Annotated in this window: 114 protein-coding genes, 1 pseudogene and 1 riboswitch (1 of these 116 running past the window's edge); of the genes and pseudogenes, 66 read left to right on the top strand and 49 right to left on the bottom strand. The window is 68.2% G+C overall.

The genetic code is table 11. The annotated features are described in order from the left end of the window. Window positions 1-215, top strand: partial view of a DUF3152 domain-containing protein gene (locus tag OG474_RS15475; RefSeq protein WP_405062984.1) — the end only. Its footprint begins 625 nt before the window's first position; 215 of the gene's 840 nt are visible here — the last part of the coding sequence; its start codon lies beyond the left edge, outside the window; its stop codon occupies window positions 213-215. Here OG474_RS15475 and OG474_RS15470 read toward each other — a convergent pair. Next, window positions 212-730, bottom strand: coding sequence for a MarR family transcriptional regulator (locus OG474_RS15470; RefSeq protein WP_405062983.1), 519 nt, complete (start codon window positions 728-730; stop codon window positions 212-214). The two genes, OG474_RS15475 and OG474_RS15470, sit on opposite strands and share 4 nt — an antisense overlap. A 206-nt stretch (window positions 731-936) precedes the next feature. Here OG474_RS15470 and OG474_RS15465 point away from each other — a divergent pair, with 206 nt between their 5' ends. The 4 genes from OG474_RS15465 (at window position 937) to OG474_RS15450 (ending at window position 4838) form a co-directional block, all read left to right on the top strand. Continuing rightward, window positions 937-1698: an SDR family NAD(P)-dependent oxidoreductase gene (locus OG474_RS15465; RefSeq protein ID WP_405062982.1), complete on the top strand. Its 762-nt coding sequence runs from the start codon at window positions 937-939 to the stop codon at window positions 1696-1698. A 209-nt stretch (window positions 1699-1907) separates the two neighbouring features. Beyond that, window positions 1908-2138: a hypothetical protein gene (locus OG474_RS15460; RefSeq protein ID WP_132413983.1), complete on the top strand. Its 231-nt coding sequence runs from the start codon at window positions 1908-1910 to the stop codon at window positions 2136-2138. 376 nt (window positions 2139-2514) lie between these two features. Next, a complete protein-coding gene (locus tag OG474_RS15455; protein ID WP_405062981.1) occupies window positions 2515-4269 on the top strand; it encodes a PHP domain-containing protein in 1755 nt (584 codons plus the stop codon). Continuing rightward, entirely contained in the window at window positions 4230-4838 is a 609-nt protein-coding gene (locus OG474_RS15450) for a hypothetical protein (protein ID WP_405062980.1), read from the top strand. The genes OG474_RS15455 and OG474_RS15450 overlap by 40 nt, the downstream gene beginning before the upstream one ends. Here OG474_RS15450 and OG474_RS15445 read toward each other — a convergent pair. Next, window positions 4832-7069 carry a HelD family protein gene (locus OG474_RS15445; protein ID WP_405062979.1) on the bottom strand — a complete coding sequence of 746 codons (2238 nt, stop codon included), beginning with the start codon at window positions 7067-7069 and terminating at the stop codon, window positions 4832-4834. The two genes, OG474_RS15450 and OG474_RS15445, sit on opposite strands and share 7 nt — an antisense overlap. 112 nt (window positions 7070-7181) lie before the next feature. Between OG474_RS15445 and OG474_RS15440 the strand changes: the two genes are divergently transcribed. The 3 genes from OG474_RS15440 (at window position 7182) to OG474_RS15430 (ending at window position 9426) form a co-directional block, all read left to right on the top strand. Next, window positions 7182-7586: a hypothetical protein gene (locus tag OG474_RS15440; protein WP_405062978.1), complete on the top strand. Its 405-nt coding sequence runs from the start codon at window positions 7182-7184 to the stop codon at window positions 7584-7586. 35 nt (window positions 7587-7621) lie between these two features. Next, a complete protein-coding gene (locus tag OG474_RS15435) occupies window positions 7622-8149 on the top strand; it encodes an NADPH-dependent FMN reductase (protein ID WP_405062977.1) in 528 nt (175 codons plus the stop codon). Window positions 8150-8421: 272 nt separating this feature from the next. Then, on the top strand, window positions 8422-9426 hold the full coding sequence (locus tag OG474_RS15430) for an LLM class flavin-dependent oxidoreductase (RefSeq protein WP_405062976.1): 1005 nt from the start codon (window positions 8422-8424) through the stop codon (window positions 9424-9426). Between the two features lie 63 nt (window positions 9427-9489). On the opposite strand, the gene OG474_RS15425 is transcribed toward OG474_RS15430, so the two are convergent. Beyond that, a complete protein-coding gene (locus tag OG474_RS15425; RefSeq protein WP_405062975.1) occupies window positions 9490-9999 on the bottom strand; it encodes an Lrp/AsnC family transcriptional regulator in 510 nt (169 codons plus the stop codon). 144 nt (window positions 10000-10143) lie between these two features. On the opposite strand from OG474_RS15425, the gene OG474_RS15420 reads away from it, so the two are divergent. Beyond that, on the top strand, window positions 10144-11310 hold the full coding sequence (locus OG474_RS15420; RefSeq protein ID WP_405062974.1) for a trans-sulfuration enzyme family protein: 1167 nt from the start codon (window positions 10144-10146) through the stop codon (window positions 11308-11310). Here the strand turns inward: OG474_RS15420 and OG474_RS15415 are convergent. Continuing rightward, window positions 11282-11854: a ClpP family protease gene (locus OG474_RS15415; RefSeq protein ID WP_405062973.1), complete on the bottom strand. Its 573-nt coding sequence runs from the start codon at window positions 11852-11854 to the stop codon at window positions 11282-11284. The two genes, OG474_RS15420 and OG474_RS15415, sit on opposite strands and share 29 nt — an antisense overlap. Before the next feature lie 126 nt (window positions 11855-11980). On the opposite strand from OG474_RS15415, the gene OG474_RS15410 reads away from it, so the two are divergent. Genes OG474_RS15410 through OG474_RS15395 form a run of 4 tightly spaced genes read left to right on the top strand, consistent with a single transcriptional unit; the run spans window position 11981 to window position 14525 of the window. Then, the gene (locus OG474_RS15410) at window positions 11981-12352 is read left to right on the top strand and encodes a helix-turn-helix domain-containing protein (protein WP_405062972.1); all 372 of its coding nucleotides are present in this window, start codon (window positions 11981-11983) and stop codon (window positions 12350-12352) included. Further along, window positions 12353-13339 carry a pyridoxal-phosphate dependent enzyme gene (locus OG474_RS15405; protein WP_405062971.1) on the top strand — a complete coding sequence of 329 codons (987 nt, stop codon included), beginning with the start codon at window positions 12353-12355 and terminating at the stop codon, window positions 13337-13339. Window positions 13340-13380: 41 nt separating this feature from the next. Beyond that, complete coding sequence (locus tag OG474_RS15400; RefSeq protein WP_405062970.1) at window positions 13381-14133, top strand: phosphotransferase family protein; 753 nt, start codon at window positions 13381-13383, stop codon at window positions 14131-14133. Then, the gene (locus OG474_RS15395; protein WP_405062969.1) at window positions 14130-14525 is read left to right on the top strand and encodes a GNAT family N-acetyltransferase; all 396 of its coding nucleotides are present in this window, start codon (window positions 14130-14132) and stop codon (window positions 14523-14525) included. The genes OG474_RS15400 and OG474_RS15395 overlap by 4 nt, the downstream gene beginning before the upstream one ends. Here the strand turns inward: OG474_RS15395 and OG474_RS15390 are convergent. Then, a complete protein-coding gene (locus tag OG474_RS15390) occupies window positions 14494-15288 on the bottom strand; it encodes a hypothetical protein (RefSeq protein WP_405062968.1) in 795 nt (264 codons plus the stop codon). The genes OG474_RS15395 and OG474_RS15390 overlap by 32 nt on opposite strands. A gap of 435 nt (window positions 15289-15723) precedes the next feature. Between OG474_RS15390 and OG474_RS15385 the strand changes: the two are divergent. Further along, window positions 15724-16752 (top strand): annotated as a pseudogene (locus OG474_RS15385) (MFS transporter); the annotation flags it as partial. A 17-nt stretch (window positions 16753-16769) separates the two neighbouring features. On the opposite strand, the gene OG474_RS15380 reads toward OG474_RS15385, so the two are convergent. Beyond that, window positions 16770-17543, bottom strand: a complete 774-nt coding sequence (locus tag OG474_RS15380; RefSeq protein ID WP_405062967.1) for a TetR/AcrR family transcriptional regulator — start codon at window positions 17541-17543, stop codon at window positions 16770-16772. Window positions 17544-17597: 54 nt separating this feature from the next. On the opposite strand from OG474_RS15380, the gene OG474_RS15375 reads away from it, so the two are divergent. Further along, window positions 17598-18518, top strand: coding sequence for an SDR family oxidoreductase (locus OG474_RS15375; RefSeq protein WP_405062966.1), 921 nt, complete (start codon window positions 17598-17600; stop codon window positions 18516-18518). Here OG474_RS15375 and OG474_RS15370 read toward each other — a convergent pair. Continuing rightward, a complete protein-coding gene (locus tag OG474_RS15370) occupies window positions 18509-18952 on the bottom strand; it encodes a MarR family winged helix-turn-helix transcriptional regulator (protein ID WP_405062965.1) in 444 nt (147 codons plus the stop codon). The two genes, OG474_RS15375 and OG474_RS15370, sit on opposite strands and share 10 nt — an antisense overlap. Before the next feature lie 31 nt (window positions 18953-18983). On the opposite strand from OG474_RS15370, the gene OG474_RS15365 reads away from it, so the two are divergent. Beyond that, on the top strand, window positions 18984-19397 hold the full coding sequence (locus OG474_RS15365) for an ester cyclase (RefSeq protein WP_405062964.1): 414 nt from the start codon (window positions 18984-18986) through the stop codon (window positions 19395-19397). A 13-nt stretch (window positions 19398-19410) separates the two neighbouring features. On the opposite strand, the gene OG474_RS15360 is transcribed toward OG474_RS15365, so the two are convergent. Further along, window positions 19411-20007 carry a LysE/ArgO family amino acid transporter gene (locus tag OG474_RS15360; protein WP_405062963.1) on the bottom strand — a complete coding sequence of 199 codons (597 nt, stop codon included), beginning with the start codon at window positions 20005-20007 and terminating at the stop codon, window positions 19411-19413. Window positions 20008-20080: 73 nt separating this feature from the next. Between OG474_RS15360 and OG474_RS15355 the strand changes: the two genes are divergently transcribed. Then, on the top strand, window positions 20081-20968 hold the full coding sequence (locus OG474_RS15355; protein ID WP_405062962.1) for a LysR family transcriptional regulator ArgP: 888 nt from the start codon (window positions 20081-20083) through the stop codon (window positions 20966-20968). Here the strand turns inward: OG474_RS15355 and OG474_RS15350 are convergent. Next, window positions 20919-22118, bottom strand: coding sequence for an FAD-dependent monooxygenase (locus OG474_RS15350; RefSeq protein ID WP_405062961.1), 1200 nt, complete (start codon window positions 22116-22118; stop codon window positions 20919-20921). The two genes, OG474_RS15355 and OG474_RS15350, sit on opposite strands and share 50 nt — an antisense overlap. Before the next feature lie 100 nt (window positions 22119-22218). On the opposite strand from OG474_RS15350, the gene OG474_RS15345 reads away from it, so the two are divergent. Next, complete coding sequence (locus OG474_RS15345; protein ID WP_405062960.1) at window positions 22219-22794, top strand: TetR/AcrR family transcriptional regulator; 576 nt, start codon at window positions 22219-22221, stop codon at window positions 22792-22794. On the opposite strand, the gene OG474_RS15340 is transcribed toward OG474_RS15345, so the two are convergent. Beyond that, complete coding sequence (locus tag OG474_RS15340) at window positions 22791-23639, bottom strand: SCO6745 family protein (RefSeq protein WP_405062959.1); 849 nt, start codon at window positions 23637-23639, stop codon at window positions 22791-22793. The two genes, OG474_RS15345 and OG474_RS15340, sit on opposite strands and share 4 nt — an antisense overlap. Further along, window positions 23636-24136 (bottom strand): GNAT family N-acetyltransferase, encoded by a 501-nt coding sequence (locus OG474_RS15335; protein WP_405062958.1) that lies wholly within the window; start codon window positions 24134-24136, stop codon window positions 23636-23638. The genes OG474_RS15340 and OG474_RS15335 overlap by 4 nt, the downstream gene beginning before the upstream one ends. A 72-nt stretch (window positions 24137-24208) precedes the next feature. On the opposite strand from OG474_RS15335, the gene OG474_RS15330 reads away from it, so the two are divergent. Continuing rightward, window positions 24209-25315 (top strand): calcium:proton antiporter, encoded by a 1107-nt coding sequence (locus tag OG474_RS15330; RefSeq protein ID WP_405062957.1) that lies wholly within the window; start codon window positions 24209-24211, stop codon window positions 25313-25315. Here the strand turns inward: OG474_RS15330 and OG474_RS15325 are convergent. The 3 genes from OG474_RS15325 to OG474_RS15315 all read right to left on the bottom strand — a co-directional run bounded on the left by OG474_RS15325 (window position 25281) and on the right by OG474_RS15315 (window position 28282). Beyond that, a complete protein-coding gene (locus tag OG474_RS15325) occupies window positions 25281-26726 on the bottom strand; it encodes an ankyrin repeat domain-containing protein (RefSeq protein WP_405062956.1) in 1446 nt (481 codons plus the stop codon). The genes OG474_RS15330 and OG474_RS15325 overlap by 35 nt on opposite strands. Window positions 26727-26875: 149 nt before the next feature. After that, window positions 26876-27232 carry a YybH family protein gene (locus tag OG474_RS15320; protein ID WP_405062955.1) on the bottom strand — a complete coding sequence of 119 codons (357 nt, stop codon included), beginning with the start codon at window positions 27230-27232 and terminating at the stop codon, window positions 26876-26878. 12 nt (window positions 27233-27244) lie between these two features. Beyond that, window positions 27245-28282 carry an amidohydrolase family protein gene (locus OG474_RS15315; RefSeq protein WP_405062954.1) on the bottom strand — a complete coding sequence of 346 codons (1038 nt, stop codon included), beginning with the start codon at window positions 28280-28282 and terminating at the stop codon, window positions 27245-27247. Between the two features lie 35 nt (window positions 28283-28317). Here OG474_RS15315 and OG474_RS15310 point away from each other — a divergent pair, with 35 nt between their 5' ends. Both OG474_RS15310 and OG474_RS15305 read left to right on the top strand, forming a co-directional pair. After that, window positions 28318-28455 (top strand): hypothetical protein, encoded by a 138-nt coding sequence (locus OG474_RS15310; protein ID WP_405062953.1) that lies wholly within the window; start codon window positions 28318-28320, stop codon window positions 28453-28455. Beyond that, the gene (locus OG474_RS15305) at window positions 28427-29095 is read left to right on the top strand and encodes a TetR family transcriptional regulator (RefSeq protein ID WP_405062952.1); all 669 of its coding nucleotides are present in this window, start codon (window positions 28427-28429) and stop codon (window positions 29093-29095) included. Before OG474_RS15310 ends, OG474_RS15305 begins: the two co-directional genes overlap by 29 nt. Here the strand turns inward: OG474_RS15305 and OG474_RS15300 are convergent, their stop codons facing one another. After that, complete coding sequence (locus OG474_RS15300) at window positions 29096-29596, bottom strand: DinB family protein (protein ID WP_405062951.1); 501 nt, start codon at window positions 29594-29596, stop codon at window positions 29096-29098. Between the two features lie 178 nt (window positions 29597-29774). On the opposite strand from OG474_RS15300, the gene OG474_RS15295 reads away from it, so the two are divergent. The 4 genes from OG474_RS15295 to OG474_RS15280 all read left to right on the top strand — a co-directional run bounded on the left by OG474_RS15295 (window position 29775) and on the right by OG474_RS15280 (window position 34346). Then, complete coding sequence (locus OG474_RS15295; RefSeq protein ID WP_405062950.1) at window positions 29775-31397, top strand: DEAD/DEAH box helicase; 1623 nt, start codon at window positions 29775-29777, stop codon at window positions 31395-31397. A gap of 242 nt (window positions 31398-31639) precedes the next feature. Then, window positions 31640-32536: a phosphotriesterase gene (locus tag OG474_RS15290; RefSeq protein WP_405064578.1), complete on the top strand. Its 897-nt coding sequence runs from the start codon at window positions 31640-31642 to the stop codon at window positions 32534-32536. 12 nt (window positions 32537-32548) lie between these two features. Beyond that, the gene (locus tag OG474_RS15285; protein WP_405062949.1) at window positions 32549-32917 is read left to right on the top strand and encodes a DUF1304 domain-containing protein; all 369 of its coding nucleotides are present in this window, start codon (window positions 32549-32551) and stop codon (window positions 32915-32917) included. Between the two features lie 58 nt (window positions 32918-32975). Then, window positions 32976-34346 (top strand): MFS transporter, encoded by a 1371-nt coding sequence (locus tag OG474_RS15280; RefSeq protein WP_405062948.1) that lies wholly within the window; start codon window positions 32976-32978, stop codon window positions 34344-34346. On the opposite strand, the gene OG474_RS15275 is transcribed toward OG474_RS15280, so the two are convergent. Further along, window positions 34327-34968, bottom strand: a complete 642-nt coding sequence (locus OG474_RS15275) for a LysE family translocator (RefSeq protein ID WP_405062947.1) — start codon at window positions 34966-34968, stop codon at window positions 34327-34329. The two genes, OG474_RS15280 and OG474_RS15275, sit on opposite strands and share 20 nt — an antisense overlap. 77 nt (window positions 34969-35045) lie before the next feature. After that, window positions 35046-35172: riboswitch (cobalamin riboswitch) on the top strand. 33 nt (window positions 35173-35205) lie between these two features. On the opposite strand from OG474_RS15275, the gene OG474_RS15270 reads away from it, so the two are divergent. Genes OG474_RS15270 through OG474_RS15260 form a run of 3 tightly spaced genes read left to right on the top strand, consistent with a single transcriptional unit; the run spans window position 35206 to window position 36704 of the window. Further along, window positions 35206-35403, top strand: coding sequence for a CbtB domain-containing protein (locus tag OG474_RS15270; protein ID WP_396383188.1), 198 nt, complete (start codon window positions 35206-35208; stop codon window positions 35401-35403). Between the two features lie 3 nt (window positions 35404-35406). Further along, window positions 35407-36162 (top strand): CbtA family protein, encoded by a 756-nt coding sequence (locus tag OG474_RS15265; RefSeq protein ID WP_405062946.1) that lies wholly within the window; start codon window positions 35407-35409, stop codon window positions 36160-36162. After that, window positions 36159-36704, top strand: coding sequence for a histidine phosphatase family protein (locus OG474_RS15260; RefSeq protein ID WP_405062945.1), 546 nt, complete (start codon window positions 36159-36161; stop codon window positions 36702-36704). The genes OG474_RS15265 and OG474_RS15260 overlap by 4 nt, the downstream gene beginning before the upstream one ends. A gap of 375 nt (window positions 36705-37079) precedes the next feature. Here OG474_RS15260 and OG474_RS15255 read toward each other — a convergent pair whose 3' ends face one another. The 5 genes from OG474_RS15255 to OG474_RS15235 are packed head-to-tail and all read right to left on the bottom strand — an operon-like array spanning window position 37080 to window position 40310. Then, window positions 37080-37673: a hypothetical protein gene (locus OG474_RS15255; protein ID WP_405062944.1), complete on the bottom strand. Its 594-nt coding sequence runs from the start codon at window positions 37671-37673 to the stop codon at window positions 37080-37082. A gap of 49 nt (window positions 37674-37722) precedes the next feature. Further along, on the bottom strand, window positions 37723-38100 hold the full coding sequence (locus OG474_RS15250; RefSeq protein ID WP_405062943.1) for a VOC family protein: 378 nt from the start codon (window positions 38098-38100) through the stop codon (window positions 37723-37725). Beyond that, window positions 38097-38690, bottom strand: coding sequence for a class I SAM-dependent methyltransferase (locus OG474_RS15245; protein WP_405062942.1), 594 nt, complete (start codon window positions 38688-38690; stop codon window positions 38097-38099). The genes OG474_RS15250 and OG474_RS15245 overlap by 4 nt, the downstream gene beginning before the upstream one ends. Window positions 38691-38726: 36 nt before the next feature. Then, window positions 38727-39575: a fumarylacetoacetate hydrolase family protein gene (locus OG474_RS15240; protein ID WP_405062941.1), complete on the bottom strand. Its 849-nt coding sequence runs from the start codon at window positions 39573-39575 to the stop codon at window positions 38727-38729. A 39-nt stretch (window positions 39576-39614) separates the two neighbouring features. Then, window positions 39615-40310: a GntR family transcriptional regulator gene (locus tag OG474_RS15235; RefSeq protein ID WP_405062940.1), complete on the bottom strand. Its 696-nt coding sequence runs from the start codon at window positions 40308-40310 to the stop codon at window positions 39615-39617. A gap of 138 nt (window positions 40311-40448) precedes the next feature. Between OG474_RS15235 and OG474_RS15230 the strand changes: the two genes are divergently transcribed. From OG474_RS15230 to OG474_RS15195, 8 genes are read left to right on the top strand one after another with little or no spacing between them, the layout of a single operon-like run. Further along, window positions 40449-41537 carry a sugar ABC transporter substrate-binding protein gene (locus OG474_RS15230; RefSeq protein ID WP_405062939.1) on the top strand — a complete coding sequence of 363 codons (1089 nt, stop codon included), beginning with the start codon at window positions 40449-40451 and terminating at the stop codon, window positions 41535-41537. After that, the gene (locus OG474_RS15225) at window positions 41534-42622 is read left to right on the top strand and encodes a mandelate racemase/muconate lactonizing enzyme family protein (RefSeq protein WP_405062938.1); all 1089 of its coding nucleotides are present in this window, start codon (window positions 41534-41536) and stop codon (window positions 42620-42622) included. The genes OG474_RS15230 and OG474_RS15225 overlap by 4 nt, the downstream gene beginning before the upstream one ends. Beyond that, a complete protein-coding gene (locus OG474_RS15220; protein WP_405062937.1) occupies window positions 42619-43698 on the top strand; it encodes an ABC transporter permease in 1080 nt (359 codons plus the stop codon). Before OG474_RS15225 ends, OG474_RS15220 begins: the two co-directional genes overlap by 4 nt. Next, window positions 43695-44690: an ABC transporter permease gene (locus OG474_RS15215; protein ID WP_405062936.1), complete on the top strand. Its 996-nt coding sequence runs from the start codon at window positions 43695-43697 to the stop codon at window positions 44688-44690. The genes OG474_RS15220 and OG474_RS15215 overlap by 4 nt, the downstream gene beginning before the upstream one ends. Then, window positions 44687-46204 carry a sugar ABC transporter ATP-binding protein gene (locus OG474_RS15210; RefSeq protein WP_405062935.1) on the top strand — a complete coding sequence of 506 codons (1518 nt, stop codon included), beginning with the start codon at window positions 44687-44689 and terminating at the stop codon, window positions 46202-46204. The genes OG474_RS15215 and OG474_RS15210 overlap by 4 nt, the downstream gene beginning before the upstream one ends. A 37-nt stretch (window positions 46205-46241) precedes the next feature. Next, window positions 46242-47087, top strand: a complete 846-nt coding sequence (locus OG474_RS15205) for an amidohydrolase family protein (protein WP_405062934.1) — start codon at window positions 46242-46244, stop codon at window positions 47085-47087. Window positions 47088-47139: 52 nt separating this feature from the next. Further along, the gene (locus OG474_RS15200; RefSeq protein ID WP_405062933.1) at window positions 47140-47748 is read left to right on the top strand and encodes a TetR/AcrR family transcriptional regulator; all 609 of its coding nucleotides are present in this window, start codon (window positions 47140-47142) and stop codon (window positions 47746-47748) included. Beyond that, on the top strand, window positions 47745-48455 hold the full coding sequence (locus tag OG474_RS15195) for a GAP family protein (RefSeq protein WP_405062932.1): 711 nt from the start codon (window positions 47745-47747) through the stop codon (window positions 48453-48455). Before OG474_RS15200 ends, OG474_RS15195 begins: the two co-directional genes overlap by 4 nt. Here the strand turns inward: OG474_RS15195 and OG474_RS15190 are convergent, their stop codons facing one another. From OG474_RS15190 to OG474_RS15155, 8 genes are all read right to left on the bottom strand, one after another. Further along, a complete protein-coding gene (locus tag OG474_RS15190) occupies window positions 48456-49289 on the bottom strand; it encodes an alpha/beta hydrolase family protein (RefSeq protein WP_405062931.1) in 834 nt (277 codons plus the stop codon). It abuts the gene before it with no gap. 19 nt (window positions 49290-49308) lie between these two features. After that, complete coding sequence (locus OG474_RS15185) at window positions 49309-50397, bottom strand: DNA polymerase IV (RefSeq protein WP_405062930.1); 1089 nt, start codon at window positions 50395-50397, stop codon at window positions 49309-49311. A gap of 33 nt (window positions 50398-50430) precedes the next feature. Then, window positions 50431-51216, bottom strand: coding sequence for an ABC transporter permease (locus tag OG474_RS15180; RefSeq protein ID WP_405062929.1), 786 nt, complete (start codon window positions 51214-51216; stop codon window positions 50431-50433). Next, entirely contained in the window at window positions 51213-52025 is an 813-nt protein-coding gene (locus OG474_RS15175) for an ABC transporter permease (RefSeq protein ID WP_405062928.1), read from the bottom strand. The genes OG474_RS15180 and OG474_RS15175 overlap by 4 nt, the downstream gene beginning before the upstream one ends. Next, a complete protein-coding gene (locus OG474_RS15170; RefSeq protein WP_405064577.1) occupies window positions 52022-53011 on the bottom strand; it encodes an ATP-binding cassette domain-containing protein in 990 nt (329 codons plus the stop codon). The genes OG474_RS15175 and OG474_RS15170 overlap by 4 nt, the downstream gene beginning before the upstream one ends. Window positions 53012-53184: 173 nt before the next feature. Continuing rightward, entirely contained in the window at window positions 53185-53535 is a 351-nt protein-coding gene (locus OG474_RS15165; RefSeq protein ID WP_405062927.1) for a hypothetical protein, read from the bottom strand. Window positions 53536-53669: 134 nt separating this feature from the next. Further along, on the bottom strand, window positions 53670-54014 hold the full coding sequence (locus tag OG474_RS15160) for a zf-TFIIB domain-containing protein (RefSeq protein WP_405062926.1): 345 nt from the start codon (window positions 54012-54014) through the stop codon (window positions 53670-53672). Between the two features lie 94 nt (window positions 54015-54108). Next, entirely contained in the window at window positions 54109-56019 is a 1911-nt protein-coding gene (locus OG474_RS15155; protein WP_405062925.1) for a penicillin-binding transpeptidase domain-containing protein, read from the bottom strand. Window positions 56020-56136: 117 nt separating this feature from the next. On the opposite strand from OG474_RS15155, the gene OG474_RS15150 reads away from it, so the two are divergent. After that, window positions 56137-56466, top strand: a complete 330-nt coding sequence (locus OG474_RS15150) for an L-rhamnose mutarotase (protein ID WP_405062924.1) — start codon at window positions 56137-56139, stop codon at window positions 56464-56466. Here the strand turns inward: OG474_RS15150 and OG474_RS15145 are convergent. The 5 genes from OG474_RS15145 to OG474_RS15125 form a co-directional block, all read right to left on the bottom strand. Beyond that, window positions 56463-57161, bottom strand: a complete 699-nt coding sequence (locus tag OG474_RS15145) for a pirin family protein (RefSeq protein WP_405062923.1) — start codon at window positions 57159-57161, stop codon at window positions 56463-56465. The two genes, OG474_RS15150 and OG474_RS15145, sit on opposite strands and share 4 nt — an antisense overlap. A gap of 5 nt (window positions 57162-57166) precedes the next feature. Further along, entirely contained in the window at window positions 57167-57673 is a 507-nt protein-coding gene (locus OG474_RS15140) for a DinB family protein (RefSeq protein WP_405062922.1), read from the bottom strand. A gap of 77 nt (window positions 57674-57750) precedes the next feature. After that, window positions 57751-59145 (bottom strand): S1C family serine protease, encoded by a 1395-nt coding sequence (locus OG474_RS15135; RefSeq protein ID WP_405062921.1) that lies wholly within the window; start codon window positions 59143-59145, stop codon window positions 57751-57753. A 109-nt stretch (window positions 59146-59254) separates the two neighbouring features. Next, window positions 59255-60829 (bottom strand): sensor histidine kinase, encoded by a 1575-nt coding sequence (locus OG474_RS15130; RefSeq protein WP_405062920.1) that lies wholly within the window; start codon window positions 60827-60829, stop codon window positions 59255-59257. After that, complete coding sequence (locus OG474_RS15125) at window positions 60826-61518, bottom strand: response regulator transcription factor (RefSeq protein WP_405062919.1); 693 nt, start codon at window positions 61516-61518, stop codon at window positions 60826-60828. Before OG474_RS15125 ends, OG474_RS15130 begins: the two co-directional genes overlap by 4 nt. A gap of 125 nt (window positions 61519-61643) precedes the next feature. Here OG474_RS15125 and OG474_RS15120 point away from each other — a divergent pair, with 125 nt between their 5' ends. Further along, on the top strand, window positions 61644-62642 hold the full coding sequence (locus tag OG474_RS15120; RefSeq protein ID WP_405062918.1) for an acetamidase/formamidase family protein: 999 nt from the start codon (window positions 61644-61646) through the stop codon (window positions 62640-62642). A 1-nt stretch (window position 62643) separates the two neighbouring features. Here OG474_RS15120 and OG474_RS15115 read toward each other — a convergent pair whose 3' ends face one another. Both OG474_RS15115 and OG474_RS15110 read right to left on the bottom strand, forming a co-directional pair. Further along, on the bottom strand, window positions 62644-63618 hold the full coding sequence (locus OG474_RS15115; protein ID WP_405062917.1) for an LLM class F420-dependent oxidoreductase: 975 nt from the start codon (window positions 63616-63618) through the stop codon (window positions 62644-62646). Beyond that, on the bottom strand, window positions 63615-64535 hold the full coding sequence (locus tag OG474_RS15110; protein WP_405062916.1) for a DMT family transporter: 921 nt from the start codon (window positions 64533-64535) through the stop codon (window positions 63615-63617). Before OG474_RS15110 ends, OG474_RS15115 begins: the two co-directional genes overlap by 4 nt. Here OG474_RS15110 and OG474_RS15105 point away from each other — a divergent pair. From OG474_RS15105 to OG474_RS15095, 3 genes are all read left to right on the top strand, one after another. Next, a complete protein-coding gene (locus OG474_RS15105) occupies window positions 64416-64691 on the top strand; it encodes an Lrp/AsnC ligand binding domain-containing protein (RefSeq protein WP_405062915.1) in 276 nt (91 codons plus the stop codon). The two genes, OG474_RS15110 and OG474_RS15105, sit on opposite strands and share 120 nt — an antisense overlap. Window positions 64692-64758: 67 nt before the next feature. Beyond that, entirely contained in the window at window positions 64759-65829 is a 1071-nt protein-coding gene (locus OG474_RS15100) for a hypothetical protein (RefSeq protein WP_405062914.1), read from the top strand. 59 nt (window positions 65830-65888) lie between these two features. After that, window positions 65889-67100: a pyrophosphate--fructose-6-phosphate 1-phosphotransferase gene (locus OG474_RS15095; protein WP_405062913.1), complete on the top strand. Its 1212-nt coding sequence runs from the start codon at window positions 65889-65891 to the stop codon at window positions 67098-67100. 966 nt (window positions 67101-68066) lie between these two features. On the opposite strand, the gene OG474_RS15090 is transcribed toward OG474_RS15095, so the two are convergent. Both OG474_RS15090 and OG474_RS15085 read right to left on the bottom strand, forming a co-directional pair. Then, window positions 68067-68489, bottom strand: a complete 423-nt coding sequence (locus OG474_RS15090; RefSeq protein WP_405062912.1) for a low molecular weight protein-tyrosine-phosphatase — start codon at window positions 68487-68489, stop codon at window positions 68067-68069. Window positions 68490-68503: 14 nt separating this feature from the next. Next, the gene (locus tag OG474_RS15085; RefSeq protein WP_405062911.1) at window positions 68504-68890 is read right to left on the bottom strand and encodes a phage holin family protein; all 387 of its coding nucleotides are present in this window, start codon (window positions 68888-68890) and stop codon (window positions 68504-68506) included. A 103-nt stretch (window positions 68891-68993) separates the two neighbouring features. Here OG474_RS15085 and OG474_RS15080 point away from each other — a divergent pair, with 103 nt between their 5' ends. Genes OG474_RS15080 through OG474_RS15045 form a run of 8 tightly spaced genes read left to right on the top strand, consistent with a single transcriptional unit; the run spans window position 68994 to window position 77798 of the window. After that, on the top strand, window positions 68994-70100 hold the full coding sequence (locus OG474_RS15080; RefSeq protein ID WP_405062910.1) for a DUF4185 domain-containing protein: 1107 nt from the start codon (window positions 68994-68996) through the stop codon (window positions 70098-70100). After that, window positions 70097-70792, top strand: a complete 696-nt coding sequence (locus tag OG474_RS15075; RefSeq protein ID WP_405062909.1) for a FadR/GntR family transcriptional regulator — start codon at window positions 70097-70099, stop codon at window positions 70790-70792. Before OG474_RS15080 ends, OG474_RS15075 begins: the two co-directional genes overlap by 4 nt. 22 nt (window positions 70793-70814) lie before the next feature. Further along, window positions 70815-72092 carry an ABC transporter substrate-binding protein gene (locus tag OG474_RS15070; protein ID WP_405062908.1) on the top strand — a complete coding sequence of 426 codons (1278 nt, stop codon included), beginning with the start codon at window positions 70815-70817 and terminating at the stop codon, window positions 72090-72092. Window positions 72093-72151: 59 nt separating this feature from the next. Further along, complete coding sequence (locus tag OG474_RS15065) at window positions 72152-73009, top strand: carbohydrate ABC transporter permease (RefSeq protein WP_405062907.1); 858 nt, start codon at window positions 72152-72154, stop codon at window positions 73007-73009. Beyond that, window positions 72996-73805 carry a carbohydrate ABC transporter permease gene (locus OG474_RS15060; RefSeq protein ID WP_405062906.1) on the top strand — a complete coding sequence of 270 codons (810 nt, stop codon included), beginning with the start codon at window positions 72996-72998 and terminating at the stop codon, window positions 73803-73805. Before OG474_RS15065 ends, OG474_RS15060 begins: the two co-directional genes overlap by 14 nt. Before the next feature lie 11 nt (window positions 73806-73816). Then, window positions 73817-74554, top strand: a complete 738-nt coding sequence (locus OG474_RS15055; protein ID WP_405062905.1) for an SDR family NAD(P)-dependent oxidoreductase — start codon at window positions 73817-73819, stop codon at window positions 74552-74554. Then, window positions 74551-75765 carry an enolase C-terminal domain-like protein gene (locus tag OG474_RS15050; protein WP_405062904.1) on the top strand — a complete coding sequence of 405 codons (1215 nt, stop codon included), beginning with the start codon at window positions 74551-74553 and terminating at the stop codon, window positions 75763-75765. The genes OG474_RS15055 and OG474_RS15050 overlap by 4 nt, the downstream gene beginning before the upstream one ends. After that, window positions 75762-77798: a hypothetical protein gene (locus OG474_RS15045; RefSeq protein WP_405062903.1), complete on the top strand. Its 2037-nt coding sequence runs from the start codon at window positions 75762-75764 to the stop codon at window positions 77796-77798. Before OG474_RS15050 ends, OG474_RS15045 begins: the two co-directional genes overlap by 4 nt. Here the strand turns inward: OG474_RS15045 and OG474_RS15040 are convergent. Genes OG474_RS15040 through OG474_RS15030 form a run of 3 tightly spaced genes read right to left on the bottom strand, consistent with a single transcriptional unit; the run spans window position 77751 to window position 79713 of the window. After that, the gene (locus OG474_RS15040; protein ID WP_405062902.1) at window positions 77751-78854 is read right to left on the bottom strand and encodes a YeiH family protein; all 1104 of its coding nucleotides are present in this window, start codon (window positions 78852-78854) and stop codon (window positions 77751-77753) included. The two genes, OG474_RS15045 and OG474_RS15040, sit on opposite strands and share 48 nt — an antisense overlap. A gap of 6 nt (window positions 78855-78860) precedes the next feature. Beyond that, complete coding sequence (locus OG474_RS15035) at window positions 78861-78998, bottom strand: hypothetical protein (protein ID WP_405062901.1); 138 nt, start codon at window positions 78996-78998, stop codon at window positions 78861-78863. Window positions 78999-79020: 22 nt separating this feature from the next. Continuing rightward, window positions 79021-79713: a GntR family transcriptional regulator gene (locus OG474_RS15030; protein ID WP_405062900.1), complete on the bottom strand. Its 693-nt coding sequence runs from the start codon at window positions 79711-79713 to the stop codon at window positions 79021-79023. A gap of 138 nt (window positions 79714-79851) precedes the next feature. Between OG474_RS15030 and OG474_RS15025 the strand changes: the two genes are divergently transcribed. After that, window positions 79852-81000 carry a phage tail tip lysozyme gene (locus OG474_RS15025; RefSeq protein WP_405062899.1) on the top strand — a complete coding sequence of 383 codons (1149 nt, stop codon included), beginning with the start codon at window positions 79852-79854 and terminating at the stop codon, window positions 80998-81000. Continuing rightward, entirely contained in the window at window positions 80997-81380 is a 384-nt protein-coding gene (locus OG474_RS15020) for a hypothetical protein (protein ID WP_405062898.1), read from the top strand. Before OG474_RS15025 ends, OG474_RS15020 begins: the two co-directional genes overlap by 4 nt. Here OG474_RS15020 and OG474_RS15015 read toward each other — a convergent pair whose 3' ends face one another. After that, window positions 81381-82253, bottom strand: coding sequence for a dimethylarginine dimethylaminohydrolase family protein (locus OG474_RS15015; protein WP_405062897.1), 873 nt, complete (start codon window positions 82251-82253; stop codon window positions 81381-81383). A gap of 181 nt (window positions 82254-82434) precedes the next feature. Between OG474_RS15015 and hisC the strand changes: the two genes are divergently transcribed. Further along, a complete protein-coding gene (hisC, locus tag OG474_RS15010; RefSeq protein WP_405062896.1) occupies window positions 82435-83529 on the top strand; it encodes a histidinol-phosphate transaminase in 1095 nt (364 codons plus the stop codon). 164 nt (window positions 83530-83693) lie between these two features. Here hisC and OG474_RS15005 read toward each other — a convergent pair whose 3' ends face one another. Both OG474_RS15005 and OG474_RS15000 read right to left on the bottom strand, forming a co-directional pair. Continuing rightward, the gene (locus OG474_RS15005; protein WP_405062895.1) at window positions 83694-84281 is read right to left on the bottom strand and encodes a hypothetical protein; all 588 of its coding nucleotides are present in this window, start codon (window positions 84279-84281) and stop codon (window positions 83694-83696) included. A 493-nt stretch (window positions 84282-84774) separates the two neighbouring features. Continuing rightward, window positions 84775-85752 (bottom strand): EamA family transporter, encoded by a 978-nt coding sequence (locus tag OG474_RS15000; RefSeq protein ID WP_405062894.1) that lies wholly within the window; start codon window positions 85750-85752, stop codon window positions 84775-84777. Window positions 85753-86142: 390 nt separating this feature from the next. Between OG474_RS15000 and pdhA the strand changes: the two genes are divergently transcribed. The 9 genes from pdhA to OG474_RS14955 all read left to right on the top strand — a co-directional run bounded on the left by pdhA (window position 86143) and on the right by OG474_RS14955 (window position 99312). Next, window positions 86143-87306, top strand: coding sequence for a pyruvate dehydrogenase (acetyl-transferring) E1 component subunit alpha (gene pdhA, locus OG474_RS14995; protein WP_405062893.1), 1164 nt, complete (start codon window positions 86143-86145; stop codon window positions 87304-87306). 3 nt (window positions 87307-87309) lie between these two features. Next, window positions 87310-88287, top strand: coding sequence for an alpha-ketoacid dehydrogenase subunit beta (locus OG474_RS14990; protein WP_405062892.1), 978 nt, complete (start codon window positions 87310-87312; stop codon window positions 88285-88287). After that, window positions 88287-89627, top strand: coding sequence for a dihydrolipoamide acetyltransferase family protein (locus OG474_RS14985; protein ID WP_405062891.1), 1341 nt, complete (start codon window positions 88287-88289; stop codon window positions 89625-89627). Before OG474_RS14990 ends, OG474_RS14985 begins: the two co-directional genes overlap by 1 nt. Window positions 89628-90891: 1264 nt before the next feature. Then, window positions 90892-91455, top strand: a complete 564-nt coding sequence (locus OG474_RS14980; RefSeq protein ID WP_405062890.1) for a hypothetical protein — start codon at window positions 90892-90894, stop codon at window positions 91453-91455. A gap of 280 nt (window positions 91456-91735) precedes the next feature. Continuing rightward, the gene (locus tag OG474_RS14975) at window positions 91736-94039 is read left to right on the top strand and encodes a M4 family metallopeptidase (RefSeq protein ID WP_405062889.1); all 2304 of its coding nucleotides are present in this window, start codon (window positions 91736-91738) and stop codon (window positions 94037-94039) included. Between the two features lie 158 nt (window positions 94040-94197). Further along, window positions 94198-96606 carry an NPCBM/NEW2 domain-containing protein gene (locus tag OG474_RS14970; protein ID WP_405062888.1) on the top strand — a complete coding sequence of 803 codons (2409 nt, stop codon included), beginning with the start codon at window positions 94198-94200 and terminating at the stop codon, window positions 96604-96606. Between the two features lie 91 nt (window positions 96607-96697). Then, the gene (locus OG474_RS14965) at window positions 96698-97576 is read left to right on the top strand and encodes a phosphotransferase enzyme family protein (RefSeq protein ID WP_405062887.1); all 879 of its coding nucleotides are present in this window, start codon (window positions 96698-96700) and stop codon (window positions 97574-97576) included. A gap of 45 nt (window positions 97577-97621) precedes the next feature. After that, window positions 97622-98437, top strand: a complete 816-nt coding sequence (locus tag OG474_RS14960; RefSeq protein ID WP_405062886.1) for a hypothetical protein — start codon at window positions 97622-97624, stop codon at window positions 98435-98437. A gap of 44 nt (window positions 98438-98481) precedes the next feature. Beyond that, on the top strand, window positions 98482-99312 hold the full coding sequence (locus OG474_RS14955; RefSeq protein WP_405062885.1) for an EamA family transporter: 831 nt from the start codon (window positions 98482-98484) through the stop codon (window positions 99310-99312). Window positions 99313-99414: 102 nt separating this feature from the next. Here OG474_RS14955 and OG474_RS14950 read toward each other — a convergent pair whose 3' ends face one another. Beyond that, the gene (locus tag OG474_RS14950) at window positions 99415-100860 is read right to left on the bottom strand and encodes a S8 family peptidase (RefSeq protein ID WP_405062884.1); all 1446 of its coding nucleotides are present in this window, start codon (window positions 100858-100860) and stop codon (window positions 99415-99417) included. A 292-nt stretch (window positions 100861-101152) separates the two neighbouring features. Here OG474_RS14950 and OG474_RS14945 point away from each other — a divergent pair, with 292 nt between their 5' ends. The 4 genes from OG474_RS14945 (at window position 101153) to OG474_RS14930 (ending at window position 105065) form a co-directional block, all read left to right on the top strand. Continuing rightward, window positions 101153-101854, top strand: coding sequence for a GntR family transcriptional regulator (locus tag OG474_RS14945; protein WP_405062883.1), 702 nt, complete (start codon window positions 101153-101155; stop codon window positions 101852-101854). Beyond that, the gene (locus OG474_RS14940; protein WP_405062882.1) at window positions 101851-103167 is read left to right on the top strand and encodes a nitrate/nitrite transporter; all 1317 of its coding nucleotides are present in this window, start codon (window positions 101851-101853) and stop codon (window positions 103165-103167) included. Before OG474_RS14945 ends, OG474_RS14940 begins: the two co-directional genes overlap by 4 nt. Window positions 103168-103266: 99 nt before the next feature. Further along, the gene (locus OG474_RS14935; RefSeq protein ID WP_405062881.1) at window positions 103267-104253 is read left to right on the top strand and encodes an ATP-binding cassette domain-containing protein; all 987 of its coding nucleotides are present in this window, start codon (window positions 103267-103269) and stop codon (window positions 104251-104253) included. Beyond that, window positions 104250-105065 (top strand): ABC transporter permease, encoded by an 816-nt coding sequence (locus tag OG474_RS14930; protein WP_405062880.1) that lies wholly within the window; start codon window positions 104250-104252, stop codon window positions 105063-105065. The genes OG474_RS14935 and OG474_RS14930 overlap by 4 nt, the downstream gene beginning before the upstream one ends. 508 nt (window positions 105066-105573) lie before the next feature. Here OG474_RS14930 and OG474_RS14925 read toward each other — a convergent pair. Continuing rightward, window positions 105574-106923 carry a serine hydrolase domain-containing protein gene (locus OG474_RS14925; RefSeq protein ID WP_405062879.1) on the bottom strand — a complete coding sequence of 450 codons (1350 nt, stop codon included), beginning with the start codon at window positions 106921-106923 and terminating at the stop codon, window positions 105574-105576. A 73-nt stretch (window positions 106924-106996) separates the two neighbouring features. Here OG474_RS14925 and OG474_RS14920 point away from each other — a divergent pair, with 73 nt between their 5' ends. Beyond that, window positions 106997-110242, top strand: coding sequence for an AfsR/SARP family transcriptional regulator (locus OG474_RS14920; protein ID WP_405062878.1), 3246 nt, complete (start codon window positions 106997-106999; stop codon window positions 110240-110242). On the opposite strand, the gene OG474_RS14915 is transcribed toward OG474_RS14920, so the two are convergent. The 3 genes from OG474_RS14915 to OG474_RS14905 form a co-directional block, all read right to left on the bottom strand. Then, window positions 110229-110855 (bottom strand): TetR/AcrR family transcriptional regulator, encoded by a 627-nt coding sequence (locus OG474_RS14915; RefSeq protein WP_405062877.1) that lies wholly within the window; start codon window positions 110853-110855, stop codon window positions 110229-110231. The two genes, OG474_RS14920 and OG474_RS14915, sit on opposite strands and share 14 nt — an antisense overlap. 142 nt (window positions 110856-110997) lie before the next feature. Then, window positions 110998-111510 carry a DinB family protein gene (locus OG474_RS14910; RefSeq protein ID WP_405062876.1) on the bottom strand — a complete coding sequence of 171 codons (513 nt, stop codon included), beginning with the start codon at window positions 111508-111510 and terminating at the stop codon, window positions 110998-111000. Continuing rightward, a complete protein-coding gene (locus tag OG474_RS14905) occupies window positions 111507-112046 on the bottom strand; it encodes a DinB family protein (protein WP_405062875.1) in 540 nt (179 codons plus the stop codon). The genes OG474_RS14910 and OG474_RS14905 overlap by 4 nt, the downstream gene beginning before the upstream one ends. Between the last annotated feature and the right edge of the window lie 199 nt (window positions 112047-112245).

Here is a 112245-nt window from a genome sequence, read left to right as displayed (position 1 = left end):
TGACGGCCTACCGGCAGTACATGGTCAACCACGAGACCGGACACCGCCTCGGCAACGCACACCAGCTCTGCCCCGGCGCCGGACAGCCGGCGCCGGTCATGCAGCAGCAGACCCTCGGACTCCATGGCTGTACGGCGTACGCGTGGCCCTACCGGGATGGATCGCTCTACCGAGGTCAGCTCGGCAAGTACAACGACTCCATCCCCACCTCTTAGTTCTGCAGAAAGACCTGCGGCAACGCTTGGCTCGGGCCCGAGCTGGCTGAGGCTCCCTCGAGACCGTCCGCGACGGTGTGCAGCAGGCGGACCAGGTGTGCAGCGTCGTCCGGGCCGAGGATGCCCGTGACGACATCGAGGACGCGGACGGTCAGGCCGTCCAGCTGGGACAGGCGGGCCTGACCCAGCGCGGTCACCACAACCTGCCGGCCGGTCCGGACCATGCCGAGGGTGGCCAGGTCGGAGATGGCCAGCTCGGCCTCGGCCGTCGTCGTACCGATCTGCTCGGCGACGCCCTCGGCGGTGCTGCGCCCGTTCGCTATCGCGCTCAGCACGAGAGCGGCCGGCATCTTCAGGCCGACCGCGTCCTGCAGGCCGAGGATGAGCGGGTGTGCGTGCCCGCGCACTCGCTCGACGGCGTCGAGCAACCGCAGCGCGTCACCGGCGTTCCCGATCAGGTGCTCGGTCTGCACGGCGGCGAAAGCCGTCGACTGGACCGGCACAGGCGATCCCACGACCCCGTCCGCCGCCGCCTGAACTGAACGGGCTGGCCGCAGCGCTAAGGCCTGGGTTTCCTCGTCTTCGATGGTCACAAGATCCAGCGTACGGAGTCCTTCCGACAGCTCGGCGTGTCGTTCCTGAGGAAACGCTATGAATCGACCGGGGTGGTGGGGCGGGGAAGGAATCAAATACTGCACCCCGGGTGATCTAGCCTCCGGCCATGCAGCTGAGTGGGAAACGAGCACTGGTCATCGGTGGCGGCGGCGCCGGAATCGGGCGCGCGGTCACCAACGCGTTCGGTGCCGAGGGAGCCGCGGTGGTGGTCGCCGATCTCGACCCGGCCCGGGCGGCCGAGGCTGCCGACGAAGTGCGAGCAGCCGGCGGTACGGCGTACCCGCTGAGCGGTGACGTGCGCTCGCTCACCGACGTCGAGGCGATGGTCACCGGCGCGGTCGAGAGCCTCGGCGGACTCGACATCCTGGTCACGGTCGTCGGCGGGCAGGTCGCGTTCGTCCCCGCGGTGAAGCTGCACGAGATGGCCGACGCGGACTGGGACACCATCTACGAGGTCAACCTCCGGTACGTCGCCCGCGCCGTCCGGGCCGCTCTGCGGGTCTTCCTCGACCAGGGCGCGGGTGGCTCGATCGTCAGCGTCGGTTCGGTGACCGGATTCATGGCCGCGCCCGAACAGGCGGCGTACGGCGTGATGAAGGCCGGCATCCTCAGCCTCGCCCGGACTGTTGCCGCCGAATATGCGGGGAATGGCATCCGGATGAATGTCGCCGCGGCGGGCGCGATCGCCACCGCGGTGAACACGGCTCCGACCGGTGAATGGGTCGACGAGATTCCACTCGGTCGCTACGGCCGCTCCGAAGAAGTCGCGGCAGCCGTGGTCCACCTCGCCTCGGATGCTTCGGCGTACACGACCGGGCAGCAGTTGGTTCTGGACGGCGGAGTCTCCGTCCGCGGGCCGTTCGGGTGAAATTCGGAACAGTCGAAAATATGCTCGAACAATGCGAGTCCGGCCGGTCCGAAAAAGTTTGCCCGTAGTCGGAGAAATCGAGATCGGCGCGTGACCTCCGGCTCTGATGCTCCGTTGCATCTGATGTGACGGTGAACACCTACGGCGCATCGTCACCGCGCTCGCCCGCGAATCCAGGCCGTCACCGCGACAATTTGCCAGGAGGACCAGTGACAACCGCCACCGCCACCCAGACCATCGAGCGCCGTCGCGTGCGGGTCTGGTTCGGTGAGCATGTGATCGCCGACTACAACGCCGAGCCGGCGTTGGCCGAGCGGTACGCCCACGCCATGAGCCGCCGCTTCGCCGGACTCCGGGTCACCAACGACCCGATGCCCGCCGTCGACCGGCTCCCCGACCCCCTGCCCGGCGAGCGCATGTGGGACGTAGCACCCCGCTGAACGGTGTCCTACTGAAGAAAAGCATCCGAAGCCTTTTCGTCTCCGTTTCTCACCAGACAACCCACCCGGACGACGGTCGGCCGAGAACCTCACCTCGACCACAAAAGGCATCGGTACGGCGGCAAGTGAGCGTTGGCGTTCTGCTCCTCACTTGCCGCCGCATTTTCTCTCACCAAACAATGCGCCTGACCAACTGAAGACCTTTCACGTCCGCATCGGCCTCCCCAGACCGATGCGGACTTTTGCGTTCAGGCTTGTGGAAATTTCCCGCCGCGACGGGGTCGCAGGTGCGTCGAATGGTTCACCGCAGCAACACCCGCAGGACATCCGGGACGGCGATGATCCGGCGGATTTCCCTTTGTCAGGAGGAAGCACGATGGGGCACTCGCACGGTCACGGTCACGGTCATGGGCACGGACATGGTCACGGGCACGACCACTCGCACGACCACGACCATCACCACCCGAACACCGAACTGGACGCGTCCACGCTGGCCGCGCTCGACGAGTCGGTGCCGGACAGCGACCTGTCCCCGACCGAGGTGACCCGGCGCGGGCTGCTCCGTTCGGCCGGCATCCTCGGCGGTACGGCGGCGCTCGCGGTCACGGGAGCCCAGTTCGCCGCGGCCAGTGCGCCCAAGGACGGCTGGATCTTCAAGCACGGCAACCGCCCGAACGTCTGGCTGGCCGGTGATCACCACATCCACACCCAGTTCAGCTCCGACGGCATGTACCGGGTGATCGACCAGGCCCGGCACGCGGCGGCGTACGGGCTCGACTGGCTCGTCATCACCGACCACGGCGGCGCGACCCACGCCCGGATCGGCGTCGACCTGGTGAACCCGCAGATCAAGGCCGCGCGCTCCGAGCTGCGCGACACCCTGATCTTCCAGGGGCTGGAGTGGAACATCCCGGCGGCCGAGCACGGCACGGTCTTCGTCGCCCCGGGCAGCCGTGAGGTCGAGGTACTCAAGCAGTTCGAGAACGGCTACGACGGCAGCGTCAAGAACGCCGGTGCGAACACCCCGGCCAACGAGGCCCTCGCGGTCTCCGGCATCCAGTGGCTCGGCCAGCAGGTCGACAAGCGCCGGGTCGCGGACGCGCTCTTCCTGGCCAACCACCCGGCCCGCAACGGCATCGACAGCCCGCACGAGATCCGGAACTGGCGGGACGCCGACCCCCGGATCGCGGTCGGCTTCGAGGGCGCACCCGGTCACCAGGCCGGCGGCCTCCCGAAGGGGATCGGCACCGGCGGGGCCCGCGGGATCTACGGCAACTCCCCGAACGCGAACTCGTTCCCGGCCTACCCGGCCGAGAGCTACCGCACCTGGGGTGGTTTCGACTGGATGACCGCGACCGTCGGCGGCCTGTGGGACAGCCTGCTCGCCGAGGGCAAGCCGTGGTGGATCAGCGCGAACTCCGACTCCCACAACAACTGGAACGAGACGGCCCGCCGCCCGGACGGCTCCAGCCAGGAGCAGTTCGACCGCGACGGCCGCTACCTGGACCCGGTCTACGGCAACCAGGTGCTCACCACGAACAGCGACTTCTGGCCTGGCTTCTACAGCCGCACGCACGTCGGCGCCGACCGTCGCGACTACCTGTCGGTGATGGAGGGCCTGCGCAACGGCCGGGTCTGGGTCGACCACGGCATGCTCGTGAAGGGCGTTGAGGTCGAGGTCCGCGAGGTCGGCAAACGGTACGGCGAACCGCTTGGTGGCGCGCTCGTCGTGCGGAAGGGTCGGCCGGTCGAGCTTGTCGTCCGGATCACCACTCAGACGATGCCGAACTGGGCGAACTTCGTTCCCGCCCTCAACCGCGTCGATGTCATCCAGGGCGCGGTGACCGGTCACGTCAGCGACCGCGACACCTTCGCGGCGCCGAAGACCAAGGTCGTCCGGCAGTGGGACACCTCCAGCAAGCGCGGCACCTTCGAGCTGGTGTATCCGCTCGGGCGAGTGGAGGAGGCGACGTACCTGCGCGTCCGGGGCACTGACGGTCACCGCAGCCAGCCTGGGTACCACGGCGCGGCCGTCGACCCGGCCGGACCGGCGCTCGACGTGGTCGGCGACGCGGACCCGTGGGTGGACCTGTGGTTCTACACGAACCCGGTCTGGGTGCTGCCGAAGTGATCGTCGCTGTCGACGTGGACAGCAAGGACACGGCGGCGGCCGACCACTTGCTGTACGAACTGCTCGAGGCTGTGGACCAGCCGGTCGTTGCCTGCACCCACATGGTGTCAGGCGGCGACCGCCCGCATGTGGCGGTGTCGCTGGCAGGTGCCGCCGACCTCGCCGAACCGATCCGCGCAGCAGTCGCGGATCGGGGTGCGGGCCTAGCGATCACCCGGCCCGGTGCTTCCCAGCCGGAGCTCGCCGGACCGAGCCAACTCGTCCGCGGCGCCTATGTGGCCGCGGTCGAGGCAGCCCTCGGTACGGCGGGCCGCGTCGTACGGTGGCCCGGACACGAGCGTGCCCGCGGGGTGCTGCCTGCCGGCGAGCTGCGCAGTCGCTGCGGAATCGACCACCTGGAAGGCATCGGGGGGCTGCCGATCACCGATGACGCGTTGGTCGACACGCTCGACTTCCTCCGGCCGGTACGGCGCGAAGGTCAGCTCGTCCTGCAGTTACAGCCGGCGGCCGGCAACCTGCTGATCCCGTTCGAACTCCAGCACCAGCAGAAGTGTTGCGCCGATCACTGATCCCAGTCGTGGCCGGCGAGCACCTCGGGGAGTTCGCCGATCACGCCGAGCCGTTGGGTGCACCGGGTCAGCGCGACGTACAGATCACGCAGGCCGCGCGGGGACTCGATCACGATGCCGTCCGGGTCGACGACCAGGACGGAGTCGAACTCGAGTCCCTTCGCCTCGCGGGCGGTCAGCACGGTGACACCGCTGAGCCCGTCCACGGCTTCCTGGATCAGCTCGAGCCGACTGCGTGACGTGATCACGCCGACCTCGCCGTACTGGGTCTCCTCGGACGCCAACTTGTAGACGTACAAGGCCTGCTCGGCCGGCGGGATGTCCGCGTGCCACGGCGGGACGCCGGTCTCGCGGACCGAGCGCGGTGGTTTGGCTGTTGGGTCGACCTCGTGCAGTACGGCGTTCGCGAGCTCCATCACCTCGGCCGGGGTGCGGTAGTTCAAGGTGAGCTCAGCCAGCCGCCAGCGGTCGCCGAATGTTTCGCCGAGCGCGGACGACCAGCTCGTGCCGCCGCCGATCGCGCTGGTCTGGGCGACATCGCCGACCACCGTCATCGAGCGCAGCGGACACCGGCGGGCGATCGCTCGCCACGCCATCGGGGTGAGCTCCTGCGCCTCGTCGACGATCACGTGTCCGTAGGTCCAACGCCGGTCGGCGCCGGCCCGCTCGGCCAACGTGCGGTCGTCCTCGGCCTCGTAGCGCTCGGCCAGCATCTGCGCGTCGAGGATGTCCTTCGCGGTCAGCATCTCGGACGCGTCGTCGTCGTCGAAGTCGGTCGACCCCGAACCGGACAGCAGGTCCAAAGCGCCTTGTGCATAAGCGACTGCGCGCGCCCGGGCGGCTCGTTCCCGCGCCGCCTCGGTCCCGTCGTCGCCGAGAAGCTCGGCCGCTTCGTCCAGCAGCGGTACGTCGGACGGGCTCCAGTCGGCGCCGTACCGGAGGAGGTGTTCGCGGTCGAGTTCGCTGAGTTGTGGTGCTGCCTGGGCGAGTCGCTCCTCGTCGCCGTACAGCTCCTCGAGGAGTTGTTGCGGGCTGAGCTGCGGCCACAGCTGGTCGAACAAGGCCTGCATCTTCGGCTCGGCCAGGATCTCGTTGCGCAGCTCGGTGAGGTCGTAGTCGTCGAGCAGATTCTCGCCGTCGAGGGGGTCCGTGCCGATCAGGTCCGAGTACTGCGCGGTCAGGCCGTCGACGAGCTCGTTGAGGAAGAACGGCCGCGCCTGGTTGTGGGTGAGGCTGCGGCGGCGGACGCGGTCGCGCGTCGTCCGGGCGAACTCAGGGTCGAGAGTGAGCGTGGTCCGGTCGACGAGGACCTCGATCGGCGCGTCCGGGATCCACTGGCGGTCGGCGACCGCCTTCTCGATCACCGCGGCCATCACCGTGCGGCCCTTCACCTCGGCGCTCTCCGGCGCTTCGGGGCGGGTCGCGGTCAGGCCCGGGTACAGCTCGGCGATCGTGACGAGCCGGACGCCGTCCTCACCGAGCGAGGGAAGCACCTGGCCGATGAACTTGAGGAATGCCGCATTCGGTCCGACGACCAGAATTCCGCGCTTTTCCAGTTGTTCACGGTGCGTGTACAGAAGATAGGCCGCGCGGTGCAGCGCGATCGCGGTCTTGCCGGTCCCCGGACCGCCTTGGACGACGAGGATTCCGGGCAGCTCGGAGCGGATGATCCGGTCCTGGTCGGCCTGGATCGTCTGCACGATCGACTCCATCCGGCCGGTCCGGCGCGCGTCCAGCGCCTTCAGCAGCACGGCCTCGCCGATCACACCGGTCCCGGGCTTGGACGGATCCGCCGCCTCCCGGTCGAGATCGAGCTGTTCGTCCTGGACGTCGACGACCCGACGCAGCCGCGTCTGGATGTGACGCCGCCGTACGACGCCTTGGTTCGCGACCGCGGTCGCGATGTAGAACGGGCGGGCGGCCGGAGCCCGCCAATCGATCAGCAACGGCTCGTAGTCGGCGTCGTGCAGGCCGAGCCGGCCGATGTGCAGGACGTCACCGTCGGCCGCATCGAGCCGCCCGAAGCACAGCCCTTCCTCGGCGCCGTTCAGCCGGGACAGCCGGACGTTCAGGTCGCGGATCCGCCCGTCGCGCTGGTTCAGCGCCTGCGCGTTCCGCGTGCTGACCAGCAGTTCTTCCCCCGTACGCCGTTCGGTCCGCTCCCGCTCGGAGTCGAGGGCGGCGTAGAACGTGTCGAGGTGCGCTTGCTCGGCATCGACCGGATTCGGCAATTCAAACCCCTTGTGATAAAATGCGTCTTTGTTGGCTCCCGAATGCATTTCTCGGTGGAAGCCACAAATCCTTGAGTTTATCTGCTGCCGGGGATTTCCTAAAGTGGTTCAGGTGGTCAGTAGTGGGGGTTTTCCGCTGAAGCTCTGGATCGCGAACGCGGTAGCCGCTCTGCTCTTGGCCGTGGCTGCGATCGGTCAGCCGATCGTGGCGTCGTCGCCGAGTTGCGGGCCCTCCTGTGATCCGCATGGTTTCGCGGTGATCATCAGCGCCATCCCGGCCCTCGTCACCACTCTGATCGCTCTTGGCGCGCTGGCGTCACTCGTGGCCCGTCGCCGCGGCGGTCACTGGATGGCGCTGGTCGCCGTGGTCCCGTGCACCTTCGAGTTCCTGCTGCTGCGCTCACTCATGCCGACCGCTCTGGACGTGGTGATCGGGGTCGTGCTGGTCGCGACAGTCGTCCTGGCGATCGTGGGACTGCGGCAGGCTCCGGCCAGGCCGCCGTACCCGATGGCTTGACCTCAAGTCGTATTGAGGTATTAGCGTCACCGGACGTGACTGTCCATCCGCTCCGCCTCGCCGTGCTCACCCGACATCTTGAGCCCGGCCGCTTCGGCACCACGGTCACGCACTGGTTCGAGCGTGAGGCCGAGCGGCACGACGAGTTCAAACCCGATCTGATCGACCTCAGCCGGATCGCCCTGAGCGAGCTGCCGGCCCGGATCGCCGAAGCCGACGCGATCGCGATCGTCACGGCCGAGTACAACCACGCCTACCCAGGTGACTTGAAGACCGCGATCGACGCCGTCCGCCACCCGTGGTTCGGCAAGCCCGTCGCCTTCGTCGTCTACGGCGGTCGCTCCCGCGGCCTCCGCGCCGCCGAACAACTCCGCCTCGTCTTCGGCGAACTCCACGCCGTCCCCATCCGCGACACCCTCGCCTTCCACGAAACCGACTTCACCCCCGCCGGCCACCCCGCAGACCCCACCACCGACCCCGCCGCCCAAGCCCTCCTCACCCAACTCGCCTGGTGGTCCCGCCCCCTCCGCGAAGCGAGAGCCACCACCCCCTACCCCGCCTAACCCCGCCCTCGCCCCACGTCGCGCCCAAAGAGCCGCCCCCCGTTCCCGAGCAAGCCGCGTGCTCCTTGTGCGCTCCGCGCATCTTTGGGAACCCACCAACCACTTTTCTGCCGCCCAAGTGACTGGTGGGTGCACAAAGATGGATCCGACGCACAAAGAGAAGGCGACCCACCTTTGGGCGCGAGGGGGACTTTGGGGCGAGGGGGTCTTGGGGGGAGGGGTGGAATATGTGGTGAGGGGGAGCGGTTGGGGTGGTGGTGAGCAGCGAAGCTATGCCTTTGTCCGTGCTGGACCTTTCGCCGGTGCCTTCGGGGACCAAGCCCTCGCAGGCGTTGCACGAGACGCTGGAGCTGGCGCGGGTGGCCGAGGCCGCCGGCTACCACCGGTACTGGCTGGCTGAGCATCACAACATCCCGAGCGTCGCGAGCTCGAGTCCCGAGGTGATGATCGCGGCGGTCGCCGCGGTCACGTCGACGATCCGGGTCGGCGCCGGCGGGATCATGCTGCCGAACCACTCGCCGCTCAAGGTCGCCGAGACGTTCCGCGTGCTGGCCGGGCTGTATCCGGACCGCATCGACCTCGGGCTCGGCCGTGCGCCCGGCACCGACCAGCGCACCGCACTCGCACTCCGCCGCAGCCGCGAGGCACTCGGCGCCGACGACTTCACCGAGCAGTACGCCGAATTGCGTGCGTACGCCGAAGGCTTCCCGGCCGGGCACCCGTTCGAACCGATCACGGCGCAGCCGTCCGACGTACCGTTGCCGCCGGTCTACATCCTCGGATCCAGCACGTACGGCGGTCAGGCGGCCGCCGCTCTCGGGACCGGATTCGCCTATGCCGGTCACTTCGGCACGCTCGATCCGGCCGGCGTGATCTCGTCGTACAAGACGAACTTCAAGTTGTTCGAGCACGAGACCGAGCCGTACGCGATCCTCGCGCTGGCCGCGATCGTCGGCGAGACCGAGGAACGCGCCCACCAGCTCGCCGAGGCGAACGCGCTGTCCATGCTGCGCCTGCGCTCCGGACGCCCCGGCCCCCTTCCGTCACCCGAAGAGGCCGCCGCCTACCCGTGGAGCGAAGGCGAACGCGCCGCCGTCGAGGAGTGGGCCGGCCTGGTCACCGTCGGCAAGCCCGACCAGGTAGCCGCCGAGCTCCTCCAGCGAGCCAACAAAGCCGGCGCCGACGAACTCATCGTCACCACCCACATCCACAACCCCGCCGAACGCCAACGCAGCATCCAGCTCCTCGCGAAATCCTGGGGCCTGACCCCCCGCTGACCCCACCCCTGGTCAACCGCCATGAGATGGCCTGCGCCGGGGCCGAGAGCGCACGGGCGGGTGTCAGGCGGGGGTGGCGCGGACGTGTTCGAAGATGAGGCTGGTTTCGGCGTGGGCCACGGCGGCGTCGGCGGTCAGGTGGTCGAGGACGAACTCGCGGAGGGCGTCCGGTGAGGCGGCCGACACGTGCAGGAGGTAGTCGTTCGCACCGCTGACGTGGAAGAGCGAGAGCACACCCGGTAGCGCCGGGACCTTGGCGCGGAAGCGGTCGATCTCGTCGCGCGAGTGCGTACTGATCCGGATCGCGATCAGCGCTTGCAGCGGCTGACCCAGCGCGCCCAGATCCACGTCGGCGTGGAAGCCGCGGATGACCCCGCGTTCGCGGAGCGACCGGACGCGGGTCAGGCAGGTCGACGGCGCGATCCCGGTCGCCTCGGCGAGGGCGTTGTTCGGCATCCGTCCGTCGACGGTGAGTAGCCGGACCAGCTCACGGTCCACCTCGTCCAGGCCGCCCGGACTGACACCCGGCACCGCCCGAGGGGCCGGGCCGGGGCTCCGGCGATCCTTCGGCATGGCACCACTGTAGAGCGCTCCAACAGAATCCACAGCGTGTGGACATCCCTGTGGACGAATTTTCTTCGGAACTATTGCGCCTCAACCGCAGAAGATTCCATCCTCAAGACCGCCAGTGCCTGTGGATAACTCTTGGGAGGCGTCATGCAGCTCGACACCCGCTCGGTGCACGCCGGTCGCGACGACCTGACCGCCCTCGGGGTGCACGTCCCGCCGATCGACCTGTCCACCACCTATCCGCTGCCCGATGTCGGCACCGGCGGCGCGTCGTACGACGCTCTCGCGCAGGGGAAGGGCCCGGACGGCGGCAGCCTCGTCTACCAGCGGCTGTGGAACCCGACCGTCGCCCGGTTCGAGGACGCGCTCGCGGAGCTCGAGCAGACCGACGGCTCGGTTGCCTTCGGCTCCGGCATGGCTGCGCTGACCGCGTGCCTGCTTGCCACGGTCGCCGCCGGCCGTCCGCACGTGATCGCCGTTCGGCCCATCTACGGCGGCAGCGACCACCTGTTATCCACAGGCCTCCTGGGGACAACTGTCAGCTGGGTCCGGCCGACCGAGATCGCCGCGGCGGTTCGCGCCGACACCGGCCTGGTCATCCTCGAGACCCCGGCCAACCCGACGGTCGAGCTCGTGGACATCGCCGCGGCGGTCCGGCAGGCGGGCGACGTACCGGTGCTGGTGGACAGCACCTTCGCGACTCCGGTGTTGCAGCAACCGGCTCGGCACGGGGCGAGCCTGGTGTTGCACTCGGCAACGAAGTACCTGGGTGGTCATGGCGACGTCATGGGCGGCGTCGTCGCGGCCGACCGGGACTGGGTCGGCCGGCTCCGGCAGATCCGCGCGGTAACAGGTGGCCTGCTGCACCCGTTGGCGGCGTACGAACTGCACAGGGGACTGCAGACGCTGCCGGTGCGAGTTCGGGCGCAGCAGGCCACTGCCGCCAAGGTCGCCGACTGGCTCTGCGCCCAGCCGGCCGTCGAACAGGTCTACTACCCCGGTCTCCACGACCCCCTCGAGCTCGTCGGCCGCCAGCAGTCCGGACCAGGCGCCGTACTGGCGTTCACCGTGGCCGGCGGCTACGAAGCGGCCGCCGCGGTCGCGGGCAACCTGAAACTCATCACCCACGCGGTCTCACTGGGCGGCGTGGACACCCTCATCCAGCACCCCGCTGCCCTCACCCACCGGCTCGTCGACCCGACCGCGAAGCCGTCCGACGCGCTCCTCCGCGTCTCGCTCGGCCTCGAGGACCCGGAAGACCTCACCGCGGATCTCCTCCAAGCTCTCAAGCAGGTACGGCGACAGGACGCGTAAGCACCTGGTCCACGATCCCGTACTCCCGGGCAGCCTCCGGAGTGAACCAGCGGTCGCGGTCGAAGTCCGTGACGATCCGCTCCAGGGGCTGACCGGTCCGCTCGGCGATCAGCTCGGCCAGGTCCGCGCGGGCCTTGATCGCCTGCTCGGCCTGCACCTTGATGTCGCTCGCCGTCCCGCCCATCCCGCCGGTCGGCTGGTGCATCATGATCCGCGCGTGCGGCAGCGCGAACCGCTTCCCCGCCGTACCGCAGGCCAGCAGCACCTGCCCCATCGAGGCCACCAGGCCCATCCCGTACGTCGCGACGTCGTTGCCGATGAAGTTCATCGTGTCGTAGATCGCCAGCCCGGCCGAGACCGATCCGCCGGGGGAGTTGATGTAGAGCGAGATGTCCGCCCGCGAGTCCTCGGCGTTCAGCAGCAGCAGCTGGGCGCACAGGGCATTGGCGTTCTGGTCCGTGATCTCGTCGCCGAGGACGAGGATGCGCTGCCACATCAGACGTTCGCAGACATTTTTGTCGAGGTTGTTCGGTAGCTCACTCATGGTGTCCACAGTGCCGCCGGGCCACCCGTTCAGGCCCGGGAATCTGCCCGTGGCAGATCTGCCCACCGCAGAGCCCCGGCGGATGGCACACTCGGTACAGGACATCGGAGCCGAGGAGGGCCACACGTGTTGCTACGCGAGGTGATCGGGAACGTCTTCCGCCGGTTGCGGAACGAGCGGGGCATCACCCTGCGCGAGCTGGCCGAGCGGGCGCAGGTGTCGGTGCCGTACCTGTCCGAGATCGAGCGTGGCCGCAAGGAGCCGTCCTCGGAGATCCTGGCCGCGATCTGCCGGGCCCTCGAGCTCGAGCTGACCGACCTGCTGAACGAGGTCCAGTTCGACCTCGCCACCGCGGTCCGGGCCACGATGCCGATCCGGCTGCAGACGGCCTCGCTCCGGACGACCTCGATCCAGGTCACGCAGTCCGCGCCGCGCGCGATGGGCTCGTCGCGGGGTTCCTACTCCGGTACGGCGCAAGTCTTCGACCTGGTCGCTTAGTTGGCCGACTGGTACGAGAACCCTCCCGCCCGGGAGTGGCGGACGACGCCTGCCCCGGCAGAGGTGCTCGCGTTCCATCAGAGCCTGCCGGCGTACCGGCCGACTCCGCTGACGTCGGTCCCGGCGCTGGCCGCGGAGCTCGGGATCGGGCAGGTGCTGGTCAAGGACGAGTCGCAACGGCTCGGACTACCGGCGTTCAAGGCGCTCGGTGCGTGGTGGGCGATCCATCGCGCGCTGCAGGAGTGGTCCGGCCCGGCTGAGCTCGTCACGGCAACCGACGGGAACCACGGCCGGGCGGTTGCCCGTCGGGCCGCGATGCTGGGGTTGCGGGCGCAGGTGTTCGTGTCGGACATGGTCCCCGAGGCGGCGATCGCGGCGATCCGCGACGAGGGTGCGACGGTGAGCGTCCTGGCGGGTTCGTACGACGATGCGGTGGCCGAGGCGGCGGCGTACGCGGGGGATCAGCGACTGCTGATTCAGGACTCGGCCTGGCCGGGGTACGAGGTGGTGCCGCAGCTGATCGTGGACGGGTACTCGACGCTGTTCCGCGAGATCACCGCCGAGCCCGACCTGGTCGTCGTACCGATGGGGGTCGGATCGGTCGCGCAGGCAGCCGTCACGCACTTCCGCAGCGAGGCAGCCGCACCGATGATGCTCGGCGTCGAGCCGTCAGCCGCCGCCTGCGTCACCACCAGCCTGCTGGCGGGCGAGCTGCTGAGCATCCCGACCTCGAAGACCGTGATGGCCGGCCTCAACTGCGGTACCCCGTCAACCCTTGCCTGGCCGATCCTCCGCGCCGGCCTCGACCACGCGATCACCGTCGACGACGAAGCAGCCCTCCAAGCCTCCGCCGACCTAGCCACAGCAGGCATCTCCTCCGGCCCCAGCGGCGCCGCTACCCTAGCCGCCCTCCGAGCAGCCCACCCGCGCCTACCGCTGAGCGCCGACAGCACAGTCCTCCTGATCAGCACCGAAGCCGCCCTATAAATCAGGTTCGCTCTCTGCTCGTTGCGCCTAGGGTCGGTCGCATGAACTACGTGAAGCGTCGTGCTCCTGAGAAGGCTGGGTCGATTGCGGCCGAGCTGCAGATGGCTGCGTCCGAGGTGCGGTTCTACCGCGAGATCGCACCGGAGATCGGCGTACGGGTGCCTGCTTGTTATCGCGCCGAGCTGAATGACGAGGGCTCGCTGCTCGAGCTCGAGGATCTCTCCGCCTGGCGGCCGGGGGCCGATCCCGTGGCGGCGGCCACGCTGCTTCGGTCGATGCACGATCGGTGGGTCGACCGCGCGCACGTGCGCTGGCCGTGGTTGCGTCCGATCGGTGCCGGTGACGAGCTGGTCGCCCGCCTGTACGACGCGACCTGGCCAAAGCTGGCCGCTCGGTCGTTGTCGGCGCCGGTACGGGAGTTCGGTGCGCGGTTGGTCGGCAAGGTGCAGCAGGTTGAGGCGCAACTGCTCACCGCCGGCCCGCTGACCCTCGTGCATGGAGATGCGTCCGGACAGAACCTGCGGACCGCCCCGGATGGCGAGATCGCCTTGCTGGACTGGGAAGACGTGTCGGCCGCGCCCGGCGTACTCGACCTGACCTGGCACTTGGTCTCCTCGGTGCCGCCTGCGCAGTGGCCGGAAGCGATGGCCGCGTATGGGCCGAGCGACGGTCTGTTGGCGACACTGCCGTCGAGCCTGGTGCAGGGGTATTTCAGCATGGCCGACTGGCCGGAAGGATCCGAGCAGGCCGAGGGTTTCGAGGCGCGGCTCGCGGCCGGGGTGGCGATGCTGTGATCGAGTTTCAGGTGCGATTCGCGGTCGACGATCGAGTGTTGTCGGAGCTGCATGCGGTCGCGTTCGAGAGTCCATTCGAGATCCAGCCTTGGGCGGAGCGGCTGGAGCGGTGGGCGCTGACCTGGGTCGGTGCCTTTAGCAACGATCGGCTGGTCGGATTCGTGCAGGTGTGCTGGGACGGTGGCGCGCACGCGTTCCTGCTCGACACCGCGGTGCATCCGGAGTTCGGGCGGCAGGGGATCGGCGCCCGGCTGGTCGCAGCTGCGGCGTCGGCGACTCGCGATGCCGGGTGCGAGTGGTTGCACGTGGACTTCGAGCCGCACCTGGCCGGGTTCTACCTCGAGTCGTGTGGCTTCCGGCCTACTGACGCGGGGCTGCTGAAACTGCGGTGAGGCGTTCGGTCGAGATGCACGAGGTGAGGCAGCGTTCCTTGGCATCACCGAGCAGATCGGCGGTCCAGCTGGTGAAGCCGCCGTCGCCCATCTCCGCATCCGTCGTTCCGACGCCGAGCGCCGTACCGGTGTAGTAGGTCGCGCTCTTCGTGCGGGCGGTGTCCTCGCGGAGGGTCGTGTTGAGCGCCGGGCGGACCGTGTCCTCGATGCGTTCGGTGAGCGCCGAGGGTGTGAACGTGGTGAACGTCAGGTCGGCGGTGTCGCCGAGCACATCGGCCCAGAAGTTCAGGTGGTCGATCAGCAGCTCGGCCTCGGTACGACCCGAACCCGTGTCGCGGGCGCTCGACACCAGCACGAACAGCTGGAAATGCGCCGCCATCCCCGGTCCACCGAACGGCTGCGCCCGCACCACCCGCTGACACGCGGCCAGATCGACCCGCGCCTGCCCGGCACGTCGCCGTACGACGGCCTCGATCGCCAGCTCGTTGGTCGGGTCGCTGGCGACCTCGGTCCCCCGGATCGTGCTCAGTACCTGGTGCTGGTTGATCGTCGCCACCGCCGAACACGTCCCCAACGGAGTCACCGGCGACAACTCCACCCCGGCGAACCGCTCAGGCAGCAACCCCCACAACCGCGCCTGCGTCCGCACCAGCTCGCGCGGATCAGCAGCAGACGGCTGCACGAACCGATCCTCCCGCCACCGCTGCATCAACCGCGCCGGCGTCACCTTCGCCGCCCGCTCGCGGCTCACATCCAGCAACACCGACTGCAACTCAGAAGCACTCAGCCCCGCCGTCAACCCCTCCCGGCTCCCCGCCGGCAACTTCCCCCAAAACCGCCCACTGACATCCGCCACCCTCCTACTCTGCCGCAAGCCGCCCACCCAACGCCCGCGAATATCGCCCGCACCCCCAACCCACCCCAACCGAACCGCCGGGCCGACGCCCAGGCGCCGGAAGCGGCGCGTGCGGACTTGGTGGGTGGTGGGGGTCCGGATCCCAGGCACTGATCAAGTGGGGCGGACGCGCTGGAGTGGGCGCTGGGGCGGTGGTTTTGGGGTGGTTGATCAGTGGGGGCGAAACCTGGTGCGGGGTGGGGGGCTCGGGGGTACCTTCGGGTTATGAGATTTCCTAGCGCGCACCTTTGACATAGGTCTGAACGCGCCGACCGGCTGCCGAGTGGGTTGTCTGCTCGGATCGTGGGCTATCAGGCGCTGCAGGACTTCATTCCGTTGTATCCGCTGTACCAGTTGCTGTTCACCGACCACGGGTTGTCGGCGGCACAGATCTCCACGCTGTTCGTCATCTGGTCGGCGACCGGCTTCGTCGTCGAGGTGCCTTCCGGCGCCTGGGCGGACACGTACTCGCGCCGCAAGCTCCTCGTGCTCGGCGCGCTCCTCGGTGCCCTCGGCTACGCCGCCTGGGTCATCCTGCCCACGTACGCCGGTTTCGCGCTCGGCTTCGTGCTCTGGGGCATCTCGTCCGCGCTCATCTCCGGCACCTACGAAGCCTTTGTGTACGACGAATTGGCCGCCCGCTCGCTGACCTCGCGCTACGCGACCCTGCTGGGCCGAGCCCGTTCCGCCTCGTTCGTGCTGAATCTCGCCGCGACCGCGCTGGCCGCACCGTTGTTCGCGCTGGGCGGCTACGCGCTGGCCGCGGCGGTCAGCATTCTCAGCAACCTCGCCCAGGCGGTAGTCGCCTGGACCCTCCCCGAGGCGCCGCCTGTGATCGCAGAGGACGACGAGGAGGAGCCCGCCGCCTCGCATCCGCGGGGGCCGTTCGCCGAATATCTGGCGATGCTGCGGGCCGGGCTCACCGAGGTGCTGACGACCCGCACGGTACGGCGGGCCGTCGTACTGGCCGCGTTGGTCGCCGGGTTCCTCTCGTTCGACGAGTATTTCGCCTTGCTGGCCAGGGAGATGGGCGCGACCACCCCGGTCGTGCCACTGCTGATCGCGGGAACCGTCGCCGCCCAGGCGATCGGCGGTGCGCTCGCGGGACCGGCGTACAAGTTGCCGGTAGCAATCTTCGCGGGAGCGCTCGGCCTCGCCGCGGTGCTGATCGCGACCGGCGCGTTGAGTCCGTCGGTCTGGGGATTCCTGCCGATCGCGTTCGGGTACGGCGTGCTCCAGCTGGTGATCGTGGTCGCCGATGCGCGACTGCAGGACGCGATCACCGGCCCGGCCCGGGCGACCGTCACCTCGGTGGCCGGACTCTTCACCGGCGTCATCGCGATCGCGGTCTATGCCGGGTTCGCGCTCGGATCGGTCTGGTTCGCCATGTCGACGCTCGTCGCCGCGCTCACGATTCCCTTGCTGCTGACGGCATTCGTCGTACCGGCCGCGATGCCCGCGGTCAGGATCTCCAGCGCCGCCTCGAACCCGCCGTCGAAGTCGTAGGCGAGCCCATCGGCCCCCAACTCCGAAACAACCCGGACCAACGTCGGTGCCTTCCCGGCCGGCAACTCGGCGACCCGACTCAGCAGGTCGGGTGCGAGCTCGAACGTCTCGGCCCGCACCGCGACCTCGCCGAGCAGGAAACCGTGGATGAAGTCGACGAGCGTGTTCACGGCCTCGACGATCTTCCGCGCGGGCAATCCTCCTCGATCGAGAGCGCGGTAGAACGGCTCGACCGTCACCACCACGACCGCGGATACGGCCGAGGTGTCGGACAGGATCTGGAGCGCCAGATTCGGATGCGCCCGGAGCGCGTTCCGATAGGCCCGCGCCGCGTCCTTCACCTGCTCCCGCCAGTCGACCGCGTCACCAGGATCCGGAAACTCCAGGTCGGCGAACACCAGCTCCGCCAAGCCGGCCAGTACGGCGGCCTTGTTCGGCAGGTGGTGATAGAGCGACATCGGGTTCACGCCGAGGGTCGCGGCTAGCCGTCGCATGGTCAGTGCGTCGATCCCCTCGGCGTCGACGATCCGCAGTGCCGCGACCAGGATCGCCTCCCGGCTGAGCCGCTCCTCGCCCACTCGGGGCCGCCCACCGGAGCGCTTGCCAGCATTAACCATACGTCGTATGGTACATAACCATACAGCGTATGGCCAAGTTTGTTGAAGATGGGGATGACGACGATGAAGCCGTTGGCGGGCAAGGTGGCACTGGTGGCCGGAGGCACTCGCGCGGCCGGGCGCGGGATCGCGGTGCAGCTCGGCGCGGCCGGCGCGACCGTGTACGTGACCGGCCGGAGCACCCGCACCAACCGCTCGGAGATGAACCGGCCGGAGACCATCGAGGGCACGGCCGAGCTGATCGACCAGGCCGGCGGCCACGGCATCGCCGTACCGGTGGATCACCTCGACCCCGCTCAGGTGAAGGACCTGATCGACCGGATCGAGCGTGAGCAAGGCGCGCTGCACATCCTGGTGAACGACATCTGGGGGCAGTCCAGCGAACCCGAGTGGGACAAGACGGTCTGGGAGAGCGACCTGGAGGCCGGCCTGCGGCTGCTCCGGCTCGGCGTCGACACGCACGCGATCACCAGCCACTTCGCGTTGCCGTTGCTGACCAAGTCGCCCGGCGGTCTCGTGGTCGAGATGACCGACGGGACGAACGACTACAACGCCGACAACTACCGGGTCTCGTTCTTCTACGACGTCGCGAAGGGCGCGGTCAGCCGGATGGCGTTCGCGCTGGCTCATGAGCTCGACAAGTACGAGGCGACCGCCGTCCTGCTCACCCCGGGCTGGTTGCGCTCCGAGGCAATGCTCGAGGGCTTCGGTGTCACCGAGGAAACCTGGCGCGACGCCACCGAACGCATCCCGCACTTCGCCATCGCCGAGAGCCCGTCGTACGTCGGTCGCGCGGTCGCCGCGCTCGCGGCCGATCCCGACGTACGCCGGTGGAACGGCAAGTCCACGTCGAGCGGGGACCTGGCACGGATCTACAACTTCACCGACCTCGACGGGTCACAGCCGGATGCCTGGCGTTACATCGTCGAGGTCCAGGACCCGGGCAAGCCCGCCGACACCACCGGCTACCGCTGAATCCGCTCCTCCAGGTGGGCCAGGACGCGGTTGACGGTCGCCACGTCCTTGGCCGGAAGATCGCCGAACAGTTCGTCGGCCAGCCGCGCGGTCTCCGTGTCCATCCGGTTGGCCGCCGCCGTCCCCTTCCGGGTCGGCCGAACCATGACGGCCCGCCGATCCTCCTCATGGGCGGTGCGCGTGACGAACCCGGTCCGCTCCAGCGCGTCGACCAGCGTGGTGACATTGCGCGGCGTCACCAGAAGCCGATCGGCCAACTGGCGCTGGGTCATCGGCCCATGCCGCACGACCTGCCACAACGCCGTCGCCCGGGCGCGGGTCAGCCCCCGGGCGGTGAGTCCACGGGTCATGTCCTCGGTCATCAGGATCGACACGGCGAACAGCCGGTCGAGTGCCTGCCGGCCAGCTGCTGTATCAGGCTCATTGTGTATCATGTTCACTAAATCGTAGCGAACGGAGATGCCGATGACAACGACCCGCGCGGCCAACGTCGAACTGTTGCGTGACCTCTACCAACTGGTGGCGGACGGCGAGATCGACCGCGCCGCCGAGCACCTCACCGAAGACTTCATCGCCAACCAGCCCGGCCGCCCCGACCCCACCATCGGCCGAGCTCCGTGGAAGGAAGGCACCCACTACATGCTCACCGCCTTCCCCGACCTCAACCCCACCGTCGAGGAGATCTTCGGCCACGAGGACAGAGTCGTCGTCCGGGTCCGCTTCGAAGGCACCCACCAAGGCCCGCTGATGGACATCCCGCCGACCCACCGCAAAGTCACCTACACCAGCCTCGAGCTCTACCGCCTGGAAGACGGAAAAGTAGCCGAAGAATGGGTAGCCCCCGACATGCTCGACCTCCTCCGCCAACTAACCACCTGAAACCACGCGGCCGTCAGGTCAGGAGCATGGTGGTGGCGAGGGTGGTCATCAGGAGGGCGATGGTCGTGTCTAGGTATTGCCAGGCGCGGGGGCGGGTGAAGACGGGGGTCAGGCGGCGGGAGAGGAAGCCTAGGGTGAAGAACCAGGTGAAGCTGGCGGTGACGGAGCCTAGGCCGTAGAGCCAGCGGGCGTCGGGGCCGTGTTGGTTGGCCAGGGCTCCTAGGAGGACGACGGTGTCGAGGTAGACGTGGGGGTTGAGGTAGGTGAAGGCGAGGCAGGTCAGTACGGCGGTGCGCAGGGCGGTGGGGGTGTGGTCGGTGGCGGCCATGGCGGTGGGGCGGAAGGCGCGGCGGGCGGCGAAGGCGGCGTAGGCGAGCAGGAAGGTGGCACCGCCGTACTTGGCGATCGAGAGGGCGAGGGGGCTGGCGGAGATCAGTGCGCCGAGGCCCGCGATGCCGCAGGAGATCAGGACGGCGTCGGAGAGTGCGCAGACCAGGACGACCGGCAGGACGTGTTCGCGGCGCAGGCCCTGGCGGAGGACGAAGGCGTTCTGGGCGCCGATGGCGACGATCATGGCGAGGGTCGTGCCGAAGCCGGCGAGGAGGGGCATACCAGTGACGTTAGGAAGGTCCACCACAAGAAACCAGCTAAAGATTCTCACGTGCCATTAGCATTGCTTCATCATGCAGATTGACTCCGCGCAGTTGGAGACGTTCGCCGCCGTGGTGGACGAGGGCAGTTTCGATGCCGCCGCGCAGCGGCTCCGGGTCACGCCGTCCGCGGTCAGTCAACGCATCAAGGCGCTGGAGAGCCGCCTCGGGCAGATCGTGGTGATGCGCGGGAAGCCGGCTCGGCCGACGACTGCGGGTGAAGCCGTGCTGAGGCTCGCACGCCAGGTCGCTCTGCTGGAGTACGAGGCGATCGCCGCCGTACAAGGGACGGTTGATGCGCTCCGGCTGCCGATCGCGGTCAACGCGGATTCGCTCAACCACTGGTTCCTGAACGCGATGGTCGATGTCTCCGAGCAGTTCCCGGCCCGCTTCGTGCTGCATCGCGAAGACGAGGAGTACTCCGCCGAGTTCCTCCGCAACGGGACCGTGCTCGCCGCGGTGACCGGTGATCCGCGACCGGTGCAGGGCTGCCGCGTCGTGCCGCTGGGCAAGATGCGCTACCTGGCCGTCGCCACCCCCGAGTACGCCGAGCGCCGGCTGGCCGGGAGACCGCTCCCCGATGCGCTGGCCGATGCGCCGATCATCGTGTTCAACGACAAGGACGTCCTGCAGCACCGCCTGATCCGCAAGGTGACTCGGCGTCGGCTCGATCCGCCGGCGCATGCGGTGCCGGCGGCCGGGGCCTTCCATCAGGCGGTGCTGATCGGCCTCGGCTGGGGGATGATCGAGGACCAGGTCGCCGACCCGGCGATCGCGGCCGGCGAGCTGGTGAACATTGCCCCCGGCAAGTATCTCGACGTGCCGTTGTACTGGCAGCACTGGAAGCTGGAGTCCGAGGTGCTCGCCGCGCTCACCGCCGCGGTGCTGCGTGCGGCGGCCGCGAGTCTTCGTAGGTCGTGAGCTCGATCGCGTTCCCGACCTTCAGCGACATCTCCTCGATCAGGTTCCGCCAGGGCAGGTACGGCATCATCCGGTAGGTCAGATTGCGCACCTTCAGGAACCACTTGGTCGCCGGAATGAACCACCGCGCCCCTTCCAGCGCTTGCTTCTGACACGCCGCCACGAAGCCACGCATCCGTTCGTCGTACGCCGCGAACGCCCGCACGTGATCACCATCGGCCGCGTGCAACTCGCCCGCGAGGACATACGCTCCGACGATCGCGAGACTCGTCCCCATCCCGGACAGCGGCGAGGCGCAGTACCCGGCGTCCCCGACCAGCGCGACCCGGCCGCGTGAATAGCTGTCCAGCTTGATCTGGCTGATCGAGTCGAAGTAGAAGTCCGGAGCCTGCCGCATCCCCTCCAGCAGCCGCGGCGCCTCCCACCCGATTCCACTGAACCGAGCGGCGACCAGCTCCTTCTGAGCATCGAGATCGCGCCGGTCGTAGTCGAGTTTGTCGGAGGCGAAGTAGAACAGTGCTTTGGCCTCGGTGTTCTCACGAGCGCTATAAGCGCCGACTGTTTTTCCTGGCGAGTTGTAGATCTGCCCGGTGTGGTCGAGGCCGAGGTCGTTCGCGACCGTGCTGACCGAGACGTAGTACCCAAGATCGTGCAGGTACGACGATTCCGGGCCGAACGCGAGCCGCCGTACGGTGGAATGCAGTCCGTCCGCACCCACGACCAGATCGAACCGCCGACGCAACCCGCTCTCGAAGACCACGTCGACCCCCGAACCGTCATCGGCGAGCGAGGCGATCGAGTCGTCGAACAGGTACTCACAATCGGTCTCCGCAGACAGGATCTCGACCAGGTCGCCGCGGAGGATCTCCAGCTCGCCGCTGAGCGCGACCGGCGGCGTGGACGCGACGCGCTTGCCGGACTCGTCGACGTACTCGATCTCACCCATTCGGGTCGCCTTCTCCTGTACGGCGGCCAGGAGTCCCATCCGCTCGAGCACCGTCAGCGACGCGCCGCGGAAGTCGACCGCATACCCACCCGGCCGGACAGCGGGTGCCCGCTCCACGACGGTGGGTGTGTAGCCGTAGCGGTGCAGCCAGTACGCCAATGCCGGGCCGGCCACGCTCGCTCCGGAAATCAGAACCGTAGTCATCTCACGAACCTCCAGGTCAGGGCTGATGAGACGACTGTACGACGGTCTAAGACATTTGTGCAAGACGTTCGTATCAGACGTCCGTGTTACGCTCTGGCGCATGGGAAACCGAGAAGCGCTGGTCGACGGCGCGAAGACCTGCCTGCTGCAGAAGGGCTACGGCCGGACGACCGCGCGCGACATCGCGTCCGCGGCCGGCGTCAGCCTGGCGGCGATCGGCTACCACTTCGGTTCCAAGGAGGCGCTGCTCAACGAGGCGATGCGGGAGGCGCTCGACGAGTGGGGTGCCGATGTCGGTCGCGCGCTGGCGCCGGCCGCGACCCCGAGTTCGGCGTACGAACACTTCGTCGCGACCTGGCGGCAAGCGATCGGCAGCCTGTCCGAGCCGAGCGTGAAGGCGCTGTGGAGCACCCAGTTCGAGGTGCTCAGCGTGGGGCAGCCCGCCCTACTGGCCGAGCTGTCGAACCTGCAAGGTGAAGCGCGCGAAGGGGTGGCGCACCTGTTCGGTGGCGTCGACGCGGATGCCGATCCGGAAGAGGTGCAGCGGATCGGATCGTTCTTGCAGGCGCTCCTGCTCGGCGTGGTCGTGCTCTACCTGTTCGACCCGGCGAAGGCCCCCAGCCCGGAGGACCTGGCCGCATCGATCCGCACAGTCGCCGCGCGGATCGGCGGCTAACTCCAGCGCAGACCCATCGGGTTGTCCGGCGGAATCAACGCACCAGACATCAGTACGGCGCTCAACGGGTGCACGAGGTCGTGCAGTTCGGTCGTCAGCTCGTCGCCGAGCACACGCCAACCGGCCTCGGCCAATGCGTCGGTGGTGTCCTCGACCTGCTGACGGAGCGCGTGACCCGCGTCCGTCAGAGCGCCGGCCGCATCGAGCAGCCCGCGGGAACGCAGGTCGTCCTCGGCGGCCGCCCACTCCTCCTCGCTCCAATGCCGAGCGAGGTGGAACGTCTCCTTCGTCGGCCCGCCCGCTGCTGCGGCCGTCACCAAGGCCTGACACGGGCTGAGCTCAGCAGCGACCAGCGCCGCCACATGCCCGTCGCCGCGAGACTCCCGCAGGACAGTCGTCGCCTGCCAGAGCACGAGATGCGGGTCGGCCGGCCAGTCGAGAGCCGCATTCGCCGCCCCGAGCGCACGCCCCGCGAGGGGAGCCGCTTCGGCTGCAAGCCGAGCCACCTCAGCCGCGCGCCCGAACGAAGCCTCAGGACCGAACAATCGCCGTACGGCGGTATCGACCGCAGCGAGCCGGGCTTCCAGCAACTGGGCCGGGGCCGCGCGGTTCCAGGCGTCGGGCAGCGCCCGGGCGACCATCGACGGGTGGAAGTTGTAGAAGACCGCGGCCGTCAGCTCAGGAGAGGCGGCACCGAGCGGCGCCGCGCGGCACGCGAAGTAGCTCATCCAGCCGCCTTTGAGGCCCAGGGCATCGGTTGCCTGCCTGGTCTCCGGGGCGAAGTAGGTGATCGCGTGGAAGGGTTCGAGCGTCTTCCACATCCGGCGCGCGCGGTTGTCCGTCACACCAGCGGACGGTACATGACGTGGAGCCCGACGTACCCGAGTTTGGCGTGTTGAAAGGCCTCCGGAACGGTCCCGATGATGCGGAACCCGAGCGCCTGCCACAGGTGCACGGCCGGCTCGTTCGTCTCGACGACGGCGTTGAACTGGATCGACCGGAACCCCTCCTGTCCGGACCAGGCGATCATGTCCTCGCAGAGCAGCCGCCCGACCCCGTGACCGCGAGCCTCCGGGCTGACCATGAAACTCGCGCTGGACACATGTGCGCCAGGGCCGGGGCGGTTCGGATACATGTTCGACGTACCGAGAACGGTGCCGTCGGCATCGACTGCGACGGTGACCCGGCTGCGCGGCGAGGTCACCATCCACATCGCCTCCGCTTGCGCAGAAGTCAGCGACGGATCGTAGGTGTACGTCTCCTGTGCGGTGACGATGTCGTGGAAGAACGGCCAGATGGCCGGCCAGTCGGCGTCGGTCGCGACCCTGATCTGCACTGTCATGATGCGAAAAGCATCACCTTGACCACGGAACCTGCCAACCGATTTAGCGCGGAGCCCATAGGATTACTGGGGATGACAAACTCACGAGTCCATGGGTTGCCGCGGTGGAGTCTGGCCGTGCCCCCGCTCGCCTTCGTCGTCCTGGTCCTGTCCTGGGGCCGTGATCTGGGCGCCCTGCTGCTGATCCTGGTCTGTGCCGGTCTGGGCGCCGCGGTGATCGCGGCCGTCCACCATGCCGAGGTCGTCGCGCACCGCGTCGGCGAACCGTTCGGCACCTTGATCCTCGCGCTGGCCGTGACGATCATCGAGGTCGCGCTGATCGTCACGCTGATGGCGTCCGGCGGTGACAAGGCCGCGTCGCTGGCTCGTGACACCGTGTTCGCCGCCGTGATGATCACCTGCAACGGAATCCTCGGCATCGCGCTGGTGGTCGGCTCGCTGAAGCACCACGTCCAGGAGTTCCGGGTGCATGCGTCGAGCGGTGCGCTCGCGGTGATGACCGCGCTCGTTACGCTCAGCCTGGTGCTGCCGACCTTCACCACGAGCGCATCCGGCCCGCGCTTCAGCGGGCCGCAGCTGGCCTTCGCCGGTGTGGTTTCCCTGGTCATGTACGGCGTTTTCGTGTTCGTGCAGACCGTCCGGCACCGCGACTACTTCCTCCCGGTCACGCCGGCCGCGAAGGACGTCGAGGAGGAAGAGGAGCACCACGCGGACGCGCCCAGCGGGAAGGTCGCGCTGAGCAGCCTCGGGTTGCTGTTCGTCTGCCTGATCGCCGTGGTCGGGCTGGCCAAGACTGTCTCACCGAAGCTGGAGTCGGCAGTCGAGTCGGCCGGCGCTCCGCTCGCGGTGGTCGGTGTCGTCATCGCGCTGCTCGTGCTGCTGCCAGAGACGGTCGCGGCCGTGCGTGCCGCGCTCCGCAACCGCCTCCAGACCAGCGTGAACCTGGCGCTCGGCTCAGCCCTGGCAAGCATCGGCCTGACCATCCCGGCGATCGGGATCGCGTCGATCTGGCTCGACGGGCCGCTCGTGCTCGGGCTCGGCGGCAAGGAGATCGTGCTGTTCGCGCTCACTGTCGCGGTCAGCACCATCACCCTTGCCACCGGCAAAGCGACCCTGTTGCAGGGCGCCGTTCACCTGATGGTGTTCAGCGCCTTCCTGTTCCTAGCCGTAAGCCCCTGAGGCGGAGTTCTTTGAGATAGGCCGCCACGGCGTTCTGGTGGTTGTGCTCGGCCCAACCCAACGCATCCCCGTCGTACGACGGATCGCGGAGGTCCGGGTCGGCCCCCAGCTGGACCAGTCGCTGGACCGTTTCCAGGTGACCGTTGAGCGCGGCCCGATGGATCGGCGCGGCCCCGCTGATCAGGTTCACGTCGAATCCCAAGCGCTGCAAGGGCTCCAGCGCCTCGGTCCGGCCGGTCTCCGCGGCCTGCAGGATCAGGTGCGGATTGCGAGCAACTGCTCGGGCAGCAAGGGCTGCGTCCACCGAAGCTGACTCCCCGCGCCACGCCGCGGCGTACACCTCATGTATGTCGTCCAGTGGTGCCGCACCGCGAGCGCGCAGCAGCTCGGCGATCTCGGTGTGCCCTTGCACGGCCGCAAATTCGTACGCCCGATGCCCGCAGAAGGCGGGATGTTCGGTGCCGCGACCTTCCACGTCGATCTCCTGCGCAAGCACCAGCTCGACCCGATGCAGCAGGCCGGCGGACGACGCGAACACCAGCTCGTCCTCCAGCAACTGCTGCGGTGTCGGATGGGCCGTGGTCAACCGCTCATGCCACGGACCGCCGTCACCTCGACCGAGTCCGAACTCGAGCAACAGCTCCAGATGCACATCGTCGTACGGCGGCGGACAGCCCGGACCGCAGTTGTACATGGTCTGGCTGTCATTCGGATCCGCACCGGCCGCGAGCAGCAACCGAGCCAGCTCGACCCGGTCCTGATGTGGCGGCTGATCGCCCTCGCCACGCCCGAAGACACCGGTGAGCGCGGTGAACGGAGACGGCATTCCCTGCCACAGGTAGCCCGCGTTCGGGTCTGCGCCGTTCTCCAGCAGGAGTCGTGCGATCTCGACCTGGTTCGGCGCACCGAGACGGCTGTAGGTGAGATAGAGCAACGGTTCCCACCGGTACGGTCCGCCCTCTTCCCTTGCCTGGCTGAGATTCCGCCGTACGGCGTCGAGCTCGCCCGCGACGACCATCGTGTAAATGTTGCTCTGAGCAACGTCTGACAGCAGTTCGCGAGCTGCGTGTTGCCGGGCTGGATCGTCCTGCCCGTAGTGAAGTGTCGCCAGCTTCAGGAACTCGTCGGCACGCTGCTCCGGCGTGTCCAGCGGACCGCCGATCTGCTGCCGATGCGGGGAGCGGGTGTAGCGGCCGATCTGCTCGAGATGGTGCACGATCCGCGGCCAGCTGGGGAATCCGTAGCTGCGGGCCACCACCAACTGCGCATCGGCCAGCGTGCTGACCGGGTGAAACTCGGCGGCCAGGGCGGTCGCGGCTGGATCGCCGGCCTGGACGGCGGTCAGGAGCCGCTTCGCCTGCTTGCGCAGGTGGTCCAGATTCGGATCGTCCGGAAGATTTCGGGTCGGCATCGGCCGACCTCCTCTCTGCGAGCCTGTTGTCCGCGTAGACAGGCGAGAAAGGAGGTGTGGATACAAGCACCAACTCACTGCATCAGGTGGGCTGAGCCCTTCCCGCGGACCGGGGGCACCCTGAAGCGCCTACCCGAAACAGTAACCGATCAAGGCTTTTCCATCCACCACTCCGTGAATTCGTGCGCCCGGTCCTTGGCCAGCCGGATCACCCACAGGTTGCTGAACTCACCCGGCGGCTCGGTCAGGTACGTCGTCCAGCCGCGGACGAACCCAACCCCGTCGCCGAAGCCGAGCACCTCGTACTCGAAGGTCGTCTCCCCCGGCGCGTCCGCCACCTCGGCCCAGGCCTCGACGATCGCGTCCCGGCCGAGCACCGGCTCCTCGTCCGGCCGCCGGTGCCAGGCCGCGTCCTCGGTCCAGAGCGCCGCGACATCGGCCGGGTCGTTCGACTCCCAGGCCTTGCGGTACTTCGTCACCCACCGGTCCAGATCCTTCTCCCGCATACCAGCATGGTCTCAACTGATCCGGTTCCCATTCAGTACGACGCTCGCCGGGGTGGCGAGGATTTCCGGGTACTCGCGCGGATCCGCGGCGTACGTGACCAGGTTCCCGCTGCCGGTCAGGCCCAGGTACTCCTGCGCTCCGGTGGACGCGGCGACGAGCGCCTGGGTGACGGTCAGGCCGTGCTTCACGAGGAGGTCGACCTCACCCGCGACCGAGCCGACCACGTCGGAGCCGGCCAGCACGCGAACGCCGTACCGGTCGGTGAGGGCGAGCATCGCGGCGGTCTGCTCCGAGCGGGCCAGTCGGCGGGCTCGGCGTTCCGGGGTCTCGTCGGGCCTTTCGCTGACCCCGGCGCACAACGTCGGGGTCCAGGCACCGCCACGGGCGCCGAGTCTTTCCAGGTCCTGCTCGGTGAGCGCCATCCCGTGCTCGATCGAGTCGACGCCGACCCGGATCAGCTCGCTGACGATGTCGGTGTTGCAGTGCGCGGCGACCCGCGCGCCGCGGCTGTGGGCCAGCTCGACCATCGCCTCGATCACGTCGGTCTCGTAGGTCTGCGTCATCGCGCTGCCGCGGATCGGCCCCTCCGGACCCATCTGGGGGAAGTCGGCGACAAGCTTCAGCCAGGTGGCACCGTCGGCGATCTCGGCCTCGACCGCGGCCAGGAGCTCCTCGGGCGCGACGGGCTCGTGCGCTGCCGGGAAATAGCGACCCTCCGGTGCCAGGAAGCGGCCGGCAGCGACGACGACCGGTCGGCTGTCGTCCTCGGTAGATGCCAGCTTCAGCGTGACCGACCGGTTGCCACCAACGTCACGAACCGCGCTCACCCCGGCAGCGGCGAGCTCGCCGAGCCGCTCCTGGGCGAGCTCGGCACCGAAGAGCGCCGGCCAGCCGTCGGTACCGCGGCCGAGCGTCAGATGGCAGTGCGAGTCGACCAGCCCCGGTACGGCGAACCGCCCGGGGAGCGGCTGCGGTTCGCCCGAGCCGGCGGTCAGGCGGGTGCTGTCCCCGGCGGGGAGGACGGTTCCTTCGAAGACCCAGGTCGTCATCTCCCCCATCCTGCCCCGGGCGAGGTGCAGGTCACGTGTTCGACGGCAACGAGGCCTTCGCCGATGCGGGAGCCATGGCGCAGGCGGCGGCCGGTCTGCGGCACTTCACCGCGGATCGGAGCGGGGGTGACTACGCTGACGGCTGTGACGGACAGTGCGACCAGCAAGGGTGAACAGACGCGCGAGCTGATCCTGTCCACCGCGCTGCGGTTGTTCCGCGAGCAGGGGTACGGCAAGACGACGATGCGGGCGATCGCGAGCGAGGCGGGTGTCTCGGTCGGTAACGCGTACTACTACTTCGCCTCCAAAGACCATCTGATGCAGGCGTACTACGACCACCTGCAGGACCAGCACCGCGCGGCGGTCGAGTCGGTGCTGGCCGGCGAGAAGTCGTTCGCGGCCCGGTTGGCCGGCGTACTGCGGGTGTGGCTGGACGTTTCGGCGCCGTACCACGAGTTCGCCGGCACGTTGTTCAAGACGGCAGCGGATCCGAAGAGCCCGCTGTCGCCGTTCAGCACCGAATCGCAGCCGGCCCGGGAGGCGAGTGTCGAGATCTTCCGAGAGGTCGTGGCGGGCTCTGACCTCAAGCTCTCGGCCGATCTCGTGGCCGAGTTGCCCGAGCTGCTGTGGTTGCTGCAGATGGGGATCGTGCTGTTCTGGGTCCACGACGACAGCGCGGACCTGCGCCGTACCCATCTGTTGATCGATCGCTCGGTGCCGCTGATCGACCGGCTGCTCCGACTGACCCGCATCCCGGGCGTGCGCGGCGTGGTCAACGACATCGTCAGCCTGATCCGCGCCATCAAGCCCTAGCTACTCGCCGGTGCGGCCGTCGATGCGCTCACGCAGCAGATCGGCGTGACCGTTGTGCCGCGCGTATTCCTCGACCATGTGGATGTAGAGGTAGCGGAGGCTGTATTCCTCCTCGCGGCGCGGGCGCCGGAACGGGTGATCGAGGGCGTAGTGCACTGCGATCTCGTCAGACTCTTGTACGGCGTCCGCGTACGTCTGCAGGTCGTTCTCCGCCTGCGCGGGGTCGACGAGATCGAAGTCGCCATCGGGGTGTTCGGCGGTCCAGTAGCGGTCCGGGACGACCTCACCGGCCAGGCAGGTCTTGAACCAGTACTGCTCGACTTCCGTGAGATGGCGCACTAGCCCGAGCAAGGACATGCTGGACGGCTCCACACTGCGGCGGGCGAGCTGTTCCGCGCTCAGATCGGCCACTTTGAGCAGCAACGTCTGCCGGTGGAAGTCGAGGAATCCCTGCAGCAACTCACGTTCGGCAGCGACGGTCGGCGGGTCGATTCGGGTCACGCGACACAAACTAGCTGGGGGAGGGACCTCCGGTGCCGTACACTGATCGTGACGGCCCGCCCAGTTCTGCCTCGGGCCAGGAGCACTCTGTGACAGAGGTGCTCGCAGTCGACCCCCAAGCGCCGCGGCCCATGACGGCCGCGCCGGGCAGGACGACCCCACGATTTTTGGAGTACCTATGGCGGCCCGCCGCCCCTTTACGCAAGCCACGAACACGTCCACCTCGAACTCGTCCTCCCGCCCGCGCCGGCGTAAGCCCGCAGCGAAGCAGGGCAACAGCGGCCAGGCCGACGGGAATGTTGCTCAGAGCAACCGTCCGGTCACTCCCTCGGAGTACGACTCGGTCATCCCGCTCGAGGTCCCGGACGACCTGACCTTCGCCGATCTCGGCGTACCCGACGCACTGGCCGACGCGCTCGCGGCGACCGGTGTCACCAAGCCGTTCCCGATCCAGGCGGCGACGCTGCCGGATTCGCTGGCCGGCAAGGACGTTCTCGGCCGCGGCCGGACCGGCTCCGGCAAGACCTACGCCTTCGTGCTGCCGTTGCTGGCGCGTCTTTACCTGCGCGGCAACAAGCGGCAGCCGAAGTCCCCGCGCGCACTGATCCTGGCGCCGACGCGGGAGCTGGCCACCCAGATCCAGGCCTCGATCCAGCCGCTGGCCGACGTGCTCGAGCTGCGCACGATGACGATCTTCGGCGGCGTCGGCCACGGCCCGCAGACGACCGGGCTGCGCAAGGGTGTCGACATCGTCGTCGCCTGCCCCGGCCGTCTCGAAGACCACCTCAAGATGGGCAACGTGAAGCTCGACGCGGTGGAGATCACCGTGCTCGACGAGGCCGACCACATGGCCGACCTCGGCTTCCTGCCCGCCGTCCGCCGCCTCCTCGAGGCGACGCCGGCCAAGGCTCAGCGGCTGCTCTTCTCGGCCACGCTGGACGCGGGCGTCGACGTACTGGTCAAGCGCTTCATGACCAACCCGATCACGCACAGCGTCGACTCGGCGCAGTCGCCGGTCTCGAAGATGACCCACCACGTGCTGCACGTGAAGTCCGACAGCCGCGTCCCGGTGCTCGTCGACCTGACCGCCGCGCCGGGCCGCACGCTCGTCTTCACGCGCACGAAGTACGGCGCCAAGTCGCTGACCAAGAAGCTCATCGCCTCCGGTGTGCCGGCGGTCGAGCTGCACGGGAACCTGTCGCAGGGTGCGCGGACGCGCAACCTCGAAGCCTTCTCGGACGGTACGGCGAAGACGCTGGTCGCGACCGATATCGCGGCCCGCGGTATCCACGTCGACGACATCACGCTCGTCATCCACGCCGACCCGCCGGTCGAGCACAAGGCCTACCTGCACCGCTCCGGCCGTACGGCCCGCGCGGGCGCCGAGGGCACCGTCGTCACGCTGATGACCGACGACCAGGTCCGCGACGTGCGCGATCTGACGCGCAAGGCCGGCATCTCCCCGAAGACCACGAAGCTGACGGTGGGCGACCCGTTGCTGGCCGAGCTGGCTCCGGGCGAGCGGGTCTTCGTCGAGCCCCCGGTGAAGGCGCCGGTCGCTGCCACCACCTCGACTCCGGGTCGCGGTCGCGGCCGCGGTCGTGGCGGTGCCTCCGGTGGGGGCCGCACCCGCGCAGCCGCCGGCAGCACTACCTCGACCCGCACCACGTCGCCCCGCGCCGCAGGTGGGGGCAACCAGTCCCGCGTCGTCGCGACGTCGACCTCGCCCCGCAACGGTGACAGCCCGTCCGCCTCGCGCGGCGGCCGTCGTCGTCGCGGCCCCCGCAAGCAAGCCGCCTGACCCACGCACTCCGCGCCCCCCGAGCCCAAGGCTCGGGGGGCGCTCCCATTCCCTGCCACCGGCAGACCCGCGCCTTGAGCACCCCTCAACCACTTTTCCGCGTGCAGAATGGTCGACCCGTGCTCAAGGCCGCCTCCCCTGCTGGCCTTGAGCACGGGTCAGTCGTTTTTTCGCGTTGGTGGTGGTTGGTGGGTGCTCAAGGCGGCGGGGGTGGTCCGGGGGCGGTTTAGGTTGGGGGTGTGATGATTCGGACGGTGGTGGGGGAGCTCAGGCCGGAGGGGCTGGGGATTTGCGACGCGCATGATCACTTGTTTTTTCGGTCGGCGTTGCTGGTTGGGCAGGAGCTGGATGATGCGGCGGCTGCGTTGGCTGAGGTGGGGGAGTTTGCTGCGGTGGGTGGGCAGGCGATCGTGCAGTGGACTCCGCATGGGCTGGGTCGGCGGGTCGAGGAGTTGCCTGGAATCTCAACCAGGACTGGGGTTTCGCTGATCGCGGCGACCGGGTTGCATCGGGCTGAGCACTACCCGGAGGGGTTCGTCGAGAAGGTACGGCCGCGGTTGGCGGAGATCTTTCACGCCGAGCTGACCGTTGGCATCGGCAACAGTTCGGTCCGGGCCGGGCTGATCAAGGTGGCCGGTGGATTCCATCGGCTCGACGAGCATGCCCGGTTCGTGATGGCCGCGGCGGCCGAGGCCCATCACACCACCGGCGCCCCGATCGCCATCCACCACGAGCTCGGTTCCGCGGCTGACGCCGTACTGGATCTGCTGGTCGACAGGCTCGACGTACCGCCGTCGAGTGTGATTCTCGGACACCTCAATCGCTTTCCCGACTCGCGCGCTCATCTCGACCTGGCGAAGCGCGGTGCGTGGCTCGCGTTCGATGGTCCTTCGCGGGCCAACAACGCGACCGATCCGCAGCTGCTCGCCTGCCTGGCCGCGCTCATCGACGGCGGGTACGGCGATCGGCTGCTGCTCGGCGGGGACACGACGACCGCGAAGGCGCGGGGCGCGACCGGCGAGGGGCCGGGGATGTCGTTCCTGCTGACCACGCTCCGGCCGCGGCTCACCGGTGCGTTCGGCGCCGACGCGGCCGACGCGATATTCCGGTCGAACCCGGCGCGGGCGTTCGCCTGGTAGTACGGTTCGGCCATGAGCGTCGTCGCACAGATATTCGTCGTGGTGGCCGGGCTGTTCCATGTCGTGGTGTTCGCGATGGAGAGCCTGCTGTTCCGCAAGCCGAGCACGTACCAGCGGTTCCTGGTCAAGGACGAGACCGAGGCGGCGGCCGCGCGGCCGTGGGCGTTCAACCAGGGCTTCTACAACCTGTTCCTGGCGGCGGGTGCGCTCGGCGGCCTGATCGCGGGTGGCGACAAGGGGCACGCGATCGCGCTCTTCAGCTGCGCCTGCATGGCCGGCGCGGGCATCGTGCTGGTCGTCTCCGACCGCCGGATGATCCAGGCCGCGGCCTCCCAGGCCCTGCCCCCGATCCTCGCTCTGGTGCTCGCCGCCGCCCTGTAGCTGAGTTCGAAGCACGGCAATTGACTTCAAGTGCACTTGAGGTCGGAGGGTGGTCGGCATGACCACGACCGCCGAACCGACCCGGACGACCCCAGGGGTGATGTCCCCGCAGTACCGTGCGCTGACGATCGGCATGGTCGCGCTGATCACGCTCGTCGCCTTCGAGAACCTGGCCGTGACGACCGCGATGCCAACCGTCGCCCAGGCGCTCGACGGCCTGTACCTCTACGCGCTCGCCTTCGGCGGTCCGCTGGCCTCGGGCGTGGTCGGAATGGTTGTCTCCGGCACCTGGAGTGACCTGCGCGGGCCGACCCGGCCGCTCTGGCACGGCACCGCCTGGTTCCTCGGTGGCCTGGTCATCGCCGGCTTCGCGCCGAGCATGGAGGTCCTGGTCGCCGGCCGGATCATCCAGGGCTTCGGCGCCGGCCTGCTCACGGTCGCTCTGTACGTCGTGGTCGGCCAGCTGTACCCGGCGATTCTGCGGCCGAAGATCTTCGCCGCGTTCGCGACCGGCTGGGTGGTGCCGTCGCTCGTCGGTCCGGCGATCGCGGGGCTGATCGTCGAGCACGCCAGCTGGCGGATCGTGTTCCTCGCCGTACCGGTGCTGGCGATTCCGGCGGTCTTCGTGATGCGGCCCGGATTGGCTCGGGGAGACCGGTACGACGTACGCCCGGGGCGGCTGTGGAACAAGCAGACGCTGTGGGCCGTGGCGGCCGCGATCGGCGTGGCTGCGTTGAACTACGGCGGCCAGCAACACGGCGTACTGCAGATCGCGTTGCTGGTGGTCGGCCTGGCCGCGATCGCGGTGTTCGCGCCGAAACTGCTGCCGCGGGGGACCTTCGTGCTCGGGCGGGGACTGCCGTCGGTCGTCGCCTTGCGCGGGCTGGTTGCCGCGGCCGGGTTCGGGGCGGAGGTGTTCCTGCCGCTGATGCTGACCCGGGAGCGCGGGCTGTCGCCGGCCCTCGCGGGCCTGGTGCTGACCGTGAGCGGGGTGAGCTGGACGCTCGCGTCGTGGTGGCGGGGTCGGCCGCGGCACCGGTTCGGCCCGGACGTGTTCCTGCAGGTGGGCATGCTCGCGATCGTCGCGGGGATCGCCATCGCCGTTCTGACGCTGAACCCGGCGGTGCCGGTCGTCGTCGGCATCCTCGGCTGGAGCCTGACCGGCTTCGGGATGGGAACGGTGTTCCCGACGTTGTCGGTGCTGGTCCTCGAGTACTCCGAGCGCGCCGAGCAGGGCGTGAACAGTTCGGCCGCGCAGCTCAGCGACTCGTTGTCCACGGCAACGGTCCTGGCCGTCGGCGGTTCGCTCTTCGCGGCGATCGAGCCGCACTCCCCGGTGACCGCCTACCTGGTCGCGTTCGGAGTCCCCGCCGTACTGGCGTTGCTCGGAGTGCAGGCGGCGCGGCGGACTACTCCTTCGTCCCGCTGACGGCGATCCCGGCGCCGAGGCCGATGATCATCAGCCCGCCGGTGCCTCCAACGAGCTCGAGCCGGCGCGGTGAGCGGGCGAACCACTCGCGCGCCGTACCGGCCACGACAGCCCACAGGCTGTCCGACATGAGCGCGATCGTGACGAAGATAAGGCCGAGCAGCACGATCTGTGCCCAGGCCGGGCTGCCGGCGTGCTGATCGACGAACTGCGGGAGCACGGCCGCGAAGAACACCGCGGTCTTGGCGTTGGTCACCCCGACCAGGAACCCCTGCCGGATCGTCCGGCCGCTGCTGGACGGCTTGACGCCCGAGGTCATCGCCGTCACCAGCGACTTCCGCGTGCGGAAGGCATGCACCCCGAGATAGATCAGGTACGCCGCCCCGGCCAGCTTCACCACGGTGAGCGCCACCGCGCTGGCCGCGATCAGCGTGCCGAGGCCAAGCGCGATCAGCACCAGCATCACCGAGGCGCCCAGCGTGTTCCCCAGCATCGTCAGCACCGCCTCCCGGCGACCGACCGCCAGCGCGCGACCGACGATGAACAGCACACTCGGGCCGGGAACGATGATGATCACGAGCGCGGTCACAGCGAAGGCGACCAGATGATGAGCGGAGGGCATCTGCTCACCATAGGCACGGAAGCGGCCTGGTGAGGCCATTCTCACCCCTCGGCCGTAGCTCGTTGACCCTTCAACGGAGAGCGGGCTACGGTTCGGGTGACAACTGCGATGCCACGAGGTAAGCCGGTGGAAGTCCGGCACGGCCGCGCCACTGTGAGCGAGCAGCTGCTCGCGAGTCAGGATGCTCGGGCACCAGCAGCCTTTCTAAGGGGACGCGCACTTCCCCAGGAGGTTCAGATGGCAGCTCCTGCCCAGTCGGTCGGCGTACCGGCGATCTCGTCCCGGTTGCTTCTTCTCTCCGCTCTCAGCGTCGGTCTGCTGCTCCTGCTCGCGTATCTGGTCGGCTTCGACCAGGGGGCCGTGTCGCAGTCGGGCATGTACCTGCACGAGCTGATGCACGACGGCCGTCACCTCCTCGGCGTGCCCTGCCACTGACTGATGCGCACCTTCGGATCACTCCTGGTGCGCGGTCTGATCGTCGGACTCTTCGCCGGCCTGCTGGCCGGAACCTTCGCTTATGTGATGGGCGAGCCGCGGGTTGACGCCGCGATCGCGATCGAAGAGGCCAACGCCACCGCGCACAGTCATGACCACGGCTCTGGCGACGAGCATGCGGCTGGTGAAGAAGAAGCTCCGCTGGTCAGCCGTAGCGGCCAGAAGGCGGGCTTGTTCCTGGCCACCGGCCTGTCCGGCGTCGCCCTCGGCGGCATCTTCGCGGTCGGCTTCACGCTGCTCCGGCGCCGCCTACGCACCGGCAACGACGCGTACGCCGCCCTCGGCCTGGCCGCCGCCGGTTTCATCGGCGTCGTCCTGGTCCCGTTCCTCAAGTACCCACCGAACCCACCGGCCGTCGGTGACCCCGAGACGATCACCCGCCGTACCGTCACCTATCTGCTGACGATCGTGATCGGCCTGCTCGCAGTCTGGGCCGGCGTCGCGCTCTCCCGATGGGCAGCCCGGTACGGCGACGTGGCCCGGCTGGCCGGTGGAGTCGCCGGACTCGTGGTGACCGTCGTGGCGGCATACCTGATCCTGCCGCGGATCAACGAGGTTCCGGACGCGTTCCCCGCTACGCTGCTCTGGCAGTTCCGGTTCGCCTCGCTAGGTACGCAGGCGACGCTGTGGCTCCTGCTCGGTTTCGGGTACGCCGCCACGGTGGCCCGCCGGCCATCCGAACAGAAGGTGTCTGTTTGAGCTCGTTGACGCTGGTCGCCCACGCACTGACCCCCGCGCTGCGCGGCCTCGTCCTAGGTGGTGCACCCGACCCGGACCCGGCAAGCGTCGAGTCGGCCCGCGAGCTAAAACTCCAGGCCGACACCACCTACACCGGCCCCGAACCCGCCGCCCTCCGCACCGCCGAAGCCCTAGGCCTAACCCCGGTCGTCGAGCCAGCCCTCCGCGACCGAGACTATGGCGACTGGTCCGGCCACGGCCTGGAGGAGTTGCTAACGGCCGACCCGACCCGGGTCGCTGCCTGGCTGGAGCGCCCCCACACGGCGACTCCAGGCGGTGAGACGGAGAACGACGTGATCACCCGCGTAGCCGACTGGCTGGGCGATCTCGTGGCCGGGGAGGGCAACAAGTTCGTCGCAGTCGTTCACCCGGCTGTCGTGCGCGCCGTGGTCCTCTATGTGCTCGACGCTCCGGCGGAGTCGCTGCGGCACGTCGACGTCCGCCCCTTGGCAACGGTCAACCTGTCCCACCACGCCGGCAGCTGGTCCCTCGCCTTCGGCTGACAACTGTCGGCGCAGCGCTCAGCTGCCTGCGAGCTCACGACGGATCCCGCGGATCAGATCCACCGCTCGGTCACCAGTCAGGGCGACAGCCGACAGCTCTTGTGCCGGCAAACGTGTCTGGTTCGGGGAGGCTAGTGAACCGGAATCGGTTGGTTGTGCTCCCCAAAGCGGTTTAGGGAGTGTCCGGGTCGGACCCGATCGCTGTCCCTAAACCGGTTCGGGGAGTGCTCCCCCCTGAATCGGGCGGTTTTGCTCCCCAGCACCCGCGACCGTGCCCAGCGGAGACCCGTACCCGTGCGCCTGGCCCGGCCTGGGACGGGAGTGCACACTTCTCACACTCGCCGAGCGGACGGACGGTGGCGCGGGCTGCGGCGTTCACTGTTCGGCTCCGGTGTTGTCAATGACTGTCAGATACGGCTTGTTCTGGACGGTTTGGATGAAGCGGGTTGTTCGTCCGACCCAGTCCTGCGAGGTAACCACCGTGAGCTGGACGGGGACGCCGAGTTGCTCCTCGAGTTGCGCGTTGGCTCGGCGCAACGCGCGCGGCTGAGGCTCGCCGACCACGATCACGTCGACGTCGTTCGGGGGCGGTCCGGGCTCGCCGAGATAGCGCCGAGCCCAAGAGCCGATGATGACTGCGAGCTTGATCCCGGGGACCTCCGACAACGTCTGCGGTACGACGACGGCGGGGCCGTAGGCCCGGCCGAGGATCTGCACCAACGGCTCGAAGTACGGGCTGGCCGTGTTGGCTGAGACCAAGCGGGCGTTGCCGGCGCGTCGTTCGCGAAGTAGCCCGCCCTCGACCAGGCGGTTGACCTCGCGGAGGGTATTGGGCTGTGCGACTCCGGCGACCTGCTCAAGCGTCGCGATGGGCTGCTCACGGTCGGGCACCAGGAGTAGCCAGGCGAGAATCCTGGCCTGCGCCTCAGAGCGAAAGATCGGCATCAGCGCCGACGGAGAAGTAACCACATTCCGTATAGTACTATACGGAAACCGTATAGTCCGATGACCTCGGTGGTCAGCTGGTGGCGGCGCGCTCGCCGGCGCTGCGGAGGACGCAGAATTCGTTGCCTTCGGGGTCGTGCATGACGACCCAGCCGGTGCCGTCGGGGTTGCGGAGGTCGTTGGCGATGGTGGCGCCGAGGGTTTGGAGCCACTCGACCTCGGCGTCGCGGGTGGTGTCTGGTTCCAGGCAGAGGTGGACGCGGTTCTTGACGACCTTGTCGTCGTCGTTGCGCTCGAACAGCAGAGTCATGCCGTCGGTGATGACCTCGGCTCCGGGGTCGTCGGGATGGTCGTCGGGGTTGCGCGAGGCGCGGAGGACCTGCACCCAGAAGCCGGCCAGTTCGTAGGGGTCGTGGGTATCGAACGTCACCGTTCGGACGCGTGAAGTCATTTCAGGAACACCAATCGATCTTCGGGATTCTCAGCCTCTTGGTACGGCGTGAATCCTGCCGCAACCGCCAGCTCTGTCAACTGCTCCGGTAGCCACCGGTGCACCCACACGTCCATCGGGAGATCGCCGTACCCGAAGGTCTTGTGGGTGGACTCCTCGCCGACGTGGAAGCCCATCAGCAGCACCCCGCCCGGCGCGAGCACGCGGTGGAACTCGGCGAAGGCTTCCGGTACGACGTGGCGCGGCAGATGGATGATCGACCACCAGGTGACCACCCCACCGAAGGACTCGTCGGGGAAGTCGAGTGCCGTCATCGAGCCGACGCGGAATTCCAGGTCGGGGTGATCCCGCCGGGCGACCTCGATCATGCCGGGGGAGAGGTCGAGCCCGATCGCGGATCCACGCTCAGCCAGCAATCCCGTCGTACGGCCGGGGCCGCAGCCGGCGTCGAGGATCGGGCGACCGTCAGCGAGTTTGGTGACCAGGTCGAATCCCTCGATCTCCCACTCGGGCCCGTCCACCACGCGCTCGGCGTACGAGAAGGCGACCGTGTCGTACGACGTGCTGATCTTCGCGAGTGCGTCTGTCATGGCGCGACCCTAGAAGGCCGCGCCGACAGAAAATGATTACGCCTTGCCGAGGGTCTGCTTCTGCTTGCCGAGACCCGCGATCTCCAGCTCCATCACGTCACCTGGCGACAGGTACGGGAAGCGGCCGGACAGCGCCACGCCTTCCGGCGTCCCGGTGTTCACGATGTCGCCGGGGCTGAGGACCATGTACTGCGAGAGGTCGCGGATCAGCGTGGCGACCGAGAAGATCAGGTCCCGGGTGTTGGAGTCCTGGCGGGGCTCGCCGTTCACGAAGGACTTGAGGTCGAGGTTGGTGGAGTCGACCTCGTCGGCCGGGACCAGCGCCGGGCCGAGCGGGTTGAAGGTCTCACAGCACTTGCCCTTGGACCACTGGCCGCCCGACTCCTCGAGCTGGAAGGCACGCTCGGAGACGTCGTTGGAGACGGCGTAGCCGGCGACACAGGCGAGGGCCTCCTCGTCGGTCTCGACGTACCGGGCTTCCTTGCCGATGACGACGGCCAGCTCGACCTCCCAGTCGGTCTTGGCCGAACCGCGGGGGACCAGGACGTCGTCGTACGGGCCGACGACGGTGTTCGGGTGCTTGAAGAACACGATCGGCTGCTTCGGCGGCGCGGATCCGGACTCGGCCGCGTGGGCGGCGTAGTTCATGCCGATGCAGACGACGGCGCCGGGGCGCGCGATCGGGGCGCCGGTGCGGAGGCCATCCACCGAGGCTGCGGTCAGCTCACAGGCCTCCAGCGCGGCGCGGGTGCGGGCGATGCCGTCCGCGGCCAGGAAGGCGCCGTCGATGTCGGTGGTGAGCGGGCTCAGGTCGTAGACGGTGCCGTCGGTGGCGCGCACGTACGGGCGCTCCTCGCCGACCGCGCCGAGGCGCAGCAGTTCCACAGGGTCTCCTACTGTATTGAATTGATTTGGGGCCGGAGCTCAGTCTTTGTCGAACATAGGACGCAGCCGCTCGCGGGACGCCTCGATGTGCGACCGCATCGCCGCGGTCGCCTCCTCGGGGTCGCCCTTGCGCACGGCGGCCACGACCGTCTTGTGCTCCCGCAGCGCCTTCGTCGCGATCCCACCGCCGTAGTACAGCCGGAACAGGTGCAGGTGGCAGTGCGTGCGGGCGAAGGACAGCCGCGCGGTCTCGTTGCCGGCCAGCTCCAGCACCAGGTCGTGGAAGCGCTGGTCGTGCGCCGCCATGGCCCGATAGCTCTCGTACGCCGGCCGGTCCGGTACGTCGGTGTAGCTCAGCATCTCGTCCTTCAGCCGGACGAGGTCCTCGGTGCCGGCCCGCTCGGCCGCGCGACCGGCGGCCCAGGGCTCGATGTGCAGCCGGAACTCGAACAGGTCCTCGAACTCGGGGCGGGTCAGCCGTGACGACACCCGGTAACCGCGCAGCGGCTCCTTGATCACCAGTCCGTCGGACTCCAGCCGGGCCAGCGACTCCCGGATCGGGGTCTGCGAGATCCCCAGCTCACGGGTCAGGGCGTCGATGTTCAGCCGGGTGCCCGGCTCGACCACGCTGTCCATGATCAGGCCCTTGACGGTCTCGTAGACGTCGTCGCTCAGCACCTGTCGCTGCGGCAGGCGGGCCAACTGCCCCGCCAGACCAACATGCGCATCAGTCACAGTGCACTCCTCCCGAACCCCTCTTACGCAGGGACCTAGTCTGCCCGACTCGCATCGTTACCTCGACGAGTCTTGACGCCTTCAGTGTGAAGCGGCAGCATCAGGTTCGCAATATCCTATAGGATCTGGAGTCCGCTCATGACCGTCGCCCTCCGCCGAACCGCCCTCTGTCTGGCCGCTTTCGCGCTCGTCGCGACCGGCTGCACGACCAAGCCCGCCGACTCCGCGTCCGGCGGTGCCCCGAAGGACGACGCCTCCACCGGTGGCAGTTCGGGCCCGGTGACCCTGAAGGACGGCTCCCAGGTCAAGCTAGCGTTGATCCCAGGGGGTGCACACCCCTATTTCCAGCCGTGGAAGACCACCGCCGACACCGACAAGACCGAGTTCAAACTCGGTGGTGTCACGTTCAACGAGACCGGCGAGTGGGACCAGGGCAAGCAGAACAACGTGATCAACTCGCTGGCCGCGCAGGGCTACAACGCGTTCGGCATCTTCGGCGTGTCGCCGACCGACATCAACTCGACCTTCGAGGACCTGAAGGCGAAGGGGTTCGCGGTCGGCTCGCTGGCCTCCTGCCCGGCCGGTGACACCAACGAGGCCGACTTCTGCCTGTCCACGGATGTCGAGGCGGCGGCGTACAAGGCGGCCAAGGCAACGATCGAGGCGATCGGCGGCGAGGGCACGATCGTGCACCTGACCGGCAACAACGTCGACTCGAACACCCAGCGCCGGATCGCCGGCGTGAAGAAGGCGGTCGCCGAGACGAACGGGAAGGTCACCGAGCTGCCGGTGATCACCGACATCGACAAGGACCTGTCCACCGCGCAGAAGGCGGTCGCCGACCTGCTCGCGTCCAAGGGCAAGGACATCAAGGGCATCGTCACCACGGCGTACAACCCGGCCGTGGCCGCCGCCGACGGTGTTGCCTCCAGCAAGCTTCCGATCAAGGTCGTGGCGATCGACGACGACGCGAAGATCCTGTCCGGGATCAAGTCCGGCGGGGTCGCCGCGACGGTCACCCAGAACCCGGTCGGTCAGGCGTACGTCGGTGGCTGGCTGCTCGCGCTGCTGCAGTCCAAGCAGTGCACGATGAAGACGCCCGGTGTGATCGTGGACTCCGGCTCCTTCGTGGTCACGAAGACCAACGTCGACACGTACGACGACGAGCGCAAGGCGAAGACCAAGGCGCTGCAGGGCGAGTTCGAGAAGCAGCTGAGCTGCCAGTGAGCGCTATCACGAAGGCATCGGCGTACCTGGTCGACCTCGAGGTCGAGACGGTTCGGACCGATGCGGTGCAGTCGTTCCTCAAGCAGGAGACCGTTTTCGTCTCGCTGGAGACAGCTGACGGGTTGAGCGGGCTGGGGTACTCGTACACGATCGGAACGGGCGGAAGCGCCGTACTGGCGTTGTTGCGGGACCACCTGTTGCCGCGACTGATCGGGAAGGACGCACGCAACGTCGAGGCGGTGTGGTCGGACCTGTTCTGGTCGACGCATGCCACGACGGTCGGTGCGATCACCTCGCTAGCGCTGGCTGCTGTGGACACTGCGCTGTGGGACCTGCGGTGTCTGCGGGCTGCTGAACCGTTGTGGCGGCTGGCTGGTGGCTACCGGCAGCAGGTGCCGTTGTACGACACCGAGGGCGGCTGGTTGCACCTGACCACGGATGAGCTGGTTGCGGGCGCTCTGGCGTCGCAGAAGGCCGGTTGGCCTGGTGTGAAGCTCAAGGTGGGTAAGTCGCGGGTCCACGAGGATCTGGAGCGACTGCGTGCCGTGCGGGATGCTGTTGGGCCAGCTCTGGACATCATGGTCGACGCGAACCAGTCGATGACGTACGCCGAGGCCAAGCGTCGTGCGGCTGCGTTCGAGACAGTGGATCTGAGCTGGTTCGAGGAACCGTTGCCTGCGGACGATGTGAGCGGGCATGTGCGGTTGGCGGAGTCCACCTCGATCCCGATCGCTGTTGGTGAGTCGCTGTATTCGATCTCGCAATTCCGTGAGTACGTCGCCGCCGGTGGAGCCGGAATCGTCCAGGTGGACGTGGCCCGGATCGGCGGGATCACTCCGTGGCTGAAGGTCGCGCATCTGGCCGAGGCGTTCAACCTCGAGGTCTGTCCGCACTTCCTGATGGAGATCCACGTCAGCCTGACCGCCGCCGTACCTAACGGCCGGTACGTCGAGCACATCCCGCAGCTGCGCGCGATCACCCGTTCCGAGATGTCCGTGGTCGACGGGCATGCGGTAGCGCCCGACGTACCAGGACTGGGCATCGACTGGGACTCCGACGCGATAGACGATCGGCGGGTCTCATGAACGAGCCGGTGTCGGAGACTGCGACGCAGGCGTTGCAGGACGACGCACCGGTCGAGAAGCCGCCGCGCGGGACGCCGTGGTGGGCCAACCAGCGCATCGGACTGCTGCTGCTCGTCGTACTGCTGGGTGCGCTGTTCGGTGTGCTGCGGCCCGCGTTCTTCAACCAGCAGCTGGTGATCTTCCCGCTGCTGCGCGACATCGCGATGTTCACCGTGGTCGGGCTGGCGCAGCTGTGTGTGTTGTCGATCGGGCACATGAACCTCGCCGTCGGCCGGATGGCGGCGTTCTCGATGATGATCACCGGCATCTCCTACGACCTGTGGCACCTCACCCTGTACTCCGGTCTCCTGGTGGGACTGGTGGCCGGTACGGCGATCGGTGCGTTGGCAGGCTGGGTAATCGCGCGGACCGGGGTCAACTCGTTCGTGGTGACGCTGGCGCTGGACTTCCTGCTGCTGGGAATGATTCCGCTCGTCTACACGTCGCTGACCGACAACGCGGCGTTCGTGGTCAAGCCGCCGGGCATGCGTGAGCTGCGGAACTACTCGCTGGCCGATGTGTGTGTCGGCAACGTGTGCGGGTCGCCCGCCGTACCGCAGCTGGCGATCTTCGCAGTGGTCGCCATGGTGGTGGTCGGGTGGATCTACTCGCGCACGCGGCTCGGCCGGGAGCTGCTGATGACCGGCTCCTCGGTGAAGGCTGCTGAGCTGTCCGGCATCCCGACCGCGCGCCGCGTGATCACAGCGCACGCCATGTCCGGCTGCCTGGCCGCGCTGGCCGGTTTCATGCTGGCCGTCTCGACCGGCTCGATCAAGGCGACGATCGGTGAGGAGTTCATGCTCCCCTCGTTCCTCGGCCCGATCCTCGGCGGCACCTTGCTGGCCGGCGGTTTCGTCTCGATCTGGGGCACCTTGATCGGTACGGCGCTCACCTCGGTGATCCGTAAGGGGCTCGACCTGCTCGGCGTCGGTCTGGAGAGTCTGAACATCTACCTCGGCCTGATCCTCCTGCTGGCCCTCTCGACCGACCGGGTCCGAACAGTCCTGTCCGAGCGGCAGGAGGTGCGACGACAATGAAGCGCTTCGCTCGTTCGACCGAGATGACCTTGCTGGTCATCGGCATCGTGTTCTTCATCGCGCTGGTGATCGCTTCGGGCGGTGACCTGCTCGCAGCGAATTCCTTACGAGTGCTACTTCAGTTCCTTGCGGTGCCGATCCTGATCGGATTGGCTCAAATGGTGGTTCTTGCGGTGGGTCAACTCAACCTGGCCGTCGGCGCGATCGGTGGATTCGCGGCGGCGGCGATGGGCGTGCTGATGGCCGACCACGGCGTGCCGGTTCCGTTGGCGTTGCTGATCGGGTTCCTGCTCGCCGGGCTCGTCGGTCTGCTGAACGGCGTGCTCGTCGTGCTGACCCGGATCAACGGGTTCATCGTCACGCTGGCGACGATGACGATCCTGCTCGGCGTTCAGTACCGGCTGGTCGGGACGCGGACGGTCGACGCGTATCCCCAGGGGCTGAAGACCTTCGGGTCGGCGGCGATCTTCGGGGTCGTGCCGTGGATCTTCGTCGTCGCGCTGCTCGTCGCCGGGCTGCTCGCGGTGATGCTGAAGCGGACCGTGCCCGGCCGGCAGTTGCTGGCCTCCGGTGGGAATCCGATCGCCGCCCGGCTGTCCGGGATCTCCAACGACCGCTCGGTGATCGTCGCGCACGCGCTGTCCGGGGCGATCCTCGGTGTCGCCGCGATCCTCACCGTGGCGTCCTCGCCCGGGGTGAACAAGAGCATCGGCGGTGACTGGTTGCTGCCCTCGTTCGCGGCACCGATCATCGGCGGGGCGCTGCTCACCGGTGGCTCGGCCGTGGTGCTGGGGACGGTGCTGGCGGCGTTCATCGTGCGCTTCGTGGACACCGCGCGGGCCGAGTTCTCGCTGGAGCCCTCCTGGGTGAACTTCGTGGTCGGTGCCGTCGTCCTCGGCTCGGTCGTGCTCGGACAGGTCCGGACGCGCCGGCAGGACCGGCGCTCGGTGGTGAAATCGCCCGACGCGGCGGTGGCCGGAGGTGTGTCATGACGCTGTTCCAGGCATCGGAGATCGTGAAGGTCTTCCCGGGCGTCCGAGCGCTGGACGGCGTCACGCTGTCGCTCGAGGCCGGCTCTGTCCACGCCTTGCTGGGGGAGAACGGCGCCGGCAAGTCGACGCTGATCAAGGTGATCACCGGCCTCTACCGGCCCGACGGCGGCCGGCTGCTCCTCGACGGGGACGAGGTGTCCTTCGGGTCACCGCACGAGTCGGCCTCGGCCGGGATCGGCGTCGTCCACCAGGAGCGCAACCTGATCCCCGGCTTCACGGTCGGCGAGAACATCATGCTCCAGAAGCTGCCGACGTCTCGTGGTCTCGTCGACCGTTCGGCGATCCGCTCCGAGGCCGCACGCTGGTTGGCCGAGCTGGAGCTCGACATCGATCCGGATCAGCCGGTGACCGAGCTCTCGGTCGCGCAGGCGCAGCTGGTCGAGATCGCCAAGGCTCTCTCGGTGGAGAGCCGCGTGCTCTTGCTCGACGAGCCGACCGCGTCAATCACTCCGAACGAAGCCGCCCTGCTGTTCCGGGTGGTGGAGAAGCTGAAGGACGACGGACGTGCGGTGCTGTTCGTCAGCCACAAGCTGGAGGAGGTCTTCCAGATCTGCGACACCGTCACCGTGCTGCGCGACGGTGCGTCGGTGCTGTCCGGCGGTGCGCTGTCCGACCTCACCCGGGACCAGGTGGTCGACCTGATGGTTGGCCGGGTGCACGAGGCCCTCAACCTCCCCGAGCGGACCGTCGACACTTCGGTCGCGCCGATCCTGGAGCTGCGCGGAGTCGGTACGGCGACCGGTCACGCGGAGGTGGATCTGACGGTTCGGCCCGGTGAGATCGTCGGGCTGTACGGCCTGGTCGGAGCCGGGCGAAGCGAGCTGGCCAAGGCCCTGCTCGGGCTGGATCGGATCACCGCCGGCGAGGTGCTGGTGCGCGGCCGGGCGGTGAAGATCCGCACGGTCCGCGATGCCTTGCGCAACCACAAGATCGGCTACGTCACCGAGAACCGCAAGGAAGAAGGCGTCTTCCTCGAGCAGTCGGTCGCACGCAACATCGCCGTCACGATCTGGGACCGCCTGCGCAAACTCCTCGGCTACGTTCCGGCCAAGGCCGAGACCGCGATCGTCACCTCGTACGTCGAACAGCTCGGCATCCGGATCGCGTCGCCGGCGCAGATGGCGGGCACGCTCTCCGGCGGCAACCAGCAGAAGGTGTCGCTGGCCAAGTGGCTGGCCGCCCAGACCGAGATCCTGATCATCGACGAGCCCACGGTCGGCATCGACGTCCGCACCAAGGACGCCTTCCACACCCTGATCTGGGACCTGGCGGCGAACGGGCTGGCGATCCTCCTGATCACCTCCGACCTCCCGGAGATGATCACCCTCGCCGATCGCGTCGTCGTCATGCGCGACCACCGCATCCGCGGCGAGCTCGCCAACGACCACGACTACGACCACATGAGCCAACAGGTCATCCGGTTGATCCACGCCGAAGGCACAACAGCCGCATGACCACCTCGCACCACTTCACCCAGAGGATCGGAGCGGCATGACCAGAGTCGACGCGCATCACCATGTCTGGGACCTCAGCGTCCGCGACCAGACCTGGATGGCCGGCCCGGACTTCGCCCCGATCCGCCGCAACTTCGGCGTCGAGGATCTCGCACCCCTGGCCGCCGCTGCCGACATCACCGCCACCGTCCTGGTGCAGACCGTCGGGGTGCTCGCCGAGACCGGCGAGTTCCTGGAAGTTGCTGCTGGCAACGATCTCGTCGCCGGGGTGGTGGGCTGGGTGGACCTGACCGCGCCCGACATCGCCGACGTGCTGGCCGAGCTCCAGGCTCGCCCGGATGGCCAGTGGCTGAAGGGCATCCGGCACCAGGTCCACGACGAGCCGGATCTCGAGTGGCTGCTGCGTCCCGACGTACAGCGTGGTCTGTCCGCGGTCGCCGACGCCGGGCTCGTCTACGACCTGCTCACCAAAACCCCACACCTGCCGGCCGCGATCCGCGCGGCCGAAGCTCTCCCGCATCTGTCCTTCGTCGTTGATCACATCTCCAAACCAGTCATCGGCGGACCCCTCGACCCCTGGGCCACCGACCTCCGCGCCCTGGCCGCCCTCCCGAACGTCACCTGCAAACTCTCCGGCATGGTCACCGAGGCCAACTGGTCCTCCTGGACCCCCGCCGACCTCAAGCCCTACGCCGACGTGGTCCTGGACGCCTTCACCCCTGACCGCGTCATGTTCGGCTCCGACTGGCCCGTCTGCCTCCTCGCCGCCCCCTACGCCGACGTAGTAGCCGCCGCCGAATCCCTCACCAGCCACCTGACCCCCACCGAACGCCAAGCCATCTTCACCACCACAGCCACCACCACCTACAACCTCACTCCCTGATCTCCCAGGGCGGAGCTTGCACAGATAGAAATATGGCCGTATTTTTATTGGCATGGCGAGGACGGCGGATCATGACGCGCGGCGGCGGGGGGTTGCCGAGGCGTTGATCGCGGTGGTCGCTCGGCGGGGGTTGGGCGAGGCGAGCCTTGCGGTAGTGGCCGAGGAGGCGGGGGTCTCGGTCGGGCTGATCCAGCGGTATTTCCGCAGCCGGCGGGAGCTGCTGCGGTTCGCGTTCGAGTACTTGGAGCTGCGGGCACACGAGCGGCTGGCCGACGTAGTGCGGGGTGATCGCGACGTGCCGCAGGTCGCGTACCTGATGCTGGAGACGCTCCTGCCCCTGGATGAGGAGCGGCTGGCGGAGTCCGCGGTCTGGGTCGCGTTCCTGGCGGCGGGAGTCGTGGACGAGGAGTTGCTGGCACCGCACCAACGGGGAATGCGGGAGATGGATGAAGCGATCGCTTCGGGGATCCGGCAGTCGGTGGCGGCAGGCAGCTCGCCGGACCACCTTGATGCCGACTTCGAGGCCCGGATACTGACGGCGCTGGTGGACGGTCTGGTGATCGATCTGGTGACCAACCGTCAGTACGTCACACCGGCCGACGCCCGCAGGGTCCTCGCGGTCGCGGTCGACCGCGCGTTCGGTCTGGAGGTGACGCGATGAGTACGGCGATGCTCGGAGCGCTCGTCGTACTGGCTCTGCTGGACAGTACGAGTATCGGGACGTTGTTCGTGCCGATCGGCTTGTTGCTGGCGCCTGGCCGGGTCCGCGTCGTCGGCGTGATCACGTACCTGCTGACGATCGCGGTGTTCTACCTGGTCGCCGGCCTCGCGATCGCTGCTGGGCTGGGCGCGCTCGGCGATCAACTGGGGACGGTGTTCGAGTCGACGGCGTTCGCCTGGGCGGAGGTCGTGGTCGGAGTCGGGTTGTTCGCGTTGAGCTTCCGCTTCGACCCGAAGCGGCGGGCCGCGCGGGGGAAGACCCCCGACTGGAGCGGACGGATCACCAAGGCGATGGGGTCGCCGGGTACGTTGGTCATGCTCGCGTTGAGCGCCGGGGTGCTCGAGCTGGCCACCATGGTCACGTTCCTGGCCGCGATCGGCCTGGTCAGCAGTTCGGCCGTGTCATGGCCGGTCGCCGCGGCCTTGCTGACGGGCTACTGCTTCGTGATGATCCTGCCCGCGCTCGTCCTCCTGGCGCTCCGGGTCTCGCTGTCCGACCGGATCACGCCGACGCTGAACCGGCTCAACGCCTGGTTCGCCAAGAACGCCGCCGGTGCGACCGGCTGGATCCTGGCGATCGTCGGCTTCCTGATCGCACGGGACGGGTTCGGCAGTCTGATGGTCACCTACCACTGGTTCGGCCAGTGACTAGCCGAGGAGGCGGGTGGCTTCGGTACGGCAGGTGGTCCAGGCGGGGTGGTTCGGGTCGATGAGTTCGAAGTGGCCTATGTGGGGGAGCTCGGTGAGGGTGACGGTGTCGCCGGCGGTTCGGGCGGCGGCCAGGTAGGTCTGGCTTTGGACGAGGGGTACGGCGGAGTCGCGGTTGCCGTGGACCAGCGCGACCGGGACCTTGAGGGGGAGGCGCTCGGTGGGGGAGGCGAGCTTGTAGCGGTCCGGGTGGGAGTCGGGGGTGCCACCGAGCAGGTCCTGTACGGCGCTGCCGCCGACCTGCTGGCGGTAGGCGGCAGCTAGGTCGAGTACGCCGGCTTGGGAGACCGCACCGCGGAGGCGGACTCGGGGAGAGGCTCCGGGCGAGGTGGTGGGGAGGCCGGGGCGGGCGGCGGCCCAGAGGGCGAGTTGGCCGCCGGCGGAGTGGCCGATGGCGACGACTTTGGTGAGGTCGATGCGAGGCTGGTCGGCCAGGGCGTCGATGGCGGCGGCGACGTCTTCGAAGGTGGCGGGCCAGCCGCCGCCATTCCCGACGCGGCGGTACTCGATGGCGTAGCCCGCGATCCCGTTCTTGGCGAGGTCGGCGGCCAGGGGGGTGGCGAGGCTCATGCCGTAGGCGCTCTGCCAGAAGCCGCCGTGGATGACGACGGCCACGGGGACCTTCGCCGTACCGGGTGGCAGGTGGAGCTCGGCGATCTGGGACTCGTCGTCGCCATATCTGACCTCGACCGCACCGGAGGCCGCCGCAGGTTCGGAGGCGCACCCCGCCAGGGGTAGTGCGGCTGCTGCGGCGAGGAGGGATCGTCGGCTCATCACCACAGTTCTTCGGCGCCTACCCATCCGAGGATGGGTCGACGGCGAACTCGACCCGCACCCCGAGCAGCCGGACCGGCCGCCGGAGCTCGAACTTCTCCAGCAACGCCAGCGCGGTCGCCGCGATCACCTCGGGATCCTGGGTGATCGCCTTCAGCTTGCGGCTCTTGATCGGGGTGAAGAACGAAGTGAACCGGACCTTCACCCACACCCGCTGGATGCTGCGCCCCTCCGCGACCACATCCCGCGTCACGTCGACCGCGATCCGGCGCAGCTCTTCCGCAACCTCGTCCGCCGTGGCCAGGTCCTGCTCGAACGTCTCTTCACGGCTCCGCGACACCGGCTCCCGCGGTACGTCGGTCACCTCGGTATCGCCGAGTCCACGCCCGAGAGCGGCGTACCAGGCACCCATCTTCGGCCCGAACCGCTGCTTCAACTCGTCAACATCCGCAGCCGCGAGATCCGCCACCGTCAGCAGCCCCAGCTCGCCGAGGTTGCGCTCCATCCGGCTGCCGATCCCCCACAGCTCACGGACCGGCCGGTGATCCATCACCTCACGCCAGTTCGCGGCCGTGAGCCGGTAGACGCCAGGCACGTCGGCACCGGCGCCCTCGAACGACGAGGCGTGGGATCGCGGCTGTTTGGCGAAGTTCGTGGCCAGCTTGGCCCGCGTCTTGTTGTCCCCGATTCCGATCGAACACGTGAGCCCGGTGCGTTCGAGCACGGCCGCGCGGAGCGAGGCCGCCAGCGCCTCAGGATCGGCGGTCTCAGCGCCGACGAAGCACTCGTCCCAGCCCCACACCTCGACCACGACCGGGAACGCGCGCAGCGTGTCCATCACCTCGGCCGACGCCGCGTCGTACGCGGCCGGATCCGACGGCAGGAACACGGCCTCCGGACACTTCTTGTACGCCGCCCGCACCGGCATCCCCGAGTGCACTCCGAACTCCCGAGCCTCGTACGACGCGGTCGCCACGACCTGCCGGGGTTTGGTGGGATCCCCCGACCCGCCGACCACGACCGGCAGCCCGCGCAGCTCGGGCCGGCGCCGGATCTCGACGGCCGCGATGAACTGGTCCATGTCCACGTGCAGGACCCACCAGCCCATCGCGCCCTCCGTTCAGCTACGAAGCACCACAGCTCAGCTCGACGCACTCGCATACGTCCGCAGCCCACGCTGCCACACCAACCGGATCAGCAACACCGCAATCACCGACAGACCGATGCCGAGCCCGACCGAAGCCCAGCCGAGATCACCCGACAGCGCCTGCACCGGGTACGTCGTCGCGAACGCCACCGGGAAGGCGAACGTCAGGAAGCTCCGCACCGCCACCGGGAAGAACGTCAGCGGGTACCGCCCGGCTTCGACGACGCTCAGGTAGACCACGCCGATCGGCCCGACCGACTGCAGCCAGAACGCCAGATACGACATCGCCGACCAGACCGCGGTGAGCAGCACCAATCCGCACAACGCCAGTACGACGGCTTGCAGTACCTGACCCACATTCGGAGTCAGCCCCGACTGCACCAGCCCGAACGCGAGCACAATGATGCCGCTGGCAACATTGCTGAGCTCCGCGACGTTGATCCACCGGAAGGTCAGGTAGAACTGGCTCGACACCGGCCGCAGCAGGACGGCGTCCAGCTCACCTTCGGTCAGGTACGCCGTCATCCGGTTCAGGTTGGGGGCGATGAAGGTCGCGATCAACCCGGTGACGACCTGGAATACGCCGACGAGCGCGATCACCTCGGCCCGCGACCACCCGTGCACCTCCTCGGTGAACCCGAACAACAGCAGCGTCGGCACGATCCCGAGCCCCAGCTGCACCAGCCCGACCAGCAGCGTGGTCAGGAAGTGCGCGCGATAGTGCGTCTCCCGTACGACGGCCTGTGCGAAGAACCGTCGCCACAGTCGCAGGTGCCTCATGCGCCCACCGCCGAGTACGCGCGGATCCCGGCTGCCCAGACGACCCGGGCGAGCAGGCCGACGGCGACGACGTACCCGAGTTGGACGGCGAGGCCGGTCGCCAGTTCGGTGCCGGACAGGTTTCCGGCGACGATCTCGACCGGGAACGACACCGTGTACCGGTAGGGCTGGTAGTCGATGAACCCGCGCGACCACTCCGGCATCAGCGCCAGCGGTACGACGGAGCCGGACAGCACGGAGCCGATGATCACCCGGGCTTGAACGAGCGCGCTCACATCGTCCATCCAGAACGCGAAGGCCGCGATCAGGATGTCGATCGTGAAGACCAGGATCGCGCCGAGCACCAGCGTGAGCGCGAACAGTGCCCACCGGCCGACGCCCGCCGGGACGACCATCGAGTCGCGGAAGATCCACCAGATCAGGCCGACCATCGGCACCAGGGCGATCACCTTGAGGAACTTCTCCGACAGGTTGTTCGCGACGAACCCGATCAGCAGTGACGCCGGCCGGACCATCCAGCTGGACAGCTTGCCGAGCCGGATGTCGTTCGCGAGGAAGCCGGCCATCCAGGACGAGGTCGCCATCGTCGCGATCCCGAGCAGCACGAAATACGTTGTGATGTACCGCTGATCCACGGGGAGCTGGGCGCCGTTCGCGAGCGCCGTCCGCCAGATCAGCAGCGAGATCAGCGGCGTACAGATGTTGGCCAGCATGAAGATGACCCAGGCGCCGCGATAGATGGACTGCTGCGCGACCTCGGCGGCGATCATCCGGCGCAGGATGCGCAGGTTGCGGGTGACCGTGTTCATGACGCCTCGCCGCGGCGCTCGAAGAGATCGCGCATGATGTCCTCGACATCGGCGTCCGCGACGTCCAGGTCGACCAGCGGGCCGAGGCGCGTGAGCTGTTCGAGGACCTCGCTCGTGCGTTCGCGGTCCGCCTCGAGCCGGACTGTCAGGCCGGAGACCTCGACCGCGCTGACCCCGGTGAGCAGGCCGACCTCGACAGGCGTCGCGTACGTCGCCCGCACCAGCTTGCGTGGTTGCGCGGTCCGAACGAGGTCGTCGAGCGCGCCGTCGAACTGCAGGCGGCCGTGGTCGATGATCATCACCCGCGAGCAGAGCGCCTCGATGTCGTCCATGTCGTGGCTGGTGATCAGGATCGTCGTACCGCGGAGCCGGTTGACGTCGGCCAGGAAGCTCCGGACCCGGGCCTTCGCGACCACGTCGAGCCCGATCGTCGGCTCGTCCAGGAACAGGATCTCCGGGCCGTGCACCAGCGCGGCCATCAGCTCCAGCTTCATGCGCTCGCCGAGCGACGTCTTGCGGACCTGGACGTTCAGCAGGTCCTGGACCTCGAGCAGCTCGGCGAGCTCGGCGACGTTGCGCTCGAACTCGGCGGTGCCCAGGCCGTACATCTCCTTGTGCAGCAGGAGACTCTCCATCGCCGGCACGTCCCACCAGAGCATGGTCTTCTGGCCCATCACCAGGGCGATCCGGCGGAGGTAGTCGTGCTTGCGGTCCGACGGCGTGTGGCCGAGGACCTCGAGGTCGCCGGATGTCTTGTAGAGCAGTCCGGACAGCATCTTCAGCGTGGTCGTCTTGCCGGCGCCGTTCGGACCCAGCAGGCCGACGACCTCGCCTGGTTCGATGGCGAAGGTGATGCGGTCGACGGCCAGCCGGGTCTCGTACTTGCGACGTACCAGGCTCTTCAGAGCACCGCCGAGCCCGGCGCGCTGCTGGTGGAACGTGTAGGTCTTGGTCAGATCATGCGCAGAAATGGCATGGGTGTGCATCACCGTCGAGGCACCGCTTTCGAGAGAACTGGACAGGGACCGGGCAGCAACCCAGGGCCCCGCACGGGAGAAAAATCAACCGTGCGCGCAGCTATCTCGAAACGGGGTAGTCATCACTCCGACGCTAGTACCAAGCAGAGAGTGATGTCCACTCAGTATTCCCGCCCGGCGAATTACGGCACCAGGACGATCGAGTTGATCGGAGTGAAGTCGTACAGCGCGTACATGCCGGTTACACGCGAGGGATTGTTGCACCGGCCGCCGTTGGGGTCCCTGCAGAGGGTGAAGCCCGCACCACCGGTCTGGTTGTTGACCGGGTACTTGAAGCCGATCACCCCGGACAGGTTGTGCGCGCCGTAGGCGTACCAGATGTTCCTGCTGTAGATGGTGCCGTTCGGCTCCTGCAGACAGAAAGCGCCGCTCGGGCAGGTCGCCATCACGCCCTGTGTCGTGGCGTTCGCGGCCGGCGTCAGCAACACCCCGGCCGCGGCGAGTGCGGTGGCGATTCCAACAAGCTTCCGCATGGTTCCTCCTCACATCCGCAGGCCTCCTGCGAGGCCCGGCACCGAAAGTAGTTCAGTGAATGCGGAGAGGAAATCCTCCGGGCGATTCCGGCAGGTAACGGCCATTCCGCCCTGCAGACGCCCGGATTGTGCACTCAGTCGAAGAGGTTCTCCAGGAAGGACTTCTGCTTCTTCTTGTGGTGCTGACCGGAGTACCCACGGTCGTCGTACCGGCGCTGGTCCTCGTACTTGCGGTCGTCCGAACGGCGGTCGTCGGAGCGCCGGTCGTCGTCGTACCGCTTCTTGTCGTCGTAGCGCTTCTCCTCGGACCGCTTCTCCTGCGGCGGCGCGTTGAACCGCGCCTCGGCGTCCACCAGCCGCTCCAGCTCACCGCGGTCGAGGAAGATCCCGCGGCACTCACCGCACTGGTCGACAGTGATCCCACTGCGTTCGTAGGTGCGCATCGCGCCGCGGCACTTCGGGCAAATCAGGGTCTCCATCGCGCAACCCTAAGTGACGAAAAGCCCGGAACGCCGCGCTTTCAGCGAACTCTCAGCATCTTCTCTCCCAGCATTTACCTGACCGGGCGAGTATTTACTTGAAGCGGGCCAGGAAGTCCTTGACGATCGGGCCGGCCGCCTTGCCGCCGGACTCGCCGCCTTCGACGATGACGGCGAACGCCACATCCCCGCGGTAGCCGACCATCCAGCCGTTGGTGCCGACCTTGCCGTTGGTGACGACCTCGGCCGTACCGGTCTTGGCGCCGACGGTGCCGCTCTGGGCGAGGGCGTGCGCGGTGCCGCCGGTGACGGTGGTGCGCATGAAGGTGCGGAGCGCGGCGATGGTTGCCGCCGGCAACGGCGGGGCCGCGGTACCGGCCGCGTCCTTACCGGGCACCAGCACCGGCTTCATCGCGGTGCCGTGGGCGACGGTGCCGCCGACCAGGGCGATCGCCAGCGGGCTCGCGGTGACGGTGCCCTGGCCGATCATCGAGGCGGCCTCCTCGACGTCGTCCTTCGGCTCCGGGACCTTGCCGCCGTACGCCGGGATCGACAGGTTGAGGTCACGGCCGATGCCGAACGCCGCTGCCGCCTTGGTCATCCCGTCCTTCTGCAGCCGTGCGTGCTGCGAGATGAACGCGGTGTTGCAGGACTGGTTGAACGCCTTCTGCATGGTGCCCGCGCCGTACGCCGCGAGGGCGTCGTAGTTCTTGAACGTCTTGCCGAACACGTTGATCGTGTCGGTGCAGGGCAGCGAGCTGTTCGTGTTCAGGCCGTTGCTGAGCAGCGCGGCCGAGGTGACGGTCTTGAACGTCGAGCCGGGGGCGTAGCGACCCTGGAAGGCGCGGTTGTAGCTCGTCACGTCCGGGCCGTTCGCCGCGGCCAGGATCTCGCCGGTGGACGCCTGGACGGCGACCAGCGAGGCGTGCAGCTTCTGCGTGGACAGCGCGGTCTCGGCGGCCTGCTGCATCTTGGTGTCGATCGTGGTCTTCACCGGCTTCCCGGCGGTGCCCTTCTGGGTGAAGATCTCCTTGATCGTCAGCTTGGTCTTGCCGTCGCGCAGGCTGACCACGCCACCGGGCGTGCCGGCCAGCTGCTGCTGGAACGCGTACTGCAGGCCGTTCACGCCGACCTGGTCCTGGGTCGACGCCGTCGGTCCCGCGTTCTTCAGCGTGTCCTCGGTCGCCAGCTTCATCGAGCCGAGCAGCGAGCGCGCGAACGTCGGGTTCGCCGCGAGCGACTGCGTGCCGCCCATGGTCAGCACGCCGGGCAGCTTGCCCATCGTCGGCCGCAGGGTTTCCCACTGCTCGGCGCGGATCGTGATCGCGTCCACGAACTGACCGGCCGGCGCCGCCTGCGCCCGCTTGGCGAGCTTCGCGCCGTCCACGTCGAGGTTCTTCGTGAAGGCCGCGTACGTCGCCGTCGTGGCGACCTTGCCGGAGGCGACACCGACGATGACGACCGGCCGGTTCGAGGTCAGCGCCACGCCGTGCCGGTCCAGGATCGAGGCCCGGGCCGGGAGCGTGCGGACCCGCTTGAGGTAGTTGGTCCCGTCACCGAGCCCCGGGTAGATCGTGTCGCCGGCGGCCTTGATCTTCCAGGTCTCACCGACCTTCACCGCGGTCGCCGTACTGGTCCACTTCATCGCGCCGATCCCGCGCAGCTGCGCCTCGACCGCCAGCTCCTGGGTGCAGGTCGCGTCGTTGGAGCACTTCGCGTCACCCTGCGGTACGACGGTGACGCTGCTGGCCACGATCCCCGAGTCGACGTCGTCCAGCCGCTTGGCGAACACGGTCGGGTTGTCGGTCAGCGCGGCCGCGTCGGCCGGCTTGCCCTCCGGCGCCCAGGCCTTCACCCAGGCGTCCGCGAACTGCTTGACGACCTGTGCGGAGGCCTGCTTCTCGTCGTTCGGGTCGGCCTTCCCGCCGTCGCCCGACTTGCTGTCGGAACAACCAGCGGTGATCAGCAGACTACTCAGGCAGACGACAGCAGTGGTTCGCTTCACGGTTCCAACTCTCGCACGACGATTGGCAAACACGAGGGCGAAACTACTCAACCCACCCAACTACGACGCCCCAGGCGAGCCGTTGGTTGGGTCCGGGAGCGCGTATCCTGCACGATTGTGACCCGCCTAGCCCTGCACAGCCGCCTCCTTCCCGGCACCGAAGAGGCCTACGAGATCGAGCACGCCCGCGTCTGGCCGGAGCTCATCACCGTGATGCGCGCCGCCGGAATCGCCGACTGGTCGATCTGGCGCAGCGGCCGCGACCTGTTCCACCTGGTGGAGTGCGACGACTACGAGGCCGCCGTCGCCCAGCTCCGCGACGACCCCACCGACCAGCGCTGGCAGGTCCACATGAGCCAGTTCGTCGAAAGCTTCGCCCAGAACCCGGAAGGCGCCGCCGGCCAGGCGCTGCGCCACGTCTGGACCATGACCGAGCAGACCGACTAGTACATCTCCCAGACCAGTACTTCGGCCCCCGCCGGCCCGGCGGTCAGCCGCTGCCCGCCGGTATCCGTCAGGCGGGCGGCATCCGCCGTACCGAGGTCGCCGACGCCTTCCAGGCTTGCTGTGCCGTCAGCAACGAACACATGCAGGTACGGCGCTTCCGGCAGCAGCACGTCTTGTCGAGGAGCCAGCCGGGCGACCGACAGACCGGCGGACTGCTGGTGGAGGCGGATCGCCGTACCAGCCGCGTGCTTCGGCAGCCCGGAGACGACTGGCACCAGCTCGCCGGTGGTCAGGTCGACCGGGGCCTGGGCGTACGACGGGGTCAGGTCGAACTGGTCCGGGCGGACCCACATCTGGATGTAGTGGATCGGATCGGCGCCGTCGTTCCATTCGGAGTGGCGGATGCCGGAGCCGGCGCTCATCCGCTGGACCAGCCCCGGGTGCACGACGCCGCTGTGGCCTTCCGAGTCGCGATGGGCCAGGGCGCCTCGGAGGACCCAGGTGACGATCTCCAGGTCCTGGTGCGGGTGAGTCTCGAAGCCGGTGCCTGGAGCAACCAGATCGTCGTTGTGCGCCACCAGGAACCCGAACCCGACGTTCGCCGGGTCGTAGTACGGCCCGAACGAGAACGAGTGCCGCGACTCCAGCCACGACTCGGACGTCACGAACCGCTCGTCGGCCCGCTGAATCTCCACAGCTACTAGTAATACCCCTTCTGCCCGTCGAGCAGTTCGCGCATGGTGTCCAGGTGGCCGACGTGCCGCGCGGTCTCCTCGACCACGTGGATCACGATCCACCGCAGGCTCGGTGCGAACTCCGGGTCCTGGCCGACGTCGTCCAGACTGTGGGCGGCGATGATCTCGTTGGAGCGTGCCCACTGGGCGTCGAACTCATCGAGCAGTTGGGCCAGGGGGACGCCCTCCACCCGCATGTCGGCGTTCTCGACATCCTTCCGGAACGTCGGGTTCTCATCCCGAGGGCCATTCAGGTAGACGACCTCGAACCACAGGTGCTCGTCCCACCGCAGATGCGACACCAACCCGGCCGGCGTCATCAACGGGGAGTCCGGGAACACAACCCGGTGCTCGTCCTGCACCCGCAGCCCCTCGAGCTTTCGCCGTACCAGCATCCGTTGCAGGTCCAGCCAGCCGATCAGTTGGGTCCGCTCGTCGGCCACGATCGGCGGCCGCGCCTCGTAAAGGTTCACCGGGAGACCCAACCACACAAAAGCGGACTCCGGCCGCTCGGTGGGCGGTCGGAGTCCAGATAGTGGGGGGTGGTCGGTCAGCCGGTCGGCTTGCCGTCGTCGGAGCCGAGGGTGGCGGTGATGTCCTGGGGTTTGCCGGCCCGGGTCAAGGTGACCTTGACCTGATCGCCGGGGCGGTGCGAGCGAACTGCGGCGACCAACGCGTCCCCTGACGCAATCGCCTTACCGTCCACAGCGGTCACCACATCGCCCGCTTGCAGACCGGCTTTGTTCCCCGCACCGCCCGGCGTGACCTCGCGGAGGGTTGCTCCGTTCACGAGCCCGTCGGAAGACTGCGCGTCACCGACCGTCACTCCGAGCCGCGCATGCGTGGCCTTGCCCTTGGCCACCAGCTCGTCGAGGATCGGCTTGGCCTGGTCGATCGGGATTGCGAAGCCCAGGCCGATGTTCCCGCCGGCGGATTGTCCCGATCCGCCCGCGGTCTTGATCGCGCTGTTGATTCCGACCACCTGGCCGGCGAGGTCGATCAGAGCGCCGCCGGAGTTCCCCGGATTGATGGCGGCGTCCGTCTGGATGGCTGGGAAGACCGTCGTACTGCTCTGCTCCTCGTCACCCGAGGTGACGGGGCGGTCGAGCGCCGAGACGATCCCACTCGTCACGGTGGACTGCAGGCCGAACGGCGAACCGATCGCGACCACACCCTGGCCGACGGCGAGCTTGGCACTGGAGCCGAGAACGGCCGGGGTGAGATCCGTGGCCTCGGCGTGGATCACGGCGAGGTCGGTCAGCGGGTCGAGCCCCTTGACCGTCGCCGGGACCGTCCGCCCGTCGTTCAGGATGACCGTGATCTTGGCGCCCTGCCCGGCGCCGCCGACCACGTGGTTGTTGGTGACGATCAGGCCGTCCTTGCTGATCACGATGCCCGAGCCGGTCGCCGCACCCTGCTGGGTGGAGACGGCGATCTTCACCACGCTGCCCATCACCTTGGCCGCCGCGTTCTGCACCGAACCGTCCGGCGCCGAGGCCGGTGCGGCCTGGTTGCCGTTCAGCGGTGCGGTCACCGACGGGCTCGCACTGTTCGTGTCGGTCGTGGCCGAATACACCGCGGCGGCTCCCACGCCACCGGCCGCCCCGACCAGTAGCGCGGTCGCGGCCACGATCGCCAGGCCCATCCGCTTCGGCTTGGCCGGCGTAGCCACCGGCTGCTGCGGCGGACCGAAGGGCCAGTTCGGGCCGGGGGACGCCCCCTGATGCGTCCCCTGCCCAGCGAACTGCGGGTAAGCACTCCCACCTGAGGGGTGCTGCCCCGGCTGGCCCAGCTGCGGTCCACCCTGGGGAGCGAATTGCTGTTGCTGATGTTGCCCAAAGCTCGAATACTCAGGCATCGGCAACTGCGGCATGCGCTCCGGCGGGTTGGAGCCGTACGGGGAAGTGTTCCCACTCTGCGGCTCGGGCGGCTGGTTGTCGGTCATAGCGAGTACTTTGGCCGCCGGACCTGAGAACCCCCTGAAGATCCCGTCAGAGCTACCGAAGAACTCTGTGAAGATCCCCTGAAGGCTGCCGGCAACCTCCCAGGCTTCTTCAGCGGGTCTGGGTGGCCGCGTGCGGCAGCCAGAGCGTGAACTGCGCTCCGGCGCCCGGTGCGTTCCGGGCGTAGATCATCCCGCCGTGCTGCTCCGCCGCGTGCTTCACGATCGCCAGCCCCAGCCCGGAGCCAGGCCGGCTGCGCGCCTCGCTGGACCGGTAGAAGCGCTCGAACACATGCGGCAGGTCGGCGTCCGCAATACCTGGGCCTGAGTCAGTGACAGTCAGTACGCCGTCCTGCAGCCGCACCGTGACCAGCCCGACCGCCCGGCCGTCTGTCGGAGCATCCTCAGGAACGCTGTACTTCGCCGCGTTGTCGAGCAGGTTCGTCACGGCTCGACCCAGCAGGCGCTCGTCGCCCCAGACCGGGAAGGGCTCGAGGCTGACGTCCCACTCCAGGTTCGGTGCACGTCGCCGCACCTTGATCAGCCCGTCCTCGACCACGTTGGACATCTCGATCAGCTCCGCGTTGCGGATCTCCGGGGTGTCGCGAGCGAGCTCGGTCAGATCGCCGATGAGGTTCGTCAGCTCGTCCATCTGGGCCCGTACGTCGTCCAGCAGCTGCTGCCGGTCGTCCGGGCGGAGGCCGCCACGTTTGTCCGCCTGAGCGAGCAGATCCAGGTTCGTGCGGATGCTGGTGAGCGGCGTACGGAGCTCATGCCCGGCGTCACCGATCAGCCGGCGTTGCCGGTCCTGAGAGCGCGCCAGCGCGGCCAGCATGGAGTTGAACGACATCGCCAACCGGGAGATCTCGTCCGACCCGTCGATAGGGATCGGCTTGAGCTCCGCAGTCCGGGCCACATGCTCGGCGGCACCGGACAACCGCGCCAGCGGACGCAGACCGGACGCCGCGATCGCGTTCCCCGCGATGGCAGCACCGATGACACCGAGCAGCCCGACGGCCCACAGGACGATGCCCATGTTGTGCAGCGTCCGGTCGATCGGACGCAGCGACTGTGCGACCACCAACGCGCCCGGCTCCAGGTCGTCGTCGTTGCAACGATGCCCCAGATCGAGCTGCGGGCAGTACTGAGCCGGCACCGCGACGACGCGATAGTGCTGCGAGTCCATCGCAACGCCGACCGTTCGCTTGGTGAGCTGGTCCTGCGACTGGGCCACGCTCAGCTCAGGGCCTGCCATCGGCGGCGGCTTACTGTTCGCGGCGCCGATCTGCTCCCCGTCGGCGAGAATGACACCGACCAGGATGTCGCTGAGGCCGAGCGCCTCCGGTGAGATCTGTGCCAAGTTGTACTGGTTGGTCAGCACCTTGTTCTGCGCCGCTTGACTGGCGCGGTCGGTGAGGCTCTTGTCGAGGTTCTGGTACATCTGCTGCCGCACGGTGATGTACGCGGCCAGGCTCACGAACGCGACGGCCAGGCCGACGGCGACCGCCGCCAGCAGCGTCACGCGGGAGTGCAGGCTCAGCTGGTGGAGCTTCTGCTGCCACCAGCTCTGCGTGTTCGCGATCATGTTCCGCCCGTTGCTCTGGGCAACAGGCTGCGCCTCCGGCCGGGGCTGGGGTTGCGGCGCGCGGCGGGCGTAGGCCGGGAAGTTGTTGTCGGGACCGCTCACGGTGGGGTGTCCCGCAGTACGTAGCCGATGCCGCGGACGGTGTGGATCAGCCGCGGCAGGTCGTTGGTCTCGGTCTTGCGGCGCAGGTAGCCGATGTAGACCTCGAGCGAGTTGGCGGTGGTCGGGAAGTCGTAGCCCCAGACCGCGTCCAGGATCACGGCGCGCTCGAGCACCCGGCGCGGGTTGCGGATCAGCAGCTCGAGCAGCGAGAACTCGGTCCGGGTCAACTGGATCGCCACGTCGCCGCGGTGCACCTCGTGCGCGTCGACGTCGACCACGAGGTCGGCGTACTGGAGGACTTCGCCGCGGGGGCCGCCCTCGCCGGGGGTGCTGCTGCGGCGCAGCAGGGCGCGCAGCCGGGCCAGCAGCTCCTCGAGCGCGAAGGGCTTGGTCAGGTAGTCGTCGCCGCCGGCGTCCAGGCCGTCCACCCGGTCCGCGACCGCGTCGCGCGCGGTCAGCACCAGGATCGGCACGTTGTTGCCCGCGGCCCGCAGCGCCTTGGTGGTCTCCAGACCGTCCAGCCGCGGCATCATCACGTCCATCACCACGACGTCGGGCTCGACGTTCCCGATCACGGCCAGCGCCTCGGCGCCGTCGGACGCGGTGACGACCTCGAAGTCGTTGAACTCCAGCGAACGGCGCAGCGAGTCCCGGACCGCCCGGTCGTCGTCCACCACCAGTACCCGCATGCCGCTCTCCGCTCGAGGTCGAGTGGGCGGTCCAGCGCAGACCACCGCGGAACCGAGCGTAGGCCGTCGGGTTGAGAAACGCCTGAGAACCCGCTGATCACTCGCCCAAGAGTAGGTTTGGGCGGGTGGACGTCCTCGAGTTCAGCCCCGAGCCCAACGAGTACACCTGGACCTTCGGCGGCGCCGCGCCACTACGCCGGGTCAAACCTGGTACGGCGATGCGGCTGTGGACGGATGATGCGTTCTGCGGGCGGCTGCGCAGTACGGCGGACCTGGCCGGCGCGAGTCTGAACATGCCGTTCGTGAACCCGCAGACCGGGCCGTTCTACGTCGAGGGCGCCGAGCCGGGCGACACGCTCGTGCTGCATTTCGTGGAGCTGACCCCGGCTCGTAGCTGGGGCGCCTCGGCGACGATCCCGTTCTTCGGCGGGCTGACCGGCACGGATCGGACGGCGACGCTGCAGGACCCGCTGCCGGAGCGGACATGGATCTATGAAGTGGACACCGCCAATCAGACGGTCGGGTTCCAGGCGCAGGGGAGTCAGTTGGAGCTCGCGCTGCCGATCAACACGATGCTCGGCACGGTCGGGGTCGCACCGGCCGCGGGCGAGGTCCGGTCCTCGCTGGTACCGGATGTGTTCGGCGGGAACATGGACACTCCGGAGATGAAGGCCGGGGCGACCTGCTTCCTGAAGGTGAACGTCGAGGGCGCGCTGTTCTCCGTCGGCGACGGTCACTATCGGCAGGGCGAGGGCGAGTCCTGCGGGACCGCGGTCGAAGGCGCGATGAACGTCGTACTGATCGTTGAACTGCTGAAGACACCGGGTCCGGCGTGGCCGCGGATCGAGAACGACGACTACCTGGCCGTGGTCGGTTCCAGCCGCCCGCTCGAGGACGCGTGGCGGGCCGGTCAGGTCGACATGGTCGGCTGGCTCGGATCGCTGTACGGGCTCGACAAACTGGATGCGTACCAGTTGCTGAGCCAGATCAGCGAGGTCCCGCTGGCCAACGTCGTGGACGCCAACTACAGCGTCGTCACCAAGGTCCCGAAGCGGCTACTGCCGAAAGCCGATGCCTACAGCAACATTCACCCACACCTCCGTGAGCTCGCTGCCACGCTCTGACTCACGCGAGGGCCGGTACGACGTCTGCCGCGAACCGGTGCAGCGGCTCGTGGTCGTAGGCGACACCGGGAATGTAGACGACGACGTACTGGATGCCGGCCGCCTGGAGTTGTTCGAGCCGGATCTGGATCTCCTGGGTGGTTGCGATGTCGGCCGGTGCGCCGGAGCCGCCGCCCGCACCGATCTCGCGGAACTCGTCGACGGTGTACCGCCCGCGGGCCTTCGCGGTCGCGGTGACCGGGTCCGCGCCGGCGTCGACCGGGAACAGGTTCAGGCTGGTCGACTTCACGATCTCGTCGTAGTCGCGGCCGACGGTTTCGCAGTGCGCTCGCAGTACTGAGAGCTTGTGCTTGATGACGTCGACCTGGCCGGTGCCGAAGTTGCAGGCATCGCCGTACTGCGCGACCAGCCGGAGCGTCACCTGCTCGCCACCGCCGCCGATCCATAGCGGTGGTTTGCGGCGCGGTTCGACGATCGGCTTGTCGACCGAGTGGTACTTGCCCTGGAAGACGACGTCGTCCTCGGTCCACAGCCTGTGGATGATCTCGACGGATTCGGCGAACGAACCCATCCGCTCCTTGAGGCTGGTCCACGGGTAGCCGTAGGCCTTCCACTCGTGGTCCGACCAGCCTGCACCGAGGCCGGCGTACAGGCGTCCGTGGCTGGCGACGTCGACGGTGGCGGCGATCTTTGCGTACAGCGCCGGGTTGCGGTAGCCGTTGCAGCCGACCAGCTGGCCGATGTTCACCCGCCGGGTGTCGCGGGCCAGTGCAGCCGTGGCCGTCCAGGCCTCGAAGACCGTCTCGCGGACCGGCTCGGGGACGGTGTGGAGGTGATCGAACAGCCAGATCGAGTCCCAGGGGCCGGCGTCGGCGGCTCGGGCGACAGCCGTCATCGCTTCCCACTGCTCGACCGGGTCGGCGAACTCGACCAGGTCCATCCGCCAGCCTTGGGGAACGAACACTCCGAACTTCATCGACTGCTCCTTCGTGAGATTGCCACTCCGGTGAGGCACAGGGCGCCGCCGGCCAGGGTGAGGAGGGCTGGGGTCTCGCCGAGGAAGAGCCAGCCGAGGGCGATGGCGACGACGGGGACGGCGTAGACGGTGACGCCCATCCGTCCGGCTGTGGTGCGGCGGAGGGCGAAGGCCCAGGTGGTGAAGCCAAGGGCGGTGGGGAACGCGGCGAGGTAGACGACCCACCAGATCGTGCTTGCGCTCGCGGTGCGGAGCTCGTCGATCAGAGTGGGGGTGAAGGGGAGGCACGCGATTGCGCCGACAGTGCAGGCCAGCCAGGTGACTTCGGCGGCGGGAAGCCTGTTCAGCAACGGCTTCTGGGTGATGACACCAACGGCGTACGCGACGGCGGCGATGAGGCAGAGGACCACGCCCCAGGTTTCGGCGTGGCCGGTCGAGGTCGACGTACCGATCACGACGATGCCGGCAAAGGCCACCAGGCCGCCGATCACGAGGCGGCGGGGGAAGCCTTCGCCGAGGGTGAGGCCGGCCAGTACGGCGATCAGCAGTGGGGCGATGTGGACGAGCATGGCCGCGGTGCCGGCGTCGAGGCGTCGCTCGGCTTCGTTGAGCGCCACGTTGTAGACGCCGAACCAGAGCAGGCCGCAGGCGAGTAGCTGCGGCCAATCACGCTTGGCCGGCCATCGGCGTACGGCGGGATCCTGGCGGGGGCGCGCGAAGAGGATGACGCCGAGGAGCAGACTGCCGAGGCCGAGCCGGGCCAACGACAGCGCGCCGGGGGAGAACTCGGTGCCGAGGTGGCGGATGGCGACGAACGACGATGCCCAGAGCACCACGGTGACGGCTGCTGCGGTGGTTGCCAGATTCCGAAGATCATCGAGCTGGCCGCGCGGACGCCGGAGGTGGTCGAGTGCCATCGGATCTCGGGGGAGGACTGTTTCCTGATGCGGGTCCAGGTGGCGGCGATCGCTGGGCTGGAGGAGGTGCTGGACAAGTTTCTGCTGCACGGGCAGACGACGAGTTCGTTCGTCGTGTCGACGCCGGTGCCACCGCGGTCGGTGCCGCTCGGCTGACTTTCGTTGCCGCGCCGGATGCTTTGGAACGACGTAATGGTCCGGTCGCGCTCGGTAGCGTCGCGGGATGAGACGTGTCGCACCGGCGATGGGGTTGTTCCTGTTGGCGCCGTTCGTGGGGGAGTTCCTGCTCGGGAACCTCCGGCTGGACGAGCTGGCGCTCGGTCTGATCCTGGCCCCGATGTACGGCGCCGGTGCGCTGCTGATCCGCGAGGTGGCTCGGCGTACCGGGCGCGGCTGGCCGACCATGGTGCTGCTGGCGATCGCGTACGCGCTGATGGAAGAAGGCCCGATCGATCAGTTGCTCTGGAACGATTCGTACGCCGGCCACGACCTGCTGCACGGTGATTCGTACATCCCCGCGCTCGGCATGAGTGTCGAGCTGACGGTCGCGATCGTCGCCCTCCACGCGGTCTGGAGCATCTGCGTGCCGATCGCCCTCGTCGAAACCATCAGCAACCGCCGTACGACCCCCTGGCTCCGAACCCCAGGTTTCATCGTGGTGGTGCTCGTCTACCTGGCCGGCGCAGTTCTCGTCTTCCTAGGCAACTACTCCGAAGAACGCTTCATCGCCACCCCCTGGCAAATCACCGGAGTAGGCCTGCTCATCATCGCCCTGGTAATCGCCGCCTTCCGCCAGCCGCCACTGGCTCCGGCCGCGCCGGGTGGCGGGGTGGGGGAGGGCGAGGAGTCGGCTGCTCGTCCAGGGGCAGCGGTTGCGCCGGTTGGCGGGGTGGGTGCTGAGGTGAGGTCGTCGCGATCCGCCCTCGCGGGACGAGCGCCTGCGCCGTGGATGGTTGCGGGGTTCGCGTTGATCGCCACTAGTGCTTACTGGGGGCCTTCTACCTTGATCATCGCGGGTTGGTACGAGTGGGTGAACGTGTTGGCGTTCTGCGTGGTTGGAGGGGTGGGGGTTTTGGTGATTCGGGGGTGGAGTGGGTTGGCGGGGTGGGGGCAGGGGCAGGTGTTCGGGTTGGCGGCTGGGGCGACGCTTACTTATGTTTGGACGGCGTTTCCGACCGTGCCGGAGAGTGGGGGGTCGGCGGCGGGTGACCTGGTGGGGAATGTGGTGTTCGGGGCGGTTGCGCTGGTTGTTCTGGGGGTGGGTGTCCGGAAGGTGGGCACCGACCACCGTTGAGGGTGGTCTGCATCACTACGCTGTTGGTGACTTCAGCGACCTCTGGAAGGACCTGCCCCATGGCTGCCGACAAGTCTGTCCGCAGAGTTGCCCTGCTCACGGCCGGTGGCCTTGCGCCGTGCCTGTCGTCCGCCGTCGGCGGGCTGATCGAGCGCTACACGGAAGTGGCGCCCGACGTGGAGATCATCGGATACCTGAACGGGTACCACGGACTGCTCAGCGGGCGGCATGTCGTCGTCACGCCTGAGGTGCGCGAGAAGGCGGCGCTGCTGCACAAGTTCGGCGGCAGCCCGATCGGGAACAGCCGGGTGAAGCTGACCAACACCGCGGACCTGGTGAAGCGCGGTCTGATCCAGGATGGGCAGAACGCGCTGCAGGTGGCCGCGGAGCGGCTGGTCGCGGACGGCGTCGACGTACTGCACACGATCGGTGGCGACGACACCAACACGACGGCCGCGGACCTGGCGGCGTACCTGCAGGAGCACGACTACGACCTGACCGTGGTCGGCCTGCCGAAGACGATCGACAACGACGTGATCCCGATCCGGCAGAGCTTGGGTGCGTGGACCGCGGCCGAGCAGGGCGCGCTGTTCGCCCGGAACGTCGTGGCCGAGCACAGCTCCAACCCGCGGATGCTGATCGTCCACGAAGTGATGGGCCGCAACTGCGGCTGGCTGACCGCGGCGACCGCGAAGGCCTACCGTGACTGGCTGGACGAGCAGGAGTGGAACCCGGGCATCGGTCTGGACGAGTCGAGCTGGGACGTGCACGCGGTGTACGTGCCGGAGGCAACCGTCGACCTGGACGCGGAGGCCGACCGCCTGCGCAAGGTGATGGACGAGAACGACTGCGTGACGATCTTCCTGTCCGAGGGCGCCGGCGTGCCGTCGATCGTGGCCGAGATGGAGGCCCGCGGCGAGGAGGTCGGCCGGGACCCGTTCGGTCACGTCAAGCTGGACACGATCAACCCGGGCGCCTGGTTCGCCAAGCAGTTCGCGGAGCGCATCGGCGCGGAGAAGACGATGGTCCAGAAGAGCGGCTACTTCAGCCGCTCGGCCGCGGCCAACGACGCCGACCTCGCCCTGATCAAGCAGTGCACCGACTACGCAGTGGACGCCGCACTCCGCGGTGAGAGCGGCGTCGTCGGCCACGACGAGGAGCGCGGCGACGAACTCCGCGCCATCGAGTTCCCCCGCATCGCCGGCGGCAAAGAGTTCGACCCCACCGTCGAGTGGTTCACCACCCTGAAGACAACGATCGGCCAGTCGTAGCTTCTGATTGGGGATTGGGGATTGGGGATTGGGGCTTTGGGTTGGGCCGAGTGCGGCCGGACCGGTACGGCGTCGGGTCGCTCGCCGCTGCGGCCGATCGACAGTGGCGGGTGGCTGGCGTCGGCGCGTGGCTGAGGGCGATGGTGAGGTTCGGCGACCGCATTCCCCGTTGCCTGGGATTCTGGGCTACAGCTGAGGTCCAAGATCTGCGCTGAGTGGAACCTTCTGGTCGCCATCTGCACGCGAGCTTCCACTCAACGACCCGAGCGGACCCCGGCCACGCGCCGATAACCCAAGCGCGACAACACTCTCAGTCACCTCATCCAGACAATCCACCACGCTCAGTCACCTCACTCTCCGCGCCAAAGGTGGGTTCGCTGCTCTTTGGGCGCAGACGCCCACTTTGGGAACCCACCAACCATTTCGACGGGCCGTGCATGGTTGGTGCGTGCACAAAGACGCGGCGCGTGCACAAAGATGCGGCGCGTGCACAAAGACGCGGTGCGTGCACAAGGACGCGGTGCGTGCACAAAGGTGGGTTCGCTGCTCTTTGGGCGCAGACGCCCACTTTGGGAACCCACCAACCATTTCGACGGCCCGTGCATGGTTGGTGCGTGCACAAAGACGCGGCGCGTGCACAAGGACGCGGTGCGTGCACAAAGGTGGGTTCGCTGCTCTTTGGGCGCAGACGCCCACTTTGGGAACCCACCAACCATTTCGACGGGCCGTGCATGGTTGGTGCGTGCACAAAGACGCGGTGCGTGCACAAGGACGCGGTGCGTGCGCAAAGACGCGGTGCGTGCACAAAGGTGGGTTCGCTGCTCTTTGGGCGCGGATGGCTACTTTGGGAACCCATCAACCGTTTTGAGGGGCGCTGCATGGTTGGTGGGTGCACAAAGACGCGGCGGGTGCGGGGGGCGAGCAGCCGGCGGCGGGGGACTTGGGCGGGGGACGTGGGCGGTTAGGTCAGGGGTGGAGGCGGGTGATCCAGCGGTCGGCGGCGGCTTCTATCTGGAGCAGGACCTCGTCGAAGCCGGTGTCTTCGCCGTAGTAGGGATCCGGTACGTCGCTGTCGGCGAACAGCTCGATCGGTACGTCGGTGCGCCCGCGGGCCTGGCGGTTGAGCGCAGCCAGGTGGCCGGTGTCCATCGCGAGGATGAGATCGCGGTCGTCGAACCACGCCCGGTCGAACTCGCGGGCCCGGTGCGAGCTGCCGTCGTACCCGTGGCGTCGTAGGGCTGCGGACGCGCGGGGGTCCATCGGGTCACCCTCGTGCCAGCCGCCGGTTCCGGAGCTGGTCACGGTGATGTCGTCGATCCCGGCCTCGGCGAGCTTCGCGCGCAGCACGACCTCGCCGATCGGTGACCGGCAGATGTTGCCGGTGCACACGACCTCGATGTATCTCAGCGGATCTCCGCTTTGTCCGGGAGGACGGCGTTGATGATCATGCCGACGACGCTGATGATCAGCGCGCCGAGGAGTGCCGGCCAGAAGCCGTCGACGTGGAACTGGACGTCGAGCTTGCCGGTGATCCAGGAGGTCAGCGCGAGCATCGCCGCGTTGATGACGAAGGTGAGCAGCCCCAGCGTCAGGATCAGCAGGGGCAGCGAGACCAGCTTGACGACCGGCTTCACGATCGCGTTCACGATGCCGAAGATCGCGGCGACGATCAGCAGCGTGAGCACCCGGCGGCCGGTCGTGGCGCCCTGCAGGGTGATGCCGCCGACGAGCCAGGCGGCGATCGCGAGGGCCACCGCGTTGGCGAGCAGCCTGATGATCATGTTCTTCATACCGTCGATCCTTCCACTCCGGTGGTTGCCGCACGCTCCGTACACGCCCTGAGTGCACCCTGAACTCTTGACACGAAAATGACCAAGTGATCAGATCAATTCCATGTCACGACGAAGTCTGGCCGGAATTTCCGCACTGGTATTAGCAGCGGCGAGCCTCAGCGTGCCCGCCGCGGCAACCCGAGCGGACTGCAGTGCGGTCCGCACGAGCTGGACGGCCCAGGCCACGCCGCACGCCGCTCCCGAGAGCCTGCTGAACGCCTACAGCAACACCGGCAAGGGCTGGACCGGCGCGGACAGCACCTACTCGGTCGCGCTCCCGGGCGGGCGGACCGCGTGGATCTTCTCCGACACCTTCCTCGGCCCGGTCAACCCGGACGGCAGCCGCCCGACCACCACGCCGTTCCTGAACAACTCGTTCGTGGTCCAGCAGGGCCAGACGCTGAAGACAGTGACCGGCGGTACGGCGTCCAACCCGACCGCGCTCGTGCCGCCGCCGGCCAACGGCTGGTACTGGTTCGGTGCCGCGCAGACCAGCGATGCGGGTCGCAAGCTGGATGTGGTCGCGCTGCGGTTCGAGAAGACCGGATCGGGTCAGTGGGACTGGCACTGGGCCGCGAACTACCTGGCCCGCTTCGACAGCCGCACGTACAAGCTGTTGAGCCTGACTCCGCTCCCGTCCAAGGCCAACGTGCAGTGGTCCGGCTGGCTGCAGCGTGACGGCGGCTTCACCTACATCTACGGCGTCGAGGACCTCGGTGCGTCGAAGTACCAGCACGTGGCCCGAGTGCGTGGTGACGACCTGACCGCGAAGTCATGGGAGTACTGGACCGGCAGCGGCTGGTCTGCCGATGAGTCTGCGTCGGTCAGAACGCTGGAGGGCGTGGCCAATGAGCACAGTGTGACCAAATGGAGCGATGGCTATCTGCTGGTCACCCATGACACCAAGGAGCTGTTCAGCCGCCGAGTGCTCGGGTACTTCGGCTGTTCGCCGACCGGTCCGTTCGTGAAGCCGGTCGAGCTCTACCAGACCCCGGAGACCGGCGGCAACCACATCACCTACAACTCCCACGAGCATCCGGACCTGCGCTCGGGTTCCAAGCTGCTGGTGAGCTACAACGTGAACAGCCTGGTCAGTGACGAGCTGTACGCCGATGTGAGCATCTACCGACCGCGGTTCGTCGGTGTCACCCTGCAGGCGGCCCGATGACCGCCGTCGTACGCCGGAGTCTGCTCGACGACCTGGCTTCGTCGATGCTGGGGCTGATCGCCGACCGGAAGCTCGCAGTCGGCGACCACTTCGAGTCGGTGCGGTCGTTGGCCGAGCGATTCAAGGTCGCCGTACCGACAGTGCGCGAGGCGCTGCGCAGGCTGGAGGCGATCGGTGCGCTCGAGCTCCGGCACGGCTCCGGGGTGTACGTCGGTCCGAACGTCGGACGGCTTGTCCTGGCGAACCCTCTGGCGCTCAAGCCCTCAGCTGATCGTCTGGTCGAGCTACTGCAAGCCAGGGCGCTGATCGAGCCACCGGTCGCCGCACTGGCTGCCAAGGCGCGTAGCGAGGCCGCACTGGACCAGATGGAGCAGGACCTGGCGCGGGCGGCCGAGCTGATCGCCTCTGGTGACCATGACCGGCTGGCTGAGATCAACATGGACTTCCACCGTGCGCTGGCGCAGGCGTCCGGGAACGCGACGCTGGCCGAGGTGGTCGAGTCGGTGACCGTGGTGAACGTCCGCGAGCAGCTGGAGATCCTGCACATCCACGGGGACCGTGAGACCGACCTGGCCGAGCACCACGCCATTCTGGCCGCGGTCCGGGCCGGCGACGACGTACTGGCCGAGCAGTTGACCCGTGCGCATCTGGACGGCGTCCTCGCCGTCATCAACGACCGCGTGAACCCCTGACTTCTTCGGAGGACGCACCGCCATGCGACGTATCAGCCATTGGAAAGCGCTCACCGCCCTGACCATGACCGGAGCTCTCGTGCTCACCGCCTGTGGAGGTGCCGGTGGCGCGAAGCCGGCCGCCGACAAGCCGGTCGACGCGCTGAAGTTCTACAACGACAAGGGCGGCTGGAAGGACGCGTTCGTCCAGGTCGGTGCCGCGAGCAAGCAAGATGTCGGCGTCGGCATGGAGCCGGTCGGCTACTCGGACTCGAACACCTACACCGCCTTCATCCGTTCCTCGTTCCGGACCAAGGAGAAGGCGGACCTGTTCAGCTGGCACACCGGGAAAGAGCTGGAGGACCTGGTCGACCAGAAGCTGGTCGCCGAGACCACCGCGCAGTGGACCAAGGCGGTTGCCGACGGCAACGTGCTTGAGCAGCTGAAGCCCTACTTCACTTATGACGGCAAGCAGTACTGCGTCCCGCTGAACGCGGGCTACTGGGTGATGTACTACAACAAGGCCGTCTTCAAGAAGGCCGGGATCACCGCGAACCCGAAGACCTGGCCGGAGCTGCTCGCCGTTGCGGACAAGGTGAAAGCCGCCGGGGTGAAGCCGTTCTACCAGACCAGCATCCTGTTCAGCTTCGTCTGGTTCGAGACGCTGCTGGCCGGCAAGGACCCGGACCTGTACGACGCTCTCGCCGCGGGGAAGGCGAAATACACCGACCCCGGCGTGGTCGAGGTGATGAACGACTGGAAGAAGCTGATCGAGGCCGGCTACTTCAGCGACCCGGGTGCGAAGACCGAGCCGCAGGCGCAGCTGAAGAACGGCGACGTGGCGATGGTCAACTTCGGCACCTGGTTCAGCGGGTCGCTCAACACCCTGAAGCTGAAGGCCGGGACGGACTACGACTTCTTTGTCATCCCGAACGTCAACCCGGCTCTGCCGAAGACCTCGATGATCTTCGAGACCGGACCGCTCTGTTCGGCCGCCGCGAGTGAGCACGCCTCGACGGTCAAGAAGTGGACGGACTGGTGGGTCACTCCGCAGGCTCAGACCGCCTGGGCGAACTCTCGCGGTGACCTGTCCTTCAACCCGAAGGCAGAGGTCAAGGACACCGGGCTGGCGACGCTCAACAAGGACGTCACTGGTGACGGCTACCGCCTGATCAACCGTTGGTTCGAGGCGACACCGGTGCCGGTGGCGAACAAGGCGCTCGAGGTGTTCGGTGCGTTCGTCACCAAGCCGGGTGACCCGATGCCGGGCCTGCAGAAGATCCAGGCCGAGGCGGACGCCTACTGGGCCAAGCAGAAGTGAGCCGGGCAGAAGTGAGCCGGGCAACAGTGCGCCGGGTAGCAGGGAGCAGCCGGACAGGGGTGCGGGCGGCGCCTCTGTTCGGCCTACCGGCCGCTGGAGTCGTCGCTCTGCTGCTCTACCTGCCGTTCCTGTGGACGACGTACGTCAGCTTCACCGAGTACGACGGACTGGCGTCGCCGGTGTGGGCCGGGCTGGCCAACTACCAGGCGATGTTCAGCGACCCGGATCTGATCGGTGCACTGCTCAATACGCTGCTGTGGGTCGTCGGAATGGTGACTCTGCCGGTGGTGCTCGGGCTGCTGGTCGCCGTACTGACGTATGGGCATCGGTGGGGCAGTTGGTTGCGGCTGCCGTTCCTGCTGCCTTATGCGATCTCTGGTGTGGCTGTTGGGGTCATCTGGGGCTTTGTGCTGCAGCCGGACGGTGCGCTGGGGCAGGCGCTCGGGTTCTTCGGACTGCCTGGTGCACACACTGGCTGGCTGCAGTCTGGTCCGGGGAACACGTTGATGATGATCGTGGCCGTCACCTGGCAGGCGGCGGGAGTGAATGCGCTGTTGTTCGTGGTGGGGCTGCAGTCCATCCCGAATGAACCGCTAGAGGCGGCGCGGCTGGACGGTGCGGATGGATTCCGGCTGTTCCGGCACCAGCTGTGGCCGCAGCTGCGGCCAATCACCACTGTGGTGGTCGGACTGTCGATCGTGGGCAGTCTGAAGACCTTCGACGTGGTGTGGGTGATGACGCAAGGCGGTCCGGGGACGTCGTCCGAGACGCTGGCACTGTCGATGTACAAGGAGACGTTCGTCCTGAACGACTACGGGCAGGGTGCGGCGATCGCACTGTTCCTCAGCCTGGTCACCTTCGCGGCGTCGATCCTCTACCTGCGCTACCAGTTGGGGGACGCCCGTGAGCAGGCTTAGGACCGGACTCCTCGTCGTACTGGGCCTGCTGTGGCTCGCGCCGATCTACCTGCTGGTGGTGAACGCGGCCAAGCCGGTCGACGGGTACGACGCGGAGACCGTGTGGAAGCCGGCTGGGTTCGCACTGTTCGCGAACTTCGGTGATGCGTGGTCGAAGGCGGCTCTCGGGGACACGCTGCTCGCGACGACGCTGTACAGCGTGGTGGCGCCGGTGCTGGCCGTGCTGATCGGAGCGGCGGCCGGCTACGCGATCGTCGTACTGCGGTTGCGGCGTGGGTTCCTGTGGTTCGTGTTCATCTTCGGCGGGACGATCTTTCCCTTGCAGATGGTGCTGATGCCGCTGTTCTCGGGGTATGCGTCGTCCGGGCTCTACGACACCCGGACCGGGATGATCATCGTCTACACGGCGATCAGTGTGCCGTTCTCGGCGTTCGTGATGCGGAACTTCTTCACCGGGATCGCGCGGAGCGTCTTCGAGGCCGCGGTGGTCGACGGTGGTGGGTTGTTCCGGATCTTCCGGAGTATCTACCTGCCGATGGCCGGCGCCGCGCTGGCCGCGATCTTCATCCTGCAGGCGACGTTCGTGTGGAACGACCTGCTGCTGGGGCTGACACTCAGCCAGTCCGACTCGGTCCGGCCGATCATGCCGGCGCTGACCGGGCTGCAGTCCACGTACGGCGGTGCTGCGCTGCCGACTGTGCTGGCCGGCGGACTGCTGGTGTCGCTGCCCACGGTGATCCTCTTCCTTGCTGCCCAACGCTTCTTCTCCCGGGGCCTCGCCCTCGGTCAGTTCTGAAAGGACGCTCTATGCCTCGGACAGTCGTGGTGACCGGCGGCGCCGCCGGAATCGGCCGCGGTGCGGTCGAACGGTTTCTTGCCGCTGGAGACCGGGTGGTTGCGCTCGACCGGGATGTCGCGGCGCTTGCCACCCTGCCACCAGAGGTGATCGGGATAGTCGTAGACGTGGCTGACCGAGCCGCCTTAGCAGGAGCTGCCGAGTCGCTCACCACTGTGGATGTGCTGGTTTGTGCGGCGGGGGTGCAGCGGTACGGGACGGTGGTGGAGACGTCGGAGGACGTGTACGACGAGGTGATGGGGGTGAACGTGGGCGGGGTGTTCTTTGCTTGCCGGGCGTTTGTGCCGTTGATTCCTCGGGGCGGGAGTGTGGTGGTGGTTGCGTCGGTGCAGGCTTATGCGGCGCAGAAGGGGGTGGCGGCGTACTCGATGGGGAAGGGGGCGTTGCTGAGTCTGGTGCGGGCTATGGCGGTCGATCACGCGGCGGATGGGATTCGGGTGAACGCGGTGTGTCCGGGGTCGGTGGATACGCCGATGCTGCGGACTTCCGCGGCGGAATTCGGTGGGGGACGGCCTACCGACGAGGTGGTGGCGGAGTGGGGGCGGTCGCATCCACTGGGCCGAGTGGCGACGCCGGGTGAGGTGGCTGAGGTCATCCACTTCCTGAGCTCACCTGCTGCTGCTTTCGTGACCGGGGCGGATGTGAAGGTCGATGGCGGTCTGACTGCGCAGCTGGCTGTGGTGCTGTGAAGATCGTCGACATTCGTGCGACCACGGTGACTGTGCCGCTCGAGGCGCCGCTGCGGCACAGCAACGGTGCACACTGGGGCCGGTTCGTCCGGACTGTGGTTGAGGTCGAGGCTGACAACGGTCTGATCGGGCTGGGCGAGCTAGGTGGTGGCGGACAGAGTGCAGAAGACGCCATCACTGGGCTGAAGCCTTACCTGGTCGGCCATGACCCGGCGCGGACCGAAGCGCTGCGCTGGATGATCGCCAACCCGACCGCGAGCCTCTACAACAACCGCACCCAGTTGCTGGCGGCGATTGAGTTCGCCTGCCTCGACCTGCAGGGCCGCGCGCTCGGCGTACCGGTGCATGAGCTCCTCGGCGGCAAAGTACGCGACCGGGTGCCGTTCGCGAGCTATCTGTTCTTCCGGCATCCGAACGAGGACGGAACGGGCGAGATCCGGGCTGCTGACCAGTTGGTCGCCCACGCAAAACAGCTGGTCGATCAGCACGGGTTCAGCGTGCACAAGCTCAAAGGTGGAGTGTTCGCGCCGGACTACGAGCGGGACTGCTTCCGGGCGCTGGCTGAGGCCTTCCCCGGCCACAGATTGCGGTTCGACCCGAACGGCGCGTTCGGCGTCGAGGAGGCGATCCGGTTCGCTCGTGGCATCGAGGATCTCGACAACGACTATCTCGAGGACCCGACCTGGGGCCTGAACGGGATGCGCCGCGTCCGCGCGAACACCAGGATCCCGCTCGCCACCAACACCGTCGTGGTGAACTTCGAGCAGCTCGCCGCCAACGTGCTCAACCCCGCGGTCGACGTCATCCTGCTGGACACCACGTTCTGGGGCGGGATCCGTGCGTGTGTGAAGGCGGCCGGGGTCTGCGAGACCTTCCAGCTCGGCGTGGCCGTGCATTCCTCCGGCGAGCTGGGCATCCAGCTGGCGACGATGCTGCAGCTGGGCGCCGTCGTACCGAATCTGTCGTTCGCCGCCGACGCGCACTACCACCACCTGCGCGACGACATCATTGCCGGCGGCAAGCTTCCGTACGCCGACGGTGCGATCGCGGTCCCGGACGGGCCAGGGCTCGGGGTCGAGCTCGACCGGGACAAACTCGCCGAGTACGCCGCTCTGTACCGCGAGCTCGGCAACTACCCCTACGACCGGGACCCGGCCCGGCCGGACTGGTATCCCCTGCTCCCGAACACCGATTGGGCCGACCCCTCATGACCATCCCGCGTTCCGCCGACCTCGCGAGCGACGTCCTCACCCACACGTACGACGACATGTTCAACCCGCCGGGCCTGACGAACTTCCTCGGCACGGCACAGGTCGACCTGGACGTGTTCGCCATCCGCAGCGTGAACTTCCCGCCGTACTCGCACGGCGACTGCATCACAGGCCAGCTGTACGTCGACGGTCGGCTGGTCCGCTCGTACGGCGGCACTGTGGAGGTGGTGTGGCGTCCGGACCACGTGGTGCGGTCCACCACGGTCGACGGCCTCACCCTGCGCACGACAACCGCCTGTGCACCCGGCCGCCCAGCCGTCGTCGTACAGCTGGAGGTCGCCGGTGCCCCAGGGCGTGAAGTAGAGCTAGGACTCACCCTGGCCAGTACGGCGACCGGTGCGGCCGGTGGCTGGTCGAACTACCTGCCACCGTCAGAGCCGAACACGCTGCACGCCATGGACGACAGAGTCCTCGGTGTTGGCGAGTCGGGTACCGCAGTGAGCCTGCAGGGTCTCGACGTACCGGCTGAAGTCGACCGGAGCATGCTGAAGACCACCGTCACGTTGGACAGCACCGGCACGGCCCGTCTGGGGTATGTGCACGTGCTGGCGAAGGACCTGACGGAGGCGGAGGACCACTTCGAGGTCTGTGCCTCCGACATCCCCGCAGTGATCGCCGTGTCGGAGGGCGTCTGGGACATGGCGTTGTCCGATGCGTTCGACCCGGACAGCGACGGCTTCAGCGGATCGCTCCCCGTGCTCGAGACCAGCAACGAGGCACTGCAGAAGCTGTACTGGTGGGGCGTGCTCGGAGTGATCTGGTTCCGCCGGGACAACCCCGCCAGTGTGCTCGGCCGGGCCTACGACACGTTGATGCCCCGCCACTGGGCGACCACCACGTTCATCTGGGACTACAGCCTTTCGTCGCTCACGCACGCACTGCTCGACCCGGTGCCGATGCGGCGCCACATCGAGCACTGGATCGACCTGGACATCCACAAGCATTTCGGGACCGAATGGCTGACCGGTGGGCCGGTCGGGCAGTGGTACTCGGTCAACGACTTCGCCATGACTCGACTGGTACGGGACTACGTCCGCTTCACCGGGGACTCCAGCTTGTTGAGCCCCGCAGTCACCGATCACGTGGTCAAGTGGGCGACGGCCTGGCGCGGTCTGCGCGGCAAGCACGCACTGGCCGACTACGGCGGTATCGACAACCTGCTGGAGTGCGTCAGCAGCTACGTGCACGAGGTAGCCAGCTTCAACGCGGCCAACGTCTGGTGCATGCGGGTGGCAGCTGAGATCACCGGCGACCAGGACCTGCTCAAGGAGGCCGACGAGCTCGCCGGCCACGTGAAGGAGCTGTACTTCGACGGTGCCGGCCACTGGACCGCCCGGCAGCCCGACGGTGAGCTGGTCCCGGTCCGGCACTGCTACGACTTCAACATCATCGGTACGACGATCGCCGACGACCTCTCGTCGACCCAGCAGGCCGAGATGGTGGCGTTCTTCCAGCGTGAGCTCCAGACACCCACGTGGATGCGGGCGCTCTCGCCGTACGACGCGGACGCGTCCTTCAGCCTGCGCCCGGACCACCAGTGGAACGGCGCCTACCCGGCCTGGCCCGCCGATGCGGCTCGCGCACTGATCGCCTTCGGCCGCACCGACGTCGTACTGGACTGGCTGCCCGGCCTGGCGCGGTCCGCGAACCAGGGCCCTTGTGGACAAGCACATTTCGTCGAGGAGGGCGCTCCACTGATGGCAGGCGGTGCCCGCAAGGCTCCGCCACAGGACCCCTACCTGATCGACTGGGCCTGCTCCTCGTCCGGCGCCTGGGTGTCCCTCGTCCTGGAAGGCCTCTTCGGCGTCGAGGTCGGCCTCGACGGCACTGTCACCGCAGCCCCGCGGATCGCCGCGCTGGACCCCACAGCGCGGCTCCGCAACCTCCGGGTCGCCGGTACGACGTACGACGTGACCGCCGACGGACTACTCCAGGTCGAAGACGGACGTGGCACCGAGGACGAGCAGGAGTGAGGTGATCGCCACGACCGCCAGCGACAGCGCGCCGACGATGAACGGTCGCCAGCCGCTCTTGCGGAACGCGCGCAGGTCGGTGTTCAGGCCGACACCGGCGAACGTGAGCAGGAACGCCCACTTGGAGATGTTGCCGAGGCTGGTGATGTCGGCCTTCGAGAACGCGCCCCAGGTCGCCAGTGCGGAGACCGCGATGTAGCCGAGCACGAACTTCGGGAACTTCGCCCACAGGAACCGGGTGCGGTTGCCGAAGCCCGGCGCCACCCCGGCGGCCTGGCCGCGGGACGCCCAGTACGACGCGAAGCCGAGCACCACGAAACCGATCAAGGCGTTCCGGGTGCTCTTCACCAGGACGGCGATGTTCTGCGCCTCCGGACCGTAGATCGCCGCGGTGGCGGTGGTCTCCGCGGTGTTGTCGACGGCCAGCCCGACCCACAGCCCGAACGTGTGCTGGCTCAGGTCGAGCAGGTGACCGATCGCCGGGAAGGTGAACAGCGCGACCGCGCCGAGCGCGAGGATGGCGGCGATCGAGTAGCTGGAGTCCTCGTCGTCGGCCTCGATCGCGCCCTTACCGGCGATGATCGCCGAGACGCCGCAGATCGCCGTACCGATCGCGAGCAGCGTGCCGAGCTTCGGCGCGAGCTTGAACGCCTTGCTGAGCAGGAGAACCGTGGTCACCGCGATGGTGCCGTCGATGAGGATCAGACCGAGGCTGATGCCGCCGACCTTGGCCAGGTCGCCGAGGATGAACCGGGCACCGAGGAAGACGATGCCGGCCTTCAGCCAGAACTCGTAGGTGCCGACGCCGGGCCGGAAGATCCGCGGTACGCCGACGGTGTTGGCGATCAGCAGGCCGAGCAGGATCGCCCACAGCACGTACTCGATATCGGGCAGGTGGGTGCCGGTGAACTTGGCGATCAGCTTGAGTTCGGCCTGGGCCCACTTGCCGATCAGGCCGAGCACGATCAGCAGCAGGACGCCGGGGACGTACTTGAGGACCGGCGTGTTGCCGACCCGATCGGTGAACGTGGGCGCGGGAGCCGTGGCGGTGGTCATGGCGGCTCACTTGCCGATCAGGGGGAGCTGAACGGTGTCCCACGGGATGTCGGGCAAGACTCCGAGGACGACGAGTAGCACGACCACGGCGGCCAAGGCGACGGCCGCGTAGTCGGGGAGCGGAGTACGGGGTTTGGTGGACATAAACCCTAGTAGAGCGATGAACTTACTGCGGTTGCCCGCCGTCTCGGGATCCGGACGGACTCGCGATGGCCTCGAGGAGGGACTCCTCGGCGCCGGCGAGGTGGTGGCGCAGCTCCTCGACGCACTCCTCGAGGTCGCCGCGCTCGAGCAGGCGGATCAGCTTGCGGTGCGAGGCGACCTGCTGGCGGGCGTCCTGGCGGAGCGCGTCAACCCGGGCCAGGGCGAGCCTGGCCTCGCCGGTGATCGAGTCCTGGGTGGCGATCAGCCGCTCGCTGCCGGTCAGGGCGACCAGGCTGCGGTGGATGGCCAGGTGGGTCTCGGTCATCGCCTCCGGGTCGGCGCCGTCCTGGGCGGTCGCGGCGAAGGTCCGCATCGCCTTGCGGACCCGCTCGCGGGCCAGGTCGTCGGCGTCGAACCAGGCCCGGATCCCGGCCGACTCCAGCACGAACCGGGCGTTGCAGATGTCGGCGACCGCGGCCGGGTGCAGGATCGCGACGCTGACGCCCTTGTTCGGCTCGCGGATTGCGAGGCCCTCGGTGACCAGCATCGTCATCGCTTCGCGGACCGTGCTGCGAGCGACGCCGAGCGCCTCGGCCAGCGGTTGCTCGCGCAACGGCGTACCGGGCTCGAGGTCGCCGGCGAACAGCGCGGAGCGCAGCGCGTCGACCACCCGGTCCACGGTGGTCGAGCGGTCTACCCGCAGCCGTTCGTACATAGAAAGATTCTCTTCCAATCCGCCGCCGTTGTCGCGTGCGGCACGGTCCGAGCGGCAACCTGTGGATAACTCACGACACGACACCGTCGATCTGAGGGACGATCTGCCTCTGTGTAGTCACCGCCCGAGGAGATCAGGATGGAGAACAAGACCCCGCTGGTCGTCGTGGGTGTGCTGGCAGCGGTCTTCCTTCCGCTGATCATCGTCGTGGCATTGATCGTCGGCAGCCTGATGAGCCTTCCGGCCAACGCCGGCGGTTGCCCGCTGGTCGGCAGTAACGAGCAGCAGCAGGCCTTCAACTACTTGGTCGCGAACGGCTACTCGCCGGAGCAGGCCGCCGGTGTGGTCGGCAATATGATCGAGGAGTCCAGCGGAGTCCACCCGATGATCCTGCAGAACACCGAGGCGACGGACCTCACCCACGCCAAGGACGCGGAGCACAGCGAGCTTGGTTGGGGCATCGTGCAGTGGACCCCGGCAGGCAAGCTGATCACCAACTCGCGCGACGCGGGCGTGCCGTACGAGACCATCGAGACGCTGGCCTACCAGCTCGACTTTCTGCGCAGGCAGCTCATCGGCGAGACCGCCGTACCGGAGAAGGCGGCCGGTGACTCACTGCTGCGGACGAAGACGGTGGAGGAGGCGGCCTTCGTCTTCGCCGACGAGTACGAGCGGTTCGGCGGCCACGAGGATCCGAACGCCCCGACGTACGCGCTGCGGAAGACCTCGGCCGGCAAGGTGTTCGACCTGTACGCCAGTGGTGCCGGCACAGGCCCAGCGACGGCTTGTGTGGGAGGCGGCCAGATCGACGCCGTCGCGAAGAACCTGGCCTGGCCCACCGACGGGCACGACGTGCCTCGCAGTGGGACGAACGCGTCCGACGCCAGGAAAGCCAAGCCCGAGTACGTCGCGGCGCTTAAGCAGTACAACGATCCGACCGGCGAGCGTGCCTACACCGACTGCGGGCGGTTCGTCGCGACCGTGATGCACCTGAGTGGCGCGGACGCGACGTTCCCCGAGGTCTCGACGGACATCCAGCGCACCTACCTGGAGGGCTCCGGCAAATACGACCGCTGGTACGGCGTGCCACCCGGCGGAATGCAACCGGGCGACATCCTGAACGGGCCCGGCCACACCTACCTGTACGTCGGGCCGTGGGGCGCCGAGGGACAAGGCTTCACCACGGCGTCCGCATCACTGTATGGGCGCGTGCCGGAGGCGGGGTATCTGTACGGCATCGCCGACCCGGCGCACGGCGACTTCACGGTCTACCGGCTGAAGACGTGAACCGGCGACCGTTGCTGATCGGCGCCGCCGTGCTCGTCATCGTGCTGCTAGGCGGCTTCCTGGCCTTCCGGGACAGTGCCGAAGGGCATGACTGGAAGTCGGAGCAGGGGCGCGAGTTCGAGGCCGAGGCGGGCCGGCGGTTCGACCAGACCCAGGAGCGACTGGTGCAGCGCTACCCGATCATCCGTCGGCTGCCCTACATCGGCCCCGGCTTCGAGGTGAACTACGTCGGCTCGAAGTCCGAACCGGACAACCCGATCGCGATCTCGGTGACGGTCGAGACGTGGACCGCCACTGGGAAGGACAAGGCGCTGCAATGGATCCAGGAGGACGGGACGGATCCCGCCACCCTGGACCTCATCTACACGGTCACGAAGTAGTCAGGCCGGGAGGTGCAGTTCGCCGCCGGGTGCGGCGAGGGCGGTGAGCGGGAAGTCGAGCGGATTCGTCAGGCAGCGCGCCGAGCCGCCACCCTTGTGGAACTCGCTCAGGTCGACCAGCACCACACGCAGGCCCATCCCGGTGAAGATCTCCCGCAGCCGCGGTGAGCAGGCCGGCATGATGATCGTCTCGTTCACCACCAGCGAGTTGCCGCTGAACGCGAAGGCTTCCTCGTCGGTGAGCACGATCGGGTTCGGCACGATGCCGGCCAGCTCGGCCTGGCTCGCGGCGTCGAAGGCCGGCGGGTAGATCATCGCCGTCGTGCTGTCGACCGGGCAGAACGGCAGGTCGAGGTGGTACATGCCCTCGTGGGCGATCCGCAGCCCGCGGACCCGGATGTCCCACTGCGTGGCCAGCTGCTTGAGCGCGTCGGCCTCGGTGCGCGGGCCGTAGCCGACCACCAGGCTGTCGCCGAAGACGAAGGCATCCCCGGACTCGAAGTGCGGCCCGACGTCGTCGCTACCGGTGCGGCCGAGGTCGAATCCGTGACCGACGAACCAGTCGCCGGCGGTCAGGGACTCCTTGCGCCGGGGCTCGAAACGCATGTGCGAGAGCATCGCCCGGCCGTCGGCCGTGGCCAGGCCGAGGTTCATCGCGTAGACCATGTCGGGGGAGTCCGGCCGCTGGGCCAGCACCTCGACCTCGCCGCCGGCGTCGACGATCGCCTGCCGCAGCGAGTCCCACTGCTTGAGCGCGAGCTCGGCGTCCGGCTGGTCCTGGGTCGACATGTACGGGTTGATCACGTAGTCGATCCGGAAGTGGTCCGGGCGGACCATCAGATACCGGCGACCCCACTCCAGCGGCTGTCCCATGAACACCCCTCCAACTGACCCTGAATCCCTGCCACACGCAGTGCTGTTTACAGGGGCAGGATTCCCTGATTGTCCGACAATCAGTCAGTGTGCAGGGAAGTCTTCCCGCGCGCAACACGGTCCTCGTCACATCGCCCGGCAGGGTCTGGCCGGAGTCTGGTGTCAGGACTAACCTGCGGCTATGACTCCTGACCATGGACTCCCCCCGGGCGTGCGCTTCCGTGGCTGCCTGGACGATGTCGCGGCTTACAAGCCCGGCCGTCCGCCCGCGACCTCGGACGACCGGCCGTCGTACAAGTTGTCCAGCAACGAGAATCCGTATCCGCCGTTGCCGGGGGTGCTGGCCGCCGCCACCGACGCCGCGCAGCATATGAACCGCTACCCGGACATGGGGGCGGCCGACCTGCTGGAGACGCTCGCGGAGCGGCTCAAGGTGCCGGTCGACGACTTCGCCGTCGCGACCGGCTCGGTGGCGCTGCTCTACCACCTGCTCCAGGCGGCCGTCACGCACGGCGACGAGGTCGTCTACGCCTGGCGCTCGTTCGAGGCCTACCCGATCGCCGTCCAGCTGACCGGCGCGACGTCCGTCCAGGTCCCGCTGACCGAGGACGCCCGGCACGACTTGAAGGCGATGGAGGCGGCGATCACCGACCGGACGAAGGTCGTCCTGGTCTGTACGCCGAACAACCCGACCGGACCGGTCGTCCACCGCGACGAGCTGCTCGCGTTCGTCGAGGCCGTGCCGCCGAACGTGCTGATCGTGCTGGACGAGGCGTACCGGGAGTTCGTCCGCGACCCGGAGGTGGTCGACGGGGTCGAGGTCTACCGCGACCACCCGAACGTCGTCGTACTGCGCACGTTCTCGAAGGCCTACGGCCTGGCCGGCTTCCGGATCGGGTACGCCGTCGGGCACCCGCCGGTGGTCGCCGCGATCCGCAAGTGTGCGCTGCCGTTCGGTGTCAGCTTCATCGCGCAGGCCGCCGCGCTGGCCTCGCTGCACGCCGAGGACGAGCTGCTCGCCCGGGTCGAGGACCTGGTCACCGAGCGGACCCGGGTGGTCGAGACGCTGCGGGACGCGGGCTGGCGGGTGCCGGACACCCAGACGAACTTCGTCTGGCTGGATCTCGGCGAGGAGACGCTCGACTTCACGGCGGCCGTTCAGGCCGAGGGCGTGTCGATCCGCCCGTTCCCGGGGGACGGTGTCCGGGTCAGCATCGGGGAGCGCGAGGCGAACGACCTGTTCCTCCAGGTCGCCTGCGCCTGGAAGAAGGCATAAGCAGTGTTGACATAAAAACCCGGCCCTCGCTGGGACGAGGGCCGGACATGAGTGCGGCGCCGGGAAGAGTGAGGCTTGTTCCCGGCGCCGCTGATAGTGCTTCCGAATCAGTCACCCCACCGAGGTGGCTCGTTCGGGTCCTGCATCACTGACCAGGGAGAAGGTCAGTTGTTCTGCGACGTGCCCTGCTCGCAGGTCTTCAGCGAGTCGATGGCCTGGTTGTTGTCGCCCAGACCCAGCAGCGCGCCGATGGTGTCGACGGTGCCCGCAGCGCCGATGACCGAGCCGGCGACGTCGTTGTGGCACGCCTGGAACGGGCCGACGCGGTTGTCGGAGACCGAGATCAGGTCGTCGTTGCCGACGCGGTACCACTTGCTGTTGTCCTGCTTGGTGCCCTGCTCGCAGGTCTTGACAGCGGTGATGCTGCTGTTGTTGTCGCCGAGGCCGACGATGGCCAGCACGTCGTCACCGGTGATCGCGGCGCCGATGCCGTTCAGGGCAGCCTTGTTGTCGCAGGCCTGGAACGGGCCGACGCGGTTGCCGTCGACGCCGACGAGGCCGCCGTCACGCTTCACGAAGTACCAGGCCTTGCCGCCGTGACCGTAGCCCTTGGAGGTCGACGAAACCTGGTCGGCCAGGTTGGTGGCCTGCGACGCGCCGTCGAGCATGTTGGCGCTGACGACAGTGGCCAGGCCGAGGGTGGCGACAGTCGCCACGGCCGCGGCAGCGGCGATCTTGCGAGTTACCTGCATTGTGCCGGTATTCCTTTCGGGTTTGACGGGATCGTCTTAGTGGTAACGACACCTGGCACGGCCGGTTACAAACTTTTTTGTCAGCTATTGACATCCCGCCTGAAATGACCGCGAACCCCATAGCCGACCGGTGATGAGTTCCTTGACGGGGCAGGTAACTCGCCTCTGACCAGGCAACTTGTGAGAGATCGTCAGGTTGCGGGACCGAGTGGAAGTTGTGTCGGGGTCAGCCGTAACCGGCCCCTGCCTTCGTCGTTGAGTCAGCGCGGGTGACGGAAAAATTCGGTGATTCGGAAGATTGTCGTCGATGGGCTCGGTGGCCGTCGAATAGGCAATACCACGATGAATCGGAATCGTCGGAACCATTGCCGGAGTTTCGCGCCGTGTTTTTTCGGGGCAGGGCGCGACGACCCGGCACTTTGGCCCGCTGCCGCGCGCATCGGCAGCGGTGGGAGACCCGGGTCCATAGGGCCCGGGTCCTTCCTTTTCCCGACTAGGACGCCCGCGGGCGGCGTTCGGCCGTGACGACCAGCGCGACCCCGCTGATGATCACCGCGCCCCCGGCCAGCAGTCGCCACGTCAGCGGCTCGTTCAGGATCAGCCACCCGAGCAGTACGGCGACCGCCGGGTTCACGTAGGCGTAGGTCCCGATCAGCGAGATCGGCGCGTTGGCCAGCAGGAACGAGTACGCCGAGTAGGCCAGCAGCGACCCGAAGACCACCAGGTAGGCGAGCGCGATCCAGCCGCTGCCGTGGATCCGGTCGAGGTGCAGGCGGCCCGGTTCGCCGCGGATCACTCCGAGCAGGATCATCGCCGTACCGCCGAAGAGCATCTCGTAGAGAGCGGTCACCAGCGGGTCCTTCGGCAACCCGAGCCGTGGCGAGAACCGGGAGCCGGTCGCCCACGAGATCGTGCCGACGACGATCAGCGCGATCGACAGCGGCTTCGCCGTCGTGTCACCCCCGGACAACGCCAGTACGGCGACGCCCGCGAACCCGATCAGGACGCCGACCCAGGTCAGCGCGCGCGGCCGCTCGCCACTGCCGACGCGCAGCGCCATCAACCACAGCGGTGTCGCGGCGACCAGCAGCGCGGCGAGCCCGGAAGGCACTGTCTGCTCGGCGATCGCGACCGCGCCGTTGCCAAAGGCAAGTAAGAGGAGACCGACGACCGCGGCGCCGAACGCCTCGCGGCGGGTGATCCGGAGCCGCCGCCAGCCGGACTTCAGGCCGAGGATCAGCGCGAGCAGCGTGCCGGCCACCAGGAAGCGGCCCGCCATGCTGAGCATCGGCGGCATCTCGGCCTCGACCACGACCCGGATGCCCAGGTAGGTCGAGCCCCAGACGACGTACACGATCGCGAGCGCCGACCAGATCATCGCGCTGGACGCTGTCCGGCCGCCGGTCGCGGACGGGGCTGCCGGAGCGGGAGCGGCCATCGGATGTACCTCCGGGAACGTCAGGGGCGTCAAGCAAAGACGATACTTACGTTAGAGGGTGCCCGGCGGGGAGTTCAAGAAGCTTTCCTGCCAGCAGCAAGGGTTTTCCTGCCAGGGGTAAAGGGGTGGGTGGCGCATGTCACAGTCGCCGGATCGACGCTCGGACGCGGCGCGCGGAGGCGAAAAACCGTACCAGTGGGTGGACTGGTGTCTCGTGTCGAGACCGATTTCGGTACCGCCGTACCCGCGAGCGTCCAGACTGTTAGCGGATCAGGCAACTGCTCGGTACGGTGTGCCGCAAGTGGTGTGCATCAACCCCTGGATCCATGCGGTCCTGCCTGCGAAGCCTCACCCGGCGGAAAGGCCGGGCCCGTGCAACGTTGCGGTCGCGGCGATCCCGCGCTCGAACCCGAGGAGTGCATGTTGAGTGAGTCTGTCCCGGGGACTCCCCCGGAAGTGTTCGCACCCGTCGAGGTGCCGGTCAGTCCTTCCCAGCCTCCCGAAGAGGTCGAGTTCGTCCAGCTCCTGACGCCCGAAGGCGAGCGCGTCGAGAACCCGGACTACGCGTTCGAGCTCGACGACGAGGCGATCAAGGGGTTCTACCGGGACATGACCCTGGTCCGCCGGATCGACACCGAGGCGACCGCCCTGCAGCGTCAGGGCGAGCTCGGCCTGTGGGCGTCGCTGCTCGGCCAGGAGGCAGCGCAGATCGGCTCCGGTCGCGCGCTGAACAAGAAGGACATGGTCTTTCCGACCTACCGTGAGCACGGCGTCGCGTACTGCAAGGACGTCAACCCGCTCAACCTGCTCGGCCTGTTCCGCGGCGTCGACCAGGGCGCGTGGGACCCGGCGGACAACAACTTCGCGCTGTACACGATCGTGATCGGCGCCCAGACGCTGCACGCGACCGGGTATGCGATGGGTCAGCAGCGTGACCACGCCGTCGGCGACGCCGACACCGGCGAGGCGACGATCGCGTACTTCGGCGACGGCGCCAGCAGCCAGGGCGACGTGAACGAGGCCTTCATCTACGCCTCCGTGTTCAACGCACCCGTGGTCTTCTTCTGCCAGAACAACCAGTGGGCGATCTCGGAGCCGATCGAACGGCAGTCCCGGATCCCGCTGTACCAGCGCGCGGCCGGCTTCGGCTTCCCCGGCGTCCGCGTCGACGGCAACGACGTCCTCGCGACGTACGCCGTCACCCAGCAGGCCCTCAAGCGGGCCCGCGAGGGCAGCGGCCCGACGCTGATCGAGGCGTACACGTACCGGATGGGTGCGCACACCACCTCCGACGACCCGACGAAGTACCGGCTGTCCGAGGACCTCGAGCACTGGAAGCTCAAGGACCCGATCGAGCGCGTGCACGCCTACCTGACCCGGCACGCGGGCGTCGAGCACGAGTTCTTCGAAGAGGTCGAGGCCGAGGCCGACAAGGTCGCGGCCGAGCTCCGGGCCGGCTGCCTGGCGCTGCCGGATCCGCAGATGACCGACTTCTTCCAGCACGTGTACGTCGAGGAGACGCCGCAGCTGGCCCAGCAGCGTGACCAGTACGCCGCCTACGCGGCGTCGTTCGAAGGGGAGGGCTGAGCGATGGCGAAGACCACTCTCGGCAAGGCCATCAACGCCGGTCTGCGGGCCGCGATGGAGGCCGACCCCAAGGTCATCATGATGGGCGAGGACATCGGCAAGCTCGGTGGCGTCTTCCGGATCACCGAGGGCCTGCAGAAGGACTTCGGTGAGGACCGCGTCATCGACACCCCGCTGGCCGAGTCCGGGATCATCGGGACCGCGGTCGGCCTCGCGATGCGCGGCTACCGGCCGGTCTGCGAGATCCAGTTCGACGGGTTCGTCTTCCCGGCGTACGACCAGATCATCAACCAGGTCGCGAAGATGCACTACCGGTCGGCCGGCAAGATCAGGATGCCCGTCGTGATCCGGATCCCGTACGGCGGCGGTATCGGCGCGGTCGAGCACCACTCCGAATCGCCGGAGACGCTGTTCGCGCACGTCAACGGACTCAAGGTCGTCACCTGTGGTGACCCGGTCGACGCGTACTGGATGATCCAGCAGGCGATCGCCTCCGACGACCCGGTGATCTTCTTCGAGCCGAAGCGGCGCTACCACGAGAAGGCCGAGCTGGACGAGACCGTCCCGCCGGCGCTCAAGCTGCACCAGGCCAAGGTGGTCCGCGAGGGCGCCGACGCGACGCTGTTCTGTTACGGCCCGATGGTGAAGACCTGCCTGCAGGCCGCCGAGGTCGCGGCCGAGGACGGGCGCAACCTCGAGGTCGTCGACCTGCGGAGCATCTCGCCGTTCGACCTGGCGACGGTCTTCGCCTCGGTGAAGAAGACCCGGCGCGCGGTCGTGGTGCACGAGGCCACGCTCTCGTTCGGCCCGGGCTCGGAGATCGCCGCGCGCGTCTCCGAGGAGTGCTTCTACCACCTGGAGGCGCCGGTCCTGCGCGTCACCGGCTATGACACCCCCTACCCGCCGTCGCGGATGGAGGAGGAGTACCTGCCGGACCTGGACCGCGTGCTGGACGCCGTCGACCGAGTGATGGGGTACTGATGGCGATTCAGCGCTTCAACCTCCCCGATGTCGGTGAAGGTCTGGTCGAGGCCGAGATCGTCAGCTGGAAGGTCAAGGTCGGCGACACGGTCAAGCTCAACGACACCGTCGTCGAGATCGAGACCGCCAAGTCCCTGGTCGAGCTTCCGGTCCCGTTCGCCGGCACCGTGCACGAGTTGCTGGTCCCCGAGGGCGAGACGGTCGACGTCGGTACGCCGATCATCGCCGTACTGACCGATGCCCCCGAGCCGGCCGCCGTACCGGACGAGCCTGCCGACACCGGCCGGACGGCGAACCTGGTCGGCTACGGCCCGCGCGCTACCGAAGCCAAGCGCCGCCCCCGCAAGGGCGGTGGCGCCCCGGCGCCCGCTCCCGCCGCTCCGGTGGTAGTGCCAGTGGCCGCGCCCCAGCCCGCCGCGCCGGCTCCGGTGGCAGCACCAGTTGCAGTGGGCAACGGGGTGGCGACGCATGTGCTGGCCAAGCCGCCGGTGCGCAAGCTGGCCAAGGATCTGGGGATCGACCTCGCCACTGTGTCGGCGTCCGGGCCGGGTGGAATCGTCACCCGCGCAGACGTCGAGGGGCATGTGGCCGCTCCGGCGGCTGCGGCTCCGACGTACGAGGCTGCGCCGGTGGTTTCCGGGCGCGGGGACACTCGCGTGCCGGTCAAGGGTGTGCAGAAGGTGATGTCACAGGCGATGGTGGCCAGTGCGTTCACCGCGCCGCATGTGACCGAGTGGATCACGGTCGACGTCAGCGCCACCATGGAGCTGGTCGATCGGCTCAAGGCCGACAAGGCGTTCCGCGACCTGCGGGTGTCGCCGTTGCTGATCGTCGCGAAGGCGGTCACGCTGGCGGCCCGCCGGACGCCGATCATCAACGCCGTACTGGACGAGCAGGCGCAGGAGATCGTCTACAAGGGCGCGGTCAACCTCGGCATCGCCGCGGCCACCCCGCGTGGGCTGATCGTCCCGAACATCAAGAACGCCGACACGCTCACCCTGCCGGAGCTGTGCGCCGCGCTGGGCGCTCTGGTCGCGACGGCCCGCGAGGGCAGGACCTCACCGGCCGACCAGGCCGGCGGTTCGTTCACGATCACCAACGTCGGCGTCTTCGGCATCGACGCGGGTACGCCGATCATCAACCCCGGCGAGTCCGCGATCCTCGCCTTCGGCGCGGTCCGTAAGCAGCCCTGGGTGGTGAACGACGAGATCGTCCCGCGGTGGATCACCACCTTGGCCCTCTCGTTCGACCACCGCCTGATCGACGGCGAGAAGGGTTCCACCTTCCTCGCCGACGTGGCCGGCATCCTCGAGGACCCCGCCCGCGCCCTGATGTTCTGAAAGGACACCGCCTCCGGCGGCGACTGTTCATCGGCGCGACCACCCCGTGTGGTCGCGCCGATTCGCCTTCAGCTCGGTCCTCGGCCCGCAACACCGGCTACCGAACTACCCGCTTGCGTGGCATGTCGGCTGGTCAGTAGCCCCTCCGCTCCGAAGGTGCTCGTCCCATCCGGCCGCTCGGATCCGGCCGACGGCGTACGCGGTGGTTATTGCCGGTTGCGGGGATCTACTGCCTCCGGGGGCCTGTTGCGATTTGGCGGCTGCTCTTCTCCGAACCGGTTTGGGGGAGCGGGATCGCGACGGGTGTTCGGTAGCGAGGGTTGAGGGCTTTGTCTGGACAGGAACCCCTCCGTCCCGAATGTGCTCGTCCCGTCCCGCCGCTCGGATTCGGCCGGTGGCGTACACGGTGGCTGTTCGCCGCTGCGGCCGGTTTGACTGAGACGGGTGGCTGGGGCGGTCTTCGGCGGGCCCGGATGGTGCGGTCGGTGACCGAGGTTCCCCGTCGCCTGTGGCTGACGGGCTGTGGTTGCTCCCGACGATCAGGAGGCCTGGTAGCTGGCCCGTCGCGGTGGTTGCTCCCGACGATCAGGAGGCCTGTCAGGTGACTCGCCGCCGCGGTTGAGCACGGCGGTTCGGGTCGCCTGCCTCGCCTGCCTGGCCTGCGGAAATTGGCTGGATATCCGTTCGAGTTGACCCTTCTCTGCTCAAATATTGAGGGGAGAACCAGCAACTTGCAGGGAGATCCCCTCGTTTTCCGGGACCGCAACCGAAGCCCGGAAGCTCAGGCGACCGGCACGCGCACCAACCCCCGTTCCGGTGTCCGCCATCGCCTCTTTGTGGAGTCCTGCTGCCGCTGGGTGGCAGTAGCACTCCACAAAGGCGAGCTTCGGCCCGGTTCGGATGCGGCCAGCGAGTTGAGGTCGTCTGGAAGGTGCCGGTTGCGAGATTCACGGATGCCTACTGCCGCTCCCTGACAGTAGAAACTCCGTGAACCGACAGACACGCCCGCACATCACGCCTCTGCGGGGACCTACTGCCGCTCAGAGGCAGCAGATCCCCGCAAAGGCGCGATCAACAGCCGCGGCCGCAGGCTCACGGAGTCCTGCCGCCACGGAGCGGCAGTGATCATCCGTGAACCGGGATTTCGGGCGTGCGGGGAAGGGTGTGGTGCCCGATCGGGACGGTTGCCTTGAGCAACGGTGATTCGGTGGGTGCTGGTTGCTAGCTTCGCTCTCGACTTGCTGTTCTTCGAGGGAGATCTGTGATGCGTACCCGCCCCGCCACCACCTGCGCGACCGTGCTGCTGTCCGGTGTACTGGCCCTGACCGCGGCCGCGTGCGGTCCGCAGGACGACCCCGGCGCCGTACCCGCGCCGTCCGGCCCGACCGCCCAGCCGTCCGATGCCCCGGGCGCCTCGGAGGGCGAGCTCCCGGAGCCGTGCAAGGGCTGGACCGAGGCCGACGTGACCACCCTGACCGGGTTGAAGATCGCCCCGGACGACGATGGCACGCGCGGCGGCCCCCAGCCGTACAAGGCCGGTGACAGCCAGCGGGAGTGCATCTGGGGTGTCGACGGCGGCCACTTCCTGATCGGAACCCAGCGGACGAAGGCGGCTGAGTTCTCGGGGCCCGGCGGTGATTCCGAGATCGTCGACGGGATCGGCGATCAGGCCTACTTCATCAAGTCGAACACCGAGCTGCACGTCCGCAAGGACGACCTCGAGATCGTCGTCAGCTTCGACAAGGACGAGACCGAGTCCGGTGACCTGACCCTCATCCCGGTGCAGAAGACCATCGCCACCAAGATCCTGCAGACCATCGGGGCCTGACCGTCCTCGGTATGTCCTGTCCAACCTGCCCGGGAAAACGGCATCCGGACGGTGACAACGTCGCCACTTGGCGTGTTGGTGTCAGCGGCATTTCCGCGCCTTGCCGGGGAATATGCGCAGGCATAGTGTCCGTCCGCACGCTCCATCGGCGACGGATGGAAAGGGGAGGAGCGGTGCGTCGGGTGGGGAGCCGGAGCGTTCCGGGCGGAGTTGGTGCGACCGTCCGCAGGCCCGGCGTTGCGCGATCCGCCCAGCACCACTTCGCGAAGGGACCACACCGATGGTCTTGTTTCAGCGTTCCCGTAAGCCCGCCACCGTTCTCGCGATCCTCGGCCTCTCAGTAGCTACCGCTACTGCGCTGGGGACCACGGCCTCCAGTGCCGTGCCGAGTGCGGCGCCACCGCCGCGGCCGTCACAGGCCCAGTCGAAGACGTTCGCGGCCCAGTCCGCATCGTCGTTGGTGGCGGACCGTCCCGCCGGACTCCATGCCGGCAAGAGCGACGTCTTCGTCGCCAAGCCAGTCATCTCGGATCCGTCCGGGTTGCAGTACGTCCCGTACGAGCGCACGTTCAAGGGCCTGCCCGTCATCGGCGGCGACTTCGTCGTCGTCACCGACGCGCAAGGCGCCGTGAAGGCCACCTCGGTCTCGCAGACCGCAACGATTCCCGAACTCGCGACGAAGTCCGGCATCAGCGCCGCGACCGCCAAGGCGACCGCGACCAAGCAGCTCAAGACGGTCACCTCCAGCACCACGCCGACGCTCGCCGTGTACGCACTCGGCAGCACGCCCAAGCTGGCCTGGCAGTCTCGCGTCAGCGGCAGCAACGGTGACGAGCCGTCGAGTCTGTCCGTGTACGTCGATGCGGTCAGCGGGAAGGTGCTCGGTACCAAGGAGCACGTGATGGCCGGCAACGGTACGGCCGCCTTCAGCGGGCCCAGCCCGCTCACCCTGGCGACCACGCTGACCGGCAGCACCTACTCGATGAAGGACCCCGGCACCACCAACCTGTCCTGCCAGGACGCGGCGAACAACACCACGTTCTCCGGTCCGGACGACAACTGGGGCAACGGGGTCGGCACCAACCGGGAGACCGGCTGTGTCGACGCGCTCTACGCCGCGCAGACCGAGAAGAAGATGCTCACCGACTGGCTCGGCCGCAACGGCATGGACGGATCCGGTGGCGCCTGGCCGATCCGCGTCGGCCTGAACGACCAGAACGCGTACTACGACGGTTCGCAGGTCCAGATCGGCAAGAACACCGCCGGTGGCTGGATCGGTTCGGTCGACGTGGTGGCGCACGAGATGGGCCACGGCATCGACGACCACACCCCGGGCGGTATCTCGGGATCGGGAACGCAGGAGTTCGTCGCCGACACGTTCGGTGCGGCGACGGAGTTCTACAGCAACCAGCCGTCGGCGTACGACCCGCCGGACTTCCTGGTCGGGGAAGAGGTCAACCTGGTCGGTAGCGGCCCGATCCGCAACATGTACGACCCGGCACAGCTCGGCGACCCGAACTGCTACTCCAGCTCGATCCCGAGCATGGAGGTGCATGCGGCGGCCGGACCTGGCAACCACTGGTTCACGCTGCTGTCCCAGGGCAGCGGCGGCAGCCCGAACGTGCCGACCTGCAACAGCTCGACGGTGACCGGTCTGGGCATCCAGAAGGCCATCAAGATCATGTACAACGCGATGCTGATGAAGACGAGCAGCAGCTCGTACCTGAAGTACCGCACCTGGACGCTGACCGCGGCCAAGAACCTCTACCCTGGCAGCTGCACCGAGTTCAACACCGTCAAGGCGGCGTGGGACGCGGTGAGCGTTCCGGCACAGACTGCTGACCCGACCTGCAGCGTCAGCGGTGGCGTCACCGTCGGCAACCCGGGCAACAAGACCGGCGTCGTCGGTACGGCGATCGCGTCGTTCACGCTGTCGGCCACCGGCGGCACCGCGCCGTACACCTGGTCGGCCACCGGCCTGCCGGGTGGCATCTCGATCGGCTCCTCGACCGGAACCGTCTCCGGTACGCCGACCGCCGCAGGCACCTTCAACGTCACGGCGACGGCGACCGCGACGGCCGGCGGATCCGGCAGCACCTCCTTCACCATCACCGTCTCCAGTGTCGGTGGCTGCTCCGGCCAGGTGCTCGGTAACCCGGGCTTCGAGGCCGCCAGTGCGGCACCGTGGACGGCTACGGCCGGGGTGATCGGCTCCGCCGCCGGTCAGCCGACTCACGGTGGGACGAAGAACGCATGGCTCGACGGCTACGGAACGACTCACACCGACACGTTGAGCCAGTCCGTCACCATCCCGGCCGGCTGCCACGGAACCCTGTCCTTCTACCTGCACATCGACTCGGCTGAGACCACCACCACGGTCCAGTACGACAAGCTGACGGTGAAGGCGGGCTCCACCACGCTGGCCACCTACTCCAACCTCAACAAGGCCAGCGGGTACACCCTGCGGTCCCTCGACGTCTCGTCCCTCGCGGGCACGACGTCCACCATCACCTTCACCGGTACCGAAGACAGCTCCCTGCAGACCTCGTTCGTCATCGACGACACCGGCCTGAACCTGAGCTGATCCGACGGTGAGGCCCCGGCAACGGGGCCTCACCCCTTAGACCATTCGGTCCTGACGGAATCTGTTGGTTCGTGGGGCTTCATGTCTTGTCGCCCCGTCACGACGCGTGTAGCTTCCCTCGCAGTGAGTGCCGCCCCACCCACGGATGGAGTTTCGCCATGCGCCGACGTCTGCTCGCGTCCCTGCTCGGTCTGGTTCTGTGCGCGGTCGTCGTACCGACCGTGGCTCAGGCCCGGACCCAGGCCAAGCCGGATATCGCGCCGACTCCACCGATGGGGTGGAACAGCTGGAACACGTTCGGGTGCGACATCAACGAGGGGCTGATCCGCGACACCGCCGACGCGATGGTGTCGTCCGGTATGGCGGCCGCCGGCTACAAGTACGTGAACATCGACGACTGCTGGATGGCTCCGCAGCGGGACGGGAACGGCCGCCTGCAAGCCGATCCGAACCGGTTCCCGAGCGGTATGAAGGCCATCGCCGACTACGTGCACGCTCGTGGCCTCAAGCTCGGCATCTACTCGTCGGCAGGCGTGCACACCTGCCAGGGCCTGCCGGCCAGCCTGGGTCACGAGACCGTCGACGCGCAGTCGTGGGCGAGCTGGGGCGTGGACCTGCTCAAGTACGACAACTGCGGCAACCTGAACAACGTCCCGGCCGAGCCGCGGTACAAGGCCATGGCCGACGCACTGCAGGCCACCGGTCGTCCGATCCTCTACAGCATCTGCGAGTGGGGTCAGAACCAGCCATGGCTGTGGGCGGCCAACGCAGGCGGCCACATGTGGCGCACCACTGGCGATATCGCCAACAACTGGTCGAGTGTGATGTCCCTGCTCGACCAGCAGGTCGGACTGGAGCAGTACTCGGGCCCGAACGCCTGGAACGACCCCGACATGCTCGAGGTCGGCAACAGCGGTCTCACGTATGCCGAGAGCCGCGCCCACATGAGCCTGTGGTCGATCATGAACTCGCCTCTTGTCGCCGGGAACGATCTACGCTCCATGCCCGCGTCGACGCGTGACCTGCTCACCGACCCCGACGTGGTCGCGGTCAACCAGGACTGGGCCGGACGGCAGGGCGCCAAGCTCCGGGACGACGGTGACATCGAGGTGTGGTCGAAGAAGCTGTCCGACGGGTCGGCCGCGGTGGTCCTGCTCAACCGCTCGCCCAACGCTGCCACGATCAGTACGACGGCTGCCGCGCTCGGATTGCCCGCATCTTCGGCGTACACGGTGAAGGAGCTGTGGACCAACGCCGTACGAGCTTCTGCGGGGACTGTGCGGGCGCAGGTCGGTTCGCACGACGCTGCGATGTTCCGGGTGACTCCTGGGGCTGCTGCCGACGTGGCTCCGATGGTTGTGCTCGAGGCAGCGCCTGCGAAGGCCTACGTGTCGACTGCTGGTCGGGTTGACGTGAAGACGCAGCTGCACAACGACGGTCCGAGCGCTGTGACCGGTGGGCAGATGTCTCTGACCGCACCGGCCGCGTGGACTGCCACTGCGGAAGGCTCGACCCAGCTGGGCACAGTCGCTGCTGGTCAGACCGGTTCGGTCACCTGGCATCTCGCTGCGAACAACCCAGCGCTCGGACCGGTCAGTCTGACGACCAGTACGAGCTGGACGTGGAATGGCAGCTCGCAGTCCGGCTCCGGCATCGGCCGGTTCGTGGTGGCCAACCCACCGCCAGTCGGGCGTACGGCGGTCTCCGACGGGTCGTGGGTCTTTGCTGACAACGGCTGGGGACCTGTCGAGCGCAACATGAGTGTCGGCGAGCAGGCTGCCGGTGACGGCAAGCCACTCACTGTGGCTGGGACGGTGTACCCGAAGGGCCTTGGTGTCCACACACCTGGTCGGGTCGGCTACTTCCTGGACGGCCAGTGCACCACTCTGACCACCAAGGTCGGTATCGACGACGAGGTCGGCGACAAGGGTGAGGTGCAGTTCGAGATCTGGGCTGACGGCACCCGGCTCACCCAGGCCACTGCCACCGGTGCTGGTGGGGCTGTCGCACTCAGCGCCAACCTGACCGGCGTACAGGTCGTGGAGCTGGTGGTGGACCCGAAGGGCACGCCGGACTACGACCACGCCGACTGGCTGGCGCCCGAACTGACCTGCGTCGGTACGCCGCCGCCCGCGGGCAAGTCCAAGCTCGCCGACCGGCCCTGGACCGCCATGACCAACGGGTGGGGCCCGGTCGAGCGCAACCGCTCCAACGGCGAACAGCCCGCCGGTGACGGCAAGCCGCTCACCGTGGCCGGAACCGTCTACCCCTCCGGCCTCGGCGCCCACGCCAACGGCTCGGTCAGCTTCCACCTGGGCAAGCGCTGCTCGGCCCTAACTGTTGCCGTCGGCATCGATGACGAGATCGGCGACCGCGGCCAGGTCCACTTCGAGGTCTGGGGTGACAACACCCGCCTGGCCCAGGCCGACGCCACTGGCGCGGGCGGCGCCGTACCGCTCACCGCCGATCTCACCAACGTGACCACCCTCGACCTCCGCGTGGACGGAGCCGGCTCGATCGACTACGACCACGCCGACTGGCTCACCCCCGAGGTCACCTGCACCTGAAGAATTCGTTCGCCGGAAGCATCGGTCATGGGGGAGACTCGACGCCGTGGCTTCCGGTGAACCTTCCCTAGATGTCTTGCAGGCTTGGGGTTTGGGCCTGCCCAGTGCGATCTCGGCACCCGAGCGTGGCACGAACAACTGGGTCCGCTTCCTGCGGTTCGGAACGGACGACTACGTCTTCCGCCTGCAACGCAACGCCGATCCGCGCCAGGTTGCCGCCGAACAGCGGCTGCTGACCGAACTGCGGCAGCGCGGACTGTCGTTCGACGTACCGGCTGCTCTTCCCGCCACCGACGGCGCGACCGCGGTGGCGACTCCGCTCGGCCTGGCGACGCTCTGCCGGAGGTTGCCCGGGAGTCATCCAGCGCGTGGTCTGCCCGAGCTCGAGGCGATCGGGCGGGCCCTCGGTGAGCTGGACGTCGCGCTGGCCGAGTTGCCCCACGAGCTCGCGCCGAACGACTGGCGGCGGCCGCTGGCGACGATCCGGCCGGAGATCACCGATTTCGACGAGCTCGGTCGTGCGCTCCGACGCGAGCTTCCCGGTGCTGCGACGGACTGGTTCGTCGAACGGGTACCCGAGATCGACGCGGCGACGCAGGAGCTGCGACAACGGCTCCCGGTCCAGATCGTCCACAGTGACCTCGGCCCGAGCAATCTACTGATCGCCGACGGACAGGTCAGCGCGGTGCTGGACTTCGAGATCGCCGGGCTCGACCTCCGGATCGCCGACTTCGTGGTCAGCCTGGGCCAGTCGACCGACCGGAGCGATCCCGACCAGGTCGCCGCGTTCCGGCGGGGGTACGCCGCCTTCGTGGTGCTGTCGGACCTCGAGGAGGCGGCGCTGCCGACGATGTCTCTCCAGCGGGCGCTCGGATCGGTGATCTGGCGGGCCGGAGTCTGGCGATCGGGCCACGCGACGGCCGCCGACGTCCTGGACAGGCTGACGGCCGCCTACGAGTTGCAGGGATAGGCCACTTCGGGCCGTCTGACTCCGGTGCGTCGTACTCTCAGGCTCATGACGTGGTTGCTGGCTTTGCTCGGCGGGGGCGGGGTGGCTCTCGCCGGTCGCTACGTGTGGGACCGGCGCGCTGCCCGGCGGGGCGACGCGGCCGAGTTGGAGCAGGTCCGGAAGCTGGCGGACGAGGATGTGACGCTGCTCGGTGAGGAGCTCGCTCGGCTGGGTGCGGTGGTGGATGGCCGGGAGTTGGACGTGGAGACGCGGCTCGACTATCAGCGCGGCCTTGACGCCTACGAGGCTGCGCAGCGCGCGGTTGGTGGGGTCAAGTCGGCCGATGGCCTCAGTGCCGTGACCGATGCGCTGGCGACCGGACGCTACGCGATCGTCTGCGTTCAGGCGCGGGCCGCGGGTCTGCCGGTACCGGAGCGGCGGGTGCCGTGCTTCTTCAACCCGCAGCATGGGCCGTCCACCGTCGACGTGGTGTGGACGCAGCCGATTCGCGGGACCCGCAAGGTGCCGGCGTGCGCGCAGGACGCGGCTCGGTTGAAGGCCGGCGAAGACCCAGAGGTCCGGTACGTCGTCATCGGCAGCCGCCGGGTTCCGTACTGGGAGGCGGGTGCCGCGATCGCGCCGTACGGGCGGGGGTACTTCGCGGCCGGTGCAGGTGCCAGCTATGTCGCACTGGGTTCGTTCGACGGACCGAGTGACGCGGGTGTCTGGGGTGGTGGGGGACACGGCGGTGGGCACGGTGGCTTCGGTGGGCACGGCGGGCACGGAGATGGCGGCGGACATCATGGCGGCGGCCATGGCGGCCATGGCGGCGACTTCGGCGGTCACGGTGGGGGCGGCGACGGTGGGGGCGGCGGATTCTGACCCCATTGGTCCGGACCTATCCGGCACAGTGAGAGGGTAGAGCTGTGCTGGTCCTAGTGGTGGTGCTGAGCGCGGCGGTCCTGCACGCGACGTGGAACGCGATGGCGCACGGGGCAGTCGATCGGTCGGCCGGGGTGGCGTGGATGGCGCTGGCCACCGGCGTCATCGGGCTAGTGCTGGTGCTCGTGCAGGGGCTGCCTCCGGCGGGGACCTGGTGGTACGTCATCGGGTCCACGGTGCTGCACATGGCCTACTTCAGCGGGTTGCTGGCGTCGTACCAGCTGGGGCAGTTCAGCCAGATGTATCCGTTGGCCCGCGGTACCTCGCCCTGGGTGGTGGCTGTGGTCTCAGTGGTGGTTCTCCAGCAGACGCTGGCCCCGGGAGTCCTGGTGGGCGTGCTGCTGGTGTCGGCTGGGCTGATGGCGCTGGTGTTCATCGGGCGGCCCGGGCGGCGGCAGCTACCGGCATTGGCAGCGGCCATGGGAACCGGGGTGATGATCGCGGCGTACACGGTCGTCGATGGGCTGGCCGTGCACAGGATGCCGGTGCTGACCTACCTGGGCTGGGTATTCATGCTGCAGGGGTTCGCGATGCCGCTGCTGGTGATCGCCTGGCGCGGAACCGCCGTACTGCGTCAGCCGCGCGGAGCTGTGCTGTCCGGGCTGGGCGGCGGTGTGGTGTCGCTGGTGGCCTACGGGCTGGTGCTGTGGGCGCAGACCCGGGGCACGCTGGCCGCGATCGCGGCGCTGCGGGAGACGAGCATCATCTTCGGCGCGATCATCGGCGCCGTCTTCTTCGGCGAGCGCTTCGGCCCGAAGCGCGCAATCGCAGCCGGGGTGGTCGTCGCCGGCATCGTCCTCATCAGCCTCAACTAATTCGCTAACGTCCGAAAACACGCCGACCACGTACTGCGGATCTTCGGACGCTAGTAGGTGAGTGGGGGTCCCGGGCGGGAGACCCCCACTCCGATCAGGGCGTCACCAGCCGCGTTTGACCGCGTCCAGTGCGTCTACGTTGCCTTCACCGAAGAAGGCGTTGTTCTTCGTGGTGCCGGTGCAGCGAGCGTCCGGCACGGCCGGGCAGGCGGTGTCGTCGGCCTGCTTGCGCAGTGCGGCCTCGATCTCCAGCGGTCCCCACCACGGGTGCGCCGACTTGACCAGGGCTGCGACGCCGGTGACGTGCGGCGACGCCATCGACGTACCGCTCATCGTCCGGTAGCCGCCACCGGGCGCGGTGGACAGGATCGCGCTGCCGGGAGCGGCGACGTCGATCTTGTTCAGGCCGAAGTTCGAGAAGCCGCTCCGGGCGCCACCCTGAACGGTGGACGCGACGGTGATCACGTGCGGCAGCTCGGTCGGCATGTTCAGGCAGTTCTTGTCGAGCGTCCGGCTGACCGGGGTCGAGTCGTTCGGGCTGCCGGTGTCGGTGGTCTTGTTGGCCAGGTCGTAGTTCGAGTTCCCGGCGGCCGCGACCGCGAGGACGCCTCGACCGGTCGAGTACGCGACTGCACGCCGTACTGCTTCCTGGACCGCGCCCTGGTCGCCGTTGTCCTTGCACCAGTACTCGTACGGGTCGATGAAGTAGCTGTGGTTCGTGACGTCCATGTGCCGCTCGGCCGACCAGATGAAGCCGCAGATCGCGTACTCCGGGTAGATGAAGCCGCTGTCGTTCACGACCTTCACCGAAGCGATCCGGACGCCGGGCGCCACGCCGACGATGCCGACGCCGTTGCGCGCCGCCGCCACCGTGCCGGCCACGTGCGTCCCGTGCGGGCTGGTCGTCGGACGCCAGGCGCCCACGGTCCGGTCCGGTACGCCGTTGGTCGTGCAGTTCACGGAGTCCTTGGCGTCGAAGTTCGGCGCCAGGTCAGGGTGCGTGTCGTCCACACCGCTGTCGTTGATCCCGACCAGGACCTTGCGGGAGCCGTCGGTGATCTTGTGGGCCTGGTCGGCCTTGATCTGGCTCAGGTCCCACTGCTCGTTCTCCCGCGGGTCCGGGACCGGAGCCCCTAGGACTTCGCGCTCGGACGATGCCCCGGCCGGAGCCGGTGCTGCCGCAGCCGCGGTGCCGTCGGTGACAGCCGCCGTACGGGTGGCTCCGACGGACTGGACCTCACGGCCGTCGCGGCCGGAGCGGACCGCGGTCTTGAAGTCGGGGTTGGTCGACTGCGCGACGACGACGCCGATCTGCTGGTACGAGACCAGGACAGTGCCACCGGCGGCCTTGACGGCCTTCTCGACCTTGCGGACGTGGCCCGGGGAGGCCTTGGTGTTCACCACGTAGTTCATCAGCGGGCCGGGCTCGGCAGCCGCGACCGGAGCCGGTACGGCGCTCGCGGCGGTGGCTGCGCCGAGTGTGGTCAGCACCAGGGCGGTGGCGGCCAGGCCGGCGGACAACCGGCGCGGACGGGTCAAACGGGTCACGCTGCCTCCAGAAGGGCGGGAGCCTGGCAGGACGGGGCCAGACTCATCTCCGAGACTCTAAATCCGATCGGTCACCGGTGGAGTGGTTTATCCACAACTCACGGGAAACCCTGCGTCGGTCACTACCGATTGCTCATCAGTTCACGCTCAGTTACCCACATCATGTGGATCACCCTGTGGATAACTCGTGGAGAAGTTGGGGACGAGTGGTGGATTGCCTGTGGGTGTAGGATAGATACAACAGAGATACCAAGCGCGTTTCAGGCTGTACCGATTTTTCAGGGTGAGGTAGTTGCAGTTCGAGTTGGGGGAAGAAACCGCCGAGATCGCTCGGGTGGTCGTCGAGGCAGCGCCGGGAGTGGAGAAGATCCCGGCCGCTGAGCGGGTGTACGCGTATGTGAAGGCAGCGATCCTGGACCGGGTCTACCCCGGCGGGGAGCTGCTGACGGAGGGCGAGCTGGCCACCGCGGTCGGGGTGTCGCGCACTCCGGTCCGGGAGGCGCTGCTGCGGCTGGAGGAGTCCGGCCTGGTCAAGCTGTACCCGAAGAAGGGCGCGCTGGTGCTGCCGGTGCTGCCGCAGGAGATCAACGACGTGCTCGAGGCGCGGGAGCTGATCGAGACGCATGCGGCCGCCAAGGTCTGGCCGCGCCGCAAGCAGCTGATCGAGCGGCTGTCCGAGCGCGTCGACGAGATGCGTGCGCACCGCAAGGCCGGTGACGCGAAGAGCTTCCTGGAGGCCGACCGCGCCTTCCACGAGGCGATTGTCGGTGCCGCGGGCAACGAGATTCTCGCCAAGCTCTACAACAGCCTGCGCGACCGCCAGGTCCGGATGGGCGTGCCCGGCATCGAGGTGCAGCCGGCCCGGATGGACAAGTCCATCGCCGCGCACCAGGAGATGATCGAGGCCCTCGGCGGGAACAGCGTGAAGCGCTTCCGCGAGCTGGTCGTCGCCCACATCGACTCCGCCGCGGCGGATCTGCGGGGCATTCGGTGACCGAACTCCTCTTCCCCCTGGGCGGTCGGCGTGCCTGGGCGGTGTGGGCCACTGCTGTCTTCACCTACCTGGTGACCGTGCTTCACCGCGGTTCGATGAGCGTGGCGGGTCTGCAGGCCGCAGAGCGCTTCGATATCTCCGCATCCGCGCTGGCCAGCTTCACCGTCGTGCAGTTGACGGTGTACGCCGCTATGCAGGTGCCGGTCGGCGTCCTGCTGGACCGGTACGGCTCCAAGCGGCTGCTGATCGCTGCGTCCGGTCTGCTGTTCGTGGCGCAGTCCGCGTTCAGCATGGTCGACTCCTACCCGGCCGCGCTCGCTGCGCGGGCAGTGCTGGGTGTCGGTGACGCACTGGTCTTCATCAGCGTGCTGCGGGTCGTCATGGCCTGGTTCCCCGCGCTACGGCAGCCACAGATGTCGCAGGTGACCGGAATGCTCGGTGGCATCGGTGCGATCGTCTCCACCGCTCCGATGGCTGCTGCCTTCCACGCCTTCGGCTGGACTCCCACGTTCGCCGGGGCCAGTGTGCTCAGCCTGGTCGCGGGCGTCGCCGTACTGCTGCTGATGAAGAACACCCCGTACGACGAGCCGCTCCGCCGTCCCAAGCAGTCGGTGGTCGAGGTCCGGGCGAACCTCCGGCGGGCCTGGAAGGAGCCGGGCACTCGGCTGGGCCTGTGGACGCACTTCACCACGAGCTTCTCCGGCAGTACCTTCGGTCTGCTCTGGGGCTACCCGTTCCTCGTGCAGGGCCAGGGCGTCTCGCCGGGGACCGCAGCGGCCATGCTGATCCTGCCTGTGCTCGCGGGACTCTGCTACGGCCCGCTGGTCGGCCGGTACGCCGCCAAGTTCCCGTTCTACCGGTCCTGGATCGTGCTGGCCGTCATCGCGGGGTCCGTGCTGATGTGGACCGTCGTGCTGCTCTGGCCGGGCCAGGCCCCGATGCCCGTGCTGTTGCTGCTGATCGTCGTACAGGCTGCTGGCGGTCCCGGTTCGATGCTCGGATTGGACTACGCGCGGACCTTTAACCCGAGCAACCGCTTCGGTGCGGCCAACGGGATGGTGAACACCGGCGGCTTCATCGCAACGCTGCTCTGCATCGGCATGGTCGGCATCCTGCTGGACGCCTCGTCCGGTGGCGCTCCGCAGACCATCGGTGACTTCAAGTACGCGCTGGCCTTCCAGTACGTGCTGTGGGCGATCGGCATCCGGCAGATCCTCAAGTACCGGCGCCGGGCGCGTGGCCACCTGGCCCGCTACAACCCGGAGGCCTACCAGGCGCTGCTCGCCAACAAGGTCGTCCCGCTCCAAGGCTGAACCAGTTGCTGTCGCGGGCCTGCCAGCGCAGTGACAGGCCCGTGCCAGCGCCGAGGTGCACGGTAATCCCAGTGAAGTGAGTCAACTGGGAGGAATTCGATGACTACATCGAACCAGGTCGCCATCGAGGCGGTCGGCTTGGTCAAGAAGTACGGAAACACGACTGCGCTGGCCGGGGTCGACCTGTCTGTCCCGACCGGGACAGTGCTGGGGGTGCTCGGGCCGAACGGCGCGGGCAAGACAACGGCGGTCCGGATCCTCGGCACGCTGCTGCGTCCCGATGCCGGCCACGCGACGGTCGGCGGGTACGACGTCGTCCGGGAGGCGGCCAAGGTCCGCGGCATCATCGGGCTGACCGGGCAGTACGCCTCGGTCGACGAGGACATGTCCGGCCGCCGCAACCTGGTCATGATCGGCCGGCTGCTCGGGATGTCCCGGCCGGACGCCAGGTCCCGCGCCGAGCACCTGCTCGAGCGGTTCGAGCTGACCGACGCCGGCGAGCGCACCGCGAAGACCTACTCCGGCGGTATGCGGCGCCGGCTCGACCTGGCCGCGAGCCTGGTCGGCAACCCCCGCATCCTGTACCTCGACGAGCCCACCACGGGTCTGGACCCGCACGCCCGCAACGGCGTCTGGGAGACGATCCGCGACCTCGTCCTGGACGGAACCACGGTGCTGCTCACCACGCAGTACCTCGAGGAGGCCGACGCACTGGCCGACTCGCTGATGGTGTTCGACAAGGGCCACGTGGTCGCCTCCGGCCGTCCGGCCGAGCTGAAGGCCCAGGCCGGTAAGCAGACCCTCGACGTACGGCCTGCTGAGCCCGCCCACCTCGAACGCGTCGCAGCGATCGTCGCCGAAGCGGTCGGCGTCCGGCCGAGCGTCGACGTCGTGAACGCGCTCGTCAGCGCACCGGTCACCGACGGTACGTCGATGCCGGTCGTGGTCCGTCGTCTCGACGAAGCCGGGATCGCGGTCACCGAACTGGCGCTCCGGCTGCCGAGCCTGGACGAGGTCTTCCTCGCCCTGACCGGTCACGCCGCCGAAGAGCGTCCCACCGAGGTTCTGGAAGGAGCGAACCGATGAGCGCCGCGACTCTTGAAAGCATTCCGCCGGTCGAGCACCGGTCGCGCCCGTTCGCGTGGGTTCAGCAGAGCCTGACGCTTGCCTGGCGCAACATTGTCCGGATCCGGCAGAACCCGGAAGCCCTGGCGGACGTGACGTTCCAGCCGATCATCTTCCTGGTGCTGTTCCTGTTCGTCTTCGGCGGCGCGATGTCGCAGGGCCATGGCTGGCAGGCCTACCTGCCGACGCTGCTGCCCGGCCTGCTCGTCCAGACCGTGGTGTTCGCCACGATGGGCACCGGCGTCGGCCTGAACGACGACTTCGCCAAGGGCGTCTTCGACCGCTTCCGCAGTCTCCCGATCGCCCGCATCTCACCGCTGATCGGTGCCGTCCTCGGCGACGCCGTCCGCTACATGCTCTCGATCATCATCCTGATGGCGACCGGTTTCGCCCTCGGCTTCCGCTTCCACAACGGTCTCGGCTACGGCCTGCTGGCACTCGTCATCGTGCTCGCCTTCGCCCTGTCGATGTGCTGGATCTGGGTCTGGCTGGGCCTCACGATGAAGACCGCCCAGGGCGTCCAGGGCATCGCCTTCATGGTGATGTTCCCGCTCACCTTCGGCAGCAACATCTTCGCCCCGACCAGCACCATGCCCGCCTTCCTCCAGACCTTCGCGAAGTACACCCCGATCTCCTACCTCGTAGACCTGGAACGAGCCCTCATGGGCGGCGGCGCCATCCAGAAACCCCTCATCATCACCCTCGCCTGGATGGTAGGCCTGGTAGCCGTCTTCGCCCCCCTGGCCATCCGCGCCTACCGCCGCCGCACGTAACCCCCGCCGTACCCGCCCCCCACGATGCGCCAAAGGTGGGCCGCCTGCTCCTTGTGCGCGAGCGCCATCTTTGTGAACCCACCAACCACTTTCGTGGGCTCGGAGTGGTTGGTGGGTACCCAAAGATGGGTGTGATGCGCAAAGAGCTGCGGCCGGGTTGGGGGGCGGGCGGCTGCTCTTTGGGTGTGGGGTTGATCTTTGTGCGCGAGCGCGATCTTTGGGAGGCCATCAGCCATTTTTGTGGGCTTGGAGTGGTTGGTGGATGCCCAAAGATGGGTGGGATGCGCAAAGAGCTGCGGCCGGGTTGGGGAGTGGGCGGGTGCTCTTTGGGTGTGGGGTTGATCTTTGTGCGCGAGCGCGATCTTTGGGAGGCCATCAGCCACTTTTGTGGGCTCGGAGTGGTTGGTGGAGGCCCAAAGATGGGTGGGATGTACAAAGAGCTGCGGCCGGGTTGGGGAGCGGGCGGCCCACCTTTGGGCGCATCGAGGGGGCGAGGGGGCGGGGGCTGTTAGTGGGGGATTTCGGCGAAGGCCAGGGGGTGGCGGGTGCAGAGGTAGGTTGCCCAGTGCAACTTCACCGGTACGCCGTTGGGGTCTCGGGTGATGGTCAGGAGTTCGCCGGCTTCGCGGCCGGAGGTGGTGCGGTAGGTGTCGTCGGCGATCTTTTCGAAGACGGCGGGGGCTTGCCAGTCGGCGGCGGCGGGGGACTTGGCCTGGAGGACGCCGGCTTTGACGGTGAACGTGAAGGGGGAGCCTTCGGTCCACCAGGTGCCCAGTACGCCGGTGAGTTCGGCGGGGACGGGGGTGCCGGGGAGCCAGGGGTCTACGGGGAGCGGGTCGTCTTCCAGGACCTTGGTGATCAGGTCGGTGGCGAGCAGGGCGGGTGCCGGGGCCGAGGTGGCGCTCTGCAGGCAGATGCCGGCGGTGCCGGACTCGCGGTGCACGAAGGTCGAGGTGATGTGGCCGGGCATGCCGCCGTCGTGGCCGACGAAGAGGTTGTCGCCGCGGCGGAAGAGCATGAAGCCGAGGCCGAAGGCGAGTTGCCAGCGGGCGGTGTCGGCCATGATCTGGACCTGGCACATCTCCTCGAGGGTGTCCTTGGACAGCACCTCGGAGACCGGGTTCGCGACGAACATGGCCCACTTGGCCAGGTCTTCCGCCGTGCTGGCGAGACCGCCGCAGGCCGCCATCGCCTTGATGTCGAGCAGCGGCTCCTGCACCGGTACGTCGGAGAACGGCGGCACGTAGTAGCCGGTCGCGGCCGGACCGCCGTCCATGCCGACCGTGGTCCGGCGCATCTCCAGCGGATCGAGGATCCGGGCCTTGACCGCGTCGTACCAGGACTTGCCGTCGAGCCGGGCGACGACCTCGCCGAGCAGTGAGAAGACCAGGTTCGAGTAGTGGAACCGGTGGTGCGGCTTGCCGACACGGTCGGCCTCGTTCCAGCCGGCGATCAGTTCGTCACGGTCCGGGAACTTCATCAGGTCCCAGACGTCGCCCACCGGCTCGCGCTGCATGCCGCTGGCGTGGCTGAGCATCTGCCGGATGGTCACTCCGCCGTGCTTGCTCTCCGGCACGTGCTTCTCGAGGGAGTCGTCCAGGCTGAGCTTGCCCTCGTCGCGTAGCGCCAGTACGGCGACCGCGGTCAGCGTCTTGCTCTGGGATGCGATCAGGAACTGCGAGTCCGCGGTCGGCGGTACTCCCGGGTTCGACAGATCGGCGGAGCCGGCGCCGTGCGACCAGGCCAGCGATCCGGCGCGGGCGACGGCGCCCACTACTCCGGGGACGCGGCCTTTGGCCTGGCGTTCGGCGACGAGTCGGGTGAGGGCGGTCTGCGTCTGCGCAGCGATTTCGGTCACGACAGTCGACAATAAGGGAGTGGGATGACAAAAGGCAGAGCCCTTGGGTACTGCGATGTGCAAGGCTGGTGGGGTGCGCATAGCGGTGCTCGGTCCTCTCGCGATGTGGGCGGCCGACGGGACTCCGCTCGACGTCCGCGGCGTCCGCCTGCGCGGACTGCTCGCCCGGCTCGCGCTGAGCGCCGGGAAGCCGGTCAGCGTCGAGACTCTGGTCGACGGTCTGTGGGGCACCGGAGCTCCTAGCGCCAACGCGCTGCAGTCGCTCGTCTCCCGGTTGCGCTCCAGCCTTCCGGCGACCGAGTCCAGCATTTCGATCCAGTCCGGCCCGGCCGGCTACACGCTGACGATCGGTCCGGACTGCGTCGACGCACAGCAGTTCGAAGACCTGGTACGGCGTGGCCGCGCGCTGCTCGGGTCCGATCCGGAGCAGGCCCACTCGCTGCTGTCCCAGGCCGAGAAGCTCTGGCGCGGTGAGGCCCTCGCGGACCTGCGGGACCTCCCATTCGCCGCCATCGAGGCGGATCGGTTGACCGAGCTCCGGCTGAGTACCGCGGAGGACCTGGCCGAGGCCGCGGTCGTCTGCGGACGAGCCCGCGACCTGATCACCGAGCTCGAGCGCCTCGCCGCCACCCATCCACTCCGCGAACGGCTCCACGAGCTCCTGATCCGCGCCCTGTACGCCGATGGTCGCCAAGCCGAGGCACTGACGGCGTACGAGCGCGTTCGTACGACGCTCGCCGAGGAGCTCGGCGCAGACCCGGGCGCACGGTTGCGTGATGTCCACGTGGCAGTTCTGCGCGGCGACACGGTAGACCCGGTCGTCGCCGCCACCCCAGCGCCGATGCCGGCCGGGCCGCGGAGCAATCTGCGCGCTCCACTCACCAGCTTCGTCGGACGCCGTGAGGACGTCGCCGAGCTGAGCCGCTTGCTCAGCAACGGCACTCGCCTGGTCACCATGGTCGGGCCGGGCGGCGCGGGCAAGACCCGGCTCGCGACCGAGACCGGCCGGACGCTGGTGGAGCAGAGCGGTGACGGCATCTGGCTTGTCGAGCTCGCGCCACTCGGTGACGCGACCGATGTGGCCCCCGCCGTACTGTCGACGCTTGGTGCGAGTGAGTACGTTGACCTGACGCCACCGTCGAGTCTCGTGCCCAAGCATGTGCGGGCGAGCCGGGCCGCGACCGAGCGACTGGTCGAGGTGATCGCCGACCGCCGGATCCTGCTGGTGCTCGACAACTGCGAGCATCTGGTCGAGGAGGTCGCCGGGCTGGTCGATTCGCTGCTCGCGGCCTGTCCGCGGTTGCGGGTGCTGACGACGAGTCGCGAGCCACTCAGCATTCCGGGCGAGCACCTGCATCCGGTCGGGCCGCTGGGCCTCCCGCCCGAGAACGCTTCAAGTGACGAGTACGCCGCCGTCCAGCTCTTCGTCGACCGGGCGCGCGCTGTTCGGCCGGACTTCGAGCTCACCGACACGAACCGCGCCGCCGTGGCCGAGATCTGCCGGCGGTTGGACGGGATGCCACTGGCGATCGAGCTCGCCGCGGCCCGGCTGCGGGCGATGACTCCGGAGCTGATCGTCGATCGACTGACGGACCGTTTCCGCCTACTGACCAGCGGTTCCCGGACCGCACTGCCCAGACACCAGACACTGCGCGCCGTCGTCGAATGGAGCTGGGATCTCCTCGACAGCGACGAGCAGGCGGTCGCCCGGCGGCTCTCGCTGTTCTCCGGTGGTGCCACGCTGGAGGCGGCCGAACGGGTCTGCAGTGACGACGATCTGCCGGTCGAAGCGGTGCTCGGCGTACTGGCTTCGCTTGTCGACAAATCGCTCGTCGAGGCGGTCTCCGGCGAGCGCGCCGTGCGCTACCGGATGCTCGAGACAGTGCGCGCGTACGGCGCTGAGCAGCTCGCGGCCGCTGGTGAGCGCGATCGGTTCCGGCGGGCGCACACCGACTACTTCCGCCGGTTGCTGCGTCAGGCCTGGCCGAACCTCCGGACCGAAGCGCAGGTCGCGTGGATCGCCCGGCTGAAGGCCGACCACGACAACCTGACAGACGCGCTCCGCAGTTCGATCGAGGTGGGCTCGGCGCGGAACGCGGTGCAGATGGTCTCCGCGCTGGCCGAGTTCTGGAACATGAGCGGCCGCCCGGCCGAGGCCGTCGGCTGGATGCGCGCAGCGCTCGCCGTACCGGGCCCGAGCGTGCCGGTCGAGCGCGCGGTAACCCTGATGATGCTTGCCTTCGGCACCATGTCCACCGAGGACGATCAGCTGGAGTCGATTCCGAAGGCGATGCGGGCGCTGGCCGAGGTCCGGATGCTGGCCCGGCAGCACGAGCTCGTTCGCGACTCGGCCGTCGGACGGTTCACGAACGCGATGTGGGCGGCGCTGCGGCGGGACACGGCGACGGCGTTCACCGAGCTCGAGTCGGCTCGCGAACATCAGGATCCGTGGACCCGGCACATGGCCGCGCTGCTGCTCGCGATGTTCCGCGACAACGAGGGCGAGCCGGTCCAGATGGACGCCGATCTGGGCGTCGCGCTCGAGGGTTTCCGCGAGATCGGCGACCGCTGGGGGACGTCGATGGCCCTGCGTGGGCTGGCCAGTCTGCAGGCCGCGCGCGGTGATCACGAGGCCGCGCTGGCGTCTCTCGAGGAGTCGATGCGGCTGTTCGAGGAGCTCGGCAGCACCGAGGGGATCGGGCAGCTGCTCGGGTCCGCCGCGATCAGCAAGCTCGAGCTCGGCGATCTCGACGGAGCTCACGCGCTTCAGCAGCAGGCGCTGCGGATCGCCGAGGAGAACGGCTCCCGTGAGGGTGAGGCGATGTCGCTGTTCGGGTTCTCGCGGATCGAGCTGCGGGCCGGAAGGCTCGACGAGGCCAGGGAGCTGATCGTGCGGGCCCGCGGGTTGCTCACCGAGCACTTCGACCGGATGGCCCCGCACGGTACGGCGATGCTGCTGGCGCAGCTGGGCCGGATCGATCTGCGGATGGGGGATCAGGAGTCGGCCCGCCGGTCGAACCAGCAGGCGGTCAAGATCGCGTTGACCAGCGCGGACATGCCGATCACCGCGACGATCGTCGAGACCGCCGCCGAGATCGACCTCGCGTCCGGAGACGCGGAGCTCGGTGCGCGCACCCTCGGTTTGGCGGCGGCGCTGCGCGGGATGCGGACGGTGCCGGACGCCGACGTCCGCGCCGTCACCGAGCAGCTCGTCGAGCTGCTGGGTGACGACGCGTTCGAGACGGCCTACGGCGCCGGCGCGGCGGTGACGCGCGACGACGCCCTCGACGAACTGCGCAAGCGCTTCAGCTCGTCATGAGCTGAAGCGCCAGTTCCCGCAGGGAGTTCTGCACCTTCTGCTCGGGCGGCCGTGGGTCGGCGAGCATCCAGTCGTAGACGACCGCGTTGACGGCGCCGAAGAAGCTGAGGCCGACGAACCGGAAGTCCCGGCGCTCGATCTCGCCCTTGGCCGCGGCGTTGTCGCCGAGGTCGCGCACACTCGTGATCAGCAGGTCCCGGAACGCGATCCGTTGCTCCTCGACAGCCGGGCTGGTGCCGACCACCTCGACGAACGAGATCCGGGCCCGGCGAAGATCCGCCATGATCGTTTTCAGGTAACTGTCGACCGCCGCGGTGATGCGTTCCCGGACCGGCCGGCCGTCGGTCCGCCGGATCGCGTCCCCGGTGTTCCGCACGGTCAGCTCGATCACCTGCGCGTGCACCGCGAGCAGCACGGCTTCCTTGTTCTGAAACTCGTGGTAGAAGTGCCGGGTCGACACTTTCGCCTGTGTGCACAGGCGTTCCACCGATGTCGCCGGGTACCCTTCGGTCCCGAACAACTCCAATGCCGCGGCCAGCAATCGCTCCCGGCGCGCAGCCTTCCACTCCTCGACCGATCGCCCGGAATAACGGCGTACGGAGGGTTCCCTCATCACACCTCTAGTCACTACCCCGTGCCAGATCCCGGACATCCTATCCACCCTTTGACCACGACCGGAACCGGTCCCGGTCGTCGTGACGGACTCCCGCCACGACGACCGGTCGACCGGTTCCGGCTCTGTGCTCTTTTCGGGGCTAGCTCATCGACTCGTAGCCGACCCCGCCGTCGAGCAGTTCGCGGACGATGTCGAGGTGGCCGAGATGCCGCGCGGTCTCCTCGATCAGGTGGCACACCACGTAGCGCACCGAGGCCGGCCCGCTCTCGCGGACGGTCACCCGCTCGACGTCGCCGAGGTTCATCGCCGCCACGACCTCATTCGATCGCGCGCACTCGGCGTCGTACTCGTCGAGCAACTGCGCCAGCGGTACGTCGTCCACGAACATCTCGGCATCGGGATGACCGTCCGGGGTCCACGGCGTCTGGCCGGTGTCGGGAACGCCGCCGAGGTTCTGCTGGAACCACGAATACTCCACCCAGCGCAGGTGCGCGACCAGGCCGGCCACGGTGGTGAGCGGCGAGGTGGGCAGCAGTTGCTTGTGCGCGTCGGCATCGCTCAGGCCCTCGCACTTCACGCGGACGAGGGATCGTAGGTGGTCGAGCCAGCCGACGAGCTGGGCGCGCTCGTCACCGGTCAGGGGTGGTCTCATGCAGTCTCCTCGGAAAGTTTGGTGTAGCCGGTCCGGCCGTCGATCAGTTCGCGAATGATGTCGAGGTGCCCGACGTGGCGGGCGGTCTCCTCGATCAGGTGGCAGAGCACGTAGCGCAACGAAGCGGGGTCGCCATGTGCGGCATCGGTGCCCTGCTCGAGTGCGTCGAGCGAGAGGCCGGCGATCGCCGCGTTGGAGCGCGCGCACTCGGCGTCGTACTCGTCGAGCAGCTGAGCGATCGGTACGTCGTCGACGAGCATCTCGGCATCGGGGTGGCCGCCCTCGGTCCACGGGGTCTGGCCGGTGTCGGGGACACCGAGCAGACTGAGCTGGAACCAGCCGTACTCGTTCCAGCGCAGGTGGGCGACGAGCCCGGCCGGGGTCATCAGCGGCGACGTCGGTACGACGTTGCGGTGGGCATCTTCTTCGGACAGTCCGGTGCACTTCATCCGGACGAAGGAACGCTGGTGATCCAGCCATCCGATCAGCTGTTCACGCTCAGGTGCGGTCAGCGGCGGACGTGATACTTCGGTCATGCGAAAGCTCCTGTTACTCGGAGCCACCCGCACTCAGCCGCAGGTACGGCGGACGGGCAGCACGATAGGTCGATACAACACCGTGCTCACCTCCTTCCGCGTAGATCAGCACCGTACAACGCGGCCTTGAGCACGCACCAACCATTTCCGCCGACGAAATGTGACGGGTGGGTGCACAAAGATGGCTTGCCGAGGCCGC

This window comes from Kribbella sp. NBC_01505, assembly GCF_045040285.1.
Lineage (GTDB): Bacteria > Actinomycetota > Actinomycetes > Propionibacteriales > Kribbellaceae > Kribbella.
Note: the sequence above shows the minus strand (reverse complement) of the source record. Positions and strands in the feature narration are given on the sequence as shown.

What these genes read in the sequence shown, in the direction of transcription:
- OG474_RS15465 (WP_405062982.1), top strand. Translation starts at nt 937, where the DNA reads ATGCAGCTGAGTGGGAAACGAGCACTGGTCATCGGTGGCGGCGGCGCC.
- OG474_RS15455 (WP_405062981.1), top strand. Translation starts at nt 2,515, where the DNA reads ATGGGGCACTCGCACGGTCACGGTCACGGTCATGGGCACGGACATGGT.
- OG474_RS15430 (WP_405062976.1), top strand. Translation starts at nt 8,422, where the DNA reads ATGCCTTTGTCCGTGCTGGACCTTTCGCCGGTGCCTTCGGGGACCAAG.
- OG474_RS15425 (WP_405062975.1), bottom strand. Translation starts at nt 9,999, where the DNA reads ATGCCGAAGGATCGCCGGAGCCCCGGCCCGGCCCCTCGGGCGGTGCCG.
- OG474_RS15420 (WP_405062974.1), top strand. Translation starts at nt 10,144, where the DNA reads ATGCAGCTCGACACCCGCTCGGTGCACGCCGGTCGCGACGACCTGACC.
- OG474_RS15415 (WP_405062973.1), bottom strand. Translation starts at nt 11,854, where the DNA reads ATGAGTGAGCTACCGAACAACCTCGACAAAAATGTCTGCGAACGTCTG.
- OG474_RS15400 (WP_405062970.1), top strand. Translation starts at nt 13,381, where the DNA reads ATGAACTACGTGAAGCGTCGTGCTCCTGAGAAGGCTGGGTCGATTGCG.
- OG474_RS15380 (WP_405062967.1), bottom strand. Translation starts at nt 17,543, where the DNA reads ATGGTTAATGCTGGCAAGCGCTCCGGTGGGCGGCCCCGAGTGGGCGAG.
- OG474_RS15375 (WP_405062966.1), top strand. Translation starts at nt 17,598, where the DNA reads ATGACGACGATGAAGCCGTTGGCGGGCAAGGTGGCACTGGTGGCCGGA.
- OG474_RS15370 (WP_405062965.1), bottom strand. Translation starts at nt 18,952, where the DNA reads ATGATACACAATGAGCCTGATACAGCAGCTGGCCGGCAGGCACTCGAC.
- OG474_RS15365 (WP_405062964.1), top strand. Translation starts at nt 18,984, where the DNA reads ATGACAACGACCCGCGCGGCCAACGTCGAACTGTTGCGTGACCTCTAC.
- OG474_RS15360 (WP_405062963.1), bottom strand. Translation starts at nt 20,007, where the DNA reads ATGCCCCTCCTCGCCGGCTTCGGCACGACCCTCGCCATGATCGTCGCC.
- OG474_RS15355 (WP_405062962.1), top strand. Translation starts at nt 20,081, where the DNA reads ATGCAGATTGACTCCGCGCAGTTGGAGACGTTCGCCGCCGTGGTGGAC.
- OG474_RS15350 (WP_405062961.1), bottom strand. Translation starts at nt 22,118, where the DNA reads ATGACTACGGTTCTGATTTCCGGAGCGAGCGTGGCCGGCCCGGCATTG.
- OG474_RS15345 (WP_405062960.1), top strand. Translation starts at nt 22,219, where the DNA reads ATGGGAAACCGAGAAGCGCTGGTCGACGGCGCGAAGACCTGCCTGCTG.
- OG474_RS15335 (WP_405062958.1), bottom strand. Translation starts at nt 24,136, where the DNA reads ATGACAGTGCAGATCAGGGTCGCGACCGACGCCGACTGGCCGGCCATC.
- OG474_RS15330 (WP_405062957.1), top strand. Translation starts at nt 24,209, where the DNA reads ATGACAAACTCACGAGTCCATGGGTTGCCGCGGTGGAGTCTGGCCGTG.
- OG474_RS15325 (WP_405062956.1), bottom strand. Translation starts at nt 26,726, where the DNA reads ATGCCGACCCGAAATCTTCCGGACGATCCGAATCTGGACCACCTGCGC.
- OG474_RS15320 (WP_405062955.1), bottom strand. Translation starts at nt 27,232, where the DNA reads ATGCGGGAGAAGGATCTGGACCGGTGGGTGACGAAGTACCGCAAGGCC.
- OG474_RS15315 (WP_405062954.1), bottom strand. Translation starts at nt 28,282, where the DNA reads ATGACGACCTGGGTCTTCGAAGGAACCGTCCTCCCCGCCGGGGACAGC.
- OG474_RS15295 (WP_405062950.1), top strand. Translation starts at nt 29,775, where the DNA reads ATGGCGGCCCGCCGCCCCTTTACGCAAGCCACGAACACGTCCACCTCG.
- OG474_RS15290 (WP_405064578.1), top strand. Translation starts at nt 31,640, where the DNA reads ATGATTCGGACGGTGGTGGGGGAGCTCAGGCCGGAGGGGCTGGGGATT.
- OG474_RS15285 (WP_405062949.1), top strand. Translation starts at nt 32,549, where the DNA reads ATGAGCGTCGTCGCACAGATATTCGTCGTGGTGGCCGGGCTGTTCCAT.
- OG474_RS15280 (WP_405062948.1), top strand. Translation starts at nt 32,976, where the DNA reads ATGACCACGACCGCCGAACCGACCCGGACGACCCCAGGGGTGATGTCC.
- OG474_RS15275 (WP_405062947.1), bottom strand. Translation starts at nt 34,968, where the DNA reads ATGCCCTCCGCTCATCATCTGGTCGCCTTCGCTGTGACCGCGCTCGTG.
- OG474_RS15270 (WP_396383188.1), top strand. Translation starts at nt 35,206, where the DNA reads ATGGCAGCTCCTGCCCAGTCGGTCGGCGTACCGGCGATCTCGTCCCGG.
- OG474_RS15265 (WP_405062946.1), top strand. Translation starts at nt 35,407, where the DNA reads ATGCGCACCTTCGGATCACTCCTGGTGCGCGGTCTGATCGTCGGACTC.
- OG474_RS15250 (WP_405062943.1), bottom strand. Translation starts at nt 38,100, where the DNA reads ATGACTTCACGCGTCCGAACGGTGACGTTCGATACCCACGACCCCTAC.
- OG474_RS15245 (WP_405062942.1), bottom strand. Translation starts at nt 38,690, where the DNA reads ATGACAGACGCACTCGCGAAGATCAGCACGTCGTACGACACGGTCGCC.
- OG474_RS15230 (WP_405062939.1), top strand. Translation starts at nt 40,449, where the DNA reads ATGACCGTCGCCCTCCGCCGAACCGCCCTCTGTCTGGCCGCTTTCGCG.
- OG474_RS15220 (WP_405062937.1), top strand. Translation starts at nt 42,619, where the DNA reads ATGAACGAGCCGGTGTCGGAGACTGCGACGCAGGCGTTGCAGGACGAC.
- OG474_RS15215 (WP_405062936.1), top strand. Translation starts at nt 43,695, where the DNA reads ATGAAGCGCTTCGCTCGTTCGACCGAGATGACCTTGCTGGTCATCGGC.
- OG474_RS15210 (WP_405062935.1), top strand. Translation starts at nt 44,687, where the DNA reads ATGACGCTGTTCCAGGCATCGGAGATCGTGAAGGTCTTCCCGGGCGTC.
- OG474_RS15205 (WP_405062934.1), top strand. Translation starts at nt 46,242, where the DNA reads ATGACCAGAGTCGACGCGCATCACCATGTCTGGGACCTCAGCGTCCGC.
- OG474_RS15200 (WP_405062933.1), top strand. Translation starts at nt 47,140, where the DNA reads ATGGCGAGGACGGCGGATCATGACGCGCGGCGGCGGGGGGTTGCCGAG.
- OG474_RS15195 (WP_405062932.1), top strand. Translation starts at nt 47,745, where the DNA reads ATGAGTACGGCGATGCTCGGAGCGCTCGTCGTACTGGCTCTGCTGGAC.
- OG474_RS15190 (WP_405062931.1), bottom strand. Translation starts at nt 49,289, where the DNA reads ATGAGCCGACGATCCCTCCTCGCCGCAGCAGCCGCACTACCCCTGGCG.
- OG474_RS15185 (WP_405062930.1), bottom strand. Translation starts at nt 50,397, where the DNA reads ATGGGCTGGTGGGTCCTGCACGTGGACATGGACCAGTTCATCGCGGCC.
- OG474_RS15180 (WP_405062929.1), bottom strand. Translation starts at nt 51,216, where the DNA reads ATGAGGCACCTGCGACTGTGGCGACGGTTCTTCGCACAGGCCGTCGTA.
- OG474_RS15175 (WP_405062928.1), bottom strand. Translation starts at nt 52,025, where the DNA reads ATGAACACGGTCACCCGCAACCTGCGCATCCTGCGCCGGATGATCGCC.
- OG474_RS15170 (WP_405064577.1), bottom strand. Translation starts at nt 53,011, where the DNA reads ATGCACACCCATGCCATTTCTGCGCATGATCTGACCAAGACCTACACG.
- OG474_RS15165 (WP_405062927.1), bottom strand. Translation starts at nt 53,535, where the DNA reads ATGCGGAAGCTTGTTGGAATCGCCACCGCACTCGCCGCGGCCGGGGTG.
- OG474_RS15160 (WP_405062926.1), bottom strand. Translation starts at nt 54,014, where the DNA reads ATGGAGACCCTGATTTGCCCGAAGTGCCGCGGCGCGATGCGCACCTAC.
- OG474_RS15135 (WP_405062921.1), bottom strand. Translation starts at nt 59,145, where the DNA reads ATGACCGACAACCAGCCGCCCGAGCCGCAGAGTGGGAACACTTCCCCG.
- OG474_RS15125 (WP_405062919.1), bottom strand. Translation starts at nt 61,518, where the DNA reads ATGCGGGTACTGGTGGTGGACGACGACCGGGCGGTCCGGGACTCGCTG.
- OG474_RS15115 (WP_405062917.1), bottom strand. Translation starts at nt 63,618, where the DNA reads ATGAAGTTCGGAGTGTTCGTTCCCCAAGGCTGGCGGATGGACCTGGTC.
- OG474_RS15110 (WP_405062916.1), bottom strand. Translation starts at nt 64,535, where the DNA reads ATGGCACTCGACCACCTCCGGCGTCCGCGCGGCCAGCTCGATGATCTT.
- OG474_RS15100 (WP_405062914.1), top strand. Translation starts at nt 64,759, where the DNA reads ATGAGACGTGTCGCACCGGCGATGGGGTTGTTCCTGTTGGCGCCGTTC.
- OG474_RS15095 (WP_405062913.1), top strand. Translation starts at nt 65,889, where the DNA reads ATGGCTGCCGACAAGTCTGTCCGCAGAGTTGCCCTGCTCACGGCCGGT.
- OG474_RS15085 (WP_405062911.1), bottom strand. Translation starts at nt 68,890, where the DNA reads ATGAAGAACATGATCATCAGGCTGCTCGCCAACGCGGTGGCCCTCGCG.
- OG474_RS15080 (WP_405062910.1), top strand. Translation starts at nt 68,994, where the DNA reads ATGTCACGACGAAGTCTGGCCGGAATTTCCGCACTGGTATTAGCAGCG.
- OG474_RS15075 (WP_405062909.1), top strand. Translation starts at nt 70,097, where the DNA reads ATGACCGCCGTCGTACGCCGGAGTCTGCTCGACGACCTGGCTTCGTCG.
- OG474_RS15070 (WP_405062908.1), top strand. Translation starts at nt 70,815, where the DNA reads ATGCGACGTATCAGCCATTGGAAAGCGCTCACCGCCCTGACCATGACC.
- OG474_RS15055 (WP_405062905.1), top strand. Translation starts at nt 73,817, where the DNA reads ATGCCTCGGACAGTCGTGGTGACCGGCGGCGCCGCCGGAATCGGCCGC.
- OG474_RS15045 (WP_405062903.1), top strand. Translation starts at nt 75,762, where the DNA reads ATGACCATCCCGCGTTCCGCCGACCTCGCGAGCGACGTCCTCACCCAC.
- OG474_RS15040 (WP_405062902.1), bottom strand. Translation starts at nt 78,854, where the DNA reads ATGACCACCGCCACGGCTCCCGCGCCCACGTTCACCGATCGGGTCGGC.
- OG474_RS15035 (WP_405062901.1), bottom strand. Translation starts at nt 78,998, where the DNA reads ATGTCCACCAAACCCCGTACTCCGCTCCCCGACTACGCGGCCGTCGCC.
- OG474_RS15030 (WP_405062900.1), bottom strand. Translation starts at nt 79,713, where the DNA reads ATGTACGAACGGCTGCGGGTAGACCGCTCGACCACCGTGGACCGGGTG.
- OG474_RS15025 (WP_405062899.1), top strand. Translation starts at nt 79,852, where the DNA reads ATGGAGAACAAGACCCCGCTGGTCGTCGTGGGTGTGCTGGCAGCGGTC.
- OG474_RS15015 (WP_405062897.1), bottom strand. Translation starts at nt 82,253, where the DNA reads ATGGGACAGCCGCTGGAGTGGGGTCGCCGGTATCTGATGGTCCGCCCG.
- hisC (WP_405062896.1), top strand. Translation starts at nt 82,435, where the DNA reads ATGACTCCTGACCATGGACTCCCCCCGGGCGTGCGCTTCCGTGGCTGC.
- OG474_RS15005 (WP_405062895.1), bottom strand. Translation starts at nt 84,281, where the DNA reads ATGCAGGTAACTCGCAAGATCGCCGCTGCCGCGGCCGTGGCGACTGTC.
- OG474_RS14990 (WP_405062892.1), top strand. Translation starts at nt 87,310, where the DNA reads ATGGCGAAGACCACTCTCGGCAAGGCCATCAACGCCGGTCTGCGGGCC.
- OG474_RS14985 (WP_405062891.1), top strand. Translation starts at nt 88,287, where the DNA reads ATGGCGATTCAGCGCTTCAACCTCCCCGATGTCGGTGAAGGTCTGGTC.
- OG474_RS14980 (WP_405062890.1), top strand. Translation starts at nt 90,892, where the DNA reads ATGCGTACCCGCCCCGCCACCACCTGCGCGACCGTGCTGCTGTCCGGT.
- OG474_RS14975 (WP_405062889.1), top strand. Translation starts at nt 91,736, where the DNA reads ATGGTCTTGTTTCAGCGTTCCCGTAAGCCCGCCACCGTTCTCGCGATC.
- OG474_RS14970 (WP_405062888.1), top strand. Translation starts at nt 94,198, where the DNA reads ATGCGCCGACGTCTGCTCGCGTCCCTGCTCGGTCTGGTTCTGTGCGCG.
- OG474_RS14960 (WP_405062886.1), top strand. Translation starts at nt 97,622, where the DNA reads ATGACGTGGTTGCTGGCTTTGCTCGGCGGGGGCGGGGTGGCTCTCGCC.
- OG474_RS14935 (WP_405062881.1), top strand. Translation starts at nt 103,267, where the DNA reads ATGACTACATCGAACCAGGTCGCCATCGAGGCGGTCGGCTTGGTCAAG.
- OG474_RS14930 (WP_405062880.1), top strand. Translation starts at nt 104,250, where the DNA reads ATGAGCGCCGCGACTCTTGAAAGCATTCCGCCGGTCGAGCACCGGTCG.
- OG474_RS14915 (WP_405062877.1), bottom strand. Translation starts at nt 110,855, where the DNA reads ATGAGGGAACCCTCCGTACGCCGTTATTCCGGGCGATCGGTCGAGGAG.
- OG474_RS14910 (WP_405062876.1), bottom strand. Translation starts at nt 111,510, where the DNA reads ATGAGACCACCCCTGACCGGTGACGAGCGCGCCCAGCTCGTCGGCTGG.
- OG474_RS14905 (WP_405062875.1), bottom strand. Translation starts at nt 112,046, where the DNA reads ATGACCGAAGTATCACGTCCGCCGCTGACCGCACCTGAGCGTGAACAG.